Source organism: Mycobacterium sp. 155, assembly GCF_000373905.1.
In the GTDB taxonomy this organism is placed as follows: Bacteria; Actinomycetota; Actinomycetes; order Mycobacteriales; family Mycobacteriaceae; genus Mycobacterium.
Window position 1 is genome coordinate 862435 of record NZ_KB892705.1, and the last position, 114849, is coordinate 977283.

The window sequence follows — 114849 nt, forward strand, 5'->3', positions numbered from 1 at the left end:
AATAACAATCTCTACCAACTCGACGGGCGCTTTGGCGCTACGGGCGATGACGCCACGAACAATCTGGCTCATGCTCATAACCTAATACCGCGCGTACCGAACCGACGGCCCCTTGCGCACCTTCGCGATATCGTTGGTTGTGGTGGACGATCGGACCGAACTTCTCGTCATCGCGCGGTCGGCGTACCGGCGAAATGACTGGCGCACCAGTTACGAATCCTTCAGCCGTGTCGAAGGCGTGCAGGCACTCGACACTGACGATCTTGCGGTTTTCGCGGCGGTGGCCTGGCGCCAGGGCCACGGCGGGGAAGCCGTGCGAATCAACGAACGTGTCCACAGCCGCTTACTGCGCACGGATCCCGTTCAGGCTGCCATGAAGGCGGCCGAACTCGGCCTGGCCTGGCTGGCTCGCGGTCATCTAGCCCTGGCGCGGCATTGGGCGCAGCGGGCTGAGGTGCTTCTGCGCGGTGTTCCGGAGGTCGGCGCGCACGGTTACCTGATGTATCTCACCGGAGTGATTGCGGCCGACGCCGACGAATCGAGCCAGCAGGCCGATGCGGCGCGGGAACTCGCGGGAATCGCCGGACGCATCGACGACGTGGCCGTGACGACGCTGGCGCGCGTGCTCGAGGGTCTGAGCACCACCGCGGTCGACGCCGCCGCCGGTGTGGCGACGCTCGACGATGTCCTGTTGCCGATGCTCGATGAGCGAGTGCCGATGGAGTGGGCCGGCGATGTCTACCGGCGAGCGTTGAGCCTGGCGCAGCGTCGTGGCGACCGCGAGCGGCTGCGGTCCTGGACTCGGTCGATGCAACAGTGGTGCGAAACCACGCAGGCCTCGCAATCGGCCTACCGCGCGATTTGCGATGTGTACCGGCTCTCGGTGGAGTCGAGCGCCGACACCGCCGAGTTGGTGCGGCGTGGCGTCGACTTGCGTCGCCTGGTTGCCGAAGTGGACGCCGTGGCCGCCGGTTTGGCGGATGGATTGCTTGCGCGTGGCATGGGGCGCACGGGCTAGGTTTTCGGGTGATGAGCGCTTGCGCGAAGAGCAAAGGAGCACCGATGAGCGTTGCGGATGTTCTGGAAGTCCTTGACGACTGGCCGGTGACGGCCGCGGCCGCCGCGGTGGTAGGGCCTTTCGGGGTGCGTGGCGCCCACGGTGATACGGCCAAGCCGTTCGCGCTCGCGTCGGTGACCAAGCCATTGGTAGCGCGGGCCGCGCAGATCGCTGTCGAGGAAGGGGTCGTCGAACTCGACACGCCGGCCGGCCCGCCTGGCTCGACCATCCGCCATCTCCTCGCACACGCCTCGGGCATGGCCATGTTGTCGACTGAGGTCCTCGCCAAGCCGGGTACGCGTCGCATCTACTCCAACGCCGGATTCGCGGTGCTGGCACGGGCGATCGAGAAAGAGTCGGGGATCGAGTTCGGCCAGTACCTCACCGAGTCGGTATTCGAGCCACTCGGGATGTCGGCGTCGACGCTGTCCGGCGGGGCCGACGCTGCGGGATTCGGGGGCACGTCGACGGTAGCCGACCTGGCGAAGTTCGCTCGTGAGCTGTTGCAGCCTGCGCTGGTGTCCCCGGCAATGCACACGGCCGCCACCGCGGTGCAGTTTCCCGGTCTCTCGGGTGTGTTACCGGGCTTCGGCGCGCAGCGACCCAACGATTGGGGGCTTGGGTTCGAGATTCGCGACAGCAAATCGCCGCACTGGACCGGTGCGACCAACTCGCCGGCCACGTTCGGCCATTTCGGCCAGTCGGGGACGTTTCTGTGGGTGGATCCCGACGCTGATGCGGCGTTGGTGGTGCTTACCGACCGCGACTTCGGGGAGTGGACGTACCCGCTGTGGCCAGCAATATCTGACGGTGTCCTGAGAGAAATCGGGTCAGACTAGCGCAACATAGGCCACACGAGGCACAATAGACACGCACGACACAACTGCATTACTCGATCGGTATCGCTAGGTCGTTGGGGAAGACGTCCCTCGTGAAGCCGAAGGAGTAGCAGATGCGTGCGTCGAACCAGTTCGCCGACGCGGCGACAGGCGTGGTGTACGTCCACGCCTCACCCGCGGCGGTATGCCCGCATGTCGAGTGGGCGTTGTCGTCGACCCTGTCGGCGCGGGCGAATCTCAAGTGGACGCCCCAACCGGCGATGCCGGGGCAGCTACGTGCCGTCACCAATTGGGTCGGCCCGGTCGGCACGGGAGCGCAGTTGGCGAACGCCCTGCGGTCCTGGTCGGTGCTGCGGTTCGAGGTGACCGAGGATCCCAGTGCCGGTGTCGACGGCCACCGTTGGTGCCACACCCCGCAGCTCGGTCTGTGGAGCGGTGCGATGAGTGCCAACGGCGACGTCATGGTCGGCGAGATGCGGCTGCGGACGTTGATGGCCGGCGGCGCTGACATGCTGGCCGCCGAACTGGATTCAGTACTCGGCACGGCCTGGGACGAAGCGCTGGAGCCCTATCGTGACGGCGGGGACGCCGGCGAAGTCAGCTGGCTCAATAGGGGAGTCGGGTAGCGCGTCAGCCGCGCTGCCACAAGCAGTAGCCGCTGAGCGTCGCCGTGAACAGGTGGTCGCTGAATTCGATTGTCAGCGGCTGGCCCGGATCGGCGGCGTGCGTCTCGGGTGGCGACGTTTCACCGGCAGCCACCACGTCGACAACCTCGGCACGACACGATGTTTCGTCGGTCTGGGGCGTCGCCGTCCACGTACCCGCTCGCACCTCGGGGTTCCTCCGACCCTGACCGTGCAGGACAAGTTCGGGCCCGGTGGTCAGCCAGCGATCCGAGGCCGGATAGGGGTCGAGGTATCCCTGCCACGCCCCGCCGGTGCACTGCAGCAAGTTCTTGGCGGTGCCGGTTTCTGCGGCCGGGTGGGGCAATTCCGTCAACGCACTGTCGAGATTGTCGTCGCACCCGGAACCGGCCCGCGGGGCCGCGGTCTCGGACGGGCCTGGCTGTGTTGGTTCGGGATTCGCCCGGGCGCACGCCCCGGCACCCACTGCGGCGGCGGTCCCGATGGCGGCCACAGCGAGTGCGAGCGAACGGTTCATGAGGACAGATCTGTTACGTGTACTGGATTTTCATGGGTGAGAGGTCGGTCTGCTTGAGCGCGACGTTGTAGGCACCCCAGTAGGAGAGGTTGTAGTACAGGTACTGCTCGTTCTCGGCACCCAGCTGATCCGTGCCCGACCACGGGTGGATCATCGGTGCGTACATGCCCGACTGTGTGGTCCCCAGAACGGGATCCGTGACGAGCGTGTTGTTCGCCACCAGGACGGTGGCATCGGACCACTCACCCTGTGGTGAGTCGGACACTCGCATCACCACGTTGTTGCCGCCGTCGGTGTACAGCACGACGTACTTCCCGAGATATTCGTTGTACTGCACGGACATCTCGCTGACGTTGCCTCTGGTCGGGATACCGCCGACCCAGATGCCGTTGATGAAGCCCGCGATCGACTTGTTGATGTGGCCCAGGAACCCGGTCTTGGGCAGCAGTGGCAGGTAATTACTGTTGCCGCCGCCGATCACCGACGTCGCCGCCGAGGGATCACCCTTGACCCACCCGCCCTTGTCTTCACCTGACCAGTACTCGTAGTCGTCGAGATTGGTGAGGTCGCTCTCGGCGACGCGCGCAACATACGCCGAACCCTGACGGCCCGAAGGTGTTCCGTACACGTAGACGTAGCGCTCACCCTCGCCGACCGTCCCTGACGTCCACGAGTTGGGATCATCGGCGTTGCCATACACCAGCGCGTTCTGCTGGAAGTTCTGATTGCCGGCGACGAACGACTGGTTGGTTCGTAAGAAGCCCGAGGCCCGTACGGTATCGGGGTCGACGGTCCAATGCTCGCCGCCGTCAGTGGAATAGGCGATCGCAGAATAGTTGGTGGTCCAGCTGCCCGGGTTGTCCCACGTCCGCACCGACATGACCGTCACGTACTGGGTGGTCTTGTCACCCTGGGTGACCGAGATGGCCGAGGTGGGAATCATCGTGTAGGTGGTACCGACCAGACCGTTGAGGGCAGGACTCGCCAGGATCACCTGTGAGGCACCGATGGGGCCCGCGCCAAGTCCGTTCTGATAACTCGCTGCCGGGCCCCACCACGTATTGGCGTCGTAGTTGGTGCCCGGACCGGTTCCACCCGGGGTGACCACGCCTTCATCGAACTGCAGCCCGTCGCCCAGATTCCTGTCGCCCGTGCGGAACAGCACGTTGTTGCGCCAACCGGTGGTCATCGCGCTGTCGTCGAAGGTGTCGCCGAAGATCGTCAGAATCTTCCCTGAGCCGTTGTCCCACATGATGCCGAGATCGGTGCCTCCCACATACCACGATGCCGTGGAATCTCCGGTCACCCAACCCACGGAGGTGGTCTCACCGACCTGCGGGGCTGCCGGCTTGGGAGTCAGCTGGTTGGGGCCCACTGTCGTGTTCGGGCTGACCGCTGCCGTCAGCTGGACATCACTCACCGCGGCCGCCGGTGCCGCGTCAGTCACCGATACGAGGCTCGCGGTGCCGTTCGGGTTGATCGTCCGCTCGGTTTCCCGGCGGGCCCAAGCCATTACGGCCCACAGTGCGGGCGACGGGCCGGGGGTAACAGGAGTCGGCGCAATGTCCGGGCTGTGCTGCGCCGCAGCCGCGGTCGCGTCCTTGACCTTCACGACCACGGTGTTCGGGGCTTCGGTCCGGTGCAGATCCGGTACTGTACCGGCGGCCTCGGGGACGACCTTGGTGGTGTCGAGCTTCCCGCTACTCGCGCGCGACGCAACCCGTTTTGGAGCCTCGCCCTTGACTTTCATGCGTGTCTCCGCGCGCGGCGATGATGTGCCGGGCCGGTTATAGATGTTGCGCTTCAGGGCACTTCCGGCACTATCGGGGCCGGCTTCGACATCCTTGTGGACGCGGTCGGCGATCTTCGACAGTGGACCCTTGCGGGTCGCTGCTGAAGTGGCTGTCCGGCGGGTCTTGCCTTCGCTGCTGCTGGTGCTTGTCTTGCCGGTGTCGCTGCCGCTGTCGTCGGCCCATGCGACACCGGTACCGGCGGTCAGCGCCGTACCGATGCCGAGCGCGACCGCCAGTGCGCCGGCGCGGCCGACGTGCTTACTTGCTTCCATGAGGCTCCGTTGACTCGATCCACCCACCCGCAGCAACGTACCTTGTCCAGCTCGGCACATCGGGAAGAACACGCCGATACCGCACCATAGCGGCCGACAGGTACAGGTCAGGGCACGAGGATTCGGAGCGCCTGAGATACCGCGGACACTGTCACCGGGAGGGCCGCAGCGAAATCGCCGTCGGCATAGGCGTTGATGCCAGGGCAGTCGACCTCCACGGTCGCGGCCCGTCTGGTGGTGACCTCGGGCAGATTGACGTGGGTGCCCTTGAACACTCTGGGGAACACGCGAATCAGCTTGGTACGCGACGCCGAATGGACCATGGTGATGTCGAGCAGGCCATCGGTGTGGTCGGCGCCCGGGCAGATCAGCATGCCGCCGCCGTAGCTGCGGGTGTTGCCGAAGGCCGCCAGTGTCAGATCGGTCGTGACCTCCGGTCCGCCGTCGAAGGCCAGCCGGAACGGCAACAAGCGCAGCTTCGACAACTCGGCGACCATGGCCACGTTGTAGCGCATCCGGCCGTGCGGCCAACGCATGCGGTTGGTGCGGTCGCTGACCAGCGAGTCGAAGCCGGCGGCCATCACGGTGCCGAACCACTTGACGACACCGGAGCGGTCGACGATGCGACCGAGGTCGATAGTCTCGGTGCGGCCGGCGGCGATCACATCGGCCGCTGCTTCGGGATCGTTTGTGGGCAGGCCGAACTCACGGGCATGATCGTTTCCGGTGCCAGCTGGCACGATGCCCAGCGGAACGTCACCCTGGGCCAACTCCTGCAGAGCCAACGAGATCACGCCGTCGCCGCCGACCACCACGAGCGCATCGGTTCCGGCCTCGAGGGCCTCACCGACGAGGCGGCGGGCGTGATCGGCGTCGGTGCCCACGATGGCGTTCACGTCCAGGCCGTGCCGCTGAAACCGGCCGACCGCGCGTTCGGCAGCGTGTGGCGCATTGCCGTGCCCGGACAGCGGATTGGTCAGCACCGTGACGTGGGCCAAAGGGGTGATCACGGAATCAGCTTGCCCGGGTTGAGGATTCCGGCCGGGTCCAGGGTGCGCTTGACTGCGCGCAGCACTTCGACGCCGAGTTCGCCGATCTCGGCGCCCATCCACGGACGATGATCCGCGCCGACCGCGTGATGGTGGGTGATGGTGGCGCCGGTGCGCACCATGGCATCGGTGGCCGCGGCCTTGGCGGCCCGCCACTGCTCGATCGGATTGTCGTGCTGTGCCGCGACGACGGTGAAGTACAGCGAGGCGCCGGTGGCATACACATGCGAAATGTGGCACATGACCAGTGCCGGCGCCAGCGCGGTCGTCAAGGCCTCGGTGACAGCGGCTTTCAACGCCGCGACGTTCGACCAATTGGTAGCGGTTTCGAGCGTCTCACACAGCGCACCGGCGGACAGCAGGGAATCCCGCAGGTACGGTGCCCCGAACCGGCCTTGCTCCCAGGCCCGCGCCGGGGCCTCACCCAGCGACGTGCCACCGTGCTGCTCCAGCACCGCCCGTGTCTCGGCATGACGGCTCTCGGCATGCGCTTCAGTGCCCTCGAACACCGTGATGGCCAGGCAGCCGCCGGTAATGCTCTGCTCACCAATGCTTTCCGTGGTGGCCAGGTTCACGGCCGTCTCCACCTCGTCGGACAGCCGGATCACGGTCGGACCGGTTCCGGTCTGGATGACTGCGCGCAGCGCGTCCGCGCCGGCGGCGAAGTCGGGGAACGACCACGCCTCGTAGCGGGTGGACTCGGGAACGGGGTGAACGCGTACCCGCACCCGGGTGATGATCCCGAACGCGCCTTCCGAACCTACGACGAGCTGACGCAGATCCGGCCCGGCCGCAGACGCGGGAGCACGGCCGAGATCCAGCACGCCGGCCGGCGTCACCGCCCGCACCCCGCGGACCATGTCGTCGAACCGACCGTAACCCGCGGAATCCTGCCCGGAGGACCGGGTGGCGGCGAATCCTCCGATGGTGGCGAACTGGAAGCTCTGCGGAAAGTGGCCGAGCGAGAATCCCTGTGCACCAAGAAGTTTCTCCGCTTCGGGCCCGGTGACCCCGGCCTGAAACTCGGCCTCGCCCGACACCTTGTCCAGGCTGATCAGCCGGTTCAGTCGGCGCAGATCCAGTGCGGCGACGGCGGTGAGGCCGTCACGAAAGGGGTCGAGGCCGCCCACCACACTGGTGCCGCCGCCGAACGGGACGACCGCGATGCGCTGGGCCGAACAGTAAGCCAGCAGCTCGGCTATCTCGTCCTCGGAGCCCGGCAGCAGCACGGCGTCGGGCGCATCCTGTACTTCGGAATCCTTGCGGCGCAACAGGTCCAGGGTCGACTTCCCGCTGGCGTGCAGAAGCCGGGACGTGTCGTCAGTGGCGCAGTGCGGTGCGCCGACGATCGCAGCCAGCGCGGCGCAGTGTGTCTCGTCGAGCGCAGAGGGTCGCAGCCGAACCTGCTCGGCGGTGAGCTCGGGCACCTGGGTCTCGCCGACGCCGAGAGCCTGGCGCAGCAGGGCTCGAATCCCGTCGGATAGCGGTCTGGCGGCTTGGGAATCACCCCAAGCATTCCATTTCATCGGAGGTAGGAGCTGCTCAGCCGGGCGCGTCATGCGTTACAGTATTACATATGATGTCAATCAGTAACGATCGAGCAGGGGAGTCTCTGGGGGACCGCATCCTCGACGCGGCCGCCGGCTGTGTACTGGCATACGGCATCGACCGGGTCACCTTGGCTGAAATCGCTCGCCGCGCCGGCGTGAGCCGGCCGACTGTCTACCGCCGCTTCCCGGACACCCGCTCGATCCTGGCGGCGCTGCTCACTGCGCGGATCGTGCATGTGCTCGACGACGTCGACAGCGCAGGACCCGGGCGTGAAGCCTTGGTGGCGCGGATCGTGCAGGTCGCGCAGCGGCTGCGGCACGACGAGGTGATCATGGCCGTGCTGCACACCGCACCTGAGCTGGCCATGGTGTACATCGCCGAACGACTGGGCACCAGCCAGCAGATCCTGATCGATGCAGTCGCCGGGGAGCTCAAGCTTGCGCAGGAAGATGGCAGCGTACGCGGAGGCGATCCGCGCCAACTCGCCACCATGTGCCTGCTGATCACGCAGTCGGCGATCCAGTCTGCGCAGATGGTCGAGCCGATCTTGGATGCCGACGCGCTCGCCCGTGAACTGACCAACGCACTGAACGGATACCTCGCACCATGACCCGCTCCGCCGCACTCAACCGGGCCCGCCGGGTCACCGAACTTGCTGCACTCGCCGATGGCGAGCAACTCGATGTGCTTGTCATCGGGGGCGGCATCACCGGCGCCGGCATCGCACTCGACGCCGCCACCCGCGGGCTGAGCGTAGCGCTGGTGGAGAAACACGATCTGGCGTTCGGCACGAGCCGGTGGAGCTCCAAGCTGGTGCACGGTGGGCTGCGCTACCTCGCGACCGGAAATGTCGGCATCGCCCGGCGCAGCGCCATCGAACGCGGAATCCTGATGACCCGCAATGCCCCTCACCTGGTCAAGGCCATGCCGCAGTTGGTCCCGCTGTTACCGTCGATGAGCGGCACTTCGCGGGCACTGGTCCGCACCGGGTTCGTCGCCGGGGATGCGCTGCGCAAACTCGCGGGAACCCCTGCCAGGGTTTTGCCGCGGTCGCGTCGGGTGGACGCCGCCCGGGCGGTCGAGCTGGTACCCGCCGTGCGTACCGACGGTCTGGACGGCGCATTTCTGGCCTACGACGGTCAGCTCATCGACGACGCCCGGCTGGTGGTCGCCGTCGCGCGCACGGCTGCCCAACACGGCGCTCGAATTCTGACCCGGTTGGCCGCGACTGGCGCGCGAGGCGATTCGGTCACGCTCACCGAGCAGGTCACGGGCGAGACGTTCGACGTGACCGTCCGTGCCGTGATCAACGCCGCCGGTGTCTGGGCGGGTGAGGTGGACCCGTCCATCACGCTACGGCCCAGTCGCGGTACGCATTTGGTGTTCGAGGCTTCAGTCTTCGGCAATCCGGCTGCCGCGCTGACCATCCCGATACCGGGCGAGTTGAACCGGTTCGTGTTCGCCATGCCCGAACAGCTCGGCCGGGTGTACCTGGGGCTCACCGACGAGGCGGCCCCAGGACCCATACCCGATGTGCCGCAACCAACTTCGGGTGAGATCAGCTTTCTGCTGGACACCGTGAACAGCGCATTGGCCACGGCACTTACCCCTGGTGACGTGCGGGGTGCCTACGCTGGGCTGCGACCGCTGATCGAGAGCAGCGCGGACGCGAGGAGCACCAAGGGTACGGACGCGAGGAGCACCAAGGGCAGAGGCAAAGGGCCCAGCAGGACCGCCGACGTTTCCCGCGAGCATGCCGTCGTCGAATCGCCCAGCGGCGTGCTGAGCGTCATTGGAGGCAAACTCACCGAATACCGTTACATGGCCCAAGACGTCCTGGACCGTGCGGTCGCGTTGCGCGGCTTGCCCGCTACCGCCTGCCGCACCCGCAACCTCCCCCTGGTTGGTGCCCCGGCTAATCCGGTGTCGACCTTGCGCGCGCCGGTGGAGCTGCCGCTGTCCCTGGTGGCCCGCTACGGCGCCGAGGCACCCAACGTCGTCGCGCAAGCCGGGTGCGATCGCCCGACCGAGCCGGTCGCCGACGGGATCGACGTGACGCGAGCGGAATTCGAATACGCGGTGACGCACGAGGGTGCACTGACCGTCGGCGACATCCTGGATCGTCGCACCCGCATCGGGCTGGTGGCCGACGATCGGGCCCGAGCCGCCGAGGTAGCCGCGGAGTTCCTGGGGCGGGTGTGATCGCGGGTATATTAGGGCGGAACTGACCCGTATCGACAGGATGGTCCGTTATGGCAACCGATGGCGCTGCGTCGACATCGAACCCGCGCCGCAGCCCCGGACGCTTGGACCGGTCTCGTGACCCAGAGATTCTCGATGCGGCACTGCGGGGCGTGGCCGAACTGGGGTATGACCGGCTCAGCATGGACGACATTGCGGCACGGGCCGGCGTTGGCAAGGCCGCGATCTACCGTCGCTGGCCGTCGAAACCCGTGGTGGTCGCCGACGCGATCGCGCACTGGCGGCGTCGTCAGGGGTCGGTCGAACCGCCCAACACCGGAAGCCTGCGCGGCGATATCGAAGCGCTTGTCGCAGCGGTGCCCGAATTCGATGACGCTGGACTGAGCACAATTCAGGTGATTGTCGGGGTAGCGACGGCCGCGATGCACAATCCCGTCCTGGCGGCCGCACTGGATGATCTTGTGCTCTCCCCGCCGCGCCAGATGGTCCGACTGCTGCTCGACCACGCACAGGCGCGCGGGGAAATTCCGCCCGGCCGCGACCTGAGCCTCATACCTGACGTTGCATTGGGCCTCAACGTATTGCGGGTGATGACCGGACGGCCGATCGATCGGGTCTTTGTCCGGCGCGTCCTCGAAGACGTGATCCTGCCGCTGGCCGGCGCTCCGGCGCCCTAACGGTTGCGTATCGCACCCGGCAGTGCCACATTGGGAATAGGCGGAACTACTTAGTTCCGCATGGAGGAGGGTGCGATGAATGACGTTCGGATCCCCGTACTGATCGTCGGCGCGGGCGTCGCAGGGCTGGCCTGTGCGGATCTGCTGGCCCAGCACGGCGTCGAATCGGTGCTGGTGGAGAAACGGCGCGAGGCCTTCGTCTACCCGAAGGCCCGCAACCTGACCTTCCGCACCCTCGAGATCCTGCGCGCGCTCGGCCTGAGCGACCAGGTGCACGCCGTCGCCGACGGCGTTTCGGGCGTGGTCCTCAAACCGGCCCTGACCAGCACCTCAGCGGAACCGGCGATGGACGTCGACGCGATCTTCGACGAGTTCGTCGGCCTCAGCCCGGAACCGGTGGCCCAGTACTGCCCGCAGAGCCACCTGGAACCGATACTGCTGGCCGACATCCGTCGTCGCGGCAGCCAGGTCCGATATGGCACGAGCCTGTCGAGTTTCACCGAGGACGCCCACGGAGTCACGGCCGAGTTGAGTTCGGAGACCGGGACCGAGACAGTGCACGCCGACTATCTGATCGCCGCCGACGGCGTGCACAGCCCGATCCGCACCGCACTCGGCATCGATACATCGGGCTACGGGGCGCTGCCGATCTTCGTGGTGTTCATCTACTTTCGCGGTCGCTGGCGGTCGGTCGTGCCTGAACTCGGTGAGGGTGACGCGGTTCAGGTGCGCAACTCCGACGTGGACGGCATCTTCCTGGCAATCGACGGTGACCGCGGCATGTTCATCACCACATATTTGCCCCAAAGTGGTGAATCGGCAGAGCAGTTCACACCGGAGCACTGCCGCCGGGTGCTCACCGCGGCGATCGGCGAATCGATCGACCTTGAGATCATCGAGGTGGCACCGTGGCGGCCGTACGAGCAGGTGGCCACCCAATTCCGTAGCGGGCGAACCTATCTGGTGGGTGACGCTGCGCATACCATGCCGCCGTTCAAGGCCGGCGGTGCAAACACGGCCATCCAGAGCGCCCAGAACCTGGCCTGGAAGCTGGCGGCCGTGCACCACGGTGTCGCCGGGCCCGGCCTGCTCGCGACCTATCACGACGAGCGATATCCGATCGGCCGGTTCGCCGCCCGCCAGTCGCTGGTTGGACCGCCGCTAGCTCTGCTGAAGCTCGACGGCTCGGTGCCGGGCCTGTCGGCCGGGGAAGAAGCACCGCTGTTCACCATGGTGCTTGGTTACCAATACCACTCGGCGGCAGTGGCTTCCGATCATGCGTCGGCAGGCACCGTGACCTTCGTCGATGCACTGACCGGTCAACCAGGCACCCGTATGCCTCACATCTGGCTGCCCCGCGACGGGAAGCGGGTATCCACCCTGGACTTGATCGGCTCCGGTTTCGCTTTGTTCATAGCGGGGGAGCCGGCGGCGTGGACGGCTGCGGCCGCGCGTGTGGCGGCCACGTTCGGAGTAGAGGTTGCGGTGCACATGCTGGGCGACGACGGTGCGGCGCACACCGGGCTCGGTGCCGGAGGTGCGCTGTTGATACGGCCCGACGACTTTGTCGGCTGGCGTGTCGAGACCCTGCCCTCTGATCCGGAAACCGCTCTGCGGCAATCACTTTCTGCGATCCTCGATCGTTGAAACACCGAATGGCCAGTTATTGCACGGCTTTTCGCCTTGGGTGTGCAATAACTGGCCATTCGCGCCAGCTGAGTGGTTACAGCGGGATGTTCTTGTGGCGACCGCGGCGATGCGGTGTTTCGGCAAGTGCCTGCGTGATCTTGCTGCGGGTGTGCGCCGGGTCGATCTTCTCGTCGACCACGCCGATCTCGATCGCCGAATCGACACCGCCGGCGATGCGCTCGTGCTCGATCGCCAGTTCCTCGTGCAACGCTTCGCGCTCAGCGGCATCCTCGACGGCAGCCAGCTTCTTCTTGTGCAGGATGCCGACCGCGGCCTTGGCGCCCATCACGGCAACCTCGGCGTCCGGCCAGGCGAACACCTTGGTGGCGTTCAGCGACCGCGCGTTCATCGCGATGTAGGCGCCGCCGTAGATCTTGCGGGTCACCAGCGTGACGCGGGGGACCGTCGACTCGCCGAAGGCGTGCAGCAGCTTGGCGCCGCGGCGCACCACGCCGCCCCATTCCTGGTCCACGCCGGGCAGGTAACCGGGCACGTCGACCACGACCACCAGTGGGACTCCGAACGCGTCGCACAACCGCACGAAACGCGCTGCCTTCTCGGCACTTTCGGAGTTCAAGCAGCCGCCTAGGCGCAACGGGTTGTTGGCGATCACGCCGACGGTACGGCCGGCCAAGCGCCCGAGGCCGACGACGATCGACGGCGCCCACTTGCCCTGGAATTCCTCGAACGGCACACCCTCGTCGAGCAGAGCGGTGATCAGCGGGTGCACGTCGTAGGCGCGGCGTGGCGACTCCGGCAGCAGTGCATGCAGGTCGGTGTCGCCGGACTCGGCCTTGCTGCGGTCGAAATGACCCTGCTGGCAGAACAATCCGACCAGGCGACGGCCCCGCTCATAGGCGTCGAGCTCGTCGTCGGCGACGATGTGGCACACGCCGGACTTCTTGTGGTGGGCGTCGGGGCCGCCGAGCGACACCATGTCGACGTCCTCGCCGGTGACGCTGCGCACGACATCGGGGCCGGTGACGAACACCTTGCTGTCCGGGGCCATGACGATCACGTCGGTCAGGGCGGGCCCGTAGGCCGCGCCGCCGGCGGCGAAGCCGACGACCACAGAGATCTGCGGGATGTAGCCGGACGCACGGATCATCGCCTCGAACACGAGGCCGACCGCGTGCAGGGCCTTGACGCCCTCGGCCAGCCGGGCGCCACCCGAGTGCCAGATGCCGACGATGGGATTCTGGTCCGCGATGGCGGTGTCGTAGGCGCTGACGATGTGAGCGCAGCCGTCCACACCCATCGCACCGCCCATGACGGTGCCGTCGGTGCAGAAGGCGACGGTCCGAACACCGTTGACGGTGCCTGCGGCGGCGAGCACACCGGAACGGTCACGCTCGTGCAGCAGTTCGACGTCGCAGCCGTCGTCGAAGAACGTCTTCAGTCGGAGCAGGGGATCGCGCGGATCGAGTGACTCGGCAGCCGCCTCGGGGGCCATGATGGTCATACAAACCTCCTTGTAGCTGTCGGATGCCGGCCAGCCTCGCGGGAAATGCGGTGTGTGTCAGTACTTCCCGAAGGTGAGCGCGACGTTGTGCCCACCGAATCCGAAAGAGTTGTTGATTGCGTACTGGTAGTTACCCTGCCTCGGCTCGCCGGCGACGACGTCGAGGTCGATCTCCGGGTCGAGGTTGCGCAGGTTGAGGGTCGGCGGAATGATGCCTTCCTTCAATGCCAGCACCGTGAGGATGGACTCGACCGCTCCGACCGCGCCGACCGAGTGGCCCAGGGCCGACTTCGGTGCGTACACAGCCGGCTTGTGGCCGCCCATCGCATTGTTGATCGCTTTGCCCTCGGCGACGTCACCGACGCTGGTTCCGGTGGCGTGCGCGTTGACATGGTCGATGTCGGTGGGTTGCAGACCTGCCAGCTGGATGGCACGGGTCATCGCGTGACCGGCTTGCTCACCGTTCGGATCCGGGGCCACGATGTGGTAGCCGTCGGAGGTCACGCTCGCGCCCATCAGCCGGCCCAGGATGTTGGCGCCGCGGGCCTTGGCGTGCTCTTCGGTCTCGATGACCAGCATGGCGCCCGCCTCACCGAAGACGAATCCGTTGCGGTCCCTGTCGAACGGGCGACAGGCGCCCTGCGGATCGTCGTTGCTGTTGGACAGCACGATGCGCATCTGGGCGAAGCCGGCGATCGGTACGGCCTCGATCTTGGTTTCCACGCCACCGCAGATGGCGATATCGGCTTCGCCGAACACGATGTTGCGCCACGCGTTCGCGATGGCTTCGGAACCGGACGCACAGGCCGAGATCAGGGTGCTCACCCCGGCCTTGGCATGGCGCTCGAGTCCGACGGCGGCGGCAGCGCCATTGGGCATGTACATCTGCACGACCAGTGGTGACACGGCGCGCAGCCCTTTGTTCCGCAGGCCGTCGTAGGCGTATACCAACTCCTCGGCCGACCCCATACCGGTGCCGATCGACACCATGAGTCGCCGGGTATCGACCTCCGGTGAGCCTGCGCTGGCCCATGCCCGGCGGCTGATCACCGTCGACATCTTCTGCAGATATGACAACCGGCGCAGTTCGACCCGCGTCAGTTCATGATCGAAGTCTTCGAGGAGGTGTCCGCCGATGCGAACCGGGAGGTCGTACTCCTCGACGAACGAGTCGGTGAGCGTGCGGATGCCGCTCTGCCCGTCCAGCAACTTCTTCCAGGTACTTTCGGCATCGGTTGCCAGCGCCGTCGACATGGCTACGCCGGTGACAACCACGTTGGGCAAGCCGTTACCCGTGGATAATCCCGCCATACTTGCGGTGTCTTCCTTCCGTGCCTTACTTCTGAACCTCAGTACCGCCCGAAGGTCAGGGCCACATTGTGGCCACCGAACCCGAACGAGTTGTTGATGGCGTACTGGTAGTCGCCGTACCGAGGCTCGCCTGCAACGATATCGAGATCAATCTCAGGGTCAGGCGTCTCGTAATTCAGTGTCGGGGGGATGACGCCGTCGCGCAGCGCCAGCACCGTCAGGATCGACTCCAGGGCACCCACGGCGCCGATGGAGTGGCCCAGGGCCGACTTCGGTGCGTACACCGCGGCGTGCTCCACGCCGGCGACCCGGATGGCGTTCGCCTCGGCGACGTCGCCGATCGAGGTGGACGTGGCGTGGGCGTTGACATGCTGGATGTCCTTGGGATCCAGTCCCGCGGTCTCCATCGCACGCTTCATCGCCTGGCCGGCCCGCAGGCCGTCCGCCGCCGGAGCGACCATGTGGAAGGCGTCGGAGGTGATACCGGCACCCAGGATGCGGGCCAGTGGCTTGGCGCCGCGGGCTAGGGCATGCTCCTCGGTCTCGATGATCATGAGCGCACCGGCCTCGCCGAACACGAACCCGTCACGGTCCTTGTCGAACGGACGCGACGCAGCCTCGGGATCGTCGTTGCGGGTCGACATCGCACGCATCATCGAGAACGCCGCGATGGGCAGCGCCTCGATGGCACCTTCGACGCCACCGCAGACGGCGAAGTCGGCATCACCCATGACGATCTGACGCCAGGCGTGGGCGATACCCTCCGAGCCCGACGAACAGGCCGACACCGGCGTGATGACCCCGGCGCGGGCGCCGAGCTCGAGGCCGACAACTGCGGCCGCACCGTTGGGCATGATCATCTGAACGGCCAGCGGGGACACCTTGCGGGGCCCGCCCTCGTTCATTGCGTCATAGGTCTCGACGATCTTCTCGCCGCCGCCGAGCCCGGTGCCGATCACGACCGCGAAACGGTCGGGGTCGACCTCCGGGCTACCTGCGGTTTCCCACAACTGATTGCCGAGGTACTTGGCCATCCGCTGCACGTAGGACATGCGGCGCATTTCCAGGCGGGTCATCAGCGGGTCGAGCGGCTCCTTGAGGTGGCCGCCGATCTTGGCTGCAAGATCCCACTTCTCGACGAACTCGTCTTCGAGGACGCGGATACCGCTCTCGCCTGCCAGCAGGCCCTTCCACGTGCTCTCGATATCCGGCGCGATCGAGGTCGTCGCCGTAACGGCGGTCACCACAACATTGGGGTAACCGCCATTAGCAGTGGAAGGCCTGGTCACTGGTCGGCCGAGAACTTCTCACGCAGGGCGGCTGCGGCCTCGGGGTTCTCTTCCTCGAGCTTCTGGATGTAGGCGACGACGTCACCGACGGTCCGCAGACCGGCCAGATCCTCATCCGGGATCTTCACGCCGTACTTGTCCTCGGTCTGCACCGCGATCTCCACCATCGACAGCGAGTCGATGTCCAGGTCGTCGACGAAGCTCTTCTCCGGGGTCACCTCAGACGGCTCGATGCCGGTGACCTCTTCGATGATCTCGGCGAGACCGGCAATGATTTCTTCCTGACTGGCGGCCACTGTGGCTCCTTCTCAATTGGTGTTGGTACGTCCCCCTGGTGCGGAGGACTCTTTGGAACGTCTTTATGTCGTGCTGGTCGAAATGTCGTACTGGTCGAACGGATCTAGAGCTCGATGAGCGTTTCGAAGTCGTCCGGGGACTTGATCGGACGAGTTGGGGTGCCCTTCAGTTCCCGTTTGGCGATTCCCACGAGTGTTCCGGCAGGCGGGAATTCGACGATCCCGGAGGTGTTGCGGTCGCGGAGCGTGGCGGTGCACAGGTCCCAACGCACGGGCTTGGTCAGCTGGGCGATCAGCTTCTGCATAGCATCGGCGGCCGAAGCCACGGGCTGCCCGTCGGCATTCGACAGAAGCGTCGCGGTGGGTTCAGCGGTCGTTACAGACTCCGCAGCCGCGGCGTACCCGTCGAGCGCGGAGGCCATGAACTGGGTGTGGAAGGCGCCTGCGGTGGCCAGCTGGCGCACCCGAGCCTTGGCCGGCGGGTCTTCGGCCAGCTTCTCCAGCGCCGACACGGTGCCGGCCGCCACGATCTGGCCTGCGGCGTTTCGGTTGGCCGGGACCAGGTCGAGTCGAGCTAACGCTTCAAGTACGGAGGCCTCGTCGCCGCCCAGCACCGCCGACATGCCGGTGGACTCGATGGCGCAGGCCTTGGCCATTTCAGCACCGCGGGTGGCGGCCAGCTTGACCGCATCGTCGGCGGAGATCACGCCGGCGATGGCGTAAGCGGCGATCTCACCAACGGAATGGCCTGCGACGATGATCTCGGCGGGAGCGATTTTGTCGAGCACACCGCGCCTGACGAGTTCTTCATGGGCCAGCAGCGTCGCCGCCACCACGAGCGGCTGTGTCACCGCGGTGTCGGTGATCTCCTCGGCCGTCGCCGTGGTGCCCAGACGGACCAGATCCTGTCCGCTGATCTGCGACCAGGTCGCGAGACGGTCGGCGGCACCAGGCAGCTCCAGCCAGGGGGCGAGCATGCCGGGTGTCTGCGAGCCCTGTCCGGGGGCAAGCAATGCGAGCACGGGTCCTTGAGGCACGTCATTAAGAGAACACTGTGAAGATGGTTTTGCGCCGTGTAAGAGATTATGAACCTTGTCTTATGTTTTTGTGGAAAGTCCACAAAAGTGCACGTGATGCGACATGCTCGATACCTGACCGCGACACATGTTGTGGGTGAGATTGCCGCTACCAGGCCCGCCTTCCGCCCCCGCCGGCCGGCCGAGCGGCGGGTAATGCCCTGACGGCGCCGTTTGGGTCGCTCGACTGGGATGCCTGCGCACTCAACCGTCCGACGGTGGCCGCTACCCGCAGTACATAGGCGTCCCGGGGTATCGCGGGGTCACGTCCGGTGAAGTCGGCGATCCGTTTCAGCCGGTACCGGACCGTATTTGGATGAACGAACAATTTGCGGGCACAAGCCTCGATCGCGCCACCGGAATCGAGGTAGGCGTCGAGGGTTTCGGTGAGTGCTGGGCCCGCGTCGGCCAGCGGTCGCATCACCTCGGTTGCCAACGCCGCGATCGCGTCCAGATCACCCAGCAACGCCCGCTCCGGCAGCAGTTCGCGAGCCGGGACCGGTCGAGGCGCACCGCTCCACCCGGCCACGGCGTTCATTCCGGAGATGGCCTCGGTCGCGCTGCGGTGCGCGGCGGCCAGGGTGTGGGCCAGCGGACCGATCACCACCGGGCCGTCGGCGAACACGATCATCAGCTCTGACAGGAACCGGTCGGTCGGTGACAACGGGCCCGACACGATGGTGACGAGCCACGTGCCGTGCACATCCGACAATGCTGCCCGGTCGTGGCGCTGCACCACGTCACGTACGTCGTCGCTGGCCAGGTCTATGCGGTCGGGGTGTGGCAGGCCCACGATGACCGTGGCGGGGGCGGTGGCATCCCAGTTCAGTGCGGCAGCCTGAGACTGCAACTCGGGGCCCACGTCACCGCGCACCACCGCGTCGACGACGTTGGCCTCCATCCGTCTGTCCCAGGCGCCGCGGGCCTCGGCCTGGTCGGCGTAGGCACTGGCGGCGGCGAACGCCAGGTCGCGGCTGTACCGCAGGATCCCGGCGGTCAGTGCGGTCAGCTGCTCCTCCGAACGGGCCAGCAGCGGCACAACTTCCTCGAAGAATTCCATGGTGGTGCGCACCATCTCCACCGACTGCCGCAGAGCGATCCGGCGCCGCAGATCCTGGGGCACAACCTCGAAGGCCTGTGCGGTGTACCCGACGTCGCTCTGCGGGTTGCGCATCCACTCCACGAAGTTGACGACGGCAGTCTGGACCACCAGCTGCACGCTTGCGCGCTGCGATGCGTCGAGCTCGGCGAAAAACGACAAGCGGTCTTCCATCGCATGCACGGCCTCGGTGGCGAGCCGGCCGGAGTATTGCTTCAGCCGGCGCAGCACCGAGTCCGGCACTGCTTCCAGAACCTCGACGGTGGTCTTCGGCGGGACAAACCGTTTGTCGGGCATCCCTAAAAGCTACGCCGATGTTCTGGTCGATTCCTCCAAACCCTTCTCGGCGAGCAGACACCTAGGTACGCGACACGCCGCATTTCGGGTACCGCAGTGTCTGCTCGCCGGAGAAAGTTAGGCGCTACCGGTGTCTGCGTAGGAGATTGCGGCGGCGGAGACGTCGTCGATGCGGTACTTGCGGGCGGCTTCGGCGGCGGCTGACGCGTCGATGTTGCCGTCACGGGCGAGCCCCTCCAATACCGCGACGACAACGGACTCGGCGTCGGTGTTGAAGTAGCGGCGTGCGGCGGGGCGGGTGTCGGAGAAGCCGAACCCGTCGGTGCCCAATGTGATGTAGGTGCCGGGGATCCAGGGGCGGATCTGCTCGGGAACTGCCCGCATCCAGTCGGATACGGCCACCACCGGGCCGGTCGCTCCGGCCAGTGCCGTGGTCACAAAGGGTGTCGGCGACGGCTGATCGGGATGGCGCAGCCGGTGGCGTTCGATCTCCACCCCCTCGCGGTTGAGCTCACCCCAGCTGGTCACCGACCACACATCCGCGGCGACGTCCCACTGCTCGGCCAACAGATCGGCCGCCCGCAGGGCTTCGGGCATCGCCACGCCGGAGGCCAGGATCTGGGCGCTGTGGGCCCGCGGCTCGGTCGCGGCGCGGTAGCGGTACATGCCGCGGAGCAGGGCTTCGGTGTCCAGACCGTCGGGTTCGGCCGGCTGCAGGTAGGGCTCGTTGTAGATGGTGATGTAGAAGAACACGTTCTCGGGGTGCTCGCCGTACATCCGCTGCAGGCCGTTTTCGATGATGTGGGCGATCTCGTAGGCGAACGCCGGGTCGTAGGTGACCGCTGCGGGGTTGGTCGAGGCGAGCAGCAGCGAGTGTCCGTCGGCGTGTTGCAGGCCTTCGCCGGTCAGTGTGGTGCGACCTGCGGTGGCGCCGAGCACGAAGCCCTTGGCCATCTGATCCGCCGCCGCCCACAGCCCGTCGCCGGTGCGCTGGAACCCGAACATCGAATAGAAGATGTAGATCGGGATCATCGGCTCGTCGTGGGTGGAATACGAGGTGCCGACCGCGGTGAACGACGAGGTGGACCCGGCCTCGTTGATGCCCTCGTGCAGGATGTGGCCTGCTTCGGATTCCTTGTAGGCCAGCATCAATGCCGAGTCCACCGACGTGTAGAGCTGCCCGTTGCGGTTGTAGATCTTCAACGACGGGAACCACGAATCCATGCCGAAGGTACGGGCCTCATCGGGAATGATCGGCACCAGCCGCGGCCCGATGTTCTTGTCGCGCAACAGTTCCTTGAAGGTGCGCACCGTGGCCATGGTGGTGGCCACGGCCTGGTTGCCCGAACCCTTCCTCAGCACCTCGTACGTCTCGGGGGCGGGCAGCGCCAACGGAGTGCTCTTGTTGCGCCGCGCGGGCACGAATCCGCCCAGGGCGCGGCGACGATCCAGCAGATACCGGATCTCGGGGGTCTGCGGTCCGGGGTGGTAGTAGGGCGGCAGATAGGGGTCTTCCTCGAGCTGCGCATCGGAGATGGGGACCCGGGTGACGTCGCGGAAGTTTTTGAGGTCTTGCAGCGCCAGCTTTTTCATCTGATGCGTGGCGTTGCGGCCCTCGAAGTGTTGTCCGAGGGTGTAGCCCTTGATGGTCTTGGCCAAGATGATGGTGGGCTGGCCCTTGTGTTCGGTGGCGGCCCGGTAAGCGGCATACACCTTGCGATAGTCGTGGCCGCCGCGTTTGAGGTTCCAGATTTCCTTGTCGGTCATCGGCTCGACGAGGGCCTTGGTGCGTGGGTCCCGGCCGAAGAAGTGGTCGCGCACGTAGGCGCCGTCGTTGGCCTTGTAGGTCTGGTAGTCCCCGTCGGGGGTGATGTTCATCAGGTTCACCAGGGCACCGTCGCGGTCGGCGTGCAGCAGGGCGTCCCATTCGCGGCCCCAGACCACCTTGATGACGTTCCAACCGGCCCCGCGGAAGAACGACTCCAGTTCCTGGATGATCTTGCCGTTGCCACGCACCGGGCCGTCGAGACGCTGCAGGTTGCAGTTCACCACGAAGGTCAGGTTGTCCAGCGCCTCGTTGGCGGCCACCTGGATCAGACCGCGGCTTTCCGGCTCGTCCATCTCGCCGTCGCCGAGGAACGCCCACACGTGCTGATCGGAGGTGTCCTTGATGCCGCGGTCGTGCAGGTAGTGGTTGAACCGGGCCTGATAGATCGCGTTCATCGGGCCCAGGCCCATCGATACCGTCGGGAATTCCCAGAAGTCCGGCATCAACCGCGGGTGCGGATACGACGGCAGACCACCGCCCGGATGGCTGTGTTCCTGGCGGAAACCGTCGAGTTGATCAGCGGTCAGTCGGCCTTCCAGGAAGGCCCGCGCGTAGATACCCGGAGAGGCGTGGCCCTGAATGAAGACCTGATCCCCGCCACCGGGGTGGGATTTGCCGCGGAAGAAATGGTTGAAGCCCACCTCGTACAACGATGCTGACGAAGCATAGGTAGAGATATGGCCGCCCACGCCGACTCCCGGGCGTTGCGCTCGGTGCACCATGATGGCCGCATTCCACCGGATCCAGGCACGGTAACGACGCTCGACATCCTCATCGCCGGGGAACCACGGCTCCAGATCGGTCGGGATGGTGTTGACATAGTCAGTCGAGGTCAGCGCCGGGATTGCCACCCGCTTCTCCCGCGAGCGTTCCAGCAGGCGCAGCATCAGATACCGGGCCCGAGCCGGCCCCGAACGCGCCAGCAACTCGTCGAACGACTCCAGCCACTCCCCGGTCTCATCGGTATCGATATCGGGAAGATAGGACGCAACCCCCTCCCGAATCACCCGAACCCGATCGGGTTCTGCTGCGGTGATGGAGTTTTGAGCCAGGTCCTGGCGCGCGAACTCGGTGGTCAACTTCCGCTCCTTGTTAGGCGGTTAACAACTCATGGGTGCTTGTGGCGCCCTCTATCGTCCACCTATCGTGCCGTATTCGTACCGTTGGGGTGTCCAGTGCAATGAACCCATCGGAATGAGCTCCAGCCGGTAACGTCTGCAGACCGTGCTGGTGGGTGGACGGTGGCGGGCGAGGCTGCGAATCGCCGGGGTCGCGGTCGGGAGTGCAGCGACGGCTGCCATGGTGATCGTCGGCTGCACGCGGATGTCCGCTGGTGTGCCCGTCGCTGACCAGCAGGAAGCCCAGCTGTACCGCGCCTCGATATCGGCATCGATCGACGCCTCGGAGTCCAGCTCGGCGACCCGGGAGTCGGAACGCCAGGCATCATTGACCACCCAGGCGGTCCGCACTGTGTGTGAAGACATGAGCACCTCGTCGGTGGACGCGGTCAACGCCGTCAACGCTTACGTTGCCGCCGCGAACGACCACAGCGATGTGCAGTCGAAGGTCGGCCCGGCCGCCGATGCCCTCAATCACAGCGCTGACCTGGTAAGTTCCGGCACCGTCGATGCGCTTGCGCCGGATCTGCGCGCAGCGCTGACCGAATGGGTGGACTCTGCCCGGGCGCTGGCGACGGCCATTTCGAACAATGCCGCGGTCGACACGATCAACGCGGCAACCGACCGGTCCAACACCGCCAAGACCAACGCGCTGGACCGGTGCGACAAGGCGTATCGATGAACTGACCGGCACGCGCCCGCACTCGGACATCGACATGCGACGATTAGGACGAAAAACGCATCGGCAGCGCACAAGAAAGCCTGAAGGAGGATCGACGGTGGTCGCGGCGGGGAAGGACTCTGACCTGAACTACGCCCAAAGTCTGGGCATCAACAAGGATCAGGTAATCCAGGAATTGGGCTGGGATGAGGACACCGACGACGACATCCGGGCCGATATCGAGGATGCGTGCGGCTCCGAGCTGCTCGACGAAGATGCGGACGAAGTGGTCGACGTCGTCTTGCTGTGGTGGCGGGACGGCGACGGGGACCTCGTGGACCGGCTGATGGATGCCATCACCCCACTGGCCGAGGACGGCGTGATCTGGGTGGTGACGCCCAAGACCGGCAAGCCCGGCCACGTGCAGCCCGCTGAGATCGCCGAATCGGCCCCGACCGCCGGGTTGATGCAGACCTCCTCGGCCAAGCTGGGGGACTGGACGGCGAGCCGGCTGGTGCAGCCGAAGTCCAAGGCCGCGGGCAGGCGATGAGCGCTCGCGCGAAGAGCAAAAAGCACCGCTAGTGCTCCAGGTGGGAACCGCGGCGCCGGATTTCACGCTGCGGGACCAGAACGGCCGTCCGGTGACTTTGAGCGGTTTCCGCAACGCCAAAGATGTGCTGCTGGTGTTCTTCCCATTGGCGTTCACCGCTGTCTGCCAAGGCGAGCTCGACGAGATCCGGGACAATCTGGCCGGCTACCAGAACGACGACACCGCAACGCTGACGATCTCCGTCGGGCCCCCGCCGACCCACAAGATCTGGTCGGGCCAAAGCGGTTTCACCTTCCCGGTGTTGTCCGACTTCTGGCCGCACGGCGTCGTCGCGCAGGCCTACGGCGTCTTCAACGACGACGCCGGCTATCCGAACCGCGGCACCTTCGTCGTCGACCGGTCGGGCATCATCCGGTTCGCCGAGGTGATGGAACCGGGTCAGCCACGCGATCAATCGGTGTGGCGGCAGGCCCTGGCGGCTCTGCGCGCCTAGTGGATTTCCGGTCAAACCGCCGCGCCGTGTACCGTGCTGCGACGGGGCGCGTAGCTCAGTGGTAGAGCTCTGGTTTTACACACCAGCGGTCGGCGGTTCGATACCGTCCGCGCCCACCAATCTTCACGACACAACCCAACCCGTTGGCGCCCAAGCTGGGCAGGATCATCAATTCGTCTTCGCAAGGCGTCGGAAGCTAGTTTTGCCAGTCGTTGGAGCCGTCGTGCCTGGAATAGGTGCCGCCGCTGGAGTTCGTCACGATGATGGGGTCACCGGCGCCGAAGTTGTCGAAGAACCATTTTGCGTTAGTAGGGCTGATGTTGATGCAGCCATGGCTCACGTCGCGCTTGCCCTGGTCAGCTACCGACCAGGGAGCGCTGTGGACGAAGTCGCCGCTGTCGTCGAATCGGACGGCGAGCTCGACTGTGGTCTTGTATCCGTACGGTGAGTTGACCGGAACGCCGTAGGTGGAGGAATCCATCACCACCGAAGGCATCTTCTCTTGGACGTAGTAGGTGCCGTTCGGCGTTTGGTGGCCGCCGGCCGTCATGCCCATCGACATCGGGATGGTCTTCTCCACGGCCCCGTTGCGGGTGACGGTCAGTTGGTGCGTGGCGTCGTCGGCAGTGGCCACCAGGCTGTCTCCGGTCTGGAAGCTGGAAACTGTGCCACCTGCGTCGATGGTCACCGCGGTGTGTGCGGGCCAGAAGTTCAGCGGGCGCCAGCGCAACTGCGTGGGCGTCATCCAGTAGAACTTGCCGGCAACCGGCGGGACCGAAGAGACGTGGACGGCGTTTTCGGCTGCACCGGCGTTATCGACGAGCCCCGGGAAGTTGATGATGATGGGCTGCGCCACACCGACTGTCGTACCGTTGACAGGGGAAATCGTCGGCGGCCCGAATGGCGCCGTGCCGATAAACGGCGTCGGGTCCTGCCCCGCACCGGGGCCCGCGACCACCCCTGGATCGCCGGGAGTCGGATCCGCCTGCGCGGGACCCGTACCCAGCACCAGCACCAGCACCCCGCTCAATATCGAAGCGATTCCGACTGTCTTCAGAGCGGCGAAGAACCTGTCTCTCGTCCAGTTCGACATATGTCCCTCACGTCACAGAAACCGGTATCTCTGGGACACAGAGTAATCGGCTCACCTGACGACCGGGCTGAAGACCGTCTAGCCGGCCGGCGCGAAGAATTCCAGTGCGATGCCGTCGGGGTCGCGGAAGCTCAGGCCTGAGCCGTACGGTGCGTCGACGATGCCGCCGTGTTCGATGCCCAATTCGTTGAGCCTGGTGACCCAGGTTTCTAGGTCTGACCGTGTGGCGCAACCGAAGCCGACGTGATCCAGCCCGACTTTGAACTCGCTGAATTCTTCGGAGGTGGCCGGTTGGTCGTGCTGGTGGATGCCGAAGAGGGTGCCGCCTTCGAGCAGCCACACCAGGTGGTGGAAGCCGGCCTCGGTGCGTTCGTCGAGCACTGGGTCGGCGCCGATCAGGGCGCGGTACCAGGGCCCGCTGACGGCGAGGTCGCGTACGGTCACAGCGACGTGGTTGAGTGCAGGGAATGCCATGCGTGCGTCATACCACACGGCGGCCCCGGCGGGCTCGGGAACGCATGTCCCACAGGTACAGCCGGTAAAAGAAGACCCATAGGTCGCGGGGGATGATCCGGTCGGCAAAGCGCAGGCCGGTCAGCAGCAGCTCGAACCGGCGCTGCTGCTCGGCCGTCCAGGCCAGCTGCATGTGGTCCCGGAACGTCGTGGGAAGAAATCCGGTGGTGGCGAAGAGGTTGAAGCGACCGGTCAGCAGCCGCAACGGCGCGGGCAGGAACGCCATCGCGGCCACCCCGTGCAGGTGTTGCCGCACCGGCGGGTCGATGCGCAGACCGTCCAGCGACTGTTTCCAGTACTCGTCGAAGGCCTGTCGGTCGGCGGGCCACATGCCCTCGCGGACCTGCAGGGTGGTGCCGAGTGTGCGGGCGTTGGCATAGACCGTGTCGGCCGACGCATCATCGAGCGGTCCGTACAGGAATTCGTGCATGTCTATGTAGTACCGGTACAGGCAGGCTGCCACCCATAACTGTAGTTTGGGATCGAAAGCGTTGTAGGGCAACGGACTTGATGCGTTCGAGCGCACCAACGCATGCACCTTGTTGACCTCAGCGCGGATCAGCGCCCGGTCGGCGTCAGTGCCCAGGGTTGCCGCAGCCAGGTATGTACCTGTGGTGCGGGCCCGCTTGAACGGGTGCTTGTATACGTTGCCGCTGTCCACGGGACTTTCCAGCACGCCGTACCCGACCCCGGGAACCGACAGTTGCATGATGACATTGGCTGCGGGCAGTAGTACCGCGGCGGGGTTGAGCAGATCGACGACCCTGCGCGGTCGTCGCGGAGGACCCAGCCTCATGAATTCGAGTAGACCACTTGTGAGACGCTGCCGACATGTTTGTGCCGACGTGTCACGGCCGGGCTGCCGGTATCGCCGCCGGGTATCTCGGCGATCTGCTGCTGGGTGATCCGCGGCGCGGCCATCCGGTCGCCGGGTTCGGTACCGTCGCGGCGCGATTGGAGCGCCTGACCTACACTGACAGCCGTTGGGCCGGACTGCGGCATACCGCGCTGCTGCTGAGCGGCCTGGGGCTGCTGGGTATGTTGGTGGGCCGCCGAGGCGGGCCGGTCGTGACGGCCGCCGCGACGTTCATCGCGCTAGGTGGCACGTCGCTGAACCGGGTGGGCGCCCAGATGGCGAGCCTGCTGACCGCCGACGATGTCTATGGTGCGCGGGAACTGCTGCCGTCGTTGTGCGGGCGTGACCCGGCTGCACTGGATGCTGCGGGCGTCGCTCGCGCGACCGTGGAATCGCTCGCGGAGAACACTTCCGACGCGCAGGTGGCGCCGTTGCTGTGGGCCGCCGCGGGCGGGGTGCCCGCGGTGCTGGTGTACCGCGGTGCCAACACGCTTGACGCGATGATCGGACACCGGTCCCCGCGCTACGAACGGTTCGGTTGGGCCGCAGCGCGATTCGACGATCTGCTCAACTACGTTCCGGCCCGGGTGACGGGGGTTTTGGTCGCGGTGTGCGCGCCCGTGGTGGGCGGGTCTCCGGTGGCTGCGCTGCGTGCGTGGCGCAACGACGCCGCGCGCCACCCCAGCCCGAACGCCGGGGTCGTGGAGGCCTCGTTCGCCGGGGCGCTGGGGGTGCGCCTGGGTGGTCCGACGCAGTACGCCCACCGGTTGGAGATCCGGCCCATGCTGGGTGACGGGCGGATTCCCGAGGTCGCCGATCTGAACCGGGCGGTGCGGCTCTCACGCGCTGTCCAAGCCGGTTCCGCGTTGCTCGCAGTGGTGGCGCTCAGCGCCGCTTGCCGTATCGGTCGGCGAGCTTCTCTTCGGTGGTCAGGGGAGCTGCCGGGGTTGGCTGGCGAGAGGCGCGTTCGGCGCGCCGCTGCTTGATTTCGGCAAACACGAAGTAGCCCAACCCGATCGGGGCGACGATACCGAACGCGATCCACTGGATGCCATACGACAGGAACGGTCCGGCGTCGAGGTGGGGCAGCGGAATCACACCGAGGCCGCCGGGCTGGTCCTCCACCAGCTGCAGATATGAGCCGGCCAGTGGCACGCCGGTCACGGCGGCGACCTGCGAGGTGCTGATCGAATAGACCTGCTCGGCGCCATCGGCGCGGAATGGCTCTTTGCCGCTGACCACCGGTTCGGAGTCCCGCAGCCGGGCGGTGATGGTCACCCGGTTGCGGGGTGCGTCCGGGATCGGTGGCACCGAGGTGCCTTGCTGAGGACGGACATAGCCGCGGTCGACGAGCACGGTGGGCCCGCCGTCGACGGCGAACGGCGTCAGCACCTCGTAAGCGGGATCCCCTTCGACGACTCGCAGCCGGGCCACGACCTGGGCTTCGGGCAGATAGTGGCCGGTGGCGGTGACGCGCTTCCACTGCGCGTCGGGGGCGCTTGAATCCTGGTGCGGCAGGATGCCTGTCACCGGCACCGGATCGGCTTTCAGGGAGGCCGCGATCTGGTTGTTCTCCTGCGAGGTCCTGGTGTTCTTGCCCAGCTGCCACGGCGCCAGCACGGTGAAGCACAGGTAGGCGAACGCCATCACCACGACGAACAGCGCCAGCCACTGTGGCCGCAGCAGGAACCCCAGTCTTCGCATCAGCGTGGGCTTTCCCGCTCGGCCAGGGTGGCATCGACCCAGTCGTGCAGGCCGGGCAGCGCTGCCTCGATCACGGCCAATACATCCTCGAAGTCGGCCTGGGTGCCGTAGTAAGGGTCATCGACATCCGGGGTGCGGGCTGCCGAGAGCGGGTCGAACGACCGCAGCATCCGCAGCCGGTCGGCGTCGACCCCCAGCTCCGTCAGGATCCGGGCGTGGTCGCGGCCCAAGGCGATCACCAGATCGGCACCGAGATGGTCGGCGTCGATCTGAGCGGCGCGGTGGTCGCTCGGGTATCCGTGATCGCGTAGTACCAGGCAGGCGCGGCGGTCGGCGCCATCGCCGACATGCCAGCCGCCGGTGCCACCGCTGGTCACGCGGACCCGGTCGGCCAGGCCGCGTTGGCTGATCTGGTGGGCGAACATCTTCTCGGCCATCGGCGACCGGCAGATGTTGCCCGTGCACACGAACGTGACGTGCAGACTGCGCTGATCTCCGGGTCGCTGCGCTCCTGCTCGCCGCTCAGACACCGAGCACCTCGCGCAGCGCCTCGATGGTCTCGACATGGGCGTGCGCGGTCAGCGCGGCAGGGCCGGCGAAGTCGTCGCGCCCGTAACCCCACGCGACCACCACGGTGTCGATGCCGTGTTCAGCCGCGCCCTCGACATCGTGAACGCGGTCGCCGACCATGAGCACGCGCTGCGGCAGCGGCTGCAATTGAGCCAGCGCGTGGGCCACCACGTCGGCCTTGGCCGCCCGGGTGCCGTCCGGGCTTGCCCCGGCGATCACCTCGAAATACCCGTCGAGACCGAAGTGCTCGAGGATCTGCCGCGCGGTCGGCTCGGCCTTCGAGGTGGCCACAGCCAGCCGGATCCCGGCTTTCTGCAGATCGGCGAGCAGCGGCTCGATGCCGTCGAACAGCCGGTTCATAGCCCAGCCGCGGCTCGTGTAGTCGGCGCGGTAGGCGGCGATCGCGGTGTCGGCATCGTCACCCAGACCCATTCCGCCCAGCGTGTAATGCATGGGCGCGCCGACGACGAGGCTGGCGAGGTCACCCTCGGGGACGGGAGCGCCGATCTGGGACAGCGCGTGGCGGAAGCTGGACACGACTCCGTCGGCAGAATCGGTCAGGGTGCCGTCGAGGTCGAACAGCACCAGCTGGGGGCGCGTAGCGGCCGACGTGTCAGTTACAGGACCAGTCACAGACCCATTCTCCCCGATGCCCGAGACAGCGGCCCGCCCACTACTGTCGTGCTGTGGCAAGTCCAACCCGCGCGGCCGCCCGCTACCACGGTGACCAGGCCGCCTTGCCCGGGCAGCTGGACTTCGCGGTCAACGTACGCGCCGGGGCGCCACCGGACTGGCTGACCGCGCGGTTGGCTGCCCGGCTGGCCGATCTGGGCCGCTATCCCAGCGCGGCCGACGAGCGGCGCGCGGTCTCGGCAGTCGCGGTCCGGCACGGCCGTCGTGAGTCCGACGTTGCGCTGCTCGCCGGCGGTGCCGAGGGTTTCGCGCTGCTGGCGGAGCTACGGCCGCGGCTGGCCGCGCTGGTCGCGCCGTCGTTCACCGAACCGGAGGCCGTCCTGACCGCCGCGGGGGTGCCTGTTCACCACGTGGTGCTGGGACCGCCCTTCGGGCTCTCCGATGCCGCTCTACCGGACGACGCCGACCTCGTGGTGGTGGGCAACCCGACCAATCCGACCGGGGTGCTGCACTCCCGTGAGGACATCCTCGCGTTGCGGCGGCCCGGGCGCCTGGTGGTGGTCGACGAGGCGTTCGCCGATGCCGTCCCCGGTGAGCCGGAGTCGCTGGCCGGCGACGCGCTGCCCGATGTGCTGGTGCTGCGGAGCCTGACCAAGACGTGGGCGCTCGCCGGACTCCGGGTCGGGTACGCACTTGGCGCGCCCGGGGTGCTGGCCCGCCTCACCGCCCGGCGTGCCCACTGGCCGCTGGGCACGTTGCAGCTGGAGGCGATCGCTGCGGTTAACGCACCGGCGGCGATCGCCGCAGCCGAAGCCCGAGCCCGCGAGCTGGCGGCGCTGCGCACCGAGATGACCGCCGCTCTGCGTGCCCTGGGCCTCGATGTGGTCGCCGGGGCGGCCCCGTTCGTGCTCTTCGCCGTGCCGGATGCGGAGCTGATGCGAAAGCATCTGGAAAGCAAAGGTATTGCCGTGCGGCGCTGCGATACCTTCGTTGGCCTACCGGGTCACTACCTGCGGGCTGCGGTTCGGGCGGAGTGGCCGGTACTGGTGGACGCGGTGACGGAGGTGTTGAGATGAGCACGCGGTTGCCCGGCGTCAGACTGGCTGATGTCATCACAGTGCTGGACGCCGCGTATCCGCCGGGGTTGGCGCAGGACTGGGATTCCGTTGGCTTGGTGTGCGGTGACCCCGACGAGACAGTCGAATCGGTGACTATCGCGGTCGACGCCACGGCCGCCGTTGTGTCTGAGATACCTGAGCGCGGCCTGCTGCTGGCCCACCATCCACTGCTGCTGCGTGGGGTGGACACGGTCGCTGCAAGCACCGCCAAAGGTGCGCTGCTGCACCACCTGATCCGTACCGGCCGCGCCTTGTTCACCGCGCACACCAACGCCGATTCGGCCTCACCCGGTGTGTCCGACGCGCTGGCCGAAGCGCTCGGGTTGCGGGTGGAGAGCGTGCTTGAACCCGTGGCGGCCGGACCGAACCTGGACAAGTGGGTCGTGTTCGTCCCGGCATCTGACGCCGCTGCGGTGCGTGCCGCGCTGTTCGCCGCGGGCGCCGGGTGTATCGGTGACTATTCGCAGTGCAGCTGGAGTGTTGCCGGGACCGGACAGTTCCTGCCACACGACGGCGCTGATCCGGCGATCGGTCAGGTCGGCACCGTCGAGCAGGTGGTCGAGGACCGGGTCGAGGTGATCGCGCCGTCACGGCTGCGGGCGGGCGTCCTGGCCGCAATGCGCGCCGCACATCCGTACGAGGAGCCTGCCTTCGACATCATTGCGCTGGCACCTGTTCCCGGGGATGTTGGGCTGGGTCGGATCGGCACGTTGCCGAACCCGGAGTCGTTGTCGGCGTTCGTATCCCGGGTGCGTGCGGCGCTGCCCGCCACCTCGTGGGGAGTGCGGGCGTCAGGCGATTCGGCGGCCATGGTGTCGCGGGTTGCGGTCTGCGGGGGAGCAGGGGATTCCCTGCTCGGTGTGGTCGATGCGGCGGGGGTCCAGGCCTATGTCACTGCGGACCTGCGCCATCACCCCGCCGATGAACACCGCAGGTCCTCAGATGTGGCCCTGGTCGATGTCGCGCACTGGGCCAGCGAGTTTCCGTGGTGCTCCCAGGCGGCAGAGGTGCTGCGCGGGCACTTCGGTGATGCGCTGCCGGTGCGGGTCTGCGGTGTGCGTACCGATCCATGGAATATCGAGAGTCGAGCGTAGGGAGTCAAGAATATGAAAGCTGCAGTATCCCAACAGCGTTCGCTTCTGGAGCTGACCGAGGTGGATGCCGAGCTGGGCCGCATCGCCCATCGCGCCAAGAATCTGGCCGAGCAGAAGCGGCTCCAAGAGGCGCAGGCCGAGCACAGTGTTGCCAACGACCGGCTGGCCGCACTGGGGATTGCGCTGGAGGATCTGGGCACCCAGGTGGCCAAGTTCGAAACCGAGATCGACTCGGTCCGTCAGCGCGAAGACCGCGACCGTGCGCTGCTCGACAGTGGAGCGGTTGCGGCCAAGCAGGTCACCGAGGTTCAGCACGAGCTGGAGACCTTGCAGCGCCGGCAGGCCAGCCTGGAAGATTCCCTGCTGGAAATCATGGAGCGCCGCGAAGAGTTGCTCTCCCAGCAGTCCGATCAGCTGGCCCGGATCGACGAACTACAGACCAAGCTGTCCGAGGCCCAGCATGCACGCGACGGCGTCATGGTGGAACTCGATCAGACGCGCGAGGTGTGCCAGACCCGACGGGCGGCGCTGGTGGAGGTGATCGACGCCGAACTCGTCGGGCTCTATGAGCGGCAGCGGGCCGGTGGTGGTGCCGGCGCCGGGGCGCTGCAGGGCCGACGGTGTGGGGCGTGCCGAATCGAGATCGACCGCGGCGAGATCGCCCGTATCACCGCAGCGGCCGATGACGACGTGCTGCGCTGTCCCGAGTGCGGCGCGATCCTGTTGCGGGTCAAACCGTGAAAGTCCTCGTGGAGGCCGACGGCGGAGCGCGGGGCAATCCCGGGCCGGCCGGCTACGGGGCGGTGGTGTTCACCGCCGATCATGCCTCGGTACTGGCCGAGCGCAATGAGTTCATCGGCGTTGCCACCAACAATGTCGCGGAGTACCGCGGTCTGATCGCAGGCCTGGAGGCGGCCGCTGCCGCAGGGGCCAACGAGGTCGCGGTATCCATGGACTCCAAGCTCGTGGTCGAGCAGATGTCGGGCCGGTGGCGCGTCAAACATCCGGATCTGGCTGTGCTGCAACGGGAAGCAGCAGCACTGGCGGCACGTTTCGACCAGGTGAACTACACCTGGATTCCGCGGGCGAGTAACGCCTACGCCGACCGGCTGGCGAACGCGGCGATGGACGCCGGTACCGGGAAACCGACTGCCACCGAGAAATCCGCTGCAACAGGAAGATCCGCGGTCCAGCCCGCCCCGCCGGGCTGGACCGGCGCCACTGGAGCGCCGACGCGGCTGCTGTTGCTGCGGCACGGGGAGACCGGATTGTCCGCCGGGCGGCGGTATTCCGGACGAGGCAACCCGGCGCTGACCGAGCTCGGCCACCGCCAGGCCGACGCGGCGGCTCGCTATCTCGGTTCGCTCGGTGGGATTTCCGCCGTGGTGACCTCGCCGCTGCAACGGGCCTACGACACCGCTGCGACCACCGCCAAGGCCCTCGGCCTCGACGTCATCGTCGACGACGACCTCATCGAGACCGATTTCGGCGCCTGGGAGGGACTGACGTTCGCCGAAGCGGCGCAACGTGATCCGGAAGTACACCGGCGGTGGCTGCGTGACACCAGCGTGGAGCCGCCCGGTGGGGAGAGTTTCGACGCTGTCGCCGACCGGGTGCGGCGGGCATGCAATCGGATCATCGCCGAGCACGGCGCGACCACGGTGTTGGTGGTGTCGCACGTGACGCCGATCAAGACCGTGCTGCGGCTCGCACTCGACGCCGGCGAGGGCATCCTCTACCGGCTGCACCTCGACCTGGCGTCGTTGTCGATCGCCGAGTTCTACGATGACGGTGCGTCGTCGGTACGGCTGGTGAACCAAACCGCCTACCTCTGACGATCTCTAGGCGTGCAGATGGAGTTGCTCGCCGTGTGGGCCGAAGATCGTGATGGCCTCGACCGGGCCGTCGACCACTCCGAACCAATGCGGCGTCCAGGTGGAAAACTCCACTGCTTCACCGGGTTTGACGGTGAAATCCTGCTGACCGAGGATGAGCCGAAGCTGCCCGGACAGCACGTACATCCAGTCGCGGCCCTCGTGGACGGGAAACTCGTCGGGTGGTTTTTTACGGCGGGGGCTGATCCGGATCTTGAAGGCGTGCAGTCCGCCGGCTGGGCCGTGTCGGGTCAGTGGCCAGTAGGTGATGTCGTGGTGGGTGTGCGAGCTGCCTTTGACGCGTGGGTCTTCCGTCTGGGGAGCACGCAGCAGATCGTCGGTGGTGACCGACAGTGCTGTCGCCAACCGGGGCAGGTGGTCCAGGGCCAGCCGGCGCTTGCCAGATTCCAGCCGGCTCAGCGTCGACACGTCGAGCTGAGCTCGCGTGGCGACATCCTCCAGCGTCAGCCCCCGTTCCCGGCGTAGTTCACGGAGCCGGCGGCGGACCAGTGCGTCGACGTCATCCTCGGCAGAATTTGCCTGCATGGCAAATCAGCTTGGCAGATCTGCCAGTGTTGGGCAAGCTCTGGATATGGACGATTCCTGGGATTGTGTCATTGTCGGCGGCGGTGCGGCCGGGTTGAGTGCCGCGCTGGTGCTGGGCCGGGCTCGCAGGCGCACACTGCTGATCGACGCCGGAGCGCAAAGTAATTCAGCGGCGCACGGGGTCGGGGGATTGCTCGGTCACGACGGGCGTCCACCCGCCGAGCTGTACGCCGCGGGCCGCTCCGAGCTCGCGTCGTATCCGACGGTCCGGGTGCTGGACAGCGACGTCGCGACGGCACGCCGCACCGACGGGGTGTTCGATGTGCGGCTCAACACGGGCCAGACCGAGTCGGCACGGCGCGTGCTGCTGGCCACCGGAATGGACTACCAGGTTCAGGAGTTGCCGGGCATGGCTGAACTCTGGGGCCGCTCGGTGTTTCACTGCCCGTTCTGTCACGGCTGGGAGGTCGCCGATCAGCCGCTGGGGGTGCTGGCCCGTGGGGAACGCGCGATTCACCTCGCGCTGCTGTTGCGGAACTGGAGCCAGGACATCGTGGTGTTGACCGATGGCCCAGCCGAATTCGACGAGGACGAGCTGCGCAGGTTCGCCGCTTCCGGAGTGCGGATCGATGAGCGTGCCGTGGTCGAACTGGAAAGCAATGCCGGTGAACTCGCAGCGATCCGGTTCGCCGATGGGCACCTGTTGCCGCGGCGCGGCCTACTGGTCGCCGCGACGCTTCGGCAGCGCTCAGCGCTGGCCGAACAACTCGGGGTGGAAACCGCGGCCGGCCGGGTCGCCGTCGACGCTGTCGTGGTCGATCCGCTCGGACGAACTTCGGTCCCCGGGGTTTTCGCCGCAGGCGATCTCACCGGCCAGATGCCGCAGGTGGCTGCGGCGATAGCGGCAGGTTCGGCGACTGCCACAGCGGTGGTGCAGAGTTTGGCTGCCGACGAATTCGGGCTGCCTTTTCCTGAGTGGAGTCAACATGTCAACGCCTGAGGTGCAACAGTTCTGGGAAGACCACTACGGAGCCAAGGAGCGGATCTGGAGTGGGCGGGTCAACCAGCAGCTCGCGGCCATCGTCGCCGATCTACCACCGGGGCGCGCGCTCGATCTGGGTTGTGGCGAAGGAGGTGACGCCATGTGGCTAGCCGAACGCGGTTGGCAGGTGGTGGGCGTCGACATCTCGCCGACCGCACTGGAACGGGCGTCCGTAGACGCCGCGGAACGTGGGGTGGCAGAACGGATTTCGTTCGAACGCCACGACTTGTCCGAATCGCTTCCGGCCGGCCCGTTCGACCTCGTGTCGGCGAGCTTTCTGCAGTCCCCGCTGCCATGGGATCGGGCCCGGCTGCTGCGCCGTGCGGCCGAAGTGGTCGACCGCGGCGGCCGGCTGGTCATCGTCGATCACGGTGCCGCACCCCCGTGGGCACCCGCGCATGTGCATGAATTTCCGTTCCCCACCGCTGGCGAGGTTATCGACGAGTTGGATCTTCCTGCCGGCCAATGGCGGCGGCTCCAGGCGGACGCGGTCGAGCGTGAGGCCACCGGGCCCGACGGGCAGCACGGCATGCTCGTGGACAATGTGATCGTGCTGCGGCGCATGAGCTGAGCCTGGTGTCGGGGGTTGCGGGTAGCATCGCTCATATGTTCGATATTACCGAGTTGGCGCAGGTCAGCCAGGATGCTGACGAGGCGGCGCTGCATCGGCGGATCGAGGAACTTGAGCGGACGAAGTCGGCGGCGGCTGCCGGACAGGCTCGGTGCGCAGTTTTGTTGGACGAGAAACGTCGCGCCGACGAGGCGGCCGCAGGAGTGCCGAGGGCCAAACGGGGTCGAGGGGTGGCCTCGGAGATTGCGCTGGCTCGTCACGATTCGCCGACGCGCGGCAGTCGACATCTCGGGTTCGCCAAGGCGCTGGTCTACGAGATGCCGCACACCCTGGGCGCGTTGGAGTCCGGTGCACTGTCGGAGTGGCGGGCCACGTTGATCGTGCGGGAGTCGGCATGCCTGACCGTGGAGGACCGGCGCGCCTTGGACGCCGAGATGTGTGGCGATGTCGCCCAGCTCGAAGGTATGGGGGACAAGCGGATTGAGGCGCAGGCCAAGACAATTGCCTATCGTCTGGATCCGCACGCCATCGTCGACCGGGCGGCGAAGGCGGCAGAAGATCGAACAGTCACGATCCGGCCGGCACCCGACGCCATGACGGTCGTGCGGGTGCTACTACCTGTGGCACAGGGCGTCGGTGTGTACGCAGCGTTGAAGCGTGCCGCCGACTCCACTTTCGACGACCGAACCCGCGGTCAGGTAATGGCGGATACGGTGGTGGACCGCGTGACCGGCCACCCCGCTCAAATGCCCGAACCAGTCGCAGTCAATCTGATCATTTCCGATCAAACTCTGCTCGGTGACGACGACAGTCCGGCGGTGGTCGAAGGATACGGGCCCGTGCCTGCGGCAGTGGCTCGCTCCCTCGTGAGCGACGCGGTAACCGACGAGCGGTCGCGGGCGACGCTGCGGCGGCTCTACCGGCATCCGAAGTCCGGTGCGTTGGTGGCGATGGAGTCACGGTCGCGGCTGTTCCCCAAGGGCCTGGCGAAATTCATCGGGTTGCGGGACCAGACCTGCCGAACCCCATACTGCGATGCGCCGATCCGGCACCGCGACCACGCACAGCCCCACGCCGGCGGCGGCCCGACCAGTGCCCTCAACGGCCTCGGTGAGTGTGAACGGTGCAATTACGTCAAGGAGTCACCGAGATGGAACGTGACCACCGATGACGAAAACGGTGTTCATACCGCTGAATTCGTGACTCCCACCGGTGCGTGCTACCGCTCGACCGCGCCGCCGCCACCGGGGCCCGTCGAGGTGTACGAAAGCGTGACCGAACTACAGGTCGCGATCGAGTTCGCGCGGTGCGCACCGGCGGCCTAGTCTCAACCACTGCGGATAATGGGCCGGTGGTACCTGTGGCATGGGGCTGAGGGTACGGTGATCTGCGCGAACGAGTTGGCCAGGCGGCCGCGGCACCTTCGGGTGTCGAGGAAAGTCCGGACTTCACAGAGCAGGGTGATTGCTAACGGCAATCCGAGGTGACTCGCGGGAAAGTGCCACAGAAAACAGACCGCCAGAAATGGTAAGGGTGAAACGGTGCGGTAAGAGCGCACCAGCACTCCGGGTGACCGGGGTGGCTAGGCAAACCCCACCCGAAGCAAGGCCAAGAAGGCTGCAACCTGGTTGCGGCCGCGCAGGTGTTTGAGGGTTGCTCGCCCGAGCCTGCGGGTAGGCCGCTTGAGGCAACCGGCGACGGTGTGTCCAGATGGATGGTCGCCGCCTCACCGGTAGCCCCGGTGAGGAACAGAATCCGGCTTACCGGCCAACTCGTTCGCCCACTAGTGACGCTTGTGGACCGCCCTGTCGAGGCGCTTGAGCGCGTCGTCGAGCTGTGCGCGAGACTGCTGCGCGATGTCGTCCTCTAGCCGATACAGCAGACCGTAGGTGAACGTGTCCTCGCCGGCGGTGTGCGCCGCCTCGGCCTGCGCGCTCAGGTGGGTTCGGCTGACCACGCTGTCTTGGTGGTCACCGAGCAAGGTCTGGATGACCTTGGCGCGCTCGGATACCTTGACGTCCCCCGTGGCCGCCGCAGTGTAGCGAAGCCGCTTGGCGCCCTTGCGGATCCGGTGCAGTGCCTCATTGTGGTCATCGTGTTCAGGGTCGCCAGCCTCGGCGGCTGCTTTGGCGGCTTTGCGGACTCGCTTGTAAGCCGAGTCGATGGTCAACGGGGCATGCTCTTCGCCCACTTCGGTCGGGGGCTGCGCGACCACGAGCTCCTCCAGCGTGTCGAGCAGCCGGAAGTAACGCTGTGAACGCATCGCGAGCAGTGCGCGTTTCCACCCCGCGGCGTAGCGCCGGTTGGCGCCGTCCACCAGCCGCTGCCGCACCGGACCGCGCACGAGTTCCGCGGGCAGCGCGTCGAGCGAGCGCTGATAGCGCTCGGCGAGCACCTCGGCGTCACGGGCCACGCCCAGTACGGCGGCCAGCTTGCGCAGCTCATCGAGGACCCAGCCGTCGTCGGCCAGCGGAAATGAGTCCTTGGACTCCTGCAGCAGGCTGCGGATCTTGCGCGTCGTCACCCGCATCTGGTGCACCGAGTCATAGGTGTCGGCGCGCACCGCGCGGTCCCACACCAGCAGCTGGTCGATCTGCTCGGCGATGGCGCGGTGGATCGGATCGGCCGGCGCGGCAGGCAGCTCGGCGGCCTCGCCCGCCGAGTCCAGCACCCGGGCCAGCTTGGACCCGTGCCCTGCGAGCTGGGCGCCGGCGTCGAACAAACGATGTGCCAACCGATCCAACAGGTCGGGTTCGGGCTGCTGCGTGAGCAGTTCCAGCTCCCACTCCCGCCACTGCTGTTCGTCGCCGTCTCCGGCGGAGGCGGTCACCTGGTCGTCGCAGAATTCCGCCAACGCGGTGTCGCCCTGCCCATAGAGGACGTCGATGTTGCGCCGGTTGGTGATCCGCGCGACCGGTCTAAGCGGCCTCTCCCGGACAATCGCCAGCACGATGTCGAGCAGCTCCTCGGGCACCGTGTCGTCGGAAAGGCCGAGTGGGGAATGCACCTCTGTACGGGCATCCGGGCCGGCGGGCAGTTTGAGATGCCAACCCGCGTCGGTGCCACCGGTCCTGCGGCGCAGCGTGATCCGGTGTGCGGCGAGGTCTCGGTTCGGAGTGTCGAAATATACGGCGTCGAGCAGCTGCTCGGGCACCCGCTCGACCCGCGCCACCAGCGACAATCCAGCGAAGGAGGGTGCGACAGTGTGCTCGGTGACCTCGAATTTCCGCTCGACCTCGGTGTGGCGGGTCGGTTTTTTGGGGGCCATGTTCACCTTCGCTGTGCACCGGAATCGGATGCCATAAGCCTGCCACACCGCGCCCGAGAAAAATCAGAAGCTGTGCTCTTCGGCCGGGAATACTCCCGCCGCCACCTCATCCGCGTATTGCGTTGCGGCACGGTGCAGTTCGCCACCGACATCACCAAATCGCTTGACGAACTTGGCGGTTTTGCCGCTGGTGAGCCCGGCCATGTCCTGCCACACCAACACCTGGGCGTCACAGTTGGGCCCCGCGCCGATGCCGACCGTGGGAATGGTCAGCTTGCCGGTGATCTGAGTCGCCAACTCTGCGGGCACCATCTCCAGCACCACGGCGATCGCGCCGGCCTCTGCCACCGCGATCGCGTCGTGGACGGTCTGATCACCCGCGTCGCCGCGGCCCTGCACCCGGAATCCGCCCAGCCCGTTGATACTTTGCGGAGTGAACCCGATGTGCGCGACCACTGGAATGCCGGCCTGCGACAGCGTCGAGATCTGCTCGGCCATCCGCTCGCCGCCCTCCAACTTCACGGCCTGGGCGCCGGTCTCCTTCATGAACCGGATCGCGGTGGCCAGCGCTTGCGCCGGGCCGCTCTCGTAGCTGCCGAAGGGCAGGTCGGCCACCACCAACGCGTGCGGCGCACCTTTGACGACAGCGCGCACCAACGGGATCAGCTCGTCGATGGAAATCGGGATGGTGGTGTCATAGCCGTACACCACGTTTGCAGCAGAGTCGCCGACGAGCAGCACGGGGATGCCCGCCTCGTCGAAGACGCGTGCGCTGGAGTAGTCGTAGCAGGTGAGCATCGCCCACTTGTGGCCTTCGGACTTCCATTTCTGAAGCGTCAGAGTGCGGACCTTGGTGCGGATCGCGGTAGTAGACGTGGCGCGGGGCTTGTCTCCGGCGGAGTCGGCAGCACCGTACACAGCTTGTTCAGACATCGTTGTCCCTCGTAACAGTCGGTTCGAATCCTCGAGGCCGCTGCGCGGTCCCCGGGTTCGTGTGACGTTTGTCAGTCTGCCACCAGCGCCGACGAAGGTAAAAGGCGCCGCTGAGTGGATTTGCTCACAGCGGGCCGTCGGCTGAATCTCGACCACCCGGTGTAGGTGGAGGGGGGTCGGCGGCGCATCCACCTGTCCGAGTCGTTTGTGTGCCATTGAGCAGTGGGGCCAGCCTGCGACGATATGCCGTCATGGCAGCATGTGGTGCCATGAAGGTCAGGTTCTCCGTCGGTGCACTGCTGGCGGTCGCGCTACTGGCGATCGCGGGCTGTACCCAGGTGATCGACGGTCGGCCCAGGGTCGCGATGCCCAGGCCGGGCACGCCCGTGCAGTGGCTGCCGTGCTCGGCCGGGTCCGGCGACAACGTCAGCATCCCGGCGGGAGCCGAGTGCGGGCTGCTGTCGGTGCCGGTCGATTACAGCAAGCCCGATGGTGACGTCGCGTTGATCGCCATGATCCGATTCCCGGCCACCGGCCAGAAAATCGGCTCGCTGGTGATCAACCCGGGCGGCCCCGGTGAATCCGGCGTGGAGTCCGCGGTGTCGCTGGTGCCGAGCCTGCCTCAGTCGGTGCGGGAACGGTTCGACCTCGTCGGGTTCGACCCGCGCGGGGTGAACTTGTCGAATCCGGCGCTGTGGTGCAACTCCGACGCCGACAACGACCGGATGAGAGCTGACCCGACGGTGGACTACACCCCGGAGGGAGTGGCGCATCTGGAGAGCGAGACCAAGGCGTTCGTCCAGCGCTGCGTCGACAAGATGGGCATCGACTTCCTGGCCAACGTCGGAACCCACAACGTCGCCAAAGATCTCGACGCCATCCGCGCCACGCTGGGGGACGACAAACTGACCTACCTTGGCTACTCGTACGGCACCCGGATCGGTTCGGAATACGCCGAGCAGTTCCCGCAGCGAGTCCGCGCCATGATTCTCGACGGCGCGGTCGACCCCAATGCCGATCCGGTGGAGGCCGACATTCGCCAGGCCGCGGCGTTCCAGAAGGCCTTCGACGATTACGCCGCCGATTGCGCCAAGAGCCCGGACTGCCCGCTGGGCACCGACCCGGCCAAGGCCACCGACGTCTACAAGAGCCTGGTCTACCCGCTGGTCGAACACCCGGCGAAGACCCGGGATCCGCGTGGCCTCGGCTACAGCGACGCCATCGTCGGCACCATCCTGCCGCTGTACTCACCGAACCTGTGGCGACACCTCACCGACGCGCTCACGGGCATCAAGAACGGCAACGGTGATCTCATGCTCGCCCTGGCCGACCTGTACATGGGTCGGGATGCCAAGGGGCACTATAACAATTCGACCGATGCCCGGGTGGCGGTCAACTGCGTGGACGAACCAGCGGTCACCGACCGGGCCACGGTCGTCGAGGAGGACCGTCGGCTGCGCGAGGTCGCCCCGTTCATGAGCTACGGCGAGTTCACCGGGCACGCCCCGCTGGGTACCTGTGCATTCTGGCCGGTACCGCCGACGAGCACACCGCACAAGATCTCTGTCCCGGGATTGCCTCCGGTGCTGGTGGTTTCGACGACCAACGACCCGGCCACGCCCTATCAGGCGGGGGTGGATCTCGCACAGCAACTCGGTGGCGGCCTGCTGACCTTCGACGGCACCCAGCACACCGTGGTGTTCCAGGGCGACAAGTGCGTCGATGACATCGCCGCGACCTATCTGATCGACGTGAAACTGCCGCCGCCGGACTCTCGCTGCTGATCTTCAGGGCCTAGGTCACCGTAGGGTTGCCGATTGGTCTCCGCTCGGTGTCCGCCGCCGGTCGACCATCCGCGGTGTGGGAGCATGTCAGCCGTGCGGTGGGTGGGAGCGATGCTGACAGTGATGCTCGCGGTCACCTGCCCCGTGGCCCATGCGACGCCCGATGGCGCGGCCGAGACACCGTACGGGCAGCCGCCCGTCTGGGGAAGTTGCGCACCGTGGGTAGACGCGTCGACCATCCCGACCGCGCAGTGCGGCACCGTCACGGTGCCTGTGGACTGGAACGATGCTGCGAATCCGCAAGGCGCACAAGCACAATTGGCCGTGATCCGGATCCCCGCCAGCGGCGAGAAGATCGGCACGCTGATGGTGAACCCCGGAGGTCCGGGCGCATCGGCCGTCAACACGGTCGCCGGAATGGGTGCGGCGTTGGCCGACACCGACATCGGCCGCCGATTCGATCTGGTCGGATTCGACCCGCGCGGCGTCGGGCACTCCACCCCGCAGCTGCGGTGCCGCACCGACGCCGAGTTCGATGCCTACCGGCGCGAGCCGATGGTCGACTACAGCCCGGCCGGGGTGGCCCACATCGAAGGGCTGTACCGGCAGCTTGCCCAGCAGTGCCTCGATCGCATGGGGGCGCCGTTCCTGGCCAACATCGGCACCGCATCGACGGTGCTCGACATGGATGCCGTCCGCGCGGCGCTCGGTGAGCAGCAGATCAACTATCTCGGGTTCTCCTACGGGACCCAGCTGGGCGCGGCCTATGCCGCAAAGTTCGGCGATCGGGTGCGGACCATGGTGCTCGACGGCGCCGTCGACTCGAGCCTGGACCCGATCACCAAGAACATCCGCCAGATGGCCGCTTTCCAAAAGGCCTTCGACGCCTATGCGGCCGACTGCGCGCAATCGTCCGGATGTCCGCTGGGCACCGACCCGACCCAGTTCGTCGCTCGCTACCACCAACTCGTCGATCCGCTGGTGGAGCATCCCGCGGCGACGTCGGACCCCCGTGGCCTGAGCTACCAGGACGCCACCACCGGGACCGGGAACGCGCTCTACTCGGCGCGGTACTGGCTCTACCTCACCAGCGGCCTGCTCGGGCTGCAGCGCGGCACCGACCCCGGCGACCTCCTAGTGCTCGCCGACGACTACCAGCACCGCGACAGTGCGGGTCACTACTCCAACCTGCAGGACGCGTTCACCGCGATCCGCTGTGTCGACGCGCAATACCCGACCGATCCGGCGGTGTGGGCCGACGCCGACCGGCGCATCCGGGCGGTGGCACCGTTCCTGTCCTACGGCCAGTTCACCGGTTACGCGCCGCGCGACATCTGCGCGCTGTGGCCCGTGCCGCCGACATCGACACCGCATGCGTTGCACGGTCTCGGACCGGGACGGATCGTCGTGGTATCGACGACGGGGGACCCGGCCACGCCGTATCAGGCCGGGGTCGACCTGGCGCGGCAACTCGACGCGGCGCTGGTGACCTTCAACGGTTCCCAGCACACCGTGGTGTTCAACGGCAACGCCTGCGTGGACACGTCGGTGCTCCGCTTCTTCGTCGACCAGGTATCTCCGCCCAACGGGTTGCAGTGCTGAGTGCCTGTCGTGGCGCCGATCAGCTCGCGCGGTAGGTCACCATCTCGCGGGACAGCAGCCCGCGCAGCCGGGGTTCGCGGCTGCACGCCGCGGCGAATACCGTCAGCAATGCCCAGCTCGTCACTGCACTGAGCAGCACCAGCACAAACGCAGCCCAGTCGCCACCCACGAGCTCGTCAGCCGCGGTCTGCCTGGACCACAGCCGCCAGTAGATCATCAGGTTCACCGTCAGGCCGACACCGTAAGACACTGCGAAGGAGAACAGGTAGGACCGCCAGGTGCCGTCATGCAGCCGTGCCGAGACCGGTTCCTGGCGCAGCGGGAACACCACCGACAGCACATTGCCGACACCCAGCCAGATGAACACCATGGTCAGCAGCTGATCGAACATCGCGATCGGATTGCCCTCCTGGGTGGCCGTCAGCACCGCGATCACCGGAAGTCCGGCACCGATCACCATCGCCGCAATCGCTAGGTTCTTGGTGACCAGGATCCGCCAGATGCTGCCACCGTCAGACAGGGCGTGGCGTACCCGCTCGGCTTCGAAACACAGGGCATTCGTGCAGATGACGCTGCCGACGACGGCCGAGAACAGGTACAGCGTGAGCCGGCCGGCGTCGTAGCGGGTCCAGCCCGTCAGATGGTAGAAGCCGACCAGCCCCAGTGCCGTGCCCAGCGTGATGACGACCCGCAGCAGGACCGTGCGTGGCCGGTCGAACACGATGTGGCGCACCTCGGCACCTACGTCGCGGCGCAGACCGTGCAGCACCGGCCCGATGTCCCGGATCACCCCGATCAGGCTGGCCTCCGGAATCACCCGATGCGCCAGCGCCACCTGTGTCACCGCTTCGGCAATCGCTGCGCGGGCCAGCCGTACCGCCACGACCACGTTGGCCGCGGCTTCCTCTGGAGTCGGTGTCAGCCCCCGGGTTGCCGACACGCCATGCGCGTAATCCTCGATGCGGGTGAGCCACTGCGGGCTGGCGCCGGCGGCGGCCACATCGCTTCGCGCGATCTGCGGCAGCAACGCCAGCTCGGTCGCCGCGCGCCTGGCCACCACCGCCAACGCGGCGTCGTCACCCCACTCGGCCGCGGTGGCCGCCGCGTCGACCTCGCGCAACGCCGCGGCCAGCGTCCGCAGCTCCTGCAAGGCTCCCAGCGATGGTTCCGGATGGGACGGGGAGTCGGTGCTCATGACATCACTGAATCACGTCCGGTTCTGTGCAACCGTTTTAACTGCGTAACACAGATTTAACAGCTAGTGCCTACGCTGCGGTCATGGACCGCCAGAAGGAATTTGTGCTGCGCACGCTGGAGGAACGCGACATCCGGTTCGTTCGGCTGTGGTTCACCGACGTGCTCGGATACCTCAAGTCCGTGGCGATCGCGCCCGCGGAACTCGAGGGAGCCTTCGAGGAAGGTATCGGGTTCGACGGCGCGTCGATCGAGGGGTTCGCCCGGGTTTACGAATCGGACACCGTGGCCCGGCCCGACCCGTCGACCTTCCAGGTGCTGCCGTGGACCACCAGCAATGGCCGGCACTATTCGGCGCGGATGTTCTGCGATATCACCATGCCCGACGGTTCGCCGTCATGGGCGGACTCCCGTCATGTGCTGCGCCGCCAGCTGGCCAAGGCCAGCGATCTCGGCTTCTCCTGCTACGTGCACCCGGAGATCGAGTTCTTCCTGCTGATGCCGGGACCGGACGACGGCTCCGTGCCGATACCCGCCGACAATGGCGGCTACTTCGATCAAGCCGTGCACGACGCGGCGCCGAACTTCCGCAGGCACGCCATCGAAGCACTGGAACAGATGGGCATCTCGGTGGAATTCAGCCACCATGAGGGCGCACCTGGCCAACAGGAGATCGACCTGCGCTACGCCGACGCGCTGTCGATGGCCGACAACGTGATGACGTTCCGTTACGTCGTCAAGGAGGTGGCGCTCGCCGCCGGCGTGCGAGCGTCATTCATGCCCAAACCGTTCGCCGAGCACCCGGGCTCGGCGATGCACACCCACATGAGCCTGTTCGAGGGTGAGACCAACGCCTTCCACAGCGCCGACGACCCGCTGCAGCTCTCCGAGGTGGCCAAGTCGTTCATCGCTGGCATCCTCGAGCACGCCAGCGAGATCAGCGCCGTGACCAACCAGTGGGTGAACTCGTACAAACGCCTGGTGCACGGGTATGAGGCGCCCACCGCAGCCTCCTGGGGTGCGGCCAACCGCTCGGCGCTTATACGGGTGCCGATGTACACCCCGCGCAAGGCCTCGTCGCGGCGCATCGAGGTGCGCAGCCCCGACTCGGCGTGCAACCCCTACCTGACCTTCGCGGTGCTGGTGGCGGCCGGGCTGCGGGGTGTGGAGAAGGGGTACGTGCTGGGGCCGCAGGCCGAGGACAACGTGTGGAACCTGACCCCCGAGGAACGCCGCGCCATGGGCTACCGTGAGCTGCCGTCCAGCCTCGGTAACGCGCTGCAGGTCATGGAGAACTCCGAGCTGGTCGCGGAAGCGTTGGGAGAGCACGTATTCGACTACTTCCTGCGCAACAAGCGTGCGGAGTGGGAAACCTACCGCAGCAACGTCACGCCTTACGAGCTCAAGACGTATCTGTCGCTGTAACGTCGAGGGCGTGGCCAAACCCGCTACCGAACGCCCGAAGCTGCCCAGTGTCGGCCGGCTCGGGTTGATGCAGCCGCAGGCGCCGGCAGCGCTGGATCGGCTTGGCTGGAACACCGACGAACACGTCGAACTGCTGTGGTCGCTGTCTCGCGCGCCGGACGCCGACGTGGCTCTGCTGGCCATGGTGCGTCTCGCCGACGCGCTCGGCGGCCACTGGGATGAGCTGAACTCCGAACTGCTCACAGACCGTGCGCTGCGGGGAAGGTTGTTCGGCGTCCTGGGCTCATCGGTGGCCCTCGGCGATCATCTGGTGGCACATCCGCAGTCGTGGCGACTGCTGGCCGGCGACGTGAAACTCCCGACCGCGCACGACTTGCACGCGGATTTCAACGCGGCCGCTGAGACAGTCGAAATTGCCAGGGGCACAACGACAGCCGTGCCGCCACTGCGGAATCTCTACCGGGACAGAATGCTGGTGCTGGCCGCGTTCGACGTGGCATCTACGGTGGAGAACGAACCGGTGCTGCCATTCGTCACCGTCGGGGCGCACCTGTCCGATCTGGCCGACGCCGCACTCGGTGCCGCCCTGACCGTGGCCACCCGGGTGGTGTGCGGAGACGGCCCGACCCCGCGGATCGCCATCATCGCGATGGGCAAATGCGGTGCGCGCGAACTGAATTACGTCAGCGATGTGGACATCATCTTCGTCGGGGAGGGCGCGAAGGAGGGAGCCGACGACAATCTCTCCACCGCGGCCAGGGTCGCCGGCGAAATGATGCGGTTCGCCGCGGAAGCCTTCTTCGAGGTCGATGCGGCACTGCGGCCGGAGGGCAAACGCGGCCAGCTGGTACGGACCTTGGAATCGCATGTCGTCTACTACCAGCGGTGGGCCAAGACCTGGGAGTTCCAGGCTCTGCTCAAAGCCCGTCCGGCGGCGGGCGATGCCGAACTGGGCAGGGCGTACACCGAGGCGTTGATGCCGATGGTGTGGACGGCGTGTGAGCGTGCGGATTTCGTACCCGAGGTACAGGCCATGCGGCGCCGGGTCGAGGAGCTGGTGCCCGCCGGGGTGCGCGCCCGCGAACTCAAACTCGGTACCGGTGGCCTGCGGGACGTCGAATTCGCAGTGCAGCTCTTGCAATTGGTGCACGGCCGTAACGACGAGTCGCTGCACGTGGCATCCACGATCGATGCGCTGACCATGCTGGCGGCAGGTGGATACATCGGGCGTGACGACGCCGCCAACATGACCGCGTCGTACGAGTTCCTGCGCTTGCTTGAGCACCGGCTGCAGCTGCAGCGGCTCAGGCGGACCCACATGCTGCCCGACGACGGTGACGACGAGGCCTACCGCTGGCTGGCCCGGGCTGCACACGTGCGCCCCGACGGCAGGCACGACGCCCAGGGGGTGCTGCGCGAGGAGCTCAAACGCCAGAGCATGCGGGTCTCCCGTCTGCACGCCAAGCTGTTCTACCAACCGCTGCTGGAATCGGTCGGTCAGCCTGCACTGGGCATCGGCGCCGGCATGGGTGCCAAGGCGGCTGAACGTCAGCTCGCCGCACTGGGTTACGAGGGCCCGCAGAGTGCGCTGACCCATCTGGCCGCCCTCACCGGGCAGAGCGGACGCCGGGGCCGGGTGCAACAGGTGCTGCTGCCAACCCTGCTGGACTGGCTGTCCGACACGCCGGATCCCGATGCCGGGCTGCTCGCCTACCGCAGGATCAGCGAGGAACTTGCCGAGCAGCGCTGGTACCTGCCCACACTGCGGGACGAAGGAGCGGTGGCCAAACGGCTGATGCAGGTGCTCGGCACCTCCGCCTACATCCCGGAGCTGTTGATGCGTGCCCCCGAGGTGATCCAGCTCTACGCCGACGGGCCAACCGGGCCGAAACTGCTTGAGGGCGACCCGGACAGCGTGGCGGGGGCGCTGGTGGCCTCGGCCGGCCGCCATGCCGACCCGGTGCGCGGTATCGCTGCCGCCCGTGCCCTGCGCCGCCGCGAGCTGGCGCGTATCGCGTCGGCCGATGTGCTCGGCCTGCTCGACCTCACCGATGTCTGCAATGCGCTGACCTCGGTGTGGGTCGCCGTGCTGCAAGCCGCGCTGGACGCGGTGATCCGTGCCAACACACCGGAATCCGGTGTACCCGCCCGCCTCGCGGTGATCGGTATGGGCCGGCTCGGCGGCCGCGAGCTCGGCTACGGCTCGGACGCCGACGTCATGTTCGTGTGCGAGCCGATAGGTGACGCCGCGGAATCGGTGGCCGTGAAATGGTCGGTGAGCATCGCCGAGCAGGTGCGCACGCTGCTGGGCACACCCAGCGCCGACCCGCCGTTGGAGGTCGACACCGGGCTGCGGCCCGAGGGGCGCAACGGTCCACTGGTGCGCACGCTGGCCTCCTACGAGGCGTACTACGCACAGTGGGCGCAGGCCTGGGAGATCCAGGCCTTACTGCGGGCGCACCGGGTGGCCGGCGACCTCGATCTCGGTGAACGGTTCCTGCTGATGGTCGACAAGACGCGGTATCCCGACGGTGGAGTGTCCGCGGAGGCGGTGCATGAGATCCGGCGTATCAAGGCCAGGGTGGATGCCGAGCGGTTGCCCCGCGGCGCGGACCCCAATACTCACACCAAGCTCGGGCGCGGCGGCTTGGCCGACATCGAGTGGACGGTGCAGTTGCTGCAGCTGCGCTACGCACACAAAGTGCCTGCGCTGCACAGCACTTCGACCTTGCAGACACTCGACGCCATCGGCGCGGCCGAGTTGGTCTCCGAAGGTGACGTCGACTTGCTGCGGCAGGCCTGGCTGACCGCGACGCGGGCGCGCAACGCTCTCGTGCTGGTACGCGGCAAGCCCACAGATCAGCTACCCGGGCCCGGACGTCAGCTCAACGCGGTGGCGCTGGCGGCCGGCTGGGGCAGCGACGATGGTGGCGAGTTCCTGGATAACTATCTGCGGGTGACGCGGCGGGCGAAGACGGTCGTCCGGAAGATTTTCGGCGGGTAGCCGAGCCCGTATCCGGCGCTGGTCTACCGTTTGGCCCGGACCGCGTCCAGCGCGTAGGCGCCGCCGCCGATCGTGACCAGCAGTAGGAAGCCGAAGCAGTACAGCACGGTGAGTTCGCCGCCATTCTCGATGGGCAGCAGGCCCCTGGGTTGATGCTGGGTGAAGTAAGCGAACGCCATCTCCCCGGAAGCGATGAACGCGGCGAGGCGGGTGAGCAAACCCGTCAGGATCAAAAGACCCAACACGAATTCGATGATCCCGGCGTACCAATACGGCCAGGTACCCACCGGCACCGCCGACCCGACGAGTTCACCTGCCTTGTTCGGCATTCCGACTGGCCATGCGAACAGCTTCTGCGCTCCGTGGATGGTGAAGAGGAGGCCGAACACGATGCGGAACAGGCTGATCACCGCGGGAGATGCGGTGTTCAGTCGAGTGTCCAGGTTGGTCGTCATGGGGTGACAATACGCGTGAACCGCCACGGATCTCACAGCTCCAACAGCACCGTCACCGGTCCGTCGTTGACCAGGTGCACGTGCATGTCCGCACCGAAAACCCCAGTTTGAACCGTCGCGCCCAGCATCCCTAACGCGTCGGCGAATTCGGCCACCAGCGGTTCGGCGACGGGGCCGGGTGCCGCGGCGTTCCAGGACGGGCGGCGACCCTTGTCGGTGTTGGCGTACAAAGTGAATTGGCTCACCACAAGAATCGGGGCGGCCAGATCTGACGCGGACCGCTCACCGTCGAGAATCCTCAATTGCCAGAGCTTCTCTGCCATCCTGCGGGCCTTGGCCGCGTCGTCGTCATGGGTGACACCGACGAGGGCGAGCAGGCCCTGGGTGTCCGGCTTGATCTCACCGACGACGACACCGTCGACTGTGACGCTCGCTGATGTCACCCGCTGCACCAAAACTCGCATGGGTCGATTGTGCCGCCCCAAAGACTGTGGCCCCCAACAGGAGTGTTGGGGGCCACAGTCTTCGTCATGACTCAGACGTCGGCTTACACGTCGTAGTAGAGGGCGAATTCGTAGGGGTGGGGTCGGATTTGGATGGGGAGGATTTCGTTTTCGCGTTTGTAGGTGATCCAGGTTTCGATGAGGTCTTCGGTGAAGACGCCGCCTTCGGTGAGGTAGTCGTGGTCTTCTTCGAGGCGGTCGATGACGGTGGCCAGGGAGGTGGGGGCTTGGGGGATGTTGGCGGCTTCGTCGGGGGGCAGTTCGTAGAGGTCTTTGTCGACGGGGGTCAGCGGTTCGATTTTCTTTTTGATGCCGTCGATGCCGGCCATGAGCATGGCGGCGAAGGCGAGGTAGGGGTTGCCGGAGCTGTCGGGGCAGCGGAATTCGAGGCGTTTGGCTTTGGGGTTGTTGCCGGTGATGGGGATGCGCACGCAGGCGGAGCGGTTGCGTTGGCTGTAGACCAGGTTGATGGGGGCTTCGTAGCCGGGGACGAGGCGTTTGTAGGAGTTGACGGTGGGGTTGGTGAAGGCCAGTAGGGATGGGGCGTGGTGCAGGATGCCGCCGATGTAGTGCCGGGCGAGGTCGGAGAGGCCGGCGTAGCCGGATTCGTCGTGGAAGAGGGGTTGGCCGTTTTTCCACAGGGATTGGTGGGCGTGCATGCCCGAGCCGTTGTCGCCGAAGAGGGGTTTGGGCATGAAGGTGACGGTTTTGCCGTGGGTCCAGGCGGTGTTTTTGATGATGTATTTGAAGAGTTGGACGTCGTCGGCGGCGTGTAGCAGGGTGTTGAACTTGTAGTTGATCTCGGCCTGCCCACCCGTCCCCACCTCATGATGACCTTTCTCCAACGAGAAGCTCACACTCTGGAGGTTGGTGGCCATTTCGTCGCGTAGGTCGACGTAGCGGTCGTAGGGGGCGACGGGGAAGTAGCCGCCTTTGGGGCGGACTTTGTAGCCGCGGTTGGCGGTGCCGTCGGCTTCGAAGGGTTCGCCGGTGTTCCACCAGCCGGATTCGGAGTCGACTTCGTAGAAGGTGCCGTTCATGGTGGAGTCGAAGGCCACGGAGTCGAAGATGTAGAACTCGGCTTCGGCGCCGAAGAAGGCGGTGTCGGCGATGCCGGTGCTGGCCAGGTAGTTTTCGGCTTTGCGGGCGACGTTGCGGGGGTCGCGGGAGTAGGCCTCGCGGGTGAAGGGGTCGTGGACGAAGAAGCTCAGGTTGAGCGTCTTGGCGGCCCGGAACGGGTCGATGCGGGCGGTGTCGGGGTCGGGTAGCAGCATCATGTCGGATTCGTGGATCGACTGGAAACCGCGCACCGAGGACCCATCGAAAGCGAGCCCGTCTTCAAACACGCTCTCATCGAACGCCGACGCCGGAATCGAAAAATGCTGGACGACGCCGGGCAGATCGCAGAAGCGAATGTCGATGTACTCGACGTTTTCGTCCTTGATCAGCTTGAAGATGTCGTCGGACGTCTTTTCGGCCACTGAGTGTTCTCCTTTACTGGTAATCCGCGGGTTGACGCTAAGGACACGATGTTGCGCAGCCGTCAACCATATGTTGCGCTGACGTTACGCAATCCGCCGATGGTGGCCTGAGGTAACCCATGCGGGCGCGCCTATCCTGACACCATGGCCCGCACTATGGGGAGCTGGTTGTCAGGTCCCGGACCTTTCGATTCCCGTGACGGTTCCGACGGCAAGGACGACGGATCCACGAAGTACCCCGGAGAACGCCTCGGCCTGCCCGAATCCGGCTCCGGCTCGCTCGCCAGGACCGGCAGGCGCGTCGGCGCGCTGTTCGTCGACTGGCTCGTGGCCTACGGGCTGGCGGGCCTGGCACTGGCCTCGGGCCTCATCTCCCTGGCATCACTGTCGACGGCAGTCATGGTGGTGTGGATCGTGCTGGGCACGGTGGCGGTTCGACTGTTCTCGTTCACCCCGGGCCAGCTGGCGCTGGGCCTGGTGGTGGCGGGCACGGACGGCCGTGACAAGGTCGGGCTCGGACGCGCTCTGGTCCGGGTGCTGTTGATCGCGCTGGTCATACCACCGTTGGTGACCGACAGTGATCTACGGGGTCTGCATGACCGGGTCACATTCACCGCTGTCCTGCGGCGGTAGGGCGGTTGCGGGTTAGCGCCTCCGCGCGCTGCGCTGCGCTCCGCGCATCTTTGCCGCCGCCGGTAACGGTCCCTTGGGCACCGCACCCGGACCGGCCTTGGAACCCAACGCGACAAGCCGCGACTCCAGTGAGTCCATCTGCTTGACGGTGATGTTGCTCGGCAGCTTGGACAGGTGCCGTTCGAGCTTGGACAGGGGCACCTCGCCCTCGCCATTTCCGACCACGATGTCGTAGATCGGGACCTCGCCGACCAGCCGCGCCGTGCGCTTCTTCTCCTGCGCCAGGAGTGGCTTGACCCGCGAGGGTGAGCCTTCACCGACGAAGATCACCCCGGGCCGGCCGATGACGCGGTGCACGGCATCGAAGTGTCCGGTCACCGCGACGGCTGGGGTCACGCGCCACTTGCCCCGCAGGTTCTCCAGCGCCCAGGCGGCCGCGCCGGTCTGACCTTCGGCCTTGCGGTACACCGACTTCTGCGCGCGGCGGCCGAAGATGATGAACGCCACCAGCAAGCCCAGCACGACGCCGAGCACCGGCAGCGTATAGGTGCTGATACCGCCGAGGAGGATGCCCGCCACCACGGCCACCGCCACGATCAGCACCAAAGCGCCGATCATGTACGGCAGCAGCCGCTTGTCCTCTTTACGCTGGATCTGGAAGGCCTGCCACAGCTGGCTGCGACGCTGCTTGGAGGCCGCCTTGCGGGCGGCCTTCGCCTCGGCCTTCGCCGCTTTGGTTTCCGCGGCATTGCGGGATTTCGCCATTGGATCAGGATACGGGGGGGTGCCCGGCGAAACGCAGCCGCGCGGCCTGTGCGTAGAGCTTGCCCGCCCGGTAGGACGAACGCACCAGGGGCCCGGCGAGAACACCGGCGAAACCGAGCTCCTCGGCGAAGGCTGACAGCGCGACGAACTCGTCGGGATGTACCCAGCGCTCGACCGGATGATGCCGCGGTGAGGGCCGCAGGTATTGCGTGATGGTGACGATGTCGCAGCCGGCGTTGTGCAGGTCGCGCAGCGCGGTGTGGATTTCCTCGATGGTCTCGCCCATGCCCAGGATCAGGTTGGACTTGGTGACCAGACCGGCGTTGCGGGCAGCGGTGATCACGTCCAGGCTGCGCTGGTATCGGAAGGCAGGACGGATCCGCTTGAAGATGCGGGGTACGGTTTCGACGTTGTGCGCCAACACTTCCGGACGCGAATCGAAGACTTGCGCCAACTGTTCGCCGATGCCGTTGAAGTCAGGGATGAGCAGTTCCACACCCGTGCCCGGGTTGAGTGCCTTGATCTGGCGGACCGTCTCGGCGTAGAGCCAGGCCCCGCCGTCGGGCAGATCGTCACGGGCCACCCCGGTGATCGTGGAATACCGCAGACCCATCGCCTGCACACTCTCGGCGACCCGGCGTGGTTCGTCTCGGTCGAGTTCTGCTGGCTTGCCGGTGTCGATCTGGCAGAAGTCGCAGCGTCGGGTGCACTGTTCGCCGCCGATGAGGAAGGTGGCCTCGCGGTCCTCCCAGCATTCGAAGATGTTGGGGCAGCCGGCTTCTTCGCATACCGTGTGCAGGCCTTCGCGCCGCACCAAGCCCTTGAGTTCGGTGTATTCGGGGCCCATCTTGGCGCGGGTCTTGATCCACGGGGGCTTGCGCTCGATCGGCGTCTGCGCGTTCCGGACTTCGAGGCGAAGCAGCTTCCGACCCTCTGGCACGACACTCACTGGTTCATCCTACGTTCAGGGCGACTTCCAACCGGCCGTCCAGCGCGTCGCACACCGATTCGGTCACCCGGTCCATGACGTCGTCGACGCCGATGCGGTGTCCCAGTTCGGCGGTCAGTGACGTCACCCCGGCATCGGCGATGCCGCACGGGATGATCGACGAGAACGCCGACAGGTCGCAGTCACAGTTCAGCGCGAACCCGTGCAGCGTCGTCCCGTGGGCGACCCGGATGCCGATGGCGCCCACCTTGCGCGCGGGAATGCGGCGCCCCTCAATTTCCGAGCCAGGCACCCAGACCCCTGAACGGCCGGCCACGCGGCCGGTGGTGAGGCCGAACTGACCGCACACCGCGATCAGGGCTTCTTCAAGGCGACGAACGAAATTCACCACATCGAGAGGCTCGGTCAGGCCGATGATCGGATAACCCACCAGCTGACCGGGACCGTGCCAGGTGATCTTGCCGCCGCGGTCGGTGTCGACGACGGGCGTGCCGTCCACCGGACGCTCGTGCGGCTCGGTGCGTTTGCCTGCGGTGTAGACAGCCGGATGCTGCAGCAACAACAGTGTGTCGGGGCCGCCGGCGATCCTGGCGTCGGCGACGTCCCGCTGTAGCTGCCATGCCACCTGATAGTCGACGGTGCCGAGGCGCCGCACGTCGACTGCCGAACGGGCCGCGCGGATCGATGTCACAGCGTTGACGGTACTCGGATTCGTCACAGGTCTTTGGGTGCGGTGACGTAGGCAAGAGCCTCGCCGACAGTGTGGTGGTGGAACTCGAAACCAGCCCGTTCCAGTGCTGCGGGAATGACACGCTGCCCGGCCAGCAGACCCTCGTCGGCGAATTCGCCGAGCAGGGTCCGCAGCGCGAAACCCGGCACCATCAGCGGAGTGGGGCGGTTGACGGCTCGGCCGAGGGCTGCGGTGAACTCGGCGTTGGTCACCGGTGCCGGGCCGGTGAGGTTCACCGGACCCGACATCGAGTCGGTCCACATGGTGAACAGCACGGCCCGGATCTCGTCCTCCAAGCTGATCCAGGGCAGGTACTGGCGTCCGTTGCCGAGCCGGGCCCCGAGGCCGAACGAGAACAGCGGTTTCAACCGGGAGAGCAGGCCGCCGGACGGCGCCAGCACCAAGCCGGTCCGTAGCAGCGCCACCCGGGCACCGGCGGCTGCGGCCGCGGCGGTCGCGGCCTCCCAGTCGTAACACAACTGGGCCAGAAAGCCGTGGCCCGCCGGAGCCGTCTCGTCGGTGGCCTGGTCGCGGGTGTTGCCGTAGTAACCGACCGCACTGGCATTGATCAGCACCGGCACTGCCGCCTCGGCCACCGCGGCGGCCAGCACCTCGGTAGGTTCGATCCGGCTGTCCCGCAGACTCTGCTTGAAAGCTCCTGACCAGCGCTTCTCGCCGACGTTGACCCCGCACAGGTTCACCACCACGTCGACGCCGCGCAGTGCACCCGAGTCGAACTCACCGGTGTCGGGATTCCAGAACAGTTCGTCGGCATTCGACGGTGCCCGACGCACGATCCGCAGCACTCGATGGTCGGCGGCGCGCAGTGCAGACGCCAGTGCCGAGCCGATCAGGCCAGAGGACCCCGCGATCGCAACGACAGCTGAGCTTTGTCCGATGACCACCGGATTCTAGAGCCCCAGATCGGCCTCGAATGCACCCTCTTCGAGCCGGCGTTTGATGGTGGTGACGAAGCGTCCGGCGTCGGCACCGTCGATGAGCCGGTGGTCGTAGGTCAGGGGCAGGTAGCAGACCGATCGCACGCCGATGGATTCGTTGCCGTAGGCGTCGGAGATGACCCGGGGGCGTTTGACGATCGCGCCGGTGCCGAGCATGGCGGCCTGCGGCGGCACCAGGATCGGAGTGTCGAACAGGGCGCCTTGGCTGCCGATGTTGGTGATGGTAAAGGTGCCGCCGGACAGCTCGTCGGGTTTGAGGTTGCCTGAGCGGGCGCGGGCGGCGATGTCGGCGATAGCGCGGGCCAGCCCGCCCAGCGAGAGGTCACCGGCGTTGTGGATGACCGGGGAGAGCAAGCCCTGGTCGGTGTCGACGGCGAAGCCGAGGTGTTCGGCGTCGTAGTAGGTGATCTCTTTGGTGTCTTCGTTGTAGCTGGCGTTGACGTTGGGATGGATTTTGAGCGCGTCGATGACCGCTCGTGCGATGAACGGGAGGTAGGTCAGATTGACCCCTTCGCGTTCGGCGAACTCAGCCTTGGCGCGGGCCCGCAGCGCCACGATCTTGGTCATGTCGACCTCGTGGGTTTGGGTCAACTGTGCGGTGGCTTGTAGAGATTCGCGGGTTTTCTTGGCGGTGATCTGACGGATCCGGTTGACCTTTTGGGTGGTACCGCGCAGATGCGCCAACGCCGGTGCCGGAGTTGCGGCCGGGGCCGCGGCGGCGGGGGCTGGTGTCGACGCGGCCGTTGGTGCTGGGGGGGTTTTCTTGGCTTCAGCGGCGGCGAGTACGTCTTGTTTGCGGATGCGGCCGCCGACGCCGGTGCCCTTGACCGTGGACAGGTCGATGTTGTTTTCGGCTGCCAACTTTCGCACCAGCGGCGTGACGTAGGGGGAACCGTCGGTGGCCGGAGCCGTTGGCGCCGGAGCCGCGGCGGCCGGGGCTGCGGGCGCTGGAGCGGCCGGGGCTGCCGGGGCGGTGGCCGGGGCCGGCTCGGGTGCGGGTTGCGGCTTCGGTTCTGGCTTGGGTTCGGGCGCCGGCGCGGCCTTGGGTTCTGGCTTGGGCTCAGGTGCCGGTGCAGCCGGGGGAGCGGGTGCGGGGGCCGCCGGGGTGGCTGCGGCGTCGCCGATCTTGGCCAGTTCGCCGCCGACGGCGACGATGTCGTCTTCTTCGGCGGTGATGGCCAGCAAGGTGCCGGCGACCGGGGAGGGAATTTCGGTGTCGACCTTGTCGGTGGATACTTCCACCAGTGGTTCGTCTACCCCGACACTGTCGCCGACCTTCTTGAGCCATCGAGTGACGGTGCCCTCGGTGACCGATTCGCCCAGCTCGGGCATCACCACGGAAGTGGCTGTGCCCGACGCCGCCGCCGGAGCCGGGGCAGCAGCCGGTGCGGGGGCAGCTTCGGCGGCCGGCTCGGCCGGCTGGGCGGCCGGGGCCGGGGTCGGGGCCGGCTCGGGTTCGGGTTGAGCGGCGGGGGCGGTTTCGGGGGCCGGAGCAGCGGCAGCCGTTTCGCCGGCCTCGCCGATGACGGCCAGTTCGCCGCCGATCTCGACGGTGTCGTCCTCCTGAGCGACGATCTTGGTCAACACGCCGGCGGCCGGGGACGGGATCTCGGTGTCGACCTTGTCGGTGGACACCTCCAGCAGTGGCTCGTCGAGTTCGACCGTGTCGCCCTCCTGTTTAAGCCAGCGGGTGACGGTCCCCTCAGTGACACTCTCACCTAGCGCGGGCATCTGGACGGAGATGGCCATATGTGTTGACTCCCTCGGACGGTCACTCGTGACGACTCGAACTCTGGCTTACCACAGCTGGGTGCACTGGGTGCGGCACCTAGGTGGATTGTTCGGACCATCCTGTCACTGCGCGGCAATTCGAGCGCACTCAGGGTTGGCTGCGGCTCCGGCACTATCGAACCGGGTAGTACATGTAGAGGAGATCGTTCTGTTGGGGCTGTTCGAGCGTTAAGGTCGGGACTACTCGATACCTCCGGTATTGGATACCGACCGTCGCGGAGGGTGGACTATGCAGCGCTTCGTCGATAGTGCCGACGGGACCCGCATCGCAGTCTACGAACAGGGCGACCGGGACCTGCCCACGCTGGTGATGGCCCACGGCTGGCCCGATTCTCACGTGCTGTGGGACGGCGTGGTCGCCGAATTGGGGGACCGGTACCGGATCGTGCGGTACGACAACCGCGGCGCCGGGGCCTCCGACGTACCTAAGCCAGTCTCCGCCTTCACCATGGAGCGGTTCGCCGACGACCTCTCGGCAGTGCTCGACGAGGTCAGTCCGGGCACGCCAGCCCATGTGCTGGCTCACGACTGGGGTTCGGTCGGCGCCTGGGAATACCTGAGTCGTCCCGGGTCGGCCGAGCGCGTCGCCTCCTTCACGTCGGTGTCTGGGCCCAGCACAGACCACTACGGATTGTTCGTGCGTGGCCGGCTGGCCCGCCCCTACCGGCCCATCCGATTCGCCAGGGCGGTGAACCTGGCATCTCGGTTCAGCTACTGGATCCCGTTCTCGGTACCGGTGATCGCACCGGCGCTGATGCGTGCGGGAGTTGCTCGACGACTGCAGGCGATCGACACCCCGGGGCCCAAGTTCCAGTCCGAGAACCTCGACATCGACGCCGCCAACTCACTGAAGATCTACCGCGCGAACGCTATTCGATCGTTCACCCGGCTGCGGCGCGATCACTACGTCGCGATTCCGGTGCAGCTGATCTGCAACGACGACGACCCCGTGGTGCGTGGCCATGGCTACGACGACGAGTCCAAGTGGGTGCCGCGGCTGTGGCGCCGTGACCTGAAAGCCGGCCACTGGGCCCCGTTCTCACATCCGAAGGCCATCGCGACTGCCGTCGCCGAACTTGTCGATCATCTGGAGGGCGCACCCGCGACCCGGGCGTTGCGCCGGGCGCAGGTCGGGCGCCCCCGCAAAACCTTCGGTGACACACTCGTTTCCATTACGGGGGCAGGCAGCGGTATCGGCCGGGCCACCGCATTGGCGTTCGCGGCCGAAGGGGCCGAGGTGGTCGTCAGCGACATCGACGAGGCTGCCGCCAAGGCGACCGCGGCCCAGATCGCCGAGCGCGGTGGCGTCGCACATGCCTACGCGCTCGACGTCGCCGACACCGAGGCAGTCGAACGCTTCGTCGAACAGGTGTGCACCGAGCACGGCGTACCCGACGTCGTGGTCAACAACGCCGGGATAGGAGTCGTCAACTGTTGCCGGTCGTTTGCGCGCCGGCTCGTCGAGCGGGGCACCGGTGGCCACATCGTCAACGTCGTATCGATGGCGGCCCACCCGCAGTCGAACGCCTACGCCCTGTTCTCCGATTGCCTGCGCGCCGAATTGAGCTCGGCGGGCATCGGTTTGACGACGATCCGCCCCCGCGTCATCGACACGAACGTCGTCGACACCACGCGCTTCGACGTGAAAGCCTTCGCGGCGCGGCGTTACGGACCGGACAAGGCGGCCAAAGCTATCGTCTCGGCGGTGCGCCGGGCTGACTAGCCGTTCTGCGCTATGTCCTCCAGGACCGCGAACATGGTCCGCGTCGGAACGCCGGTGCCGCCCTTCGGCGTGTAACCCCACGGCCCGCCGGTGTTGTAGGCCGGCGCGGCGACATCGATGTGAGCCCACTGGACGCCGTCGGCGACGAACTCGCGCAGATACGTTCCGGCGACCAGCATTCCGGCGAAGCGCGAGCCGCTGACGTTGGCCAGGTCGGCGACCGTGGACTTGAGGTCTTCCTTGAGTTCTTCGGGAAGCGGCATGGCCCAACCGTTTTCGCCGACGGACTGCGACAGCGTCGCCACCCGGTCGCGGAACTCGTCGCTGCCCATCACGCCCGGGGTGCGGGCGCCCAGCGCGACCGTCTGGGCACCGGTCAGCGTGGATGTCTCGATCAGGTAGTCCGGATTGTCCTCGCAGGCCCGCACGATGGCGTCGGCGAGAATCAGTCGCCCTTCGGCGTCGGTGTTGAGCACCTCGACAGTCGTGCCGCCGTACTGCGTGAGTACGTCACCGGGCCGCTGCGCGGTGGCCGAGGGCATGTTCTCGGCCATGGGGACGGTGGCGATCACGTCGATGGGCAGCTGCTGTTGGGCGGCCAGCACCACGGTCGCGATGACGGCGGCGGCACCGCCCATGTCGGATGTCATGTGGTGCATGTTGGCGGCTGGCTTGATCGAGATGCCGCCGGTGTCGAACGTGATGCCCTTACCCACCAACGCGACGGTCTTCACTCCGGCTGATCGTGCTCCTCGCGTACGCGACCGACCGCCGCCGCGGTGGGCCAGACGCACCAGCCGCGGCGGGCGTGAGGACCCCTTCCCGACCCCGACGATGCCCCCGTAGCCGGCTTTGGTGAGTGCCTTGTCGTCGAGCACCTCCACTTCGAGGCCGTACGCCTCACCCAAATCCTTTGCCCGTTTGGCGAATTCGGCCGGGAACAAGTGGCTCGGCGGAGTGTTCACGAAATCGCGGGCAGTGGCCACGGCCGTGGCGATATCAACAGCACGGTCCGCGGCCTTCTTGGCGGCGGCCTTCGTATCGGGGGTCAACGCGACGATCTTCGTCAGTCCCGGGTCCTTGGGAGCGGTCTTGGCACTGCGGAACTCGCTGAACCGGTATGCGCCGAGGATCAGGCCTTCGACGGTGGCCTCCAGATCGATCGCGCTCAGCGTCGTCACCACCGAACCGACCTTGTCCAGCGATCGGGCAGCGCTGCCGGCGGCGCGACGGATCACGTCGGCCGGCCAGATCTCGCGCGGCTCACCCAGGCCGACTGCCAGCACGCTCGCCACCGGCAACGCGGCGACTACGAGGCGGTGCGACTGACCCTCGGCGCCCGAGGCGCCCAGCGCCCGCAGACCCGATTCGATGGCGCCGATAATCTCGTCGTCCAGATAGGACTCGGCGGCCAGAACCTTCGGGCCGGATTTGTCGGTGACGACGGGAACGATCAGGACAGCGTCGGCGACGCCCCTGCGGGGCAGAGCCGAGCTGACGGTGACGGTGGGGGCCTGATAGCCGGGTGCGCTACTCACCCGATTCACCCTAGAGGCGTACGAGCGGGTACGCCGATTAGGGTGAGCCCGTGAGCGACGATCTGTTGCACGGCCCGCTGGAAGACCGCCACCGCGCCCTCGGCGCCAGTTTCGCGGAGTTCGGTGGCTGGCTGATGCCGGTGTCCTACGCCGGAACTGTCGCCGAACACACCGCCACCCGCACCGCCGTCGGCCTCTTCGACGTCAGCCACCTGGGCAAGGCGCTCGTCCGCGGGCCCGGAGCAGCGGCGTACGTCAACTCGGCGCTCACCAACGACCTCAACCGGATCGGACCCGGTAAAGCGCAATACACGTTGTGCTGCAACGAATCCGGGGGAGTGATCGACGATCTCATCGCTTACTACGTCTCCGACGACGAGATCTTCCTGGTGCCCAATGCGGCCAACACCGCCGCGGTGGTCGCCGAGCTGCAGCGCCACGCGCCGACCGGGCTGACCATCACCGACGAACACCGTTCCTACGCGGTGCTGGCGGTGCAGGGCCCGAAATCCGCCGAGGTGCTCAGTGGACTGGGCCTGCCCACAGACATGGACTACATGGCTTTCGCCGACGCCGAGATCGACGGCGTCAGAACCCGGGTCTGCCGTACCGGCTACACCGGCGAACACGGGTACGAGCTGCTGCCCCCGTGGGATGGTGCCGGGGTGGTGTTCGACGCCCTGGCCGCCGCGGTGCAGGCCGCCGGTGGTGAACTCGCCGGTCTCGGCGCCCGCGACACGTTGCGTACCGAGATGGGTTACCCGCTGCACGGCCACGAGCTGTCGTTGGAGATATCGCCGCTGCAGGCCCGCTGCGGCTGGGCGATCGGCTGGGGCAAGGACGCGTTCTGGGGGCGTGAAGCGTTGCTGGCCGAGAAGCAGGCCGGGCCGCGTCGCGTACTGCGCGGGCTGAAGGCTTTGGGCCGCGGGGTGCTGCGGGCCGACCTGACCGTGCTCGACGGCGACACCCCGGTCGGCGTGACCACGTCGGGAACGTTCTCACCCACTTTGAAAGTCGGCATCGCACTGGCTCTGCTCGACACCGCCCACGAGATCGCCGACGGCCAGCGGGTCGCGGTGGACGTGCGCGGCCGCGCAATCGAATGCGAGGTTGTGAAGCCGCCGTTTGTGGCCACCAATACTCGCTAGCCGCCGGCGATACAATCGCAGCATGACAAGCGGTCTTGCAGAGTTCACGGTTTCGGTCAATACGGACCGGGCGACCGACGCGGTACGCGAATCCATTCTGGCGAACCCGGGATTCGGCAAGTTCCACACCGATCACATGGTGTCCATCGACTACACCGTGGCCGACGGTTGGCACAACCCGCGGGTGATCCCGTACGGCCCTATCGAGTTGGATCCGTCGGCAATCGTGCTGCACTACGCGCAAGAGATCTTCGAGGGCTTGAAGGCCTATCGCTGGGCCGACGGGTCGATCGTGTCGTTCCGCCCCGAGGCCAACGCGGCCCGGCTGCAGTCCTCCGCGCGTCGGCTCGCCATCCCGGAACTGCCGTCGGAGCTGTTCATCGAGTCGTTGCGCCAGCTCATCGCGGTCGACGAGGCCTGGGTGCCCGCTGCGGGCGGCGAAGAGTCGCTGTACCTGCGGCCGTTCATCATCGCCACCGAGCCCGGTCTGGGTGTGCGGCCCGCCAACGAGTACCGGTACCTGGCCGTCGGATCGCCGGCCGGCGCGTACTTCAAGGGCGGTATCAAGCCGGTCAGCGTTTGGCTGTCGCACGAATATGTGCGGGCTTCTCCCGGCGGTACCGGCGCGGCCAAGTTCGGCGGCAACTACGCGGCCTCGCTGCTGGCACAGGCCCAGGCGGCTGACAACGGCTGCGATCAGGTGGTGTGGCTCGACGCCATCGAACGGCGCTACGTCGAGGAGATGGGCGGGATGAACCTGTTCTTCGTCTTCGGCAGCGGCGGTTCGGCGCGGCTGGTCACCCCGGAGCTGTCGGGTTCACTGCTGCCCGGTATTACCCGGGATTCGTTGCTGCAGTTGGCAACCGACGCGGGATTTGCCGTCGAGGAACGCAAGATCGATGTCGACGAATGGCAGAAGAAGGCCGCCGCGGGCGAGATCACCGAGGTGTTCGCCTGCGGCACCGCCGCGGTGATCACTCCGGTCTCGCACGTCAAGCACCGCGAGGGCGAATTCACCATCGCCAGCGGGCAGCCCGGTGAGATCACCATGGCCCTGCGGGACACCCTGACGGGGATCCAGCGCGGTACGTTTGCCGACACCCACGGCTGGATGGCGCGGCTGAATTAGCGCACCGCAAGGCCGAGAGCGACGAGCGTCGTCGTCACCTCGACAGCCGCGCCCAGCACGTCACCGGTGATACCACCGAACCGGCGTACACAGTGGGCGACCAGCAGCGCGCACACCCCGAGAGCCAGTAGCACCACGACGGGTCCCTGCCAGGGCCGGTGCGTGGCCAATGCCGCCAGCGTGGCCAGCGCCACTGACCAGGCGACGACGACGGCGACTGGTTGGCTACCCGCGACCACCGCCCCCAACGAGCTGCCCGGCGCGGCGGGCACCGACCGCCGGCACGCCATCACTGCGGCCACTCGACCGGCGGCCACCGCGGTGAGCACGGCGACCGGGCCCAGTTGCGCGAAGCTCAGTGCCTGCATGGCGATCGTCAGCACAACCGCGGCGACACCGAACGGGCCCGCCGCACCGTCGCGCATCACGGCCAGCGCACGCTCCGGCGGGCCATAACACCCCAGGCCATCGGTGGTGTCGGCCAGCCCGTCGATGTGCAGCCCCCGGGTGACCACAATCAGGGCCGCGACCGCCAACACTCCGGGGAGCGCGCCGGGCCCGAACGCCCGGGTGCCAGCCCACGCGACGGCCGCGGCCATCGTGCCCAGTGTTAGCCCCACCAGCGGCAGCGCCGTAAGGGCACCGCGACCAAACCTGGCCGTCGAGCGCACTGGCAGTACGGTACCGAAAGCGAAAGCCGAAGTGACAGAGGCGATCATGGCGATTATTCGGAGATGCCCGCCTCGTCGAACGTGGCCATCGACGCCAGCGTGGCCACCGCGGCCCGCACCACCGGCAACGCCACGGCCGCTCCGGTGCCCTCGCCGAGCCGCATGCCCAGATCGACGATCGGCTCGAGCCCGAGGTGTGTCAGAGCGAGGGTGTGCGCCGGTTCGGTGGACCGATGGCCGGCCTGCCACCAGGCGCGCGCGCCTGGTGCGAGCCGATCGGCCAGCAGTGCCGCGGCCGTCACGACGAGGCCGTCGAGCAGCACCGGCGTGCGCCGCACCGCTGCCTGAGCGCAGAAACCCGCGATCGCTGCCAGATCGGCACCGCCGCACACTCGCAGCAGGCCGAGCGGATCGTCGGTCACCTTGCGGGCGCGGTACAGCGCGTCGCGGACCGCGGCGGTCTTGCGCATCCAGCCTTCGTCATCGATGCCGGTGCCCCGGCCGACCACCGCGACCGGCTCGGTGCCCGTTACGGCAGCGACCAAAGTCGTTGCCGGAGTGGTGTTTCCGATCCCCATGTCGCCGGCGATGAGCAGTTCGGCACCGGAGTCGACCTCCTCGTCGGCGATGCGGGCGCCGGCCCCGACCGCGGCGACAATCTGGTCGGCCGTGAGGGCGTCCTCGACCGCGATGTTGCCCGAGCTGCGACGCACCTTGTGGGCGCCGATCGCGGGGGACAGCGGCTCGTCGCAGTCGACAGCGATGTCGGCTATTCGTACCGTCGCGCCGGCCACCTCGCTCAACACGTTGATGGCGGCGCCGCCTGCGTCGAAGTTGGCGATCATCTGACCGGTCACCGCGGCCGGAAACGCCGACACGCCGGCTGCCGTCACCCCGTGATCGCCGGCGAACACCACGACCCGCGCCCGTACGAACTGCTGCGGCGGGCACACCCCTTGACACGACGCCACCCAGACCGAGAGATCTTCCAGCCGCCCCAGCGATCCCGGCGGTTTGGTCAGACGGTTCTGGCGGGCCCGCGCAGCCGCCGCCACCGCCGCATCCGGCGGAGTGACGGCGGCGAACATCGGGTCGGCTTCGGTCACGACGGCTCCTTCACTGTGACCGGTTGACCGGCCACGACGAGTACGACCTGCTCGCACACCGCCGCCAGGCGCTGGTTGACCGTCCCCAGCGCGTCGGCAAACCTGCGACCGGCCTCGGTGGCGGGTACTACGGTCAGCCCGACCTCGGGACTGACGAGCACGAGGGGAGCGGTGAACGCGGCAACCGCACCGACCAGCGCATCGACATCGGTGTCGACGGGTGCGCCGCTCCATGCGTCGCGCCGATCCATCGTCGCAGTCAGCCATCCTCCGACGTCGTCGAGCAGCGTCGCGACACCGGGTTCGGCGCCCAGTTGCCGGACCACGTCGTCAGCACCGGCGCCGCACTCTATGGTGCTCCAGTGCGCCGGGCGCCGCGTGAGGTGCGCCGCGACGCGCGCCGACCAGGCCGGATCGATGTCAGCCGCAGAGCCGGTGGCCAGGTAGCGCACCGGCCCCTCGGCGGCGGCCGCGATCGCCGTCTCGGCCCACTGCGATTTGCCCGACCGGATCCCTCCGAGCACCAGCATGCGCACCGACGTCAGGCCGGCCCAGCGGACATCAAGAAACCTTGTCGCCGCGATTGACGGCGGGTCGTGGCGCTCGCATCCGACGGATCTGGGATGCCCGGCTGGCCGCATAGAAGCCGAGCTTCCAACCGCTTTCGGTGTTACCGGGAAACTTCTCGTCGACCATGCGGTTGACCTTGCGACCCACCAGGACACCATCGACGGTCATGACCACCACGAGCCCCAACATCGTGAAGGACATGATCTGCTGGAACTGCAGGCTCGGCAACGCCATCATGAACACGATCATCGCCAGAGCCGCGGGCATGAACAGGCCGAGCAAATTGCGCCGGGAGTCCACGATATTGCGGACGTAACGCCGCACCGGGCCCTTGTCGCGGGGTAGCAGGTAGGCGTCGTCGCCGGCCATCATCTTTTCCCGGCGCTCGGCTGACTCGGCGCGCCGGGCCTGCTTTTCGACCTTGCGTTCCTCGCCCGTGAGCTTCGGGCCACGCAGCTCCTTGCGTCGGCGACGTGCCTCGGCGGTGGTCTGCGGGGCCGGCGCTACGGGCCCGCGCTTCTTGGCGGCCTCACTGCGCTTGGGTGTAGGCCGGCCCTTGGGCGCCGTGCCTCCACCCATCGTGGTGTCGGACGCTGCAGCGCCACCATCAGTGGCGTTGCCCTTGGCCTCGTCGTTCTCGCCGTCGTCGCGCTTCTTACGGCCCAGCAGATTCACGCCAGTCAGGTTACTGCCCGCCGCCGCGCGTCCGGCCAGATGCCCCGTGCCCGGCGACGGGTCGGGAATAGTGACGCAAAGAGGTACCGTTGACGCAGAGACTTCGGTATCGACGATGCCCAGGGAATGTTTTAGGGAGAGCAATGACTGTTCAGGACGAATCGGACATTCAGACCCACGGTGTGATCCTGTCCGACGCGGCCGCCGCCAAGGCGAAGGCGCTGCTGGATCAGGAGGGTCGCGACGACCTCGCGCTGCGGATCGCCGTTCAGCCAGGTGGCTGCGCGGGCCTGCGTTACAACCTGTTCTTCGACGACCGCACCCTCGACGGTGACCTGACCTCCGAGTTCGGCGGCGTGAAGCTGACTGTCGACCGGATGAGCGCTCCGTACGTCCAGGGCGCGACCATCGACTTCGTCGACACCATCGAGAAGCAGGGCTTCACAATCGACAACCCGAACGCCACCGGCTCCTGCGCCTGCGGCGATTCCTTCAACTGATCTCCACCGCCTGGTCCACGGCCAGTACTGCTTGTCAGTACTGGCCGCCGGTGCGTAGCACGTAAGAACACACCAGCACCTCTTCGTCCCCACCGTTCTTGGCATTCTTGGCGACCAACAGCTGCGCCACACCCTGTGCGTCCTCCTGGGATGCCTGCTGGCCACGCGCCGGTGTGACTTTCATGGTGAAGAGCACCTGGGCCTGCGTGCCCGACCACGGCACGATCTTGTCGATGCTGGTGACGTCGGCGCGGCCGAACTGCCTGCGGAACGCATCGCTGGCCAGCATGGCCACCGCGAGATCAGCCTTGCGGTCCTTGACCGCGTCGTAGAGACCGCACAGTGTATGCCGCGCAATGGTCTCGTCATCGCCGTCGGTCAGTGCGTTCAGATACTGCTGAATCGCAGCTTTGGCCTGTTCATCGGACACCACGCCCGACTGCTGCGCAGGCTTGCGGGTCACTATCACCACGGTCAGTACGGCTGCCAACACCGCCAGCGTGAGCAACACGGCGAGAACCCGCGGCCAGCGCCGCTTTCTCTGATACTGCACCGGCGGCGGCAGCATCCCCGGATAGACCGCCGACACGTTCTCCGGATACGGCTCGGGCGGAACGGATTCGGGGTACTGGTAGGGACCAGTCATCAAATGGCGCTCCCCGCGGGTATGTAAGGTGGGTCACCGCTTGACGGTGACCTGGCGTACAGCTACACGCAGGTTAGCGCACCCCGCGGGGCCAGACCGCGTACGACGACGGTGCAAGGCCGGCCCGGGTAGCCTTATCTAGACGACTTAACGAAATTAAGGATGACGCTTCGTGACCATCGCAGTTACCGGCTCCATCGCGACCGACCATCTGATGCGGTTCCCAGGCAAATTCTCCGAACAACTGCTGGCCGACCATCTGCAGAAGGTGTCGCTGAGCTTTCTGGTCGACGACTTGGTGGTGCATCGCGGGGGAGTTGCGGGCAACATGGCCTTCGCCATCGGAACCCTCGGCGGTGACGTGGCCCTGGTCGGCGCGGCCGGCCAGGATTTCGGTGACTACCGGGCGTGGTTGGAAGCGGCCAACGTCGACTGTGGCAGCGTGCTGATCTCCGAGAACGCCTACACCGCACGGTTCGTCTGCACCACCGACGAGGACATGGCGCAGATCGCGTCGTTCTACCCCGGGGCGATGTCAGAGGCCCGCAACATCTCGCTGGCCGACCTGGCGTCCCGCGTCGGTACCCCGGAACTGGTGATCATCGGCGCCAACGATCCGACGGCGATGTTCCTGCACACCGAGGAGTGCCGCAAGCTCGGACTGGCCTTCGCCGCCGACCCGTCACAGCAGCTGGCCCGGCTGACCGGCGAAGAGATCCGCAAGCTCATCAACGGCGCCGCCTACCTGTTCACCAACGACTACGAGTGGGATCTGCTGCTGCAGAAGACCGGCTGGAGCGAAGCCCAGGTGATGAGCCAGATCGGCATGCGCGTCACCACGCTGGGTGCCAAGGGCGTCGACCTGGTCAGCTCCGACGGCACCTTCGTGCACGTCGACGTTGTGCCCGAGAAGCACCAAGCCGACCCGACCGGCATCGGTGACGCGTTTCGGGCCGGCTTCCTGACCGGCCGCAGCGCGGGATTGAGCCTCGAACGCTCCGCTCAGCTGGCCTCGCTGGTGGCAGTGCTGGTCCTTGAGGCCACCGGACCCCAGGAGTGGACCTGGGACCGCGACGACGCCGTGCAACGCTTGTCCGAGGCCTACGGCGCCGACGCAGGGGCCGAGATCGGCGACGCTCTCAGCGCCTAGTGGTCGCTACAGCTGTACCGGGTAGTGCGGCTCTTTGATCTGCGGTGTCACGCTGTGCTCGACGAAAATCGCGTGCCACAGCATGAATATGAGCACGGTCCACAAGCGGCGACTGTGGTCGCTGACCCCGTTGCGGTGTTCGTCGAGCATGGTGCGCACCGCGGCCAGATCGATCAGCTCACCCGCCTGTGATGCGGCGACCGTGGCGTAGGCCCAGTCCAGCAGCTCGCCCGCGCGCAGCCAGTGTCTGATCGGCACCGGGAAGCCCAACTTGGGCCGATGCAGCACGTGGGCGGGAATGATCGGTTCCAATGCGCGACGCAGCGCGTACTTGGTGGTCGAGCGGGTGATCTTCTGGTCGACCGGCAGCCGGGAGGCCACCGCGAACACCTCTGGATCCAGGAACGGCACCCGCAGCTCGAGCGAGTTGGCCATGGTCATCTTGTCGGCCTTGACCAGGATGTCGCCGCGCAGCCAGGTGAACAGGTCGATGTGCTGCATGCGGGCTACCGGATCCCAGCCCTCGGACCGGGCGTAGATCGCGTCCGTCACGTCGGTGTGGGTCCAGTCCGGACGGAAACCGGGCAGCACGGCCCGCAGCTGGTCATCGGAGAAGCTGCGGGCGTTGCCGTAGTAGCGCTCTTCCAGAGTCAGCGAGCCGCGGTGCAGCAGGCTCTTGCCGCGCATCCCTGTCGGCAGTGGCTTGGACGCCTTGCCCAGCGATTTGCGCACCGGCCGGGGGAGATAGTCGAACGGCTTGAGGGACAGCGGCTCGCGGTAGATCGTGTAGCCGCCGAACAGTTCGTCGGCGCCTTCACCGGAGAGCACCACCTTGACGTGCTTGCGGGCTTCCCGGGCGATGAAGAACAGCGGCACCAGCGCCGGGTCGGCCACCGGCTCGTCGAGGTACCAGACGATCTCCGGCAGCGCCTCGACGAACTCGGCCTGGCTGACCACCTTGGTCACGTGGCGGGCGCCGATGGCTTCTGCGGACGCGACGGCCACGTCGACCTCGGAGAATCCCTCGCGCTCGAAGCCGGTGGTGAAAGTGATCAGCCGCGGATTGTGCCGCATCGCCAACGCGGCGATGGCCGTCGAGTCGATCCCGCCGGACAGGAACGCGCCGACCGTCACATCGGCCCGCATGTGCTTGGCGACGGAATCCTCCAGGGCGGCAGTGATCTCGTCGTAGCGTGCCTGCTCGGTGCCGGCAGTGACGGGCACAACGGAAAACTTCGGCACGAAATACCGCGTCACCTCGGGTGCCGAACCAGGCCGGATTCGTGCGTAACTGCCCGATTCGAGCCGGCGGATGCCGCGATTGAGGGTTTCCGGTTCCGGTACGTACTGCAGCACGGTGTAGTGCTGGACGGCGCGCTCATCGATGCCGAGGTCCAAATCTAGTACCGGGGCCAGATCCAACAGGCACTTCTTCTCACTGCCCACGGCCGTGCCGCCCGGACCGGTCGCCATGAACAGCGGCTTGATGCCGAACGGGTCACGCGCGCAGAACATCTCTCGCTCCTGGGTGTCCCACAGCGCGAAGGCGAACATGCCGCGCAGCCGGTGCAACGCCTCGGTGCCCCAATAGTGGTAGGCCGCGACAATGGCCTCACCATCACCGTCGGTGCGGAATACCGCACCGAATTCGGACCTCAGTGCTTCACGCAGTTCGAGGTAGTTGTAGATCTCGCCGTTGAACACCAGCACGTACCGGTCCGGCGATTCCGGCGGGCCCCAGCGCAGCGGCTGGTGGCTGTGGGCGATGTCGATGATCGACAATCGATTGAAGCCGAGCACCACTGCCGGGCCTGCCCCATCAGGACCGGCGTCCGACCAGGTCCCGGGCTCATCCGGACCGCGATGACGCATCAGATGGGCAGCCTCGGCCACGGCGTCGACCAGCCGGGATCCGGCCTCAGATCCCGGGCTCGGGGCGGCCTCGCCCGGATTGGCCAGCGACGGGTCAGTTACCAGGGCCAGCAGTCCGCACACGGGGCCAGTATGCCTAATCGCGGAGCTTTTGCAGACCGGCACCCGAGGCCGAACCGTCCTACCCACCAGACACATTCCCCGGTCGCTTCGCTCCTGCAGACATGTGTGGTCTACGCTGCGTAGTATTCGCTGAGTTGATGACCGCTCGCGGTCGAGTTTTACCGACTTCTAGGAGGCGCCAACGTGACACCTCGCGGGCTCCGGGTGGTGGCGTTGTCAATGGTCCTGGGCGGCACAGCCCTGCTGCTGAGCGGCTGCAGTTGGCAGGATGTGCTGGGCCTGGGTTGGCCGAACGGCATCACGCCGGAGGGCAAACTCAACCGGGATCTATGGCTCGGATCGGTCATCGCATCGTTCGTCGTTGGCGCCATCGTGTGGGCACTGATCTTCTGGGCCAGTGCCTTCCACCGGAAGAAGAAGGGCGACCAGGAACTTCCGCGCCAGTTCGGCTACAACATGCCGCTGGAGCTGGTCTTGACGGTCATCCCGTTCCTGATCATCTCGGTGCTGTTCTACTTCACCGTGGTCGTGCAGGAGCGCATGCTGCACCGGGACCCCAACCCTGAGGTGGTCGTCGACGTAACCGCCTTCCAGTGGAACTGGAAGTTCGGTTACCAGAAGATCGCCTACTCCGACGGCACGTTCAACTACGACGGTGCCGACGCAGCGCGCAAGGCCGCCATGACGTCGAAGCCCGAAGGCAAGGACGAGCACGGTGAGGAGCGGGTCGGCGCCGTGCGCGGCCTCAACCCTGAGGACCGCACCTACCTGAACTTCGACAAGGTCGAGACGCTGGGCACCTCCTCGGAGATCCCCGTGCTGGTGCTGCCGGTCGGTAAGCGCATCGAGTTCGTGCTCAACTCCGCAGACGTCATCCACGGCTTCTGGGTTCCGGAGTTCTTGTTCAAGCGCGACGTCATGCCCGACCCCGAGGCCAACCACTCCGAGAACATCTTCCAGGTCAGCAAGATCGATCAGACGGGCGCGTTCGTCGGGCGCTGTACCGAGATGTGCGGCACCTACCACTCGATGATGAACTTCGAGGTGCGAGTCGTGGAGCCCGATGATTTCAAGGCTTACATGGATGCGCGCATAGCCGGTAAGACGAATGCCGAAGCGCTGCAGGCGATCCACCAAGCCCCGCTGGCAACGACAACCCACCCGTTCGAGAGCCGGCGCGGCGAGCAGGTAGCGCAGGCGAGCAATTAGGGATACGACTCATGCATATTGAAGCTCGGTTGTTTGAGATCCTCACCGCTTTCTTCGCGCTGTCGGCCGTGGTCTACGGTATCCTCACCGCGATGTTCGCCACCGGCGGCGTCGAATGGGCGGGCACCACCGCTTTGGTGCTGACCACCGGCCTGACCCTGCTCACCGGAACCTTCTTCCGGTTCGTGGCCCGTCGTCTCGACACCCGCCCAGAGGATTACGAGGACGCGGAAATCAGCGACGGTGCAGGCGAGCTGGGCTTCTACGCACCACACAGCTGGTGGCCCATCATGATCGCGCTGTCCTTCTCGACCGCCGCCGTCGGCGCCGCGCTGTGGCTGCCGTGGCTCATCTTCGCGGGGGTCTGCTTTGTCCTGACTTCTGCCGCCGGACTGGTCTTCGAGTACTACTGGGGGCCGGAGAAGCACTGACCGCACCGCGGCAGGAACGCCCTGTCAAGGTCACAAAAGGGCGATAACTTCAGCGGTCATCGGCATTGCCATTCTGACTGCCGCCACCCGGTTGGGTAATGTTGCCGGGGCTACCGTCAGCCGAAACCGTAACGGCCATCCGGCGGCGTGGTGAAGCAGTCGAGAAGGATATGCGTAGAGATGAGCGGGCCGAATCCCACTGAGCCGGTTGCTGCCGGCTCTGATGTGCCGGATGAGCAACCCGGAAAGCATGCCGCACCCGACGAACCGGCAGACGTTGCCGAGGACGCGGGACCGCGGACCGGTGAGTCGGAGACCGAGGCTTACTCACAGGCGTATTCGGCCCCCGAATCCGAGCAGTTCACCAGCGGGCCGTACGTGCCCGCTGATCTGGCGCTCTACGACTACGACTACGACAACTACGACCCGGCCTCCGAACTGGCCGATGATCGTCCGCCGCCACGGTGGCCATGGGTGGTCGGGATCACGGCGATCATCGCCGCCGTCGCGTTGGTGGCCTCCGTCGCGGTCCTTGTGACCCGTGAGGATCACACGTCGAATCTGGCCACACCGTCGAAGAGCACCACCACCTCCAAACCGCCGGTGCAGGACGAGATCACCACGACGACGCCACCGCCATCACCGGAGGCCCCACCGCCGCCGCCGGAGACCCCGCCTCCACCGCCACCGCCGGAAACCGTGACAGTCACGGAGCCGCCGCCTGCGCCGGCCCCCGAGCCCAACCCCGAGCCGCCGCCACCGCCACCCGCAACGAACGCTGCGCCGCCGCCGGCCACGACGCGCGCCGAGCCCCGGCAGGTCACCTACTCGGTGACTGGTACGAAGGCACCAGGAGACATCATCACCATCACCTACGTAGATGGGAACGGCAATCGCCGCACCCTGCGCAACGTGTATATCCCGTGGACCTTCACGATGACCCCGATCTCCAACTCCGACGTCGGGTCGGTCGAGGCATCGAGCCTCTTCCTGGTGAGTCGGCTGAACTGCTCGATCACCACCAGCGACGGGACTGTGTTGAGTTCCAACACCAATAATTCCGCACAGACGGCCTGCTGATGACCGGACCTCTCGAAGACCTCGACGCCACCGACCGGATCCTGCTCGGCGCCGCCGTGGCTGCCTGGCTGGCGGCGTTGGGCGCAGGAGTGGCGGCCATCGTCGCGCTGGTAGATCTGAGCCGCAGCCATTCGCATGGCTCGGACTCGGCCGGCACCCCATGGTTGCTTTACACCGTGATCGGGATATCGGCCGTGGTCATCGTGGCCTCGGTGCCGTTGCTGCTCCGAGCTCGGGCCCAGGCTGACAACTGGCATCAGTCGCAGTCCGCGCGAGGTCCGGTCCAGCCCGAACAATCCGTTCCCGGACGTCGGGTGGTCACCACGGGCCGTACGTCGGAACCCCCGCTTCTGGTGAGTCGCTATGGGGGCGACGACGTGGCCGCGGTCGCCGTCGGGCAGGTGTGGTTGCGTTACACGTTGGCGATCACCGCAGCGATCGGTGCCGCTACGGCAGCGATTGGTATTGCGACGTATCTAATGGCCACTGAAAGCGATCTCGGCGCTTGGATCTGTTACGGCATAGCCGGTTTGGTCACCGCCGGCATGGTCGCCCTGCCCATAGTCGCGCTGCGTCAGCTCGACGAACTCAACGCCGCCTAGGTTCCTTCCTACCGGCCGAATCCCGGCCGCACTTCAAGGCCCTGCCCGCGGCTATACCTTTCCTGCGGCGCACTGTGACGAGCGTGCAGGCTTTGGTGACGACTGGCGATACAGGCGATAGCCAAGCTGCACACTCGCCACAGCGGAGTTGGCTCACCTGGGCGCTGCCCTGCGTGGTGGCCCTGGGCATCGTCTCTCGGACCGGTTGGCGTGGGGGAGGGGAGAGGCCCCGAGACCCCCTGGGCTCAGACGCCTGGCCCGGGGCCCGGCAGTGAAAAAGCAATCGCCGCAATCTCCCTGGGGAAATTGCGGCGATTGCGTTAAAGCCGGTGGAGACGGTCAGTGGTGACCGCTGGTCTCCCCGTCTTCGTGGATGCGGTCCTGATGCTCTTTGAGTGCGGTGAGAGCTTTGTGCTCGGAGGTGTGAGCGGCTTCGGTGAGGGCTTCGTGTTCGACGATGGGATCGGCGTACAAGAAGCTGCCGGTGCCGGGGGCGCCGCCGGAGCCGAGTTTGTTCATCCGCTTGGGTAGGGCCGCACCTTGGTATTCCAGGGGGATGGGGTGACCATGGTCGTCAACCGGTCCCAGTGGCTGGTGCAGTTCGACGTAGGCACCGTGGGGCAGGCGTTTGAGGATGCCGGTTTCGATGCCGTGTTCGAGGACTGCGCGGTCGCTGCGTTGCAGGGAGACGGCCCAGCGGTAGGCGATGTAGTAGACGATGCCCGGTAGGACGACCATGCCGATGCGGCCGATCCAGGTGGTGGCGTTCAGCGAGATGTGGAATTTGAGTGCGATGATGTCGTTCATCGCAGCCAGGGTGAGCACCATGTAGAACGCGATGGCCATGGAGCCGATGGCGGTGCGCACCGGGACATCCCGCGGACGCTGCAACAGGTTGTGATGCGCGTCATCGCCGGTGATCTTCTTCTCGATGAAGGGGTAGGCGATCAGTAGCCCGAAGACAACACCCATGATCACCGCGACCCAGACCACCGCCGGAATGGTGTGACCGAAGGGATAGAACTCCCAGGCCGGCCAGATACGGGCCAGGCCTTCGGTCCACATCATGTAGAAGTCCGGCTGGCTACCCGCGGAGACCTGAGAGGGCTTGTAGGGGCCCAGTTGCCAGATCGGGTTGATGGTCAGCAGGCCGCCCATGAGGCCCAGCACGCCGGTGATCAACGCGAAGAACGCACCGGACTTGACGGCGAACACCGGCATGACGCGCACGCCCACGACGTTGGTCTCGGTACGTCCCGGACCGGGGAACTGGGTGTGCTTCTGGAACCACACGAGTGCCAGGTGAGCGCCGATCAGGGCCAGGATGATGCCGGGGATCAGCAGGATGTGCAGCGCGTAGAGGCGTGGGATGAGGATCGTGCCCGGGAAGTCACCGCCGAACAGTGCCCAGTGCAACCAAGTACCGATCACTGGCATGCCCAGCGAGATCGACGAGAGCGCGGCCCGCAGACCGATGCCGGACAACAGATCGTCGGGCAGTGAGTAACCGAAGTAGCCCTCGAACATCGACAGGATCAACAGCAGCGAGCCGATGACCCAGTTGGCCTCACGCGGGCGCCGGAACGCGCCGGTGAAGAAAATACGGGCCATGTGCACCATGATCGACGCGGAGAACATCAGGGCAGCCCAGTGGTGGATCTGGCGGATGAACAAGCCGCCGCGGACCTCGAAGCTGATGTTCAGCGCCGTCTCGTAGGCGCGCGACATCTGCACGCCCCGAAGGGGTTGGTATACCCCGTTATAGGTCACCTCGGCCATCGACGGATCGAAGAACAAGGTCAGCCAGACACCGGTGATCAGCAGCACGATGAAGCTGTACAGGGCGATCTCACCCAACAAGAACGACCAGTGGGTGGGGAAGACCTTGTTCAGCTGCCGACGTACCGCCGCCGACGGGTGATACCGCGAGTCGATTGCATCGCCTTGCGCGGCAGCCTTCTTGGCAAGGTCAGGGCTCATGATTTGCGCTCCCAGAATGCCGGTCCGACGGGTTCGATGAAGTTGCCGTTGGCAACCAGGTAACCGTCTTTGTCAATGGTGATGGGCAGCTGTGCCAATGCGCGCGCGGCCGGACCGAAGATGGGCTTGGCGAAGTGCAACGCGTCGAACTGCGACTGGTGGCACGGGCACAGGATGCGATAGGTCTGCTGCTCGTACAGCGACGAGGGGCAGCCCAGGTGCGAGCAGACCTTGGTGAAGGCGAACAGCTCACCGAAGTTGAAGCTCTCCTGGCCCCTACGCTTGACCACGCGGTGCATGTCGGCCGGCTTGATGCGGATGAGCATGACCGGGTTGCGCACACCCATGGCGATCTCGGTCAGCTTGTGCTCGGACTCGGTCGTGACGCCGTCACCGTCTGATTCCCGCCAGGGGAACACAGTTTCCATGCCTCCGGCGTCGAGGTCCTCGGGCCGCATCTTGACGAAAGGCGACGAACCGGGCACACCGGTGGCGCGGGCGAGGTAGATCGTCTCGCCGTGGAACCGCGGCGTCCAGCCCGAGGTCCACAGCACGGCTTCCTTGCCGTTGGCGGTGGGAACCACCGGCTTCCACGGGTTCTTGATCAGGCCGCCGATGAATGCCACCAGGGTGCCGGCGCCGAATGCGCCGAGGCCGATGCCCAACGAGAGGCCGATGAGCTTGCGCCGCTTGATCGTCGAGCCCTCGAGCGCGTCGGTGAGGTTGGCCACGACGGTCTTGCGGGCGACCTCGGTGGAACGCCCGTCGTGGCGGTCCTGGATCGAGATCTCCTCTGGGATGAACCTCTTCTGGAAGAGCACCGCGCCCACGCCGATGGCCAGGACCGACAGTCCGAACGTCAGGCCGTACAGCGGGGTGGCCAGTGAATAGAGGAACTGTCCCTCAGAGCCGAAGGGCTTGTACTCCCACGGCCAGAAGATGAACACCAGCAGCAAGGCCAGGCCCGAAAGTCCGGCCAGCAGAAGCCAGTACGCGACGAGACGCTCGGAGCGCTTCTCGGCCTTGGTGCCGGGGACCGGCCAACGAGGTTCCTTGAAGATGGTCTCGACGCCGTCGATCTTGCCGCCGAGCTCGACGAGTTCCTCACGGGTCATCGAGGCCAGTTCGGCGTCGGTCGGCGTGCCCTCGGGGGTGTTGGCGCTCATGCGCGTGCTCCGATCCACATCGCGATGCCGATGGCCGCGACGATTCCGATGATCCACATCGCCATGCCCTCCGGTGCGGGCCCGAAGCCACCCAGGCCGTAGCCGCCGTAGCTCGGGGTCTCGGCCGACTCGCGAACGTAGGCCACGATGTCGCGCTTCTCTTCCGGAGAGAGCTGGCGATCAGAGAACTTGGGCATGTTCTGCGGACCGGTCAGCATCGCGGTGTAGATCTGGGCCGGGTTGGCGTCGCCGAGATCGGGTGCGTACTTGCCGGAGGACAACGCGCCGCCCTTGCCGGTGAAGTTGTGGCACGACGCGCAATTCAGGCGGAACAGGTCGCCACCGCGGGCCACATTCGGTCCCAGCAGCGATTCCTGAGCGACCTGGCCGTTGGCGTCGCGGACGACCGTCGGGCCACCGCCGCTCGCCTGCACATAGGCACCCAGCGCATCGATCTGTGACTCATCGAAGTGCTCGGGCTTGCTCGGGACCTGGGCCTCGCCGCGCATGGCGGGCATGCGGCCGGTGGACACCTGGAAGTACACGGCGGCCTCGCCGGTACCGACCAGGCTGGGTCCACGGTCGGGAACACCCTGCAGGTTGGCTCCGTGGCACGACACGCAGGACGTGTCGAACAGCTGCTTGCCGGTGCGCAACAGGGCCGACTGTGACTCGTCGGCGACCGCCACTTGCGGTGTCGGCGTCAGCGTGGCCGCCACACCCCCCGCGACCGCGAGGCCGATCAGCAGCAGTAGGCCTGCTGACAATCGCCGGCGCAGCCGACGGCGCGACTTGCTGGTCATCGAACTCCTTCTCATCGGACTGATCGGCGAGCCGCCGATCATCGGACTCATCGGCGTGCCGACTTATCGGACGAAGTAGATGGTGGCGAACAGCGCAATCCACACGATGTCGACGAAATGCCAGTAGTACGAGACAACGATCGCCGCGGTGGCCTGTGCAGGAGTGAACTTACTCATCTTGGTGCGCGCCAGCAGGAAGATGAATGCAATCAGACCGCCGATCACGTGCATGCCGTGGAAACCGGTCGCCAGGTAGAACACCGAGCCGTAGGCGCTGCCGGGGATCGTGGTGCCCTCGTGCACGAGCATGAAGTACTCGTAGGCCTGCCCGCCGACGAAGAAAGCTCCCATGAAGAACGTCAGGACGTACCACCGGCGCAGGCCGAACACGTCACCGCGCTCGGCGGCGAACACGCCCATCTGACACGTGAACGACGACGCGATCAGCACCAGCGTGACCGGTACTGCCTCGGCGAGATTCAGATGCGTGGGTGGTGGTGGCCAGACACCCTCTGCCTGGGCGCGGGCCGTGAAGTACATCGCGAACAGCCCAGCAAAGAACATCAACTCACTGGAAAGCCATACTATGGTGCCAACACTCACCATATTTGGGCGGTTCAGCGAATGAACACGCGAGGTGATGGCGGTTCCCGAGGTGCCTATAGCGCTCGTCACATCCGCAAGTATGACGCTTTGTAGTTGTCGAACTCCACCCGGGTCGAGCAATTGGTCGGATTCGTGTCGCGGAGTTCGGGACCGATCAGGGCGGATCTACGGGTCCGACCGGGCCGAGCGATAGCATTCGGCGGTGGTAACCGGATCCTCACAGCCGTTCTCGTCCCCTTCTCAGCCTGGCACGGCGCCCACGTGGTCGCGTGTTCTGGGCTGGCTGACCACTGGGCAGAGCCTGCCCAACGGGTATGCGGACTGGGCGATGGATCAGATCATGACGGGCTCGGCGACCCCGGCGCAGATCGCCGGTTTCGCGGTCGCCATGAAGATGAAACGGCCGACCTCGTCTGAAGTAGCCGAGCTGGCCGACAACATGCTGTCCCACGCCCGCCTGGTCCCGACCGACCGCATCGGCACCGAGACGGTGGACATCGTCGGCACCGGTGGCGACGGGGCCAACACGGTGAACCTCTCCACCATGGCGGCCATCGTGGTGGCCGCCTGCGGTGTGCCGGTCGTCAAGCACGGCAACCGCGCTGCCTCGTCCCTGTCCGGCGGGGCCGACACACTCGAGGCACTCGGAGTGAGGATCGATTTGGGTGCAGACGATCTCGCTCGCAGCGTCGCGGAGGTCGGAATCGGCTTCGCGTTCGCGCCCCAGTTCCACCCGTCCTATCGGCACGCGTCGACCGTGCGCCGCGAGATCGGGGTGCCGACGGTCTTCAACTTGCTTGGGCCGCTGACCAACCCCGCCCGGCCGCGGGCAGGCCTGATCGGTTGTGCGTGGGCAGACCTGGCCGAGGTGATGGCGGGTGTCTTCGCCGCCCGCGGCTCCAGCGTGCTGGTGGTGCATGGCGACGACGGCCTGGACGAGCTCACCACCACGACCACGAGCACTATCTGGCGCGTGCAGGCCGGCACCGTGGAGCGGCTGACGTTCGACCCCGCCGCGTTCGGTTTCGCGCGGGCCGAGATCGGCGAACTGGTCGGTGGTGACGCCGCTACCAACGCCGCCGAGGCGCGTGCGGTTCTTGGCGGGGCCAAGGGGCCCGTCCGGGATGCGGTGGTGCTCAACGCGGCCGGGGCGATGGTTGCCCACGCCGGGCTAGCCAGCGACGCCAAGTGGGTGCCCGCGTGGGAATCCGGCCTGGCGCGTGCTGCCGAGGCCATCGACTCCGGTGCGGCCGAACAACTGCTCGCGCGTTGGGTGCGGTTCGGTCAGCAACTCTGAGACCAGCTCTTGCTCGGCGGCCAGCCGAGCCGATCGGGCCGTCGCGGCCCACGCGGCGTAACGGCCCGCCGATTCCCGCGGCGTCGCATAACCCGGGTCACAAGCGTCTGAATGCGCCTCGCGTCCGCACCGCACGATCCGCACCCCAGGCTGTGCCAGCCAGCGGACGATGAGCGCGGTCTCCTCGACGAGTGCGCCGCCGAGCGGCCCGCTACCCGGCAACACCACCTGAGCCGCGGCACGCAGCGCATCGACGACCGGCATGGGCGGCACGCCGCGCGCAGCACTACCCGCCGCGGCGAGCTGCCCGGACCGGATGACCACCAGCTGCCAGCCGCCCCTGCCATCGCTGCGCGCCGCAACCAGCTCGGGCACTGTGGCCAGGGCCCGCAGCCGCTGCCCCCGCCACAGCGTCTCGATGGCGACCGCGGCATGGTCACGCATCCGGGCCGCGGTCTCGTAGCGGTTGGCTGCGGCGAGTTCGTCGATATGGGCCAGTACGGCCGCCAGCGGAGCGCTGTCGACACCGTCGATCAGGGCGGTGGCCCGCTCGGGTGCGGTGGCGTACGTGGCCGCGTCGACGCCATCGCGCGCCGGGCAGGGTGACAGCTCGCGTACCGGGCAGCGGTGTAGCGCCGTGGCACCGAAGCGGGGAGTGCAGGTCCGGATCCCGGTGAACCGGGCCAGCAGCTCGCCCGTCAGGACCGCGTCGGAACGGGCCGAGAACGGCCCGACGGCGGTGCGGAACCTGGATGATCGCACCGCCGTGTCTGATTGTGGTGCCCGCACCACGGTGAAGCGCGGGAAAGCCTCGTCGGTGAGCGCCACCCACCACCATCGCTGCGGAAACTTGGACCGGCGATTGTAGGGCGGCGCGTGGGCGGCCAGCAGCCGCAGCTCACGGACGCCGGCCTCGAGCTCGTGCGCGCACTCGACGTGGTCGACTCTGCGGGCCAGCGACGTCATCTCCTTCATCCGGGCCCGGGGATCGGCGCCGGTGAAGTATTGCCGGACGCGACGGCGCAGGTCGACGGCGGTGCCGACATAGAGCACCTCGTCGGACGGCCCGCGGAACAGATACACCCCGGGCCGGTTCGGCAGCCGATCTGCCAGTGCCCGGTTACGACGCTGGGCGGGAGTGGTGTTCGGCAGATACGACCGCAGATCGGCATAGGTGTGTATGCCCTGATTGCCGACCCGCTCGATCAAGCCGTGCAGCACGTCCACAGTCGCCCTGGCATCGTCGAGGGCGCGGTGGGTCGGCGTGGTCGACGCTCTGAACAGCTGGGCCAGCGCCGCCAGCCGAACACTGGGTGCCTCGTCGCGGGTAAGGACCCGCCTGGCCAGGCGCACCGTGCACAGCACCGGCGGCCGCGGCCACGGCAACTGGGCCCGCTGCGCCGCCGCGCGCAGGAAGCCGATGTCGAAACCGGCATTGTGGGCCACCAGCACTGCGCCCCTGGAGAATTCGAGGAAGGCCGGCAGAACGCTGTCGATTCTGGGCGCATCGCAGACCATCGCTGAGGTAATGCCGGTCAGTTCGACGATCTGGGGCGGGATGGCGCGGCCGGGGTCGACGAGCGTGGCCAGCTCACCGAGCACTTCGCCCCCGCGCACCTTGACCGCGCCGATCTCGGTGATGGCGTCGTAGCCGCCACCCGGCTGCGTCGCAGTGGCGCGCCCGCCGGTGGTCTCCAGGTCGACCACTACGAAAGTGGTGTCGGCGAGGCTGACTGCCTCCAGCTCGTTCTCGAAGTCCAACGGCAGCTGTCCGATGTCGGCGACGCGACGTTGACCCATGGCACAGACGGTAAGCACGACCACCGACAGCGTGGTGCCGCTGCGCTACTTATCGGGCTTGTCGCTCCAATCCGCTGCGCTACTTGTCGGTACCCGCCGATACCGTGCGGCCAACACCGATCGAGAGGACGGTCAACATGACACATGCGCACCAGCCCGGCAGGCCAGCACCTGACATCGGCAGCGTGACCATCGACTGCGAAGACTGCGCGGTCCGCGGTCCCGGTTGTGAGGACTGCGTTGTCAGTGTGTTGCTTGGCGTGCCTGAGAAGTTGCTGGACGACGAGCGGCGGGCGCTGGAAGTGCTGGCAGACGTGGGATTGGCACCGCGATTGAGGCTCGTGCCGATTCACCGAAACGGGATACCCGGGGTCGCCTGACGACACGCACCGCCCGACGCATAGGAAAATATTCCTCTGAGGCTGTTAGATTTGCATGTCCCGTCGGGGGATTTATATCTCTTGTGGACAAGACCGATACCGTTTCGTAACCTATCTGAGACCTAAGAGCAGTTCGAGGCGGCTCGCTAACGCCAGTTGTGAGGACGAAAACTTGAGGCACGACCGCGCGCACCGGCCCACAAGTCGTGTCAGGCGACCCGTTGCAGGCGCAATCGCGGGCTTGACCGTATTCACCGGCCTGCTCGCCGGCGCCGCGCAGGCCGACCCTGCGCAGGATGCTCTGGCAAAGCTCAATGAGCTATCCAGGCAGGCGGAGCAGACTACCGAGGCGATGCACTCGGCAGAGATCGACCTCAGTAAAAAGGTTGCAGCGCAAGAGGTTGCGGATAAGCAACATGCTGACGACGCGGCGGCCGTGGATACTTCCAAGGCGCAGCTTGCAACCTTTCAGACCGCGGTGGACAAGGTGGCTGCCGCCCAGTACATGGGTGGCCGGACGTCAGGCTTCGACGCGATGCTGACCGCCGATTCGCCGCAGCAGCTGATCGATCAGCTCGCCGTGCAACGGGTGATGGCCGCCGAGATGGCCGGGCAGATGCAGAGCTACCGCGAGGTGGGCAAGCAGGCTGCCGCCGCCGAGGCAGCGTCGGCCAAATCGGCCGCTGACGCCAAGACCGCGGCCGAGCAGGCCGCCGCGGTGCGGGCCGACCTGCAATCCAAGCAAAGCCGGTTGCAGGTGCAGATCGCCATCGTCAAGTCGCAGTACCAGGCCCTCACGCCCGGGCAGCGCGAGGCGCTCGCAGCTGCCCCGCCCGCACCGGTGGCCCCGCCGCCACCAGCTCCTGAGGCATTACCGCCCGCTCAGGATCCCAGTATCCAGGCCTCGGCACCCGACGGGGTTCCCCCCGGCGACGTAGCACCACCGGAGGCCGCGACACCCGGCGACAACGGGCATTCGGCAACCGTCATCCAGGCAGCCCTGAGCCGTATCGGCTCACCGTATTCCTGGGGCGCGGCCGGTCCCGGTTCGTTCGACTGCTCGGGTCTGGTGATGTGGTCGTTCCAGCAGGCCGGCATCTCATTGCCGCATTCCAGCCAAGCCCTGGCCGCGGGCGGCCAGCCGGTGTCGATGGACCAAATCCAGCCCGGTGACCTGGTGACGTATTACTCGGACGCTTCGCATGTCGGCATCTATATCGGTGACGGAATGATGGTGCACGCGTCGACCTACGGCACCCCCGTTCGGGTCGCCCCGGTCAACAATGCGCCGATCTACGACATTCGCCGGTACTGACCTGTCCTTCTCTCGCTCGGTACTGGGCACCGCGCTACTGGTCGAACTGGTCGCCGCGGCCGCGGTGATCTGGTCGGCTGCGCCGCCCGCCCACTCCCCGCCGCTTGCGCAGTCGGCCCAGGCCGTGGTGAACATGTCTCCTACGGTCAGCGTCCCCCAGCCGGTGACGTCGGTGGTTCTGCCGGACGGACGCACCGCACAGTTGCTCGGACTGGGTGGCGCACGCACCGCGAAGCTGCTCGGCCGCTTGGACACCGAGCTGGGTACCGCGGTGGCGGTGGTAACGGCGTTTTGGGGAGCCGATTGGCCGCACGACATCGTCATCGTCGTCGCCGGATCCGACGACCAGTTCCGCGTGCTGGCCGGTGGTGCTGAAGACATCGCCGCGACCACCACAGCCCAGCGCATCATGTTCGCCCCGGACGCTGCCAATATGAGCCCGTCAGCGTTACGAATCGTGCTGCGCCACGAGCTGTTCCACTACGCGGCCCGGGCCCGGACCGCGGCCGATGCGCCGCGCTGGCTCACCGAGGGCGTCGCCGACTATATCGGCCGCCCCGCCGAGGCCCTCCCGGGCCCGGCACGTGCTGCCGAGCTGGCCAAGTTGCCGACAGACGCCGAACTGGACTCGATCGGTGCCGATCGATCGCTGGCCTACGACCGGGCCTGGTGGTTCAGCCGCTACGTGGCCGACCGGTACGGCCCCGGTACGCTGCGCGAACTCTATTTGCGCGCCTGCGGATTCGGTCACCCCGATGTGGCCGAGGCGGTCCGTGAAGTGCTGGGAAGCGATCTCGCGGAGGTACTCGCCGGTTGGCGGCGATGGCTGAGCCGCTAACCTGAACGCCAATGGGTAAGGTAACGGCGCAGTGACGCGGGTTCTGTTGGTCACCAACGATTTTCCGCCGCGTCGCGGTGGTATCCAGTCGTATCTCCAGGCGTTCGTCGAGCAGTTGGTGAGCTCGGGTGAGCATCAGTTGACGGTGTATGCGCCGAAATGGAAAGGCGCCGAGACCTATGACAACAAGGCGTCCGGCTACCACGTGGTGCGGCATCCCACCACGCTGATGATCCCGGAACCGACTGTCGCCACGCGCATGTGCGGGCTCATCGGCGAACACGACATCGATACCGTGTGGTTCGGCGCAGCCGCGCCGCTGGCTTTGCTTGGACCGTTGGCGCGGCGGGCCGGGGCGAGCCGGGTGGTGGCCAGCACCCACGGCCACGAGGTGGGTTGGTCGATGCTGCCGGTGGCCCGCAGCGCCCTGCGCCGCATCGGTGACGACGCCGACATCGTGACGTTCGTCAGCCATTACACCCGGGGCCGGTTCGCGTCGGCGTTCGGGCCCGATGCTGCCCTCGAACACCTTCCGCCCGGGGTCGACACCGACCGGTTCCAGCCCGACCCGGCGGCCCGCGCCGAGATGCGCAAGCGCTACGGCCTGGGTGGCAGCCCCGTAGTGGTGTGCCTATCGCGGCTGGTGCCGCGCAAGGGGCAGGACATGTTGATCCGGGCGCTACCGGCGATGCGGCAGCGGGTGCCCGGCACCATCCTCGTCATCGTCGGTAGCGGACCGTATCTGGAAAAGCTCAAGCAGCTCGCACACGGATGCGGAGTGGCCGAGCATGTGGTGTTCACGGGCGCGGTACCGGGCGACGAACTGCCCGCTCACCACGCAATGGCTGACGTGTTCGCGATGCCGTGCCGCACCCGGGGCGCGGGGCTGGATGTCGAGGGGCTCGGCATCGTCTACCTGGAGGCGTCGGCATGTGGCGTGCCGGTGGTCGCCGGAACCTCCGGTGGGGCACCGGAAACCGTGCTCGACGGACAGACCGGCGCCGTCGTCGACGGCACCGACGTCAGCGCGATCGCCACCGCGGTCGGTGATCTGCTGGCGGACCCGGGGCGGGCCGCCGCCATGGGCGTGGCGGGTCGACACTGGGTCATGGACAACTGGCAGTGGCGGGCCAAGGGGGCCCGCCTCGCCGAGCTGCTGACCGGCTGAGTTCAGTGCCCGCTCGCGGCGCTCAGCTGTAGAGCGCCGCGATGTCGTCTGCGAACTTCTCCGCGACGACCTTGCGCTTGACCTTCAGCGTGGGTGTCAGCTCGCCTGTCTCCTCGGTGAAGTCCACCGGCAGGATACGGAACTTGCGGATGGCCTCGGCCTTGGACACCGCCTCGTCGGCCTCCTTCACCGCCAGGTCGATCTCGGCAACCAGATCCGGATCGTCGGTCAAGTCCGCCACAGTTGCCGTGGCGTCCTTGCCGTTGCGCTGCTTCCAGCCCTCGAACGCCTCCGGGTCGATGGTGATCAGCGCGGCGATGAAGGGCTGCTGGTCGCCGACACACATGGCTTGGCTGATCAGCGGGTGCGCCCGCAGCCGGTCTTCCAGGATGGCGGGGGCGACGTTCTTGCCGCCCGCGGTGACGATGATCTCCTTCTTGCGGCCCACGATGGTCAGGAAGCCGTCGTCGTCGATGGAGCCGAGATCGCCCGTGTGGAACCAGCCGTCCTGGATGGCCTCGGCCGTGGCCTGCTCGTTGTTCCAGTAACCGTTGAACACCACGCCGCCCTTGACCAGCAACTCGCCGTCATCGAAGAGCCGCATGCTGTTGCCGGACAACAACTTTCCAACCGAGCCGATCTTGAGCGCACCGACCTGGTTGACGGTGATGGCCGCGCTGGTCTCGGTCAGCCCGTAGCCCTCGTAGATGGTCAGGCCGACGCCGCGGTAGAAGTGCCCGAGCCGCGCGCCCAGCGGTGCGCCGCCGGAGATCGAGGCGCGGCAGTCTCCGCCGAGCGCCGCCCGCAGCTTGCCGTACACCAGCTTGTCGAACAGCGCGTGCTTGACCTTGAGCACCAGGCTTGCACCGCCGGCGTCGAGGGCCTGGCTGTATTCAATCGCAGTGGCCACGGCCTGGTCGAAGATCCAGCCCTTGCCGTCGTTGCGGGCATTCTGCTCGGCGGTGTTGTACACCTTCTCGAACACGCGCGGCACCGACACCACCAGCGTCGGCTTGAACACCCCGAACATCGGGACCAGGTTCTTGATGTCGCTGCTGAACCCGAGCGCCACCTTGTTGGTGAACGCGGCGACGGTGATCGCCCGCGACAGCACATGGGCCAGCGGCAGGAACACCAGCATCCGTTGGCCCTTGGTCAACAGGGCCGGGAACGCAGCCTTGGCGCCGTGGATCTCGGAGAGCAGGTTGGCGTGGGTGAGCTCGCAGCCCTTGGGTAGACCGGTGGTACCCGAGGTGTAGATCAGTGTGGCCGGGTCGGACGATTTGACCGCGGCGAGACGTGTTTCGAATTCGCCGGGGTCGACGGAGGCGCCGGCTTCGGCCAGTCTGTCGAGTGCGGCGGGGCCGGTGCCCTCGATGCGCAGCACCTTGCGCACGGTGGGCACCTGATCGTGTAACTGCTCGACGCGTTCGGCGTGCGCGTCGGTTTCGGCGATCACCAGTACCGCCGAGGAGTTGTCCAGCACGTGGCGGATCTGCTCGGCCGCCGAGGTCTCGTAGATCGGCACAGTGACCGCGCCGATGGACAGGATGGCGAAGTCGATGATCGGCCACTCGTAACGGGTCGCGGACAGGATCGCCACCCGGTCACCGGGCTGTACCCCTTCGGCGATCAAACCCAAAGCGGTCGAACGGATCTGCGCCGCGGCCTGGGCACATGTGACGTCGGTCCAGGCGCCGTCGACCAGACGCTGGAAGATGGCGTAGTGGGGGTCGTCGCGCTCATGGGTGTAGACGGCATCGACGACGGTGTCATGCTCGCCGATCTGGAACGATGCCGGAACGCTGTACTCACGCACGATCTGGGCCCCTTAGTCGCCGATGGCGGAACTTCCGCGCGCCAAGCCTAGTCGGCCGCGTGGGTCACCCGGCAGCGCATGTGTGAAGCTAGTTGCCCATGAACAGCGTCCAGATCGCGGATGAGACCTTCATTTGCGCCGATCCTGCCGATGTCGGGCGTGCCGTGGCCGATGCCGTCGACTGGCGGCGCTGGTGGCCGGACTTGCAGCTCACGGTCATCGAGGACCGGGCCGAGAAGGGACAGCGCTGGACCGTGGCCGGCGCCCTGACCGGCACCATGGAAGTCTGGCTCGAAGAGGTGCTCGACGGCGTGATCCTGCATTACTTCCTGCATGCTGAACCCGCGGGCGCCGCGGCATGGGAGCTGGCCAAGATGGATCTGGCCAAGATGAATCATCGGCGCCGGGTGGCGGGCAAGGTGATGGCGTTCGAGCTCAAGCAGCGGTTGGAGGCATCCCGGCCGATCGGGGTTTCCCGCCTGGCCTGACAATGGGTCGCAAACGATTCGGGGGAGTAGATTTCTCCGCGAGAGCGGTAGCTCCGTGTGGCGGGGAGAAGGGCGTGCAGTGGCCGACAAGACGGCGCAGACCATCTATATCGAGGCCGATCCATCGACGGTGATCGACGTCATCGCCGATATCGAGTCCTATCCGGAGTGGGTGGCCGAATACAAGGAGACCGAGGTTCTCGAAGTCTATGAGAACGGCCTGCCGAAAAAGGCCCGGCTGGTACTCGATGCGGCGGTGCTCAAGGACACCATGGTGTTGTCCTACGTGTGGCCCGCCGACCGCACATCGGTGAGTTGGACGCTGGTGTCGAGTTCGTTGCTGCGTGCGCTGGATGGCACATATCGGCTGGCGCCCAAGGGATCCGGTACGGATGTCACCTATGAACTTTCGGTCGATCTGATCATCCCGATGATCGGGCTGCTCAAGCGGAAGGCTGAGCGGCGGCTCACCGACACCGCGTTGAAAGACCTCAAGAAGCGAGTCGAGGTGCACTGACCTGAGCGGTGATCGTGCGCGGATCAGCCTGTTCGTCGGTAAGGGCGGGGTGGGCAAGTCGACGCTGGCAACCGCGACCGCGGTGCGTGACGCCCGAGCCGGGCTACGCGTGCTCATCGTCTCGACCGACCAGGCGCATTCGACGGGTGACGTGCTCGGCACGGTGCTGAGCCCGACTGGGCAACGAGCCCCCACCAGGGTCTTGGCCGACGACGCCGATATCGGTGGCGGATTCCTGGATGCGCTGGCGCTTGACACCCTGGCTCTGCTGGAGGCCCACTGGGTCGAGATCGCCGCCGTGCTCTCGGCGCGGTTCGGTGAATCGGATCTGGGCGATGTTGCGCCCGAGGAGCTTTCGGCGCTGCCCGGAATTCAGGAAGTGCTCGGTCTGTACGAGGTGGGTGAACTCGCCGCATCAGGTCGGTGGGACCACGTCGTGGTGGACTGCGCCTCGACGGCCGATGCGTTGCGGATGCTCACGCTGCCGGCTGCGTTCGGGCTGTACCTAGAGCGGGCCTGGCCTCGGCACCGCCGGTTGTCCGGCGGTGCCGATGATCCCGCGACGACAGCCATCGTGGCGTTGCTGGAGCGCATCGACGCCGGCGTCTCCGAACTCGGGGCCATGATCACCGACGGCATCCGGGTGAGCGCCCATCTGGTGCTCACGGCAGAACGTGTGGTCGCCGCCGAGGCGGTGCGCACACTGGGTTCGCTGGCGCTGATGGGTGTTGGTGTGGCGGAAGTCATCGTCAATCAGGTTTTGGTGCAGGATGATTCGTTCGAATACTCGAACCTTCCGGCGCATCCGGCGTTCGACTGGTACTCCGAGCGGATCGCCGAGCAGCAGGCGGTGCTCGACGAACTCGACGCGAACATCGGCGACGTGCAGCTCGTGATGGTGCCGCACCTCCCAGGTGAACCGATAGGCCCCAAGGCGTTGGGGGAGCTGTTGGAGTGCGCTCGCAGGCGTGACGGGTCGCCGCCGCCGGAGCCGTTGCGCCCGGTGGTGGACCGGGAATCAGGCTCTGGGCTCGAGGCGGTATACCGGCTGCGGCTAGAGTTGCCGCAGGTCGACTCATCCGCGCTGACGCTTGGCCGGGTCGACGACGACTTGATCATCGGTGTTTCAGGTGTGCGACGCCGGGTTCGGTTGGCGTCCGTGCTGCGGCGGTGCACCGTGGCGGGCGCGCAGTTGCGAGGCAGTGAGCTGACGGTGCGATTTCGACCGAACCCGGAGGTATGGCCTGTATGAGTGGGTCTCATCCCGACCTGGGCCCGGAACTACGGCAGCTGGCGCAGGCCATCCTGGACCGCATCGACCCTGCAGTGCGGCTCGCAGCGGCCGGGTTGGCGGCAAGTGCTGCCGGAGAACCGGGCAAATGCCAGCAGGTGTGGTGCCCGGTGTGTGCGCTGGTGGCGTTGATCAACGGTGAAGAGCATCCGCTGCTAGGGGTCGTCGCGGAGCACAGCGTGGCGCTGTTGACGGTGGTTCGGGCGATGCTCGACAACGATGGCGAGGACCCGACTGGACCGCCAGAACCTGACGGCGGGTCGGATACTCCGCCGCCCGACGGTGCGCCATCATCAGGGCCCGGCCGGTACCAGCGTATTTCCGTCACTGTGGAGGATTGAGACCGTCTCCGCGGACGGGCGGTCCGGTGGTAGGCGCCACGACCCCTGGGTACAGTTGTCCGAGAGCATCCGATGGGGAGGGTCCATGTGGTACTGGCTTTTCAAGTTCATCTTCATGGGACCCTTGCTGTTCCTCCTCGGTCGACCGAAAGTCACTGGGCTTGAACATGTTCCGACGTCGGGTGCGGTGATCCTGGCCAGCAACCATCTGGCGGTGGCAGACAGTTTCTACCTGCCGCTCGTGGTCAGTCGCCGGATCACCTTCTTGGCCAAGGCGGAGTACTTCACCGGAACGGGTATCAAAGGCTGGTGCACCAGGTGGTTCTACACGGTGGCCGGTCAGGTGCCGATCGACCGCACCGATGCCGATTCGGCGCAGAGTGCGTTGAGGACCGCGGAGCGGATCCTCAGCGAGGGCAAGTTGCTCGGGATGTACCCCGAGGGCACGCGGTCCCCGGATGGTCGGCTGTACAAGGGCAAGACAGGTCTGGCTCGGCTGGCGCTGGAGACCGGCGTTCCGGTGATTCCGGTCGCGATGGTCGGGACCGATGTGGTCAATCCGCCCGGAAGCAAGATGTGGCGGTTCGGCCGGGTCGAGGTGCGCATCGGTAAGCCGATGGATTTCAGTCGGTTCGACGGACTGGCCGGCAATCGTTTCATCGAGCGCGCCGTGATCGACGAGGTGATGTACGAGCTGATGGGCCTGTCGGGCCAGGAATACGTCGATCTCTACGCCGCCGACGTCAAGGAGAACGCTCCGAGCGCTGCGGTGGGCAATCCGGCGGCGCGACTCCCGCAGGCAGCCGCCGGCTGAGCCGGCAGTTCAGTGATAGGACGCGACAGTCGCTTCGGCGGTCCGGTTCCCGGTGCGGCTCGCCGACGTCAGCCCCGTCACGACGATCACGGCCAGTGCCCACCACACGTAGGAGCAGCCGACCAGCTGCCGCCACAGTGACGCCGCGGTCTCGTGGTGCGGGGACATCAACGTGATGGGCGTCCAGATCATCAACGCGATCCCGGCCGCCGTCACCACGGCGAGCAGGGTATTGCGCCGACGGTAGGCGGTTATACCCGTCACCAGCAGGGCAGGCAGGGTCCAGACCCAGTGGTGCGACCACGACACCGGGGAGACGACCAGCCCGAACATCGCCACGCAGATCAATGCCAGCATCGACGAGGCGTCGGCCTCGTCAGGATTGCCCGTGGCGACGCGTAGTGATCGGCGAGCGGCCCACACGGTCAGCGCCAGCACCGCGAGGCAGGCCAGTACCCACAGCACGAACCGTGGCTCCTCGCTGAGCCCAAGGCGAGCCAGTACGCCTGCGATGTTCTGGTTGGTGTTCAGCGTGGCGGTGCCGATGCGGTCGGTGTTGCGGACGGTTTCGGTCCAGTACTCCTTGGAGTCCCTGGCGGCCAGTGCGAAACCGGCGAGTGTGGCGATGATGGTCGAGCCGGCGGTCCACAACAGCGTGCGGACGTCGCGGCGCAGCAGGAAGTACAGCAGGAACACGGCAGGGGTGAGTTTGACTGCGATGGCCAGGCCCAGCAGGATGCCGCGTGGCCATGGAGTGCGGCGCGGTACGCAGTCGGCGATGACCAGCGTCATCAGCACGACGTTGATCTGGCCGAACTCGAAGTTTGACCGGATCGGTTCGAGGTAGATCACCGAGGGCGCGACCACCGCGGCTGCCAGCCAGCAGCGGCGCAGCCAGGCCGGTTCGGACGTGACCGTGGTGTGTGGCCACACATTCAACCTGGTCAGCACCATGACGGTCGAGGCGATCAGCAGCACCAGCGTCGTCAGCGTGATCGCGGCGCTGGCGGCAGGCAGTGGCAGCCAGGCGAACGGCGCGAACGAGATGGCCGCCAGCGGGGGATAGGTGAACGGTAGATCCAGCCCACCCTGGGTGTGGAAGATCGCGCCGTCGGAGTACAGCGGCTGACCGTCCAACCAGGCCCGTCCACCCATCCGGTAGACGTCGATATCGATGCGGTAGGGAGTGTGTCCCAGCAGCTTGTAACCCGCCCAGGCCAGCGCCGACACAGTCAGCAGCTGGAAAACTCGCCATGCGATGGTCGGTGCCCAACCAGCCCAGCCGGGCGCCTGCCGCTTACTCATGTCGTCAACAGACTATCGGTGGCTACCGGACACGGGTGCATCCACGGCCCTGAGGCGCTCCGCCCGAGCGTAAGTTTTCTCAGCGTGCAGGTAACCGCCCATCTCAATCTCGTGACTGGCGATCGCCTGCCCTTGCTGTGTTGTCTGGTGGCGTTCATTCTCACCTTTTTCGTCACCAGAATCGTGGTGCGTTACATCCGTCGGCACGCACACAGTGACAAGCCGCCCAAATGGTGGCAGCCCCGCAATATCGGGCACGGCACGTTGCACATTCACCACATGGTGATCGGAATCGTCCTGGTGATGGTCTCTGGGGTCACGATGGTCACGCTGGCGGTCAGCGGCGGGGTCCCCGAGTTCACCGTGGCGTCGACCTTCTTCGGCATCGGTGCGGCGCTGGTGCTCGATGAGTTCGCGCTGATCCTGCACCTCTCCGACGTGTACTGGGAGGAGGATGGCCGCACTTCGGTCGATGCGGTGTTCGCCGCGGTTGCCGTCGCCGGATTGTTGATCCTGGGTTTCAATCCGCTGTCGTTCTTCGATATCAATATCTGGCGCACGGATCAGACCGTGCTCGCCCGGGCGGTCGTTGTGGTGGTTGCGGTTGTGACCCTGCTCCTCGCGGTCGTGGTGTTGCTCAAAGGCAAGGTGTGGACCGGATTGGTGGGTATGTTCATCACCCCGTTGCTGTTCGTCGGGGCTATCAGGTTGTCGCGGCCGCATGCGCCATGGGCGCGCTGGCGCTACACCACAAGGCCCCGCAAGATGCATCGCGCGCTGGAACGGGAGCGCTGGCTGCGCCGTCCCGTCGTGCAGGCCAAGCTGTGGGTGCAGGACACGATCGCGGGGATTCCGAAGTTTCCCGATGACGCCGAGGTCGACAAGCAGCTGGATCGGGAGATCCACGCCGCACCGGCGCCGGGGCAGGCGGCCTGATGCGCTATTTCTACGACACCGAGTTCATCGACGACGGTCGCACCATCGACTTGATCTCGGTCGGGGTGGCCGCCGAGGACGGTCGCGAATATTACGCGATCTCGACGGAATTCAATCCGGACCGGGCCGGCACTTGGGTGCGCAAGCACGTGCTGCCCAAGCTGCCGTCGCCGTCCTCGAAGCTGTGGCGGTCCCGTCGTCAGATCCGTTCGGAGCTGGAGGACTTCTTCGGCGTCGACGGTGACGAGCCCATCGAACTGTGGGCCTGGGTGGGTGCCTACGACCATGTGGTGCTGTGTCAGCTGTGGGGTCCGATGACCGACTTGCCGCGGGCCATCCCGCGGTTCACCCGGGAGCTGCGCCAGTTCTGGGAGGACCGGGGCTCGCCGAGGATGCCGCCGCGACCGAGCGATGCGCACGACGCACTCGTCGACGCCCGGCACAATCTGGAAAGGTTCCGCATGATGACCGGGTTTGCCCCGGCACCGCGTCTCGAGGTCACGCAGGCCGCGGAAACAGGCGCTCACCGGCGGCTACCATGAACGGGTGAACTGGACCGTCGACATTCCCATCGAGCAGCTGCCGCCGTTGCCGCCGTTGACAGACGAGCTGCGGGAGCGCCTGGACGCGGCCCTGGCCCGGCCGGCCGCTCAGCAGCCGAACTGGGACGCCAATGCCGCCAAGGCCATGCGCACGGTCCTGGAGAGTGTGCCACCGGTCACCGTGCCGTCGGAGATCGAAAAGCTCAAGGGCCTGCTCGCCGACGTCGCGCTCGGCAAGGCGTTCCTGCTGCAGGGCGGCGACTGTGCCGAGACGTTCGTCGACAACACCGAACCTCATATCCGGGCCAACATCCGCACGCTGCTGCAGATGGCCGTCGTGCTGACGTACGGCGCGAGCCTGCCGGTGGTGAAGGTGGCCCGGATCGCCGGGCAGTACGCCAAGCCGCGCACGACCGAGATGGACGCGCTCGGTCTGAAGTCCTACCGCGGTGACATGATCAACGGGTTCGCCCCGGATGCCGCGGTCCGCGACCACGACCCATCCCGGCTGGTGCGGGCCTACGCCAACGCGAGTGCGGCGATGAACATGGTGCGCGCGCTGACCTCTTCGGGGCTGGCCTCGCTGCACCTGGTCCACGACTGGAATCGCGAGTTCGTCCGAACCTCGCCGGCCGGAGCCCGCTACGAGGCGCTCGCCGGCGAGATCGACCGCGGGTTGCGGTTCATGTCGGCCTGCGGGGTGGCCGATCGGAACCTGCAGACCGCCGAGATCTTCGCCAGCCACGAGGCGCTGGTGCTGGACTACGAACGCGCGATGCTGCGGCTGTCCGACGAACTGGACGGCACGCCCAGGCTGTACAACCAGTCCGCGCACTATCTGTGGATCGGCGAGCGTACCCGCCAGCTCGACGGTGCACACATTGCGTTCGCGGAGGTGATCGCCAACCCGATCGGGGTGAAGCTCGGGCCGACCACCTCGCCGGAGCTTGCCGTGGAGTACGTCGAGCGGCTCGACCCGCACAACGAGCCGGGCCGGCTGACGCTGGTGACCCGGATGGGCAACAACAAGGTTCGCGATCTGCTACCGCCGATAATCGAGAAGGTGCAGGCCACCGGGCATCAGGTGGTCTGGCAGTGCGATCCGATGCACGGCAATACCCACGAGTCGTCGACCGGTTACAAGACCCGGCATTTCGACCGCATCGTCGATGAGGTGCAGGGCTTCTTCGAAGTGCACCATGCGCTCGGTACGCATCCGGGTGGTATCCACGTCGAGATCACCGGTGAGAATGTCACCGAATGTCTCGGTGGGGCACAGGACATTTCGGACTCGGACCTGGCCGGTCACTATGAGACGGCCTGCGATCCGCGGCTGAACACCCAGCAGAGTCTCGAGCTGGCGTTCCTCGTCGCGGAGATGTTGCGCGACTAGGTAATTCGGCTAGATCAGCGTGGCGATGTTGCTGCCGAGCGTCCACGCCCCGGCGGCGACCAGACCGGTGAGTGTCAGTACGGCGATCACCCAGAAGGCCAGTGCGCGTTTGGCGCGCTGCTGCGCCCAGTAGAACTCGCTCATCTCGATTCCCGCGAATTGCTTTGCTGCTGCGGGGTATTCAGCGTATTCGGCAGGAATCGGATCCCAGTCCTGCTCGCGGGTGAGTTCGCGAGTGAGTTGCCGGGGCGGCACCGAGACGGGTGACGGGCTGGGGGACGGCGACGACGTCACTTCCGTGCGTGCGCCCTGACGGCTGTGCGTGCGCGTCTCCGCCAGGTGCTGCGCAGAGTTGTGTGGCGCCGGAACCCGGAAAGCGGGCAACTCGAGTTCGTCGACGATGGTCTGCAGATGGTCGCCCATCTCGTCGGCGTCGGCGTAGCGGTCCGCGGGGTCTCGGGCCGTGGCCCGGCGCACCAGATCGTCGAATTCCGCGGGCACCCCGGCGATTACGGTGCTCGGTGGCCGAACGTCATGGTCCAGCCGCTGGTAGGCGACCGCTAGTGCGGTGTCGCCCGTGAACGGTGTGACTCCGGTCAGCAGTTCGTAGGTCAGGACGCCGACCGCGTAGACGTCGCTGCGCGGGTCGGCGTCACCGGTGCCGACCTGCTCGGGTGACAGGTACGCCGCGGTGCCCAGAATCACGCTGGTCGAAGTGATCTTGGCTTCGGCGATGGCGCGGACGAGCCCGAAATCGGCGATCTTCACATCACCGTCATCGGAGATCAGCACATTCTCCGGCTTGATGTCGCGGTGCACCAGGCCGGCCCGGTGTGCGACGGCGAGCCCGCCCAGCACCGGAGTCAGGACGGCGGCCACCGCGTGCGGCGGCATCGGGCCCCGCTCGGTCAGCAACTCGCGCAGTGTCCCGCCCTCTATGAGCTCCATGACGAGAAAAGGCGGCTGATGGGCAGTGCCCCCGCCGCCCTGGTCATAGACCGCCACGAGGCCGGGGTGGGTCAGCCGGGCCACCGCGCGTGCCTCGCGCTGGAACCTCGTCAGGAAATGGGCGTCACCGGCGTACCGGGAGTCCATGACCTTCAGGGCCACCGGACGGTCCAGTCGGGTGTCGAGCCCGCGGTACACCGTCGACATCCCGCCGGTGGCAATCGGGGTCTGAACCTGGTATCGCCTGTCCAGCACGGTGCCGACGAGCGGGTCCGATTGCTGGTTGGCCTCCACCGAACACATGTTACGAGTCGCCAGAGTGGTCCTAGAATCAGTGCGGTGAGCAGCATTCCGGCCGCCGATGACGTTCTGGATCCCGGCGAAGCCGTCTATGACCTTCCTACAGTCGCCGACCTGCTCGGCATTCCGGTCGCCAAGGTGCATCAACAGCTGCGTGAGGGCCACCTCATCGCGGTGCGGCGCGACGGGACGATCGTGGTGCCCAAGATCTTCTTCGACGGCACCGGGCATGTGGTGAAATCCTTGCCCGGTCTGCTCGTGGTGCTGCGCGACGGTGGTTACCGCAACACCGAGATCGTGCGGTGGCTGTTCGCCCCGGACTCGTCGCTGACAATCAGCCGGGATGGGTCGACCGATCGGCAGGTCAACGCGCGTCCGGTCGACGCACTGCATTCGCATCAGGCCCGCGAGGTGGTCCGCCGGGCCCAGGCAATGGCTTACTAGGCTCCGCCGCACCGTGAGCGTGCGTGTCTGCGCGCGACGCGCAGGGTTATGCCGTCATTGCGCGCACCATCGTCTCGCGTGAGGGTGCGCGGGGTGCTGACGGTCAGCGGCGCGCCGGGCAGCAGACACGCACGCTCGGCGGAACTAGGCCGCCGCGGGCTCGGGTTCGTCAGCTCCCGCGGTGTTCGGCTCCGGCGCCCGATACAGCGAGTACCAGGCCACCGCGGCACACGCCGTGGTGAGCAGCACATGGGCCCACGAATACATGCCGTGGGCGCCATCGGGTTTCCACATTACCGTGATCCAGGTGGAGAACCCGGCGATCGCCGCGATCGCGGGCCGGGTCTGGATCAACGCGGCCGCCACCGCCAGCGGCCAGGTGTAGTACCAGGGCAGCGCAGCCGGCACGAACAACACCACGACGACCATCGCGAGCGCGATACCGGTAAGCGCTTCCCGGTCGGTGTGCCGGAACCGCCACCACAACAGCGGCAGAGCGATCACGATCACGACGATCCCGATGATCCGTGCCACCTCGAGCACCGCGTAGAAGTTCACCGGGAAGACCAGGCCGCCGATGGCGTTGATGAGATTCGACGCCGCAGTCGGCACCGTCAGCCAGTTGATGATCTTCACTGAGCCGGCCAACGCTGTCAGCCAACCCAGCCCGACCCCGGCCGCGAGTGACAGCACCGCGAACACCGCCACGAAGATCAGCGCCGACGCTGCCGTGGCCAGTGCAAACGCCCGCAGCCGGGGCAGATCGCGTCTGTCCCGCAGTTGCCGCATCCACACCCAGACCAGGAACGGGAGGGCAAGTCCCGCGGTGGCTTTCACCGCGACCGCCACCGCGATGAGACTGACACCCCACACCGGCCGACCGGCGAAGGTCAGCGCGATCGCGGCCATCATCAGCCCGACCATCAGCATCTCGTTGTGTACGCCGCCCATCAGCTGAATGATCACCAGCGGGTTGAGCACGCAGATCCACAGCGATGCAGCCCCGTTGGCGCCGACGTGGCGGGCCACGCGTGGAGCCGCCCAGATCAACAGCACTAGGCCGGGCAGCATGCACAACCGCAGCAGCATGGTGCCCGAGACGATATTGTTGCCCACCAACATCGTGACGAACTTTGCGACGAGGATGAAGGCCGGACCGTACGGCGCGGTGGTAGTGGTCCAGATCGGACTGACGTCCTCCAGCAGGGAGTTCGGGTTGTCCACCGGCCCAACCACATAGGGATCGAGGCCGTCCCGCAGCAGCGCGCCCTGGGCCAGATACGAGTAGGTGTCTCGGCTGAACAACGGCACGCTCAGCAGCAGCGGAGCCAGCCAGAAACCCGTGGTGGCGATCATGGTGTATTCGGTTGCGGTCCGGTCGATCACCCGCCGGCCAAGCCACAGCCAGGCCCCGAGCATCAGTGCGACACCGATCCACAACAGCACCGACGAGATCACCAGGCCGTGGCCGAACCGCAACCAGGACAGGTGCATTGATTCCAGCAGGGGATCATGTAGCCGGGTGCTGCCCGCGCCGAGTCCGCCGATGGTCAGCAGTACCGCCCCGAGGAATCCCAGCCGCGCCTGCGCCCCCTGAGGTGACATGGCGAATCCGGCCAAGCGCGAAAGATGATGCATCAGACCGCTGTTCGAGGTCTCAGCGGCGGGGGGTGCGGTCATGCTGACCGGTTGGCGGCAAGCCGCGCCAGTTCGGCTATGCCGGCTTTGGCCTGGGTGTGCACGGGCGCGGCGGTCAGCGCTTCGAGTGCACGCCGGGTGAGCATCCCGATGTGCTGCTCCACGGCGGCCAGTGCGCCGACGGATTCGATGGCCAGGCGCAGCTCGCGCACCTGGGCATCCGTCAGCTCGGTGCCGATCGTGGTGCGCAGCAGTTTGGCGGCGACGGGGTCGGTCTTGTCGGCCAGTTCTAGTGCTTCGGCGAGCAGTACGGTGCGTTTGCCGGACCGCAGGTCGTCGCCGGAGGGTTTGCCCGTGACAGCGGGGTCACCGAACACCCCGAGAACGTCGTCGCGCAGCTGAAAGGCCACGCCGAGGTCGTTGCCGATCCGGTGGAAGATCTCCTGCACGTCGGGTCGGTCGGCGGCCGCGGCGGCGCCCAGCTGCAGTGGCCGGACCACGGTGTAGGACGCCGTCTTGTAGGTGTTGACGTTCATCGCCGAGGCTACCGATTCCGCACCGTTGGATTCCGCGACGATATCCAGGTATTGGCCGCCGAGCACCTCGGTGCGGATGTGTGCCCAGACATCCTGAACCCGCAGGTGGGCGTCGGCCGGCAGGTCGACGGTGGCCACGATGTCGTCGGCCCAGGCCAATGCCAGGTCACCGAGCAGGATCGCGGCCGACAGGCCGAACTGTTCGGAGGATCCGCGCCAGTGCCGCTCGCGGTGCCGTTCGGTGAACAGCCGGTGCACGGTCGGTAGGCCGCGCCGAGTCGCCGAATCGTCGATCACGTCGTCGTGGACCAGGGCACACGCCTGAAGCAGTTCCAGGGCCGCGAAAAGGCGCAACACCTCGCGACCGGCCGGGGAATCGGGAGAATCGGTGACCGCGCGCCAACCCCAGTAGGCGAACGCCGGGCGCAGCCGCTTGCCGCCGCGCAGCACGAACTCTTCGAGGGCCGCGGTCAGCTCGGCATATTCGGTGCCGATGTAGGCGCAGTCCTGTCGACGTTCCTGCAGGTATTCACGCAACTGTTCGGTCACGGCGCCGGCCAACTCGGCAGCCGACGGTGCCGCTGCTTCCACGCTCAGCGCCCTGCCCCTTTCGTGTGCTCGTGGCCCCCGCGGTGTCTTCAGAGTAGAGCCTGCCGCGGTCTTTTCCGGAACGCTTGCTCAGTCGCGCGCGGTCGCAGGCTCGCCCGGTTTCGGCGAGCGGTCCCGGCTGTTCCAGGCCAGCGCCCCGACGACACCAGCGACCACGACTGCACCCACCGCCAGCCAGATGGCGGCGGTGGTGAACGAGCGGGCGCTCGGATCGGTGTAGCGGGCCTGGGCGTTCATCGTGCTCACCACGCCCGGCCGCAGTTTCCACTCCACGATCGAGGAGCTCACTCGGGAACCGTTGGTGGAGGTCACCTCGCCGGGGAAGGACACCGTCAGCAACACGTCGGCCTGCGGGTCGTTGAGGGTGGTGAGGTCGACGCGTCCCTCGAGAATGACGAGCTGGCCGGCGCGCCGCAGCGAGATGTCCGCGCCCGCCGCGTCGCGGTTCATCGCGGCCAGTTGCGGCAGCTCGGAGAAGCTGAGGTCGGAGAACACGGCCTCTGAGCCCACATAGTCGTCACGGCTGTACGGCGTAACCGACACCTTGGTGGCGAACGGCAGGTTGTTGAGCAGCTGCGGGCCCTTGTCGTTGGCGTCGCGGGGTTTGGCGGCGGCGATGATCTGGCCGGAGACACGGTCGTCGGGCGACACCGTGAGCGACGTGCGGACGCGAACGCAGCCCACGGCCATCGGCAGCACCAGCAGCAACAACATCAGCAGTGCCGGCAATCGGCTCCTGCGCCTGGGTCCTCCCGCACGTGGGGGGGACGGAATAGACCCCGCACGTGAGGAGGACCATATGAACCGCTTGCGCACCTGGTCATCGTGCCAGATGGGGCGGGGGTCACAGCGGTAGGGCGCGGCCCAGGACAGCGAAGGCGCGGGGGTCGCCCGCGAAGTGGTAACCACGGATGACGTCGGTGAATCCCAGGCGGCGGTACAGCCGCCAGGCGCGGTTGGCCTCGCCGTTGATCTCCGGGGTGGACAGCAGCACGTGGGTTTCTGTGCGGCCGTTGAGCAGGCGTCTGGTCAGTGCTTCGCCCAGGCCCCGGCCCTGGGCCCCGGGCTCGATATGCAGTTCGGTCAACTCGAAATAGCTGGTCATCAACTCGTCGATGCGTGCCGGGTCGGCGCCGACCTGATGCAAGCCGGACACCACCTGCTGCTGCCACCATTGATCGGGTGCGCCGCAGTAGCCGTAGGCGATGCCGAGGAGTGGGGCAGCGGCCAACTCCTCGGCACTCGGCGTCGCGTCCTTGTCGGGGGTGGGCCGGGGGCCGGCGACTTCGACGGCGGCGACGCCTTTCCACCCCTGCCGCCGCGTGTGTTCCACCCACAACGACGCCCGCTGTTCCTCGGTTCCGCGCGGGTAGCGCATGGCGTCGACGTACACCCGCAGCGCTTCGGGGAGCCGGCGCTGCATGTCGTCCGGCGACAGATCGATGAGATACATCGCCAATTCCGTTGCCCTTCCCGCGGCGGTCGGTGTCGTCACACTCAATTATCGAAGTCATTATCCGGGCGATGAGGTGCTCGGTCCCGGTTGTGCGCAACGACATACAATCGACGACGAACGAGGTGGTACGGCTCGGATCGACCTCGTATCATTACTGTCAGGTGGCCGTGATGTCGGACACCCGAGGGTTTGGTCAGATTACTTCGGACAATGCGACGGCGGCGTCGGCAAGGAGGGACGAATGCCACTCTCCGATCATGAGCAGCGCATGCTCGATCAGATCGAGAGCGCGCTCTATGCCGAGGATCCCAAGTTCGCCTCGAGCGTTCGCGGTGGGAACTTACGCGCGCCTTCGGCGCGCCGCAGGCTGCAGGGTGCTCTGCTGTTCATCCTCGGCTTGGCAATGCTCGTCGTCGGTGTCGCCGTTAAGGCGACGATGATCGGCGGCTTCCCGGTCCTGTCGGTTCTCGGCTTCGTGGTGATGTTCGCGGGCGTGGTATTCGCCATCACCGGCCCGCGTGTCACGGGCGGACGTGACCACTCGGCTGCGGCGCCCGGTTCACCGCGGCAGCGCCGCCAGCGTGGTGGTTCGTTCACCAATCGCATGGAGGACCGTTTCCGCCGGCGCTTCGACGAGTAGGCCGGGATTCGTCAAGGGGTAGCCCACGTGGGCTACCCCTTTTTTGTGCGTCGAGTCGGCCGCCGACACGCCAGTACGCAGCCGTCGGTGGACACTTCCCCCACTTCGCCCCACTCTTCCTGCATGCTTATCGACCTGCGGGTTTTCTGTTAACGGCTGGCTCGCTCAGGGTAATTCACCCCAAGTGATCTCCTTGTAAATGGCATGTGTGGGGCTTCGCAACCAACTTGTGTCGTCAATGGGAGCAAAGTGGGGGATTGTGGGGTAAAGTGGCGTTCAACGGGGAGACCGGGAACCCCGTGTGGGAGGTGGCCAGATGTTTCTGGGCACCTACACGCCCAAGCTCGACGACAAGGGGCGGCTGACGCTGCCCGCCAAGTTCCGCGACGCGCTGGCAGGAGGACTGATGGTCACCAAGAGCCAAGATCACAGCCTCGCCGTCTACCCGCGCGACGAGTTCGAAAAGCTGGCCAGGCGTGCATCACAGGCCTCTCGGAGCAATCCGGAAGCCCGTGCGTTCCTGCGCAACCTGGCCGCCGCAACCGATGAGCAGCACCCCGACGCGCAAGGCCGGATCACCCTGTCGGCGGATCACCGTCGCTACGCGAACCTCTCGAAAGAGTGCGTGGTGATCGGGTCGGTCGACTACCTGGAGATCTGGGACGCCCAAGCCTGGCAGGAGTACCAGCAGACCCACGAAGAAAACTTCTCCGCGGCTACTGATGAAACTCTGCGCGACATCATTTGATTCGGACGTTGATTCGAACGAGGCCCGTGCGGCGTGGCCTCTGCCCGAGCCGGCCCTGGCGTACTTCCCCAACGCCAGGTCCATGGTTTCGGACAGAGACCTCGCCGCAGGGGCAGCCCTTACCGGAGGTGTTGGTGTGGTCTCGGACGTGGGTGACCACGGTCATATTCCGGTCCTGCTGGACCGCTGTGTCGAACTGCTCAGCCCCGCGCTGACCCGTCGCCACGGCGACGGATCCGACGCGGTGCTCATCGATGGCACTCTCGGCGCCGGCGGACATTCTGAACGGTTTCTCACCGAGTTTCCCGGTCTGCGGCTCATCGCTCTGGACCGTGACCCCAATGCCTTGGCCATCGCCGGTGCGCGACTGGCCCCCTTCGCCGACCGGGTGACATTCGTCCGCACCCGCTACGACGGCGTCGCTGCCGCCATGGCCCAAGCTGGTGCCGACCGGATCGACGGCATGCTGCTCGACCTGGGTGTGTCGTCGATGCAGCTCGATCAGGTGCAGCGGGGATTTTCCTACTCGGCCGACGCTCCGCTGGACATGCGCATGGATCCCGATGCCCGGCTGACTGCCGCCGAGATCCTCAACACCTATGACGCCAGGGAACTGGCGCGCATACTGCGCGACTTCGGTGAGGAGCGGTTCGCCAGCAGGATTGCCGACAAGGTCGTCAAGCGACGCGCCGAGCGCCCGTTCGAGACAACGGCCGAACTGGTCGAGCTGCTCTACGAGGCCATCCCCGCCCCGGCGCGACGGACCGGCGGGCACCCGGCCAAACGCACGTTCCAGGCGTTGCGCATCGCCGTCAACGGCGAGCTTGATTCGCTGCGGGCCGCGTTGCCTGCCGCATTGGCGGCGCTACGGCCGGGCGGACGCATCGTGGTGATGGCCTACCAGTCATTGGAGGACCGCATCGTCAAGAATGCGTTCGCCACCGCGACCGCATCACGCACGCCACCCGGTCTGCCCATCGAACTACCGGGCCACGAACCGGAATTCGTGTCCCTGACCCGAGGCGCCGAGCGAGCCTCCGCCGACGAGATCGAACGCAATCCACGTAGCGCCCCGGCGCGGCTGCGAGCACTGGAAAAGGTTGGGGGAAGGGGCGGCTCATGAAGACCAAGCGACCGGCACCGGCATCGGAGCACACGCGTCGACGCAACGCGCGCCAGCCGGCTCGGGCCGCGGCCCGACGTGCCACCGAGGCCCCGCCCCGCACCCGTAGACCCGGTACCGATCAGCGTCGCGTCGGGCCGGCACCGGCAACCGGTCCGATCCCGCGGCCCAAGACTCAGCCGGTGCGCCCCAAGAGCGCCAGTCAGGCCAAAGCCCGCGCCAAGGCACGGAAAGCCAAGGCGCCCAAGGTTATTCGTCCGCCGCTGCGGGAACGCCTGCTGGTCAGGCTGGCCTCGATCGAATTGAACCCGCGGGAGCTGATCGCCAGGGTCCCGTTCGTCGCCCTCGTGATCGCGGCGCTGGGCTTCGGGTTGGGGGTCACGCTGTGGCTCTCCACCGGTTCCGCCGAGCGGTCTTACGAGCTGGGCCATGCTCGGCAGATCACGCAGGGACTGCAGCAGCAGAAAGAGGCACTGGAGCGCGATGTGCTCGAGGCGCAGGCCGCGCCCGCACTGGCCGAGGCGGCGAGGAACCTGGGCATGATCCCGTCCCGCGACACCGCGCATCTGGTGCAGGATCCGACCGGGGGTTGGACGGTGGTAGGCACGCCGAAACCCGCCGAGGGTGTTCCGCCGCCCCCGATGAACGTTCCGCTGCCCGATCCGACCACGCCGCCGCCCGCCCCGCCCGCGCCACCGGCACCGCGTGTCGTCGATCCGCGTGAGGTGACCGTGCACATGCCGGAACCCGGTCAGGTACTGCCCGGGCAGCCCGCGCCGGCACCGCAAGTCGCCGCTCCTCCGGCAGCACCGCTGGTCGCCGCACCCGCTCCCGCACCCGCCGCCGCGCCGCTTCTGCCCGCGCCTGTCGCCGAGGCGCCGCCGGTCGTCGTACCTGCACCTGTCGCATCTGTTGCGGCCCCGGGTGCGCCCGTGGCCGGGGTGCCGCTGCCGCCGGGCCCGGCCCCCGGCGCCGAACAGCTTGCCCCGGCTGACGCCGCCGTCCCCGCACCGGCGGCATGAGGCGGCGGCCGCAGCCGCCCACGAAGGCGGACCAGACCGGCCAGGGGCGTCCGGCGCGGACCCGGCGGGTCCGTATCGCCCGGGAAAGCGGTTCGGGCAGTGGATCATTCATGTTTCGTCACCGCACCGGCAACATCGTCATCTTCGCCGTGCTGGCGATCGCGGTGGCTCAGCTGTTCAGCCTGCAGGTTCCGCGGGCGGCAGGCCTGCGGGCTGAGGCCGCCAGCCAGCTCAAGGTGACCGATGTCGAACCGGCACTGCGGGGCAGCATCGTCGACCGCAACGGCGACAAGCTGGCCTTCACCATCGAGGCCAGGGCACTGACCTTCCAGCCGGTCCGGATCCGCAAGCAACTGGCCGACGCCAAGGCCAAGTCGCCGAAGGCGCCAGATCCGGATCGCAGGCTTTCCGACATCGCCAACGAGGTGGCGACGCGGCTGAACAACAAGCCCGATGCGAAGACCGTGCTGCGCAAGCTGAAGAGCGACGACTCGTTCGTGTATCTGGCGCGAGCGGTCGATCCGTCGGTGGCCAACGCCATCATGGACAAGTTCCCCGAAGTGGGTTCGGAACGACAGGATCTGCGCCAGTACCCGGGTGGAGCCCTGGCGGCCAACATCGTCGGTGGTATCGACTGGGACGGCCACGGGCTGCTCGGGCTCGAGGATTCGCTTGACGCCGAACTGTCGGGCTCGGATGGGTCGCTCACCTATGACCGGGGTTCCGACGGGGTAGTGATCCCCGGCAGCTACCGCAACCGCCACGACGCGGTCAACGGGTCCACCGTGGAGCTGACGCTCGACGACGACATCCAGTACTACGTGCAGCAGCAAGTCCAGATGGCCAAGGATGCGTCCGGCGCCAAGAACGTCTCAGCGGTGGTGTTGGACTCGAAAACCGGTGAAGTGCTGGCGATGTCGAACGACAACACGTTCGACCCCTCCCAGGACATCGGTCGTCAGGGCGACCGACAGATGGGCAATCTGCCGGTGTCCTCCCCGTTCGAGCCGGGATCGGTCAACAAGATCATCACGGCGTCCACGGCGATCGAACTCGGCCTTACCACGCCCGACGAGGTGCTGCAGGTCCCCGGTTCGATCAACATGGGCGGGGTTACCGTCCGGGACGCTTGGAACCACGGTGTGATGCCGTACACCACGACAGGGGTCTTCGGGAAGTCGTCCAACGTCGGCACGCTGATGCTGGCTCAGCGGATCGGGCCAGACCGGTTCTACGACATGGTCCGTAAGTTCGGGCTGGGGCAGCGCACCAACGTCGGCCTACCCGGCGAGAGCTCTGGTCTGGTCCCCCCGATCGACCAGTGGTCGGGCAGCTCTTTTGCGAACCTGCCGATCGGCCAAGGTCTTTCGATGACGCTGCTGCAGATGACCTCGATGTACCAGACCATCGCCAACGACGGCGTGCGGGTGCCGCCGCGGATCATCAAGTCGACCATCGGCCCGGACGGCAGCCGCAAGGACGAGCCCCAGCCCGACGGAGTACGGGTGGTGTCGCCAGAGACCGCGCGCACGGTGCGCAACATGTTCCGCGCGATCGTGCAGCGCGATCCGATGGGCTACCAACAGGGCACGGGTCCGCAGGCCGCCGTGGAGGGCTACCAGATCGCCGGTAAGACCGGCACCGCCCAGCAGATCAACCCGGCCTGCGGCTGCTACTACGACGACGTCTACTGGATCACCTTCGCCGGTATGGCTCCGGCGGACAACCCGCGGTATGTGGTCGGCATCATGATGGACGCACCGCACCGCGCGGCGGACGGCTCGCCGGGGTCGTCGGCGGCACCACTGTTCCACAACATCGCCTCCTGGCTGCTGCAGCGCCACAATGTTCCTCTGTCGCCGGACCCTGGTCCACGACTGACGCTGCAGGCGACCTGACACGCAGATCGCCGGATCGGCGGTAGGTACTGTGGCAGGGCCATGAAGCCGCGTCCCAGCCATCCCGCCGGCGAACTTCTCGTGTCGCTGGCCGAACAGATCCAGGCCGTTCCCTCCGGTACGTCCCGGCTGCCCGAACTCCGGGTGACCGGTGTGACGCTGCGCGGCCAAGATGCCCGGCCGGGCGATCTGTTCGCCGCGCTGCCGGGTTCGGCCGCGCACGGCGCACGCTACGCGGCCGAAGCGGTATCGCGTGGTGCGGTGGCCGTGCTGACCGACGCGGCCGGTGTCGCCGGACTCGAGGACTCTCTCGGCGTGCCGGTGCTGGTTCATCCGGAGCCTCGCTCGGTACTCGGCCAGGCCGCGGCCGCGGTCTACGGCAACCCCGCCGAGCGCCTGCGGGTCATCGGTGTCACCGGAACCTCGGGGAAGACGACCACCACCTATCTGGTGGAGGCCGGGCTGCGGGCTGCGGGCCGGGTCGCGGGCCTGATCGGCACCGTCGGGGTCCGTATCGACGGCAACGATCTGCCCAGTGCGTTGACCACCCCGGAGGCGCCCGATCTGCAGGCGCTGCTGGCTGTCATGGTCGAGAGCGGGGTGGACACCGTGGTGATGGAGGTGTCCAGCCACGCGTTGATGCTCGGCCGTGTGGACGGGGTGCGTTTCGCGGTCGGCGGGTTCACCAACCTGTCCCGCGATCATCTGGACTTCCACCCGACGATGGCGGACTACTTCGAGGCCAAGGCCCGGTTGTTCGATCCCGCATCGCCGAATCACGCGGCCGCAGCCGTGATCTGTGTCGACGACGACGCGGGGGTGGCCATGGCCGAGCGGGCCGAGGACCCTGTGACGGTGAGTGCGGCCGGCCGGCCGGCGGCCTGGTCGGTGCGGGCGGTCACAGCGACGGGCCCGGGAGCCCAGGAATTCACCGTGGTCGACCCCGCCGGTGTACGCCACGAATTGGGCATTGGGCTGCCCGGTCGCTACAACGTGGCCAACGCCGCGCTGGCGTTGGGTCTGCTCGATGTCGTCGGGGTTTCGCCCGGACAGGCAGCGCCCGGACTGCGCAATGCGGCAGTCCCCGGTCGGCTGGAGGCGATCGACCGCGGACAGCCGTTCCTGGCGCTGGTCGACTATGCCCACAAGCCCGGTGCGCTGCGCGCGGTGTTGGAGACACTACGGGCCGCGGGCGCAGCGACGGGGCAACGCCGTGCCCGGCTGGCAGTGGTCTTCGGTGCCGGCGGCAACCGAGATGCCGGCAAGCGTGAGCTCATGGGGCGCGTGGCTGCCGAGCTGGCCGACCTAGTGGTGATCACCGATGACAACCCGCGTGACGAGGATCCCGCGACCATCCGGGCGGCGATCATAGCCGGCACCTCAGCCGTCGCCGGCACCACCGACGTGGTCGAGATGGGTGACCGGCGCGCGGCCATCGACCATGCTGTGGCCTGGGCGCGACCGGGGGACATCGTGCTGATCGCAGGCAAGGGCCATGAATCCGGGCAGACCAGCGGCGGTCAGACCCGGCCGTTCGACGACCGCGACGAGCTCGCGGCGGCACTGGAGGCGCTTTCGGTAGCGGGGGCAGAGGTCGGGGAGCTTGGGGAGTCGCGCGCATGATCGAGATGACAGTCGCCAGGGTCGCCGAGATCGTCGGCGGCGAACTGGCCGACATCACCGCCGAGCAGGCGGAGCAGACGTGGGTCACCGGCACTGTCGAGTTCGATTCCCGCGCAGTCGGTCCCGGTGGGCTGTTCCTGGCATTGCCGGGGGCCCGGTCGGATGGTCATGACTTCGCCGCGGCGGCGGTGGCGTCGGGGGCCGTCGCGGTGCTGGCCGCCCGGCCGGTCGGCGTGCCTGCCATCGTCGTCCGGCCCGAATCCGGGGCGGCCGACGCGGCGTCGGGAGCCCTCGAACACGACGCCGACGGATCGGGCGCGGCAGTGCTGGCCGCGCTGGCCCGGCTGGCCGCCGTGGTGGCCGCCGAGCTGGCCGAGGCCGGGCTGAAGATCATCGGCGTCACCGGATCGTCCGGTAAGACGTCGACCAAGGATCTGTTGGCCGCCGTGTTGTCGCCGCTCGGGGAGGTGGTGGCCCCGCCGGGCTCGTTCAACAACGAGCTCGGCCACCCGTGGACGGTGCTGCGCGCCACCACCGACACCGACTACCTGATCCTGGAGATGTCGGCGCGCCATCCCGGCAACATCGCAGCACTGGCCGCGATTGCCAGGCCGTCCATCGCCGTGGTGCTCAACGTCGGTACTGCCCACCTCGGCGAATTCGGCTCACGCGAGGTCATCGCCAAGACGAAAGCCGAGCTGCCGCAAGCTGTCCCGGAGTCCGGCGTGGTGGTGCTCAATGCCGACGACATCGCGGTGGCGGCCATGGCCGCGCTGACCGACGCCCGGGTGGTGCGGGTCTCGCGCGAGCCGGGGGCGGCGGTGGATGTGTGGGCCGGTCCTGTGACGCTCGACGGATTGGCCAGGCCGCGGTTCACCCTGCACACCGCCGCCGGACAGGTTGAGATCGCGTTGGCGGTGCACGGCGACCATCAGGTGTCCAATGCGTTGTGCGTGGCGGCGGTCGCGCTCGAATGCGGGGCGCGGTTCGACCAGGTCGCCGACGCGCTGTCGGGCGCCGGGCCGGCCTCGCGGCACCGTATGCAGGTGAGCACCCGCGCCGACGGCGTGACGGTCATCAACGACGCGTACAACGCCAACCCTGATTCGATGCGGGCCGGGTTGAAGGCACTGGCCTGGATGGCCAGTGAAAAGTCCGGCGAAGGCACCACTGTGGGCCGGCGCAGCTGGGCGGTTCTCGGTGAGATGGCGGAGTTGGGTGAGGATGCGATATCCGAGCACGATCGCATCGGCCGGCTGGCGGTGCGCTTAGATGTTTCTCGACTCATCGTCGTCGGAACCGGAAGGTCGTTGAGCGCCATGCACCACGGAGCGGTAATGGAGGGTTCATGGGGTTCGGAGTCCAGGATGGTCGCCGATGCTGACGCCGCACTGCACCTGTTGCGCGCCGAGCTGCAGCCCGGCGACGTGGTGCTGGTGAAGGCCTCTAATTCGGTGGGGCTCGGTGCGCTCGCCGACACGCTGGCGGCTGACGCCGGAGGCTGCGGATGAAGCTGATCCTCATCGCCGTCGGCATCGCGTTGACGGTGTCTATCCTGTTGACCCCGGCGTTGATCCGGTTGTTCACCAAGCGGGGGCTGGGCCACGAGATACGGGAAGACGGCCCGGCCAGTCATGCCAAGAAACGCGGGACCCCGTCGATGGGCGGTGTGGCCATCGTCGCCGGCATCTGGGCCGGTTACCTGGGCACCCACCTGGTCGGCATGGCGATGGGCGGGGACGGTCCGTCGGCGTCGGGCATGCTCGTGCTCGGCCTGGCCACCATGCTCGGCGGTGTCGGTTTCCTCGACGATCTGATCAAGCTGCGCCGGTCGCGCAACCTGGGGCTGAACAAAACCGCCAAGACAGTCGGTCAATTGCTTGCCGCGGTGTTGTTCGGCGTGCTGGCTCTGCAGTTCCGCAACAATGACGGGCTGACACCGGGCAGCCCCGAGTTGTCCTACGTGCGTGAGATCGCCACGGTCACGCTGGCGTCGTGGGTTTTCGTGCTGTTCTGCGTGGTGATCGTCAGTGCGTGGTCGAATGCGGTGAACTTCACCGACGGTCTGGACGGCCTGGCCGCCGGCGCGATGGCGATGGTCTGCGCGGCGTATGTGCTGATCACCTTCTGGCAGTTCCGCAACGCCTGTGCCACCGCACCCGGGCTGGGCTGCTACAACGTGCGCGACCCGCTGGATCTGGCGCTGATCGCTGCCGCGGCGGCGGGTGCCTGCATCGGCTTCCTGTGGTGGAATGCCGCCCCGGCCAAGATCTTCATGGGTGACACCGGCTCGTTGGCTCTGGGTGGCATCATCGCCGGCCTGTCGGTGATGAGCCGCACCGAGATCCTCGCGGTGGTCCTGGGCGCACTGTTCGTCGCTGAGGTCACCTCGGTGGTGGTCCAGATTCTCGCGTTCCGCACGACGGGCCGCAGGGTGTTCCGCATGGCGCCGTTTCACCACCACTTCGAGTTGGTCGGATGGGCGGAGACGACCGTCATCATCCGGTTCTGGCTGCTGACCGCGATCGCCTGTGGGCTGGGCGTCGCCCTGTTCTACAGCGAATGGCTGACGGCTGTCGGGGCCTGACGTGGCCGGGCGGCCCGCACGCGAGGAGGACAGAAAACGGCCCGCACGCGAGGAGGACAGAAAATTTCCAGCGCCATTGATCGCGGGTGCCCCGGTGCTCGTCACCGGCGCAGGCATCACCGGCCGGGCCGTGCTGGCCGTCCTGGCGCCGCTGGGGGTCGCCGCGACACTGTGTGACGACAACGTCGAGGCTTTGCGGTCGTACGCGGACGAGGGTGTCGCCGTCGTGGATCCGGCCGGGGCTGTCGCCGCGATCGGGGATTACGCGCTGGTGGTGACCAGTCCGGGATTTCCACCGAGCGCGCCGGTGCTGGCTGCCGCCGCGGCCGCGGGTGTGCCGATCTGGGGTGACGTCGAGCTGGCCTGGCGTCTGGATGCGGCGGGATGCTTCGGGCCACCGCGGCGTTGGCTCGTGGTCACCGGGACCAACGGCAAGACCACGACCACCTCGATGCTGCACGAGATGCTCGTGGCGGCCGGCCGGCGCAGCGTGCTGTGCGGCAACATCGGTGACCCGGTGCTGGCGGTGCTCGATCAGCCTGCCGAGCTCCTGGCCGTCGAGCTGTCGAGCTTCCAGCTGCACTGGGCACCGTCGCTGCGGCCCGAGGCCGGGGTGGTGCTCAACGTGGCCGAGGACCATCTCGACTGGCACGGGTCGATGGATGCTTACGCGCGCGACAAGTCCCGCGTGCTTGACGGCCGGGTGGCGGTGGTGGGGCTTGATGATCCGGTGGCAGCAGGGCTGTTGGGCTCCGCGGGGGCGGCTGTGCGGGTCGGTTTCCGGCTGGGTGAGCCGGCACCAGGGGAGCTCGGGGTGCGGGCCGGCAAGCTCGTCGACCGGGCATTCGGCGACGACGTCGAGTTGGCTGATTCGGCGACCATCGGCGTCGCGGGCTCGGTCGGCGTGCTCGACGCGCTGGCAGCGGCGGCATTGGCCCGTTCGGTGGATGTGCCGCCTGCGGCGATCGCGGCCGCTCTCGCGTCGTTCCGGGTGGGCAGGCACCGCGCCGAGTTGGTCGGTACGTCCGCCGGGGTGCGATACGTCGATGATTCGAAGGCCACCAATCCGCATGCCGCGCAGGCCTCGATCACCGCATACCCGCGCGTGGTATGGATCGCCGGCGGTCTGCTGAAGGGTGCTTCGGTCGATGAGCTGGTACGACAGGTTGCGGGCCGGCTTGCCGGCGCAATCGTGATCGGACGCGACCGCCGAACGGTCGCCGAGGCGTTATCGCGACACGCACCGGATGTCCCCGTCGTCGAGCTTGTGACGGGGGAGGATTCTGGGGTGCTTGAGACTAGTGGGTCTATTGGTAACCATGTGACTCGTGTGATCGAAGTGGCGGAACGGTCGGTCTCCGATGCTGTCATGGCTGCCGCCGTCGACGCTGCCCGCCGGCTCGCGAGCCCCGGCGACACCGTGTTGCTGGCCCCGGCCGGAGCATCCTTCGATCAGTTCAGCGGCTACGGCCACCGCGGTGACGTGTTCGCTGCAGCCGTGCACGCTGCCATCGGATAGCTGCCGTGGGCAACATCCTCAACCGGCTGCGGCGCGGCGGCGGTGCCAGGGGTGAGGGCGATGACGCCGGCGCAGAGGCTGCCACCGACCCGGCCGCGGGCAGTTCGGAGTCGGCAGCGACGGTGAGCGAGCCGCGTACCCGGTTCGGGGCCTGGCTGGGCCGGCCGATGACGTCGTTCCACCTCATCATCGCAATTACGGCTTTGCTGACGACACTCGGCCTGATCATGGTGCTCTCGGCCTCAGGCGTGTACTCCTACGACATGGACGGCTCGCCCTGGGCGGTGTTCGGTCGCCAGGTGATGTGGACGGTCGTGGGTCTCGTCGCGTTCTATGTGGTGCTGCGCGTGCCGATCAAGACGATGCGACGGTTCGCGTTCCCCATGTTCGCGATGACGATCATCGCGCTGATACTGGTGCTGATCCCCGGTATCGGCACCTACTCCAACGGTTCCCGCGGCTGGTTCGTGGTCGCCGGATTCTCCATGCAGCCCTCCGAGTTGGCCAAGATCGCGTTCGCGATCTGGGGTGCGCACCTGCTCGCATCGCGGCGTCTGGAGCATGCGTCGCTGCGGGAAATGCTGATTCCGGTGGTTCCCGGGGCCGTGATCGCGCTGGCACTTATCGTCGCGCAACCGGACCTCGGTCAGACGGTGTCGATGGGCATCATCCTGCTGGGCCTGCTCTGGTATGCCGGTCTGCCGCTGCGGGTCTTCGTGACTTCGCTGCTGGCGGCGGTCGCCGCGGCAGCAGTGCTCGCGATGTCCGCGGGTTACCGGTCCGACCGTGTGCAGTCCTGGCTCAATCCCACAGCGGATGGTCAGGGTTCGGGCTACCAGTCGCGTCAGGCGCGGTTCGCACTCGCCAACGGCGGCGTGTTCGGCGACGGGCTGGGGCAGGGCACCGCCAAGTGGAACTATCTGCCGAACGCGCACAACGACTTCATCTTCGCGATCATCGGTGAGGAACTCGGCCTGGTCGGTGCGGTCGGACTGCTCGCCCTGTTCGGCCTGTTCGCCTACACCGGCATGCGGATCGCGCGCCGCTCGGCCGACCCGTTCCTGCGGCTGCTCACCGCGACCACCACGCTGTGGCTGGTCGGTCAGATGTTCATCAACGTCGGCTATGTAGTGGGCCTGCTACCGATCACCGGCCTGCAGTTGCCACTGATATCGGCGGGCGGATCGGCCCAGGCGACAACGCTTTTGATGATGGGCCTGATCACCAATGCGGCCCGGCACGAGCCCGAGGCGGTCGCTGCGCTGCGCGCAGGACGGGATGACCGGATGAACCGCCTGCTCCGGCTGCCGATGCCCGAGCCCTATGTGCCTACCCGGCTGGAATCGGCCCGGGACCGGTTGCGCACCCGCAAGGCCGTGGCATCCGCCAAGGCCAGGCCGCCGCGCAAGGCGGACCGCAAACCGGACCGGAGAATCGATCGGCACCCCGACCGCAAGGCGGTGGCCAGTCGGCGTAAACCTCAACCGGCTGATCGAGCGGTGCGCCGCTCCGCGCGTACGGGCGCCCAGCAGCCGGCTGGGGGCGGAAGGGCAACGGTCCGATATGGTTCGGGCCAACGTAACCAGGGCCGCGGGGCCCGAGCACTGGAAGGTCAGCGTTACGGGTGAGCGAGGCTTCACGGGGGATGTCGGGGCGCGACGAGCGGGCCATCTCCGTCGTTCTGGCCGGCGGTGGCACCGCCGGCCACGTCGAGCCGGCGATGGCGGTGGCCGACGCGTTGCGCGCTCTCGATCCTGATGTCCGGATCACGGCACTGGGCACCGCGCGTGGTCTGGAAACCCGGTTGGTGCCCGAGCGCGGCTATGACCTCGAGCTGATCACGCCCGTGCCGTTGCCGCGCAAGCCGTCGGGAGATCTGGTCCGGCTGCCGCTGCGGGTTCGCACGGCCATCCGCCAGACCCGCGCGGTGCTGTCCGGCGTCGACGCCGACGTTGTGGTGGGGTTCGGCGGGTACGTCGCGTTGCCCGCCTATCTGGCGGCGCGCCGCGGCGTGCTGACCCGCCGCCGGCAGGTGCCGGTGGTAATCCACGAGGCCAACGCGAGCGCCGGGCTGGCCAACCGGGTAGGCGCCCGTTCGGCGAGTCGGGTGCTCTCCGCGGTGCCCGATCCCGGATTGCGCCGCGTCGAAGTGGTCGGGATGCCGGTGCGGGAAGCGATCACATCGCTGGACCGCGCGGCCCTGCGGCAGGCTGCGCGAGCGCATTTCGGCTTCGCCGAGGACGCCAAGGTGCTGCTGGTGTTCGGTGGTTCCCAGGGCGCCCAGTCGATCAACCGGGCGGTTTCGGCCGCGGCCGACCAGTTAGGTGCGGCGGGTATCTCGGTGCTGCACGCCCACGGTCCCAAGAACACCCTGGATTTGCCGGAACCCCTTGGTGCAGAACGGCCCCCGTACAAGGCGGTGCCGTATCTGGACCGCATGGACCTGGCCTACGCGGCGGCGGACCTGGCCATCTGCCGCTCGGGCGCGATGACAGTGGCGGAGGTGACGGCCGTCGGCCTGCCGGCGGTATACGTCCCGCTGCCGATCGGCAACGGAGAACAGCGGCTCAACGCTCAGCCGGTGGTGGCAGCGGGTGGCGGGATGCTTGTCGACGATGCCGAACTGAGCCCGCGATACGTGGCCGGCACGGTCGTCGGGTTGCTGACCGACGACGCCCGGCTCACCGCGATGACGGCGGCGGCCTCGCTGTCGGGGCATCGTGATGCCGCGCGGCGGGTGGCCCAAGTCGTCTTCGACGTGGCATTGGACGGACGAAAGAAGCTGCAGTGAACGGCAATTCGCTACCCGTCGAGCTGCAGCGGGTGCACATGGTCGGCATCGGCGGGGCCGGCATGTCCGGTGTGGCGCGAATCCTGCTGGATCGTGGTGCGATGGTGTCGGGTTCGGATGCCAAGGAGTCACGCGGCGTGGTGGCACTGCGGGCCCGCGGTGCCGAGATCCGGATCGGCCATGACGCATCCTCGCTGGATCTGCTGCCGGGCGGCCCCACCGCGGTGGTGACCACGCACGCGGCGATTCCCAAGACCAACCCCGAACTGGTGGAAGCGCGCCGCCGGGGAATCCCGGTGATCCTGCGTCCGGTGGTGCTGGCCAAGCTGATGGCCGGATACACCACGCTCATGGTGACGGGGACCCACGGCAAGACCACGACCACCTCGATGCTCATCGTGGCCTTGCAGCACAGCGGTTTCGACCCGTCGTTCGCCGTGGGCGGTGAGCTGGGCGAGGCTGGTACCAATGCGCATCACGGCAGCGGTCGCTGTTTCGTGGCCGAGGCCGACGAGAGCGACGGCTCGCTGCTGGAGTACGCGCCGGATGTGGCGGTGGTGACCAACATCGAGGCCGACCACCTGGATTTCTTCGGCAGTGAGGATGCCTACGTCGCGGTGTTCGACGCCTTTGTCGAACGGATCGCGCCGGGTGGCGCGCTAGTGGTGTGCACCGACGATCCCGGGGCGGCCGCATTGGCGGACCGCACAGATGCGTTGGGGATCCGGGTGCTGCGCTACGGCAGCAGTCCCGGTGACGATCTGGCCGGCACGCTGCTCAGTTGGGACCAACAGGGGACCGGCGCGGTGGCCCACATCCAGCTCGCCGGCGAGCCGCATCCGCGGGCGATCCGGCTCGCAGTGCCGGGCCGACACATGGCGCTCAATGCGCTGGCCGCGGTGCTGGCCGCGGTGGCCGTCGGTGCGCCCACAGAGGCGGTGCTGGACGGGCTGGCCGGTTTCGAGGGAGTGCGTAGGCGCTTCGAGCTGGTCGGCAGCACCGACGGCGTCCGGGTTTTCGACGACTACGCGCACCATCCCACCGAGGTGCGCGCCACGCTCGCGGCGGCCCGGTCGGTGGTGACGGCTACCGGCGGTCGGCTGATCGTCGTGTTCCAGCCCCATTTATATTCGCG

Annotated in this window: 106 protein-coding genes, 1 tRNA gene, 1 other RNA gene and 1 pseudogene (2 of these 109 cut by a window edge); 60 read left to right on the plus strand and 49 right to left on the minus strand. The window is 67.0% G+C overall.

The window, feature by feature from the left end:
• Positions 1–72 carry the 5' portion of an S-(hydroxymethyl)mycothiol dehydrogenase gene (locus B133_RS0103965; protein ID WP_026255937.1) on the minus strand. 1014 nt of this gene lie to the left of the window's left edge, so only the first 72 of its 1086 coding nucleotides appear in the window; the start codon lies at positions 70–72; its stop codon lies off the left edge, out of view.
• Between the two features lie 70 nt (positions 73–142).
• Here B133_RS0103965 and B133_RS0103970 point away from each other — a divergent pair, with 70 nt between their 5' ends.
• The 3 genes from B133_RS0103970 to B133_RS0103980 all read left to right on the plus strand — a co-directional run bounded on the left by B133_RS0103970 (position 143) and on the right by B133_RS0103980 (position 2522).
• Entirely contained in the window at positions 143–1018 is an 876-nt protein-coding gene (locus B133_RS0103970) for a chemotaxis protein CheY (RefSeq protein WP_232423255.1), read from the plus strand.
• A gap of 44 nt (positions 1019–1062) precedes the next feature.
• Entirely contained in the window at positions 1063–1896 is an 834-nt protein-coding gene (locus B133_RS0103975; RefSeq protein WP_018599421.1) for a serine hydrolase, read from the plus strand.
• Positions 1897–2009: 113 nt separating this feature from the next.
• A complete protein-coding gene (locus B133_RS0103980) occupies positions 2010–2522 on the plus strand; it encodes a DUF3145 domain-containing protein (RefSeq protein WP_018599422.1) in 513 nt (170 codons plus the stop codon).
• Positions 2523–2526: 4 nt separating this feature from the next.
• Here the strand turns inward: B133_RS0103980 and B133_RS0103985 are convergent, their stop codons facing one another.
• The 4 genes from B133_RS0103985 to B133_RS0104000 all read right to left on the minus strand — a co-directional run bounded on the left by B133_RS0103985 (position 2527) and on the right by B133_RS0104000 (position 7697).
• A complete protein-coding gene (locus B133_RS0103985) occupies positions 2527–3057 on the minus strand; it encodes a hypothetical protein (protein WP_018599423.1) in 531 nt (176 codons plus the stop codon).
• 13 nt (positions 3058–3070) lie between these two features.
• Positions 3071–5122 carry a DUF4185 domain-containing protein gene (locus B133_RS0103990; RefSeq protein WP_018599424.1) on the minus strand — a complete coding sequence of 684 codons (2052 nt, stop codon included), beginning with the start codon at positions 5120–5122 and terminating at the stop codon, positions 3071–3073.
• Positions 5123–5229: 107 nt separating this feature from the next.
• Positions 5230–6132, minus strand: coding sequence for a diacylglycerol kinase (locus B133_RS0103995; RefSeq protein ID WP_018599425.1), 903 nt, complete (start codon positions 6130–6132; stop codon positions 5230–5232).
• Positions 6129–7697: an FAD-binding oxidoreductase gene (locus tag B133_RS0104000; protein ID WP_026255939.1), complete on the minus strand. Its 1569-nt coding sequence runs from the start codon at positions 7695–7697 to the stop codon at positions 6129–6131. The genes B133_RS0103995 and B133_RS0104000 overlap by 4 nt, the downstream gene beginning before the upstream one ends.
• Positions 7698–7747: 50 nt before the next feature.
• On the opposite strand from B133_RS0104000, the gene B133_RS0104005 reads away from it, so the two are divergent.
• The 4 genes from B133_RS0104005 to B133_RS0104020 are packed head-to-tail and all read left to right on the plus strand — an operon-like array spanning position 7748 to position 12248.
• Positions 7748–8332, plus strand: a complete 585-nt coding sequence (locus tag B133_RS0104005; protein ID WP_018599427.1) for a TetR/AcrR family transcriptional regulator — start codon at positions 7748–7750, stop codon at positions 8330–8332.
• Complete coding sequence (locus B133_RS0104010; protein WP_018599428.1) at positions 8329–9924, plus strand: glycerol-3-phosphate dehydrogenase/oxidase; 1596 nt, start codon at positions 8329–8331, stop codon at positions 9922–9924. Before B133_RS0104005 ends, B133_RS0104010 begins: the two co-directional genes overlap by 4 nt.
• A 50-nt stretch (positions 9925–9974) precedes the next feature.
• Complete coding sequence (locus B133_RS0104015) at positions 9975–10601, plus strand: TetR/AcrR family transcriptional regulator (RefSeq protein WP_018599429.1); 627 nt, start codon at positions 9975–9977, stop codon at positions 10599–10601.
• A 60-nt stretch (positions 10602–10661) separates the two neighbouring features.
• Positions 10662–12248 carry an FAD-dependent monooxygenase gene (locus B133_RS0104020; protein WP_018599430.1) on the plus strand — a complete coding sequence of 529 codons (1587 nt, stop codon included), beginning with the start codon at positions 10662–10664 and terminating at the stop codon, positions 12246–12248.
• A gap of 76 nt (positions 12249–12324) precedes the next feature.
• Here the strand turns inward: B133_RS0104020 and B133_RS0104025 are convergent, their stop codons facing one another.
• The 7 genes from B133_RS0104025 to aceE all read right to left on the minus strand — a co-directional run bounded on the left by B133_RS0104025 (position 12325) and on the right by aceE (position 22027).
• On the minus strand, positions 12325–13752 hold the full coding sequence (locus B133_RS0104025; RefSeq protein WP_018599431.1) for an acyl-CoA carboxylase subunit beta: 1428 nt from the start codon (positions 13750–13752) through the stop codon (positions 12325–12327).
• A gap of 57 nt (positions 13753–13809) precedes the next feature.
• A complete protein-coding gene (gene kasB, locus B133_RS0104030; RefSeq protein WP_026255940.1) occupies positions 13810–15063 on the minus strand; it encodes a 3-oxoacyl-ACP synthase KasB in 1254 nt (417 codons plus the stop codon).
• 38 nt (positions 15064–15101) lie between these two features.
• Positions 15102–16352: a 3-oxoacyl-ACP synthase KasA gene (gene kasA, locus B133_RS0104035; RefSeq protein ID WP_026255941.1), complete on the minus strand. Its 1251-nt coding sequence runs from the start codon at positions 16350–16352 to the stop codon at positions 15102–15104.
• Positions 16349–16648, minus strand: coding sequence for a meromycolate extension acyl carrier protein AcpM (gene acpM / locus B133_RS0104040; protein WP_018599434.1), 300 nt, complete (start codon positions 16646–16648; stop codon positions 16349–16351). Before acpM ends, kasA begins: the two co-directional genes overlap by 4 nt.
• A 104-nt stretch (positions 16649–16752) precedes the next feature.
• A complete protein-coding gene (locus B133_RS0104045; protein ID WP_018599435.1) occupies positions 16753–17670 on the minus strand; it encodes an ACP S-malonyltransferase in 918 nt (305 codons plus the stop codon).
• Positions 17671–17833: 163 nt separating this feature from the next.
• Entirely contained in the window at positions 17834–19120 is a 1287-nt protein-coding gene (locus B133_RS0104050; protein WP_018599436.1) for a CdaR family transcriptional regulator, read from the minus strand.
• Positions 19121–19237: 117 nt separating this feature from the next.
• A complete protein-coding gene (aceE, locus tag B133_RS0104055; protein ID WP_018599437.1) occupies positions 19238–22027 on the minus strand; it encodes a pyruvate dehydrogenase (acetyl-transferring), homodimeric type in 2790 nt (929 codons plus the stop codon).
• Positions 22028–22172: 145 nt separating this feature from the next.
• Here aceE and B133_RS0104060 point away from each other — a divergent pair, with 145 nt between their 5' ends.
• The 4 genes from B133_RS0104060 (at position 22173) to B133_RS0104075 (ending at position 23889) form a co-directional block, all read left to right on the plus strand.
• Complete coding sequence (locus tag B133_RS0104060) at positions 22173–22748, plus strand: hypothetical protein (protein ID WP_018599438.1); 576 nt, start codon at positions 22173–22175, stop codon at positions 22746–22748.
• A 97-nt stretch (positions 22749–22845) separates the two neighbouring features.
• Positions 22846–23277 (plus strand): DUF3052 domain-containing protein, encoded by a 432-nt coding sequence (locus B133_RS0104065; protein ID WP_018599439.1) that lies wholly within the window; start codon positions 22846–22848, stop codon positions 23275–23277.
• A 31-nt stretch (positions 23278–23308) separates the two neighbouring features.
• Positions 23309–23770: a peroxiredoxin gene (locus tag B133_RS0104070; protein WP_018599440.1), complete on the plus strand. Its 462-nt coding sequence runs from the start codon at positions 23309–23311 to the stop codon at positions 23768–23770.
• A gap of 44 nt (positions 23771–23814) precedes the next feature.
• A tRNA-Val gene (locus B133_RS0104075) sits at positions 23815–23889 on the plus strand.
• 77 nt (positions 23890–23966) lie between these two features.
• Here B133_RS0104075 and B133_RS0104080 read toward each other — a convergent pair.
• From B133_RS0104080 to B133_RS0104090, 3 genes are all read right to left on the minus strand, one after another.
• A complete protein-coding gene (locus B133_RS0104080) occupies positions 23967–24863 on the minus strand; it encodes a L,D-transpeptidase family protein (protein ID WP_018599441.1) in 897 nt (298 codons plus the stop codon).
• A gap of 78 nt (positions 24864–24941) precedes the next feature.
• A complete protein-coding gene (locus B133_RS0104085; protein ID WP_018599442.1) occupies positions 24942–25337 on the minus strand; it encodes a VOC family protein in 396 nt (131 codons plus the stop codon).
• A gap of 7 nt (positions 25338–25344) precedes the next feature.
• Positions 25345–26172 (minus strand): oxygenase MpaB family protein, encoded by an 828-nt coding sequence (locus B133_RS0104090; RefSeq protein WP_018599443.1) that lies wholly within the window; start codon positions 26170–26172, stop codon positions 25345–25347.
• 35 nt (positions 26173–26207) lie between these two features.
• On the opposite strand from B133_RS0104090, the gene B133_RS22370 reads away from it, so the two are divergent.
• On the plus strand, positions 26208–27218 hold the full coding sequence (locus B133_RS22370) for a cobalamin biosynthesis protein (RefSeq protein WP_018599444.1): 1011 nt from the start codon (positions 26208–26210) through the stop codon (positions 27216–27218).
• Here the strand turns inward: B133_RS22370 and B133_RS0104100 are convergent.
• From B133_RS0104100 to B133_RS0104110, 3 genes are read right to left on the minus strand one after another with little or no spacing between them, the layout of a single operon-like run.
• Positions 27118–27936 (minus strand): SURF1 family protein, encoded by an 819-nt coding sequence (locus tag B133_RS0104100; RefSeq protein WP_018599445.1) that lies wholly within the window; start codon positions 27934–27936, stop codon positions 27118–27120. The genes B133_RS22370 and B133_RS0104100 overlap by 101 nt on opposite strands.
• Entirely contained in the window at positions 27936–28466 is a 531-nt protein-coding gene (locus tag B133_RS0104105; RefSeq protein WP_081618175.1) for a low molecular weight protein-tyrosine-phosphatase, read from the minus strand. Before B133_RS0104105 ends, B133_RS0104100 begins: the two co-directional genes overlap by 1 nt.
• Positions 28459–29139: an HAD-IA family hydrolase gene (locus B133_RS0104110; protein ID WP_232423256.1), complete on the minus strand. Its 681-nt coding sequence runs from the start codon at positions 29137–29139 to the stop codon at positions 28459–28461. The genes B133_RS0104105 and B133_RS0104110 overlap by 8 nt, the downstream gene beginning before the upstream one ends.
• Before the next feature lie 53 nt (positions 29140–29192).
• Here B133_RS0104110 and cobC point away from each other — a divergent pair, with 53 nt between their 5' ends.
• The 4 genes from cobC to B133_RS0104130 are packed head-to-tail and all read left to right on the plus strand — an operon-like array spanning position 29193 to position 33186.
• Positions 29193–30215, plus strand: a complete 1023-nt coding sequence (gene cobC, locus B133_RS0104115) for an Rv2231c family pyridoxal phosphate-dependent protein CobC (RefSeq protein WP_018599448.1) — start codon at positions 29193–29195, stop codon at positions 30213–30215.
• Positions 30212–31351, plus strand: coding sequence for a Nif3-like dinuclear metal center hexameric protein (locus B133_RS0104120; RefSeq protein ID WP_018599449.1), 1140 nt, complete (start codon positions 30212–30214; stop codon positions 31349–31351). Before cobC ends, B133_RS0104120 begins: the two co-directional genes overlap by 4 nt.
• 12 nt (positions 31352–31363) lie before the next feature.
• Positions 31364–32092 (plus strand): zinc ribbon domain-containing protein, encoded by a 729-nt coding sequence (locus tag B133_RS0104125; protein WP_018599450.1) that lies wholly within the window; start codon positions 31364–31366, stop codon positions 32090–32092.
• A complete protein-coding gene (locus B133_RS0104130) occupies positions 32089–33186 on the plus strand; it encodes a bifunctional RNase H/acid phosphatase (protein ID WP_026255944.1) in 1098 nt (365 codons plus the stop codon). The genes B133_RS0104125 and B133_RS0104130 overlap by 4 nt, the downstream gene beginning before the upstream one ends.
• A gap of 6 nt (positions 33187–33192) precedes the next feature.
• Here B133_RS0104130 and B133_RS0104135 read toward each other — a convergent pair whose 3' ends face one another.
• Positions 33193–33771, minus strand: a complete 579-nt coding sequence (locus B133_RS0104135) for a helix-turn-helix domain-containing protein (RefSeq protein WP_018599452.1) — start codon at positions 33769–33771, stop codon at positions 33193–33195.
• A gap of 46 nt (positions 33772–33817) precedes the next feature.
• Here B133_RS0104135 and B133_RS0104140 point away from each other — a divergent pair, with 46 nt between their 5' ends.
• The 4 genes from B133_RS0104140 (at position 33818) to rnpB (ending at position 37163) form a co-directional block, all read left to right on the plus strand.
• Complete coding sequence (locus tag B133_RS0104140) at positions 33818–34771, plus strand: NAD(P)/FAD-dependent oxidoreductase (protein ID WP_018599453.1); 954 nt, start codon at positions 33818–33820, stop codon at positions 34769–34771.
• Positions 34758–35384: a bifunctional 2-polyprenyl-6-hydroxyphenol methylase/3-demethylubiquinol 3-O-methyltransferase UbiG gene (locus B133_RS0104145; protein WP_018599454.1), complete on the plus strand. Its 627-nt coding sequence runs from the start codon at positions 34758–34760 to the stop codon at positions 35382–35384. The genes B133_RS0104140 and B133_RS0104145 overlap by 14 nt, the downstream gene beginning before the upstream one ends.
• 35 nt (positions 35385–35419) lie before the next feature.
• Entirely contained in the window at positions 35420–36709 is a 1290-nt protein-coding gene (locus B133_RS0104150; protein WP_018599455.1) for a DUF222 domain-containing protein, read from the plus strand.
• Positions 36710–36780: 71 nt separating this feature from the next.
• Positions 36781–37163, plus strand: an RNA gene (gene rnpB, locus B133_RS23415) — RNase P RNA component class A.
• Between the two features lie 4 nt (positions 37164–37167).
• Here rnpB and B133_RS0104155 read toward each other — a convergent pair.
• Both B133_RS0104155 and panB read right to left on the minus strand, forming a co-directional pair.
• Positions 37168–38652, minus strand: a complete 1485-nt coding sequence (locus tag B133_RS0104155; protein WP_018599456.1) for a CYTH and CHAD domain-containing protein — start codon at positions 38650–38652, stop codon at positions 37168–37170.
• Positions 38653–38715: 63 nt separating this feature from the next.
• Entirely contained in the window at positions 38716–39585 is an 870-nt protein-coding gene (gene panB, locus B133_RS0104160; RefSeq protein WP_026255945.1) for a 3-methyl-2-oxobutanoate hydroxymethyltransferase, read from the minus strand.
• A 269-nt stretch (positions 39586–39854) separates the two neighbouring features.
• Here panB and B133_RS0104165 point away from each other — a divergent pair, with 269 nt between their 5' ends.
• Together B133_RS0104165 and B133_RS0104170 are read left to right on the plus strand one after the other, a co-directional pair.
• Positions 39855–41369, plus strand: coding sequence for an alpha/beta hydrolase (locus B133_RS0104165; RefSeq protein ID WP_018599458.1), 1515 nt, complete (start codon positions 39855–39857; stop codon positions 41367–41369).
• Positions 41370–41453: 84 nt separating this feature from the next.
• Entirely contained in the window at positions 41454–42971 is a 1518-nt protein-coding gene (locus B133_RS0104170; protein WP_018599459.1) for an alpha/beta hydrolase, read from the plus strand.
• A 19-nt stretch (positions 42972–42990) separates the two neighbouring features.
• Here B133_RS0104170 and B133_RS0104175 read toward each other — a convergent pair whose 3' ends face one another.
• Complete coding sequence (locus B133_RS0104175; protein ID WP_018599460.1) at positions 42991–44166, minus strand: hypothetical protein; 1176 nt, start codon at positions 44164–44166, stop codon at positions 42991–42993.
• 83 nt (positions 44167–44249) lie between these two features.
• On the opposite strand from B133_RS0104175, the gene B133_RS0104180 reads away from it, so the two are divergent.
• Positions 44250–45590 (plus strand): glutamine synthetase family protein, encoded by a 1341-nt coding sequence (locus B133_RS0104180; RefSeq protein ID WP_018599461.1) that lies wholly within the window; start codon positions 44250–44252, stop codon positions 45588–45590.
• A gap of 10 nt (positions 45591–45600) precedes the next feature.
• Entirely contained in the window at positions 45601–48594 is a 2994-nt protein-coding gene (locus B133_RS0104185) for a bifunctional [glutamine synthetase] adenylyltransferase/[glutamine synthetase]-adenylyl-L-tyrosine phosphorylase (protein WP_018599462.1), read from the plus strand.
• A 23-nt stretch (positions 48595–48617) separates the two neighbouring features.
• Here the strand turns inward: B133_RS0104185 and B133_RS0104190 are convergent, their stop codons facing one another.
• The 3 genes from B133_RS0104190 to glnA form a co-directional block, all read right to left on the minus strand.
• Positions 48618–49049 (minus strand): DoxX family protein, encoded by a 432-nt coding sequence (locus tag B133_RS0104190; RefSeq protein ID WP_018599463.1) that lies wholly within the window; start codon positions 49047–49049, stop codon positions 48618–48620.
• A 32-nt stretch (positions 49050–49081) separates the two neighbouring features.
• The gene (gene dtd, locus B133_RS0104195) at positions 49082–49513 is read right to left on the minus strand and encodes a D-aminoacyl-tRNA deacylase (RefSeq protein ID WP_018599464.1); all 432 of its coding nucleotides are present in this window, start codon (positions 49511–49513) and stop codon (positions 49082–49084) included.
• A gap of 83 nt (positions 49514–49596) precedes the next feature.
• Positions 49597–51033 (minus strand): type I glutamate--ammonia ligase, encoded by a 1437-nt coding sequence (glnA, locus tag B133_RS0104200; RefSeq protein WP_018599465.1) that lies wholly within the window; start codon positions 51031–51033, stop codon positions 49597–49599.
• Between the two features lie 144 nt (positions 51034–51177).
• Here glnA and B133_RS0104205 point away from each other — a divergent pair, with 144 nt between their 5' ends.
• Positions 51178–51666 (plus strand): RDD family protein, encoded by a 489-nt coding sequence (locus tag B133_RS0104205; protein WP_026255947.1) that lies wholly within the window; start codon positions 51178–51180, stop codon positions 51664–51666.
• Between the two features lie 12 nt (positions 51667–51678).
• Here B133_RS0104205 and B133_RS0104210 read toward each other — a convergent pair whose 3' ends face one another.
• From B133_RS0104210 to sucB, 5 genes are read right to left on the minus strand one after another with little or no spacing between them, the layout of a single operon-like run.
• The gene (locus B133_RS0104210; RefSeq protein WP_018599467.1) at positions 51679–52431 is read right to left on the minus strand and encodes a DUF4191 domain-containing protein; all 753 of its coding nucleotides are present in this window, start codon (positions 52429–52431) and stop codon (positions 51679–51681) included.
• Between the two features lie 4 nt (positions 52432–52435).
• On the minus strand, positions 52436–53380 hold the full coding sequence (lipA, locus tag B133_RS0104215) for a lipoyl synthase (protein WP_018599468.1): 945 nt from the start codon (positions 53378–53380) through the stop codon (positions 52436–52438).
• A 4-nt stretch (positions 53381–53384) separates the two neighbouring features.
• Positions 53385–54071 (minus strand): lipoyl(octanoyl) transferase LipB, encoded by a 687-nt coding sequence (gene lipB / locus B133_RS0104220; protein WP_026255948.1) that lies wholly within the window; start codon positions 54069–54071, stop codon positions 53385–53387.
• A gap of 23 nt (positions 54072–54094) precedes the next feature.
• The gene (locus tag B133_RS0104225; RefSeq protein ID WP_018599470.1) at positions 54095–55015 is read right to left on the minus strand and encodes a TIGR01777 family oxidoreductase; all 921 of its coding nucleotides are present in this window, start codon (positions 55013–55015) and stop codon (positions 54095–54097) included.
• Between the two features lie 6 nt (positions 55016–55021).
• On the minus strand, positions 55022–56818 hold the full coding sequence (sucB, locus tag B133_RS0104230; protein ID WP_018599471.1) for a 2-oxoglutarate dehydrogenase, E2 component, dihydrolipoamide succinyltransferase: 1797 nt from the start codon (positions 56816–56818) through the stop codon (positions 55022–55024).
• A gap of 271 nt (positions 56819–57089) precedes the next feature.
• Here sucB and B133_RS0104235 point away from each other — a divergent pair, with 271 nt between their 5' ends.
• Positions 57090–58583, plus strand: coding sequence for an SDR family oxidoreductase (locus B133_RS0104235; protein WP_018599472.1), 1494 nt, complete (start codon positions 57090–57092; stop codon positions 58581–58583).
• Here the strand turns inward: B133_RS0104235 and B133_RS0104240 are convergent.
• A complete protein-coding gene (locus tag B133_RS0104240) occupies positions 58580–60121 on the minus strand; it encodes a leucyl aminopeptidase (RefSeq protein WP_026255949.1) in 1542 nt (513 codons plus the stop codon). The genes B133_RS0104235 and B133_RS0104240 overlap by 4 nt on opposite strands.
• Positions 60122–60171: 50 nt before the next feature.
• Here B133_RS0104240 and gcvT point away from each other — a divergent pair, with 50 nt between their 5' ends.
• Both gcvT and B133_RS0104250 read left to right on the plus strand, forming a co-directional pair.
• Positions 60172–61269: a glycine cleavage system aminomethyltransferase GcvT gene (gene gcvT / locus B133_RS0104245; protein ID WP_018599474.1), complete on the plus strand. Its 1098-nt coding sequence runs from the start codon at positions 60172–60174 to the stop codon at positions 61267–61269.
• A gap of 22 nt (positions 61270–61291) precedes the next feature.
• Positions 61292–62398, plus strand: a complete 1107-nt coding sequence (locus B133_RS0104250; protein WP_018599475.1) for a branched-chain amino acid aminotransferase — start codon at positions 61292–61294, stop codon at positions 62396–62398.
• Here B133_RS0104250 and B133_RS0104255 read toward each other — a convergent pair.
• The 4 genes from B133_RS0104255 to B133_RS0104270 are packed head-to-tail and all read right to left on the minus strand — an operon-like array spanning position 62395 to position 65420.
• Positions 62395–63117 (minus strand): adenosylcobinamide-GDP ribazoletransferase, encoded by a 723-nt coding sequence (locus tag B133_RS0104255; RefSeq protein WP_018599476.1) that lies wholly within the window; start codon positions 63115–63117, stop codon positions 62395–62397. The genes B133_RS0104250 and B133_RS0104255 overlap by 4 nt on opposite strands.
• Before the next feature lie 5 nt (positions 63118–63122).
• On the minus strand, positions 63123–64157 hold the full coding sequence (cobT, locus tag B133_RS0104260) for a nicotinate-nucleotide--dimethylbenzimidazole phosphoribosyltransferase (RefSeq protein ID WP_085974239.1): 1035 nt from the start codon (positions 64155–64157) through the stop codon (positions 63123–63125).
• Between the two features lie 14 nt (positions 64158–64171).
• The gene (locus B133_RS0104265) at positions 64172–64711 is read right to left on the minus strand and encodes a bifunctional adenosylcobinamide kinase/adenosylcobinamide-phosphate guanylyltransferase (protein ID WP_026255950.1); all 540 of its coding nucleotides are present in this window, start codon (positions 64709–64711) and stop codon (positions 64172–64174) included.
• Between the two features lie 25 nt (positions 64712–64736).
• Complete coding sequence (locus B133_RS0104270; protein ID WP_018599479.1) at positions 64737–65420, minus strand: DUF3043 domain-containing protein; 684 nt, start codon at positions 65418–65420, stop codon at positions 64737–64739.
• Positions 65421–65563: 143 nt separating this feature from the next.
• Here B133_RS0104270 and B133_RS0104275 point away from each other — a divergent pair, with 143 nt between their 5' ends.
• Complete coding sequence (locus tag B133_RS0104275; RefSeq protein WP_018599480.1) at positions 65564–65920, plus strand: iron-sulfur cluster assembly accessory protein; 357 nt, start codon at positions 65564–65566, stop codon at positions 65918–65920.
• A 34-nt stretch (positions 65921–65954) separates the two neighbouring features.
• Here the strand turns inward: B133_RS0104275 and B133_RS0104280 are convergent, their stop codons facing one another.
• Positions 65955–66566: a hypothetical protein gene (locus B133_RS0104280; protein WP_018599481.1), complete on the minus strand. Its 612-nt coding sequence runs from the start codon at positions 66564–66566 to the stop codon at positions 65955–65957.
• A 172-nt stretch (positions 66567–66738) separates the two neighbouring features.
• On the opposite strand from B133_RS0104280, the gene B133_RS0104285 reads away from it, so the two are divergent.
• Positions 66739–67716: a carbohydrate kinase family protein gene (locus B133_RS0104285; RefSeq protein ID WP_018599482.1), complete on the plus strand. Its 978-nt coding sequence runs from the start codon at positions 66739–66741 to the stop codon at positions 67714–67716.
• Positions 67717–67722: 6 nt separating this feature from the next.
• Here the strand turns inward: B133_RS0104285 and asnB are convergent, their stop codons facing one another.
• Complete coding sequence (gene asnB / locus B133_RS0104290) at positions 67723–69711, minus strand: asparagine synthase (glutamine-hydrolyzing) (protein WP_018599483.1); 1989 nt, start codon at positions 69709–69711, stop codon at positions 67723–67725.
• Between the two features lie 183 nt (positions 69712–69894).
• Between asnB and B133_RS0104295 the strand changes: the two genes are divergently transcribed.
• The 4 genes from B133_RS0104295 to B133_RS0104310 all read left to right on the plus strand — a co-directional run bounded on the left by B133_RS0104295 (position 69895) and on the right by B133_RS0104310 (position 73033).
• Complete coding sequence (locus B133_RS0104295) at positions 69895–70920, plus strand: cytochrome c oxidase subunit II (protein WP_026255951.1); 1026 nt, start codon at positions 69895–69897, stop codon at positions 70918–70920.
• Positions 70921–70931: 11 nt separating this feature from the next.
• Complete coding sequence (locus B133_RS0104300) at positions 70932–71351, plus strand: cytochrome c oxidase subunit 4 (RefSeq protein ID WP_018599485.1); 420 nt, start codon at positions 70932–70934, stop codon at positions 71349–71351.
• Between the two features lie 180 nt (positions 71352–71531).
• The gene (locus tag B133_RS0104305; protein WP_026255952.1) at positions 71532–72431 is read left to right on the plus strand and encodes an MmpS family transport accessory protein; all 900 of its coding nucleotides are present in this window, start codon (positions 71532–71534) and stop codon (positions 72429–72431) included.
• A complete protein-coding gene (locus tag B133_RS0104310; protein ID WP_018599487.1) occupies positions 72431–73033 on the plus strand; it encodes a DUF2561 family protein in 603 nt (200 codons plus the stop codon). Before B133_RS0104305 ends, B133_RS0104310 begins: the two co-directional genes overlap by 1 nt.
• A 339-nt stretch (positions 73034–73372) precedes the next feature.
• On the opposite strand, the gene B133_RS0104315 is transcribed toward B133_RS0104310, so the two are convergent.
• From B133_RS0104315 to B133_RS0104330, 4 genes are read right to left on the minus strand one after another with little or no spacing between them, the layout of a single operon-like run.
• A complete protein-coding gene (locus B133_RS0104315) occupies positions 73373–75013 on the minus strand; it encodes a cytochrome bc complex cytochrome b subunit (protein WP_018599488.1) in 1641 nt (546 codons plus the stop codon).
• Entirely contained in the window at positions 75010–76179 is a 1170-nt protein-coding gene (locus tag B133_RS0104320) for a ubiquinol-cytochrome c reductase iron-sulfur subunit (protein ID WP_018599489.1), read from the minus strand. Before B133_RS0104320 ends, B133_RS0104315 begins: the two co-directional genes overlap by 4 nt.
• A complete protein-coding gene (locus tag B133_RS0104325) occupies positions 76176–76997 on the minus strand; it encodes a c-type cytochrome (protein WP_198291035.1) in 822 nt (273 codons plus the stop codon). Before B133_RS0104325 ends, B133_RS0104320 begins: the two co-directional genes overlap by 4 nt.
• A gap of 48 nt (positions 76998–77045) precedes the next feature.
• The gene (locus B133_RS0104330) at positions 77046–77657 is read right to left on the minus strand and encodes a heme-copper oxidase subunit III (RefSeq protein WP_081618176.1); all 612 of its coding nucleotides are present in this window, start codon (positions 77655–77657) and stop codon (positions 77046–77048) included.
• 133 nt (positions 77658–77790) lie between these two features.
• Between B133_RS0104330 and trpD the strand changes: the two genes are divergently transcribed.
• Positions 77791–78885: an anthranilate phosphoribosyltransferase gene (trpD, locus tag B133_RS23545; RefSeq protein ID WP_232423257.1), complete on the plus strand. Its 1095-nt coding sequence runs from the start codon at positions 77791–77793 to the stop codon at positions 78883–78885.
• On the opposite strand, the pseudogene B133_RS0104345 reads toward trpD, so the two are convergent.
• Positions 78823–80685: pseudogene (locus B133_RS0104345) on the minus strand (DEDD exonuclease domain-containing protein); the annotation flags it as partial. The gene trpD and the pseudogene B133_RS0104345 overlap by 63 nt on opposite strands.
• Positions 80686–80822: 137 nt before the next feature.
• Here B133_RS0104345 and B133_RS0104350 point away from each other — a divergent pair.
• The 4 genes from B133_RS0104350 to pimB all read left to right on the plus strand — a co-directional run bounded on the left by B133_RS0104350 (position 80823) and on the right by pimB (position 84386).
• Positions 80823–81065 carry a hypothetical protein gene (locus tag B133_RS0104350; RefSeq protein ID WP_018599495.1) on the plus strand — a complete coding sequence of 81 codons (243 nt, stop codon included), beginning with the start codon at positions 80823–80825 and terminating at the stop codon, positions 81063–81065.
• Between the two features lie 172 nt (positions 81066–81237).
• Entirely contained in the window at positions 81238–82380 is a 1143-nt protein-coding gene (ripC, locus tag B133_RS0104355; protein WP_026255955.1) for a peptidoglycan hydrolase RipC, read from the plus strand.
• Positions 82349–83218 carry a hypothetical protein gene (locus B133_RS0104360; protein ID WP_018599497.1) on the plus strand — a complete coding sequence of 290 codons (870 nt, stop codon included), beginning with the start codon at positions 82349–82351 and terminating at the stop codon, positions 83216–83218. Before ripC ends, B133_RS0104360 begins: the two co-directional genes overlap by 32 nt.
• 31 nt (positions 83219–83249) lie before the next feature.
• Complete coding sequence (gene pimB, locus B133_RS0104365; protein ID WP_018599498.1) at positions 83250–84386, plus strand: GDP-mannose-dependent alpha-(1-6)-phosphatidylinositol monomannoside mannosyltransferase; 1137 nt, start codon at positions 83250–83252, stop codon at positions 84384–84386.
• Between the two features lie 22 nt (positions 84387–84408).
• On the opposite strand, the gene B133_RS0104370 is transcribed toward pimB, so the two are convergent.
• Entirely contained in the window at positions 84409–86205 is a 1797-nt protein-coding gene (locus B133_RS0104370; protein ID WP_018599499.1) for a long-chain fatty acid--CoA ligase, read from the minus strand.
• 98 nt (positions 86206–86303) lie between these two features.
• On the opposite strand from B133_RS0104370, the gene B133_RS0104375 reads away from it, so the two are divergent.
• The 5 genes from B133_RS0104375 to B133_RS0104395 all read left to right on the plus strand — a co-directional run bounded on the left by B133_RS0104375 (position 86304) and on the right by B133_RS0104395 (position 89656).
• A complete protein-coding gene (locus B133_RS0104375) occupies positions 86304–86693 on the plus strand; it encodes a hypothetical protein (protein ID WP_018599500.1) in 390 nt (129 codons plus the stop codon).
• 79 nt (positions 86694–86772) lie between these two features.
• Positions 86773–87210 carry an SRPBCC family protein gene (locus B133_RS0104380; RefSeq protein ID WP_018599501.1) on the plus strand — a complete coding sequence of 146 codons (438 nt, stop codon included), beginning with the start codon at positions 86773–86775 and terminating at the stop codon, positions 87208–87210.
• Between the two features lies 1 nt (position 87211).
• On the plus strand, positions 87212–88462 hold the full coding sequence (locus B133_RS0104385) for an ArsA family ATPase (RefSeq protein ID WP_026255956.1): 1251 nt from the start codon (positions 87212–87214) through the stop codon (positions 88460–88462).
• Positions 88459–88842 (plus strand): hypothetical protein, encoded by a 384-nt coding sequence (locus B133_RS0104390; RefSeq protein WP_018599503.1) that lies wholly within the window; start codon positions 88459–88461, stop codon positions 88840–88842. Before B133_RS0104385 ends, B133_RS0104390 begins: the two co-directional genes overlap by 4 nt.
• 85 nt (positions 88843–88927) lie before the next feature.
• The gene (locus B133_RS0104395; RefSeq protein WP_018599504.1) at positions 88928–89656 is read left to right on the plus strand and encodes a 1-acyl-sn-glycerol-3-phosphate acyltransferase; all 729 of its coding nucleotides are present in this window, start codon (positions 88928–88930) and stop codon (positions 89654–89656) included.
• Positions 89657–89665: 9 nt separating this feature from the next.
• On the opposite strand, the gene B133_RS0104400 is transcribed toward B133_RS0104395, so the two are convergent.
• Positions 89666–90961 (minus strand): glycosyltransferase 87 family protein, encoded by a 1296-nt coding sequence (locus B133_RS0104400; protein WP_018599505.1) that lies wholly within the window; start codon positions 90959–90961, stop codon positions 89666–89668.
• Between the two features lie 84 nt (positions 90962–91045).
• On the opposite strand from B133_RS0104400, the gene B133_RS0104405 reads away from it, so the two are divergent.
• From B133_RS0104405 to B133_RS0104415, 3 genes are read left to right on the plus strand one after another with little or no spacing between them, the layout of a single operon-like run.
• Positions 91046–91897, plus strand: coding sequence for a hypothetical protein (locus B133_RS0104405; RefSeq protein WP_026255957.1), 852 nt, complete (start codon positions 91046–91048; stop codon positions 91895–91897).
• On the plus strand, positions 91897–92439 hold the full coding sequence (locus B133_RS0104410) for a polyadenylate-specific 3'-exoribonuclease AS (protein WP_018599507.1): 543 nt from the start codon (positions 91897–91899) through the stop codon (positions 92437–92439). The genes B133_RS0104405 and B133_RS0104410 overlap by 1 nt, the downstream gene beginning before the upstream one ends.
• A gap of 4 nt (positions 92440–92443) precedes the next feature.
• Positions 92444–93832 (plus strand): class II 3-deoxy-7-phosphoheptulonate synthase, encoded by a 1389-nt coding sequence (locus B133_RS0104415; RefSeq protein ID WP_018599508.1) that lies wholly within the window; start codon positions 92444–92446, stop codon positions 93830–93832.
• A 9-nt stretch (positions 93833–93841) separates the two neighbouring features.
• On the opposite strand, the gene B133_RS0104420 is transcribed toward B133_RS0104415, so the two are convergent.
• Entirely contained in the window at positions 93842–95083 is a 1242-nt protein-coding gene (locus B133_RS0104420; RefSeq protein WP_018599509.1) for a protein kinase, read from the minus strand.
• Between the two features lie 36 nt (positions 95084–95119).
• On the opposite strand from B133_RS0104420, the gene B133_RS0104425 reads away from it, so the two are divergent.
• Entirely contained in the window at positions 95120–95524 is a 405-nt protein-coding gene (locus tag B133_RS0104425; protein ID WP_018599510.1) for an Rv2175c family DNA-binding protein, read from the plus strand.
• A 144-nt stretch (positions 95525–95668) separates the two neighbouring features.
• On the opposite strand, the gene B133_RS0104430 is transcribed toward B133_RS0104425, so the two are convergent.
• The 4 genes from B133_RS0104430 to B133_RS0104445 all read right to left on the minus strand — a co-directional run bounded on the left by B133_RS0104430 (position 95669) and on the right by B133_RS0104445 (position 99766).
• Positions 95669–97204 (minus strand): alpha-(1->6)-mannopyranosyltransferase A, encoded by a 1536-nt coding sequence (locus B133_RS0104430; protein WP_018599511.1) that lies wholly within the window; start codon positions 97202–97204, stop codon positions 95669–95671.
• On the minus strand, positions 97201–98289 hold the full coding sequence (idsA2, locus tag B133_RS0104435; RefSeq protein WP_018599512.1) for a bifunctional (2E,6E)-farnesyl/geranyl diphosphate synthase: 1089 nt from the start codon (positions 98287–98289) through the stop codon (positions 97201–97203). The genes B133_RS0104430 and idsA2 overlap by 4 nt, the downstream gene beginning before the upstream one ends.
• 87 nt (positions 98290–98376) lie before the next feature.
• Entirely contained in the window at positions 98377–99021 is a 645-nt protein-coding gene (locus B133_RS0104440) for a DUF3153 domain-containing protein (RefSeq protein ID WP_018599513.1), read from the minus strand.
• Between the two features lie 130 nt (positions 99022–99151).
• Entirely contained in the window at positions 99152–99766 is a 615-nt protein-coding gene (locus B133_RS0104445) for an N-acetyltransferase (protein WP_026255959.1), read from the minus strand.
• A gap of 238 nt (positions 99767–100004) precedes the next feature.
• Between B133_RS0104445 and B133_RS0104450 the strand changes: the two genes are divergently transcribed.
• From B133_RS0104450 to murC, 12 genes are all read left to right on the plus strand, one after another.
• Entirely contained in the window at positions 100005–100403 is a 399-nt protein-coding gene (locus B133_RS0104450) for a DUF3040 domain-containing protein (RefSeq protein ID WP_018599515.1), read from the plus strand.
• A 316-nt stretch (positions 100404–100719) separates the two neighbouring features.
• The gene (mraZ, locus tag B133_RS0104455; protein ID WP_018599516.1) at positions 100720–101151 is read left to right on the plus strand and encodes a division/cell wall cluster transcriptional repressor MraZ; all 432 of its coding nucleotides are present in this window, start codon (positions 100720–100722) and stop codon (positions 101149–101151) included.
• On the plus strand, positions 101126–102274 hold the full coding sequence (gene rsmH / locus B133_RS0104460; protein ID WP_198290976.1) for a 16S rRNA (cytosine(1402)-N(4))-methyltransferase RsmH: 1149 nt from the start codon (positions 101126–101128) through the stop codon (positions 102272–102274). Before mraZ ends, rsmH begins: the two co-directional genes overlap by 26 nt.
• The gene (locus B133_RS0104465; protein WP_018599518.1) at positions 102271–103296 is read left to right on the plus strand and encodes a hypothetical protein; all 1026 of its coding nucleotides are present in this window, start codon (positions 102271–102273) and stop codon (positions 103294–103296) included. The genes rsmH and B133_RS0104465 overlap by 4 nt, the downstream gene beginning before the upstream one ends.
• On the plus strand, positions 103293–105194 hold the full coding sequence (locus B133_RS0104470) for a penicillin-binding protein 2 (protein ID WP_018599519.1): 1902 nt from the start codon (positions 103293–103295) through the stop codon (positions 105192–105194). The genes B133_RS0104465 and B133_RS0104470 overlap by 4 nt, the downstream gene beginning before the upstream one ends.
• Positions 105195–105236: 42 nt before the next feature.
• Positions 105237–106817, plus strand: a complete 1581-nt coding sequence (locus B133_RS22375) for a UDP-N-acetylmuramoyl-L-alanyl-D-glutamate--2,6-diaminopimelate ligase (protein ID WP_018599520.1) — start codon at positions 105237–105239, stop codon at positions 106815–106817.
• On the plus strand, positions 106814–108328 hold the full coding sequence (gene murF / locus B133_RS0104480; RefSeq protein WP_018599521.1) for a UDP-N-acetylmuramoyl-tripeptide--D-alanyl-D-alanine ligase: 1515 nt from the start codon (positions 106814–106816) through the stop codon (positions 108326–108328). Before B133_RS22375 ends, murF begins: the two co-directional genes overlap by 4 nt.
• Positions 108325–109404, plus strand: coding sequence for a phospho-N-acetylmuramoyl-pentapeptide-transferase (gene mraY, locus B133_RS0104485; protein ID WP_018599522.1), 1080 nt, complete (start codon positions 108325–108327; stop codon positions 109402–109404). Before murF ends, mraY begins: the two co-directional genes overlap by 4 nt.
• Positions 109405–109480: 76 nt before the next feature.
• On the plus strand, positions 109481–110923 hold the full coding sequence (murD, locus tag B133_RS0104490; RefSeq protein WP_026255960.1) for a UDP-N-acetylmuramoyl-L-alanine--D-glutamate ligase: 1443 nt from the start codon (positions 109481–109483) through the stop codon (positions 110921–110923).
• Positions 110924–110928: 5 nt separating this feature from the next.
• The gene (gene ftsW, locus B133_RS0104495) at positions 110929–112551 is read left to right on the plus strand and encodes a putative lipid II flippase FtsW (RefSeq protein ID WP_018599524.1); all 1623 of its coding nucleotides are present in this window, start codon (positions 110929–110931) and stop codon (positions 112549–112551) included.
• Positions 112552–112568: 17 nt separating this feature from the next.
• Positions 112569–113714: an undecaprenyldiphospho-muramoylpentapeptide beta-N-acetylglucosaminyltransferase gene (gene murG / locus B133_RS0104500; RefSeq protein ID WP_018599525.1), complete on the plus strand. Its 1146-nt coding sequence runs from the start codon at positions 112569–112571 to the stop codon at positions 113712–113714.
• A gap of 38 nt (positions 113715–113752) precedes the next feature.
• Positions 113753–114849 carry the 5' portion of a UDP-N-acetylmuramate--L-alanine ligase gene (murC, locus tag B133_RS0104505; RefSeq protein ID WP_369751482.1) on the plus strand. Its footprint extends 325 nt past the window's final position, so 1097 of the gene's 1422 nt are visible here — the first part of the coding sequence; the start codon lies at positions 113753–113755; its stop codon lies off the right edge, out of view.

What these genes read in the sequence shown, in the direction of transcription:
- B133_RS0103975 (WP_018599421.1), top strand. Translation starts at nt 1,063, where the DNA reads ATGAGCGTTGCGGATGTTCTGGAAGTCCTTGACGACTGGCCGGTGACG.
- B133_RS0103980 (WP_018599422.1), top strand. Translation starts at nt 2,010, where the DNA reads ATGCGTGCGTCGAACCAGTTCGCCGACGCGGCGACAGGCGTGGTGTAC.
- B133_RS0103985 (WP_018599423.1), bottom strand. Translation starts at nt 3,057, where the DNA reads ATGAACCGTTCGCTCGCACTCGCTGTGGCCGCCATCGGGACCGCCGCC.
- B133_RS0103990 (WP_018599424.1), bottom strand. Translation starts at nt 5,122, where the DNA reads ATGGAAGCAAGTAAGCACGTCGGCCGCGCCGGCGCACTGGCGGTCGCG.
- B133_RS0104000 (WP_026255939.1), bottom strand. Translation starts at nt 7,697, where the DNA reads ATGAAATGGAATGCTTGGGGTGATTCCCAAGCCGCCAGACCGCTATCC.
- B133_RS0104005 (WP_018599427.1), top strand. Translation starts at nt 7,748, where the DNA reads ATGATGTCAATCAGTAACGATCGAGCAGGGGAGTCTCTGGGGGACCGC.
- B133_RS0104010 (WP_018599428.1), top strand. Translation starts at nt 8,329, where the DNA reads ATGACCCGCTCCGCCGCACTCAACCGGGCCCGCCGGGTCACCGAACTT.
- B133_RS0104015 (WP_018599429.1), top strand. Translation starts at nt 9,975, where the DNA reads ATGGCAACCGATGGCGCTGCGTCGACATCGAACCCGCGCCGCAGCCCC.
- B133_RS0104020 (WP_018599430.1), top strand. Translation starts at nt 10,662, where the DNA reads ATGGAGGAGGGTGCGATGAATGACGTTCGGATCCCCGTACTGATCGTC.
- B133_RS0104025 (WP_018599431.1), bottom strand. Translation starts at nt 13,752, where the DNA reads ATGACCATCATGGCCCCCGAGGCGGCTGCCGAGTCACTCGATCCGCGC.
- kasB (WP_026255940.1), bottom strand. Translation starts at nt 15,063, where the DNA reads ATGGCGGGATTATCCACGGGTAACGGCTTGCCCAACGTGGTTGTCACC.
- B133_RS0104050 (WP_018599436.1), bottom strand. Translation starts at nt 19,120, where the DNA reads ATGCCCGACAAACGGTTTGTCCCGCCGAAGACCACCGTCGAGGTTCTG.
- B133_RS0104080 (WP_018599441.1), bottom strand. Translation starts at nt 24,863, where the DNA reads ATGTCGAACTGGACGAGAGACAGGTTCTTCGCCGCTCTGAAGACAGTC.
- B133_RS0104085 (WP_018599442.1), bottom strand. Translation starts at nt 25,337, where the DNA reads ATGGCATTCCCTGCACTCAACCACGTCGCTGTGACCGTACGCGACCTC.
- B133_RS0104090 (WP_018599443.1), bottom strand. Translation starts at nt 26,172, where the DNA reads ATGAGGCTGGGTCCTCCGCGACGACCGCGCAGGGTCGTCGATCTGCTC.
- B133_RS22370 (WP_018599444.1), top strand. Translation starts at nt 26,208, where the DNA reads ATGTTTGTGCCGACGTGTCACGGCCGGGCTGCCGGTATCGCCGCCGGG.
- B133_RS0104100 (WP_018599445.1), bottom strand. Translation starts at nt 27,936, where the DNA reads ATGCGAAGACTGGGGTTCCTGCTGCGGCCACAGTGGCTGGCGCTGTTC.
- B133_RS0104120 (WP_018599449.1), top strand. Translation starts at nt 30,212, where the DNA reads ATGAGCACGCGGTTGCCCGGCGTCAGACTGGCTGATGTCATCACAGTG.
- B133_RS0104125 (WP_018599450.1), top strand. Translation starts at nt 31,364, where the DNA reads ATGAAAGCTGCAGTATCCCAACAGCGTTCGCTTCTGGAGCTGACCGAG.
- B133_RS0104135 (WP_018599452.1), bottom strand. Translation starts at nt 33,771, where the DNA reads ATGCAGGCAAATTCTGCCGAGGATGACGTCGACGCACTGGTCCGCCGC.
- B133_RS0104140 (WP_018599453.1), top strand. Translation starts at nt 33,818, where the DNA reads ATGGACGATTCCTGGGATTGTGTCATTGTCGGCGGCGGTGCGGCCGGG.
- B133_RS0104145 (WP_018599454.1), top strand. Translation starts at nt 34,758, where the DNA reads ATGTCAACGCCTGAGGTGCAACAGTTCTGGGAAGACCACTACGGAGCC.
- B133_RS0104150 (WP_018599455.1), top strand. Translation starts at nt 35,420, where the DNA reads ATGTTCGATATTACCGAGTTGGCGCAGGTCAGCCAGGATGCTGACGAG.
- B133_RS0104155 (WP_018599456.1), bottom strand. Translation starts at nt 38,652, where the DNA reads ATGGCCCCCAAAAAACCGACCCGCCACACCGAGGTCGAGCGGAAATTC.
- panB (WP_026255945.1), bottom strand. Translation starts at nt 39,585, where the DNA reads ATGTCTGAACAAGCTGTGTACGGTGCTGCCGACTCCGCCGGAGACAAG.
- B133_RS0104165 (WP_018599458.1), top strand. Translation starts at nt 39,855, where the DNA reads ATGAAGGTCAGGTTCTCCGTCGGTGCACTGCTGGCGGTCGCGCTACTG.
- B133_RS0104170 (WP_018599459.1), top strand. Translation starts at nt 41,454, where the DNA reads ATGTCAGCCGTGCGGTGGGTGGGAGCGATGCTGACAGTGATGCTCGCG.
- B133_RS0104175 (WP_018599460.1), bottom strand. Translation starts at nt 44,166, where the DNA reads ATGAGCACCGACTCCCCGTCCCATCCGGAACCATCGCTGGGAGCCTTG.
- B133_RS0104180 (WP_018599461.1), top strand. Translation starts at nt 44,250, where the DNA reads ATGGACCGCCAGAAGGAATTTGTGCTGCGCACGCTGGAGGAACGCGAC.
- B133_RS0104190 (WP_018599463.1), bottom strand. Translation starts at nt 49,049, where the DNA reads ATGACGACCAACCTGGACACTCGACTGAACACCGCATCTCCCGCGGTG.
- dtd (WP_018599464.1), bottom strand. Translation starts at nt 49,513, where the DNA reads ATGCGAGTTTTGGTGCAGCGGGTGACATCAGCGAGCGTCACAGTCGAC.
- B133_RS0104205 (WP_026255947.1), top strand. Translation starts at nt 51,178, where the DNA reads ATGGCCCGCACTATGGGGAGCTGGTTGTCAGGTCCCGGACCTTTCGAT.
- B133_RS0104210 (WP_018599467.1), bottom strand. Translation starts at nt 52,431, where the DNA reads ATGGCGAAATCCCGCAATGCCGCGGAAACCAAAGCGGCGAAGGCCGAG.
- sucB (WP_018599471.1), bottom strand. Translation starts at nt 56,818, where the DNA reads ATGGCCATCTCCGTCCAGATGCCCGCGCTAGGTGAGAGTGTCACTGAG.
- B133_RS0104235 (WP_018599472.1), top strand. Translation starts at nt 57,090, where the DNA reads ATGCAGCGCTTCGTCGATAGTGCCGACGGGACCCGCATCGCAGTCTAC.
- B133_RS0104250 (WP_018599475.1), top strand. Translation starts at nt 61,292, where the DNA reads ATGACAAGCGGTCTTGCAGAGTTCACGGTTTCGGTCAATACGGACCGG.
- B133_RS0104255 (WP_018599476.1), bottom strand. Translation starts at nt 63,117, where the DNA reads ATGATCGCCTCTGTCACTTCGGCTTTCGCTTTCGGTACCGTACTGCCA.
- cobT (WP_085974239.1), bottom strand. Translation starts at nt 64,157, where the DNA reads ATGTTCGCCGCCGTCACTCCGCCGGATGCGGCGGTGGCGGCGGCTGCG.
- B133_RS0104275 (WP_018599480.1), top strand. Translation starts at nt 65,564, where the DNA reads ATGACTGTTCAGGACGAATCGGACATTCAGACCCACGGTGTGATCCTG.
- B133_RS0104280 (WP_018599481.1), bottom strand. Translation starts at nt 66,566, where the DNA reads ATGACTGGTCCCTACCAGTACCCCGAATCCGTTCCGCCCGAGCCGTAT.
- B133_RS0104300 (WP_018599485.1), top strand. Translation starts at nt 70,932, where the DNA reads ATGCATATTGAAGCTCGGTTGTTTGAGATCCTCACCGCTTTCTTCGCG.
- B133_RS0104305 (WP_026255952.1), top strand. Translation starts at nt 71,532, where the DNA reads ATGAGCGGGCCGAATCCCACTGAGCCGGTTGCTGCCGGCTCTGATGTG.
- B133_RS0104310 (WP_018599487.1), top strand. Translation starts at nt 72,431, where the DNA reads ATGACCGGACCTCTCGAAGACCTCGACGCCACCGACCGGATCCTGCTC.
- B133_RS0104315 (WP_018599488.1), bottom strand. Translation starts at nt 75,013, where the DNA reads ATGAGCCCTGACCTTGCCAAGAAGGCTGCCGCGCAAGGCGATGCAATC.
- B133_RS0104320 (WP_018599489.1), bottom strand. Translation starts at nt 76,179, where the DNA reads ATGAGCGCCAACACCCCCGAGGGCACGCCGACCGACGCCGAACTGGCC.
- B133_RS0104325 (WP_198291035.1), bottom strand. Translation starts at nt 76,997, where the DNA reads ATGAGAAGGAGTTCGATGACCAGCAAGTCGCGCCGTCGGCTGCGCCGG.
- B133_RS0104350 (WP_018599495.1), top strand. Translation starts at nt 80,823, where the DNA reads ATGACACATGCGCACCAGCCCGGCAGGCCAGCACCTGACATCGGCAGC.
- B133_RS0104360 (WP_018599497.1), top strand. Translation starts at nt 82,349, where the DNA reads ATGCGCCGATCTACGACATTCGCCGGTACTGACCTGTCCTTCTCTCGC.
- B133_RS0104375 (WP_018599500.1), top strand. Translation starts at nt 86,304, where the DNA reads ATGAACAGCGTCCAGATCGCGGATGAGACCTTCATTTGCGCCGATCCT.
- B133_RS0104390 (WP_018599503.1), top strand. Translation starts at nt 88,459, where the DNA reads ATGAGTGGGTCTCATCCCGACCTGGGCCCGGAACTACGGCAGCTGGCG.
- B133_RS0104395 (WP_018599504.1), top strand. Translation starts at nt 88,928, where the DNA reads ATGTGGTACTGGCTTTTCAAGTTCATCTTCATGGGACCCTTGCTGTTC.
- B133_RS0104400 (WP_018599505.1), bottom strand. Translation starts at nt 90,961, where the DNA reads ATGAGTAAGCGGCAGGCGCCCGGCTGGGCTGGTTGGGCACCGACCATC.
- B133_RS0104410 (WP_018599507.1), top strand. Translation starts at nt 91,897, where the DNA reads ATGCGCTATTTCTACGACACCGAGTTCATCGACGACGGTCGCACCATC.
- B133_RS0104420 (WP_018599509.1), bottom strand. Translation starts at nt 95,083, where the DNA reads ATGTGTTCGGTGGAGGCCAACCAGCAATCGGACCCGCTCGTCGGCACC.
- B133_RS0104430 (WP_018599511.1), bottom strand. Translation starts at nt 97,204, where the DNA reads ATGACCGCACCCCCCGCCGCTGAGACCTCGAACAGCGGTCTGATGCAT.
- B133_RS0104440 (WP_018599513.1), bottom strand. Translation starts at nt 99,021, where the DNA reads ATGTTGTTGCTGCTGGTGCTGCCGATGGCCGTGGGCTGCGTTCGCGTC.
- B133_RS0104450 (WP_018599515.1), top strand. Translation starts at nt 100,005, where the DNA reads ATGCCACTCTCCGATCATGAGCAGCGCATGCTCGATCAGATCGAGAGC.
- mraZ (WP_018599516.1), top strand. Translation starts at nt 100,720, where the DNA reads ATGTTTCTGGGCACCTACACGCCCAAGCTCGACGACAAGGGGCGGCTG.
- rsmH (WP_198290976.1), top strand. Translation starts at nt 101,126, where the DNA reads ATGAAACTCTGCGCGACATCATTTGATTCGGACGTTGATTCGAACGAG.
- B133_RS0104465 (WP_018599518.1), top strand. Translation starts at nt 102,271, where the DNA reads ATGAAGACCAAGCGACCGGCACCGGCATCGGAGCACACGCGTCGACGC.
- B133_RS0104470 (WP_018599519.1), top strand. Translation starts at nt 103,293, where the DNA reads ATGAGGCGGCGGCCGCAGCCGCCCACGAAGGCGGACCAGACCGGCCAG.
- B133_RS22375 (WP_018599520.1), top strand. Translation starts at nt 105,237, where the DNA reads ATGAAGCCGCGTCCCAGCCATCCCGCCGGCGAACTTCTCGTGTCGCTG.
- murF (WP_018599521.1), top strand. Translation starts at nt 106,814, where the DNA reads ATGATCGAGATGACAGTCGCCAGGGTCGCCGAGATCGTCGGCGGCGAA.
- mraY (WP_018599522.1), top strand. Translation starts at nt 108,325, where the DNA reads ATGAAGCTGATCCTCATCGCCGTCGGCATCGCGTTGACGGTGTCTATC.
- murG (WP_018599525.1), top strand. Translation starts at nt 112,569, where the DNA reads ATGTCGGGGCGCGACGAGCGGGCCATCTCCGTCGTTCTGGCCGGCGGT.